The organism is Pedobacter cryoconitis (assembly GCF_014200595.1).
Classification (GTDB): Bacteria; Bacteroidota; Bacteroidia; order Sphingobacteriales; family Sphingobacteriaceae; genus Pedobacter; species Pedobacter cryoconitis_C.
On the sequence record NZ_JACHCG010000001.1, the window covers coordinates 2,768,230 to 2,883,572 of the forward strand.

70 protein-coding genes and 2 tRNA genes (2 of these 72 only partly in view) are annotated in these 115,343 nt (G+C 39.8%); 33 read left to right on the plus strand and 39 right to left on the minus strand.

Going from position 1 to position 115,343, the window contains the following annotated elements; all coding sequences use genetic code 11:
- The 4 genes from HDE70_RS11895 to HDE70_RS27295 all read right to left on the minus strand — a co-directional run.
- Positions 1-15,212 carry the 5' portion of a non-ribosomal peptide synthetase gene (locus HDE70_RS11895; protein WP_183890284.1) on the minus strand. 5,398 nt of this gene lie to the left of the window's left edge, so the window shows 15,212 of its 20,610 coding nt (coding positions 1-15,212); its start codon is at positions 15,210-15,212; its stop codon lies off the left edge, out of view.
- 12 nt (positions 15,213-15,224) lie between these two features.
- Positions 15,225-22,382 carry an SDR family NAD(P)-dependent oxidoreductase gene (locus HDE70_RS11900; RefSeq protein ID WP_183890286.1) on the minus strand — a complete coding sequence of 2,386 codons (7,158 nt, stop codon included), beginning with the start codon at positions 22,380-22,382 and terminating at the stop codon, positions 15,225-15,227.
- 1 nt (position 22,383) lies between these two features.
- A complete protein-coding gene (locus tag HDE70_RS11905) occupies positions 22,384-43,077 on the minus strand; it encodes an SDR family NAD(P)-dependent oxidoreductase (protein WP_183890288.1) in 20,694 nt (6,897 codons plus the stop codon).
- Positions 43,078-43,207: 130 nt separating this feature from the next.
- Positions 43,208-43,339, minus strand: coding sequence for a hypothetical protein (locus HDE70_RS27295; RefSeq protein WP_260160384.1), 132 nt, complete (start codon positions 43,337-43,339; stop codon positions 43,208-43,210).
- A 707-nt stretch (positions 43,340-44,046) separates the two neighbouring features.
- On the opposite strand from HDE70_RS27295, the gene HDE70_RS11910 reads away from it, so the two are divergent.
- Positions 44,047-45,177 carry an alpha/beta hydrolase-fold protein gene (locus tag HDE70_RS11910; RefSeq protein WP_260160532.1) on the plus strand — a complete coding sequence of 377 codons (1,131 nt, stop codon included), beginning with the start codon at positions 44,047-44,049 and terminating at the stop codon, positions 45,175-45,177.
- 32 nt (positions 45,178-45,209) lie between these two features.
- On the opposite strand, the gene HDE70_RS11915 is transcribed toward HDE70_RS11910, so the two are convergent.
- The 5 genes from HDE70_RS11915 to HDE70_RS11935 are packed head-to-tail and all read right to left on the minus strand — an operon-like array spanning position 45,210 to position 48,826.
- Positions 45,210-46,250, minus strand: a complete 1,041-nt coding sequence (locus HDE70_RS11915; RefSeq protein ID WP_183890292.1) for a phosphotransferase — start codon at positions 46,248-46,250, stop codon at positions 45,210-45,212.
- A complete protein-coding gene (locus tag HDE70_RS11920) occupies positions 46,234-46,665 on the minus strand; it encodes a MarR family winged helix-turn-helix transcriptional regulator (protein ID WP_221302042.1) in 432 nt (143 codons plus the stop codon). Before HDE70_RS11920 ends, HDE70_RS11915 begins: the two co-directional genes overlap by 17 nt.
- 35 nt (positions 46,666-46,700) lie before the next feature.
- On the minus strand, positions 46,701-47,342 hold the full coding sequence (locus tag HDE70_RS11925; RefSeq protein WP_183890294.1) for a hypothetical protein: 642 nt from the start codon (positions 47,340-47,342) through the stop codon (positions 46,701-46,703).
- A gap of 21 nt (positions 47,343-47,363) precedes the next feature.
- Complete coding sequence (locus tag HDE70_RS11930) at positions 47,364-48,128, minus strand: metallophosphoesterase family protein (protein WP_183890296.1); 765 nt, start codon at positions 48,126-48,128, stop codon at positions 47,364-47,366.
- Positions 48,129-48,145: 17 nt separating this feature from the next.
- The gene (locus HDE70_RS11935) at positions 48,146-48,826 is read right to left on the minus strand and encodes an ArsR/SmtB family transcription factor (RefSeq protein WP_183890299.1); all 681 of its coding nucleotides are present in this window, start codon (positions 48,824-48,826) and stop codon (positions 48,146-48,148) included.
- A 79-nt stretch (positions 48,827-48,905) separates the two neighbouring features.
- Between HDE70_RS11935 and HDE70_RS11940 the strand changes: the two genes are divergently transcribed.
- Positions 48,906-49,241, plus strand: coding sequence for a hypothetical protein (locus HDE70_RS11940; RefSeq protein WP_183869741.1), 336 nt, complete (start codon positions 48,906-48,908; stop codon positions 49,239-49,241).
- A 4-nt stretch (positions 49,242-49,245) separates the two neighbouring features.
- On the opposite strand, the gene HDE70_RS11945 is transcribed toward HDE70_RS11940, so the two are convergent.
- Positions 49,246-50,967, minus strand: coding sequence for a patatin-like phospholipase family protein (locus tag HDE70_RS11945; protein WP_183890301.1), 1,722 nt, complete (start codon positions 50,965-50,967; stop codon positions 49,246-49,248).
- A 24-nt stretch (positions 50,968-50,991) separates the two neighbouring features.
- Complete coding sequence (locus HDE70_RS11950) at positions 50,992-52,875, minus strand: gamma-glutamyltransferase family protein (protein WP_183890303.1); 1,884 nt, start codon at positions 52,873-52,875, stop codon at positions 50,992-50,994.
- Between the two features lie 118 nt (positions 52,876-52,993).
- Between HDE70_RS11950 and HDE70_RS11955 the strand changes: the two genes are divergently transcribed.
- The gene (locus HDE70_RS11955) at positions 52,994-53,578 is read left to right on the plus strand and encodes a PhnA domain-containing protein (RefSeq protein WP_183890306.1); all 585 of its coding nucleotides are present in this window, start codon (positions 52,994-52,996) and stop codon (positions 53,576-53,578) included.
- A gap of 61 nt (positions 53,579-53,639) precedes the next feature.
- Here the strand turns inward: HDE70_RS11955 and HDE70_RS11960 are convergent, their stop codons facing one another.
- Entirely contained in the window at positions 53,640-54,971 is a 1,332-nt protein-coding gene (locus HDE70_RS11960) for an aspartyl protease family protein (protein WP_183890308.1), read from the minus strand.
- 172 nt (positions 54,972-55,143) lie between these two features.
- Here HDE70_RS11960 and HDE70_RS11965 point away from each other — a divergent pair, with 172 nt between their 5' ends.
- Positions 55,144-55,869 (plus strand): IclR family transcriptional regulator, encoded by a 726-nt coding sequence (locus tag HDE70_RS11965; protein ID WP_183869736.1) that lies wholly within the window; start codon positions 55,144-55,146, stop codon positions 55,867-55,869.
- 70 nt (positions 55,870-55,939) lie between these two features.
- On the opposite strand, the gene HDE70_RS11970 is transcribed toward HDE70_RS11965, so the two are convergent.
- Both HDE70_RS11970 and HDE70_RS11975 read right to left on the minus strand, forming a co-directional pair.
- Entirely contained in the window at positions 55,940-56,893 is a 954-nt protein-coding gene (locus tag HDE70_RS11970; protein ID WP_221270751.1) for an aldo/keto reductase, read from the minus strand.
- A 103-nt stretch (positions 56,894-56,996) separates the two neighbouring features.
- Positions 56,997-57,851: an AraC family transcriptional regulator gene (locus HDE70_RS11975; RefSeq protein ID WP_183869735.1), complete on the minus strand. Its 855-nt coding sequence runs from the start codon at positions 57,849-57,851 to the stop codon at positions 56,997-56,999.
- A gap of 87 nt (positions 57,852-57,938) precedes the next feature.
- Between HDE70_RS11975 and HDE70_RS11980 the strand changes: the two genes are divergently transcribed.
- The 3 genes from HDE70_RS11980 (at position 57,939) to HDE70_RS11990 (ending at position 61,065) form a co-directional block, all read left to right on the plus strand.
- A complete protein-coding gene (locus tag HDE70_RS11980) occupies positions 57,939-59,108 on the plus strand; it encodes an MFS transporter (RefSeq protein WP_183890310.1) in 1,170 nt (389 codons plus the stop codon).
- Positions 59,108-59,848 carry a metallophosphoesterase family protein gene (locus tag HDE70_RS11985; protein WP_183890312.1) on the plus strand — a complete coding sequence of 247 codons (741 nt, stop codon included), beginning with the start codon at positions 59,108-59,110 and terminating at the stop codon, positions 59,846-59,848. Before HDE70_RS11980 ends, HDE70_RS11985 begins: the two co-directional genes overlap by 1 nt.
- 65 nt (positions 59,849-59,913) lie before the next feature.
- Positions 59,914-61,065 (plus strand): helix-turn-helix domain-containing protein, encoded by a 1,152-nt coding sequence (locus HDE70_RS11990; protein ID WP_183890314.1) that lies wholly within the window; start codon positions 59,914-59,916, stop codon positions 61,063-61,065.
- A gap of 195 nt (positions 61,066-61,260) precedes the next feature.
- Here the strand turns inward: HDE70_RS11990 and HDE70_RS11995 are convergent, their stop codons facing one another.
- The 3 genes from HDE70_RS11995 to HDE70_RS12005 are packed head-to-tail and all read right to left on the minus strand — an operon-like array spanning position 61,261 to position 65,232.
- Positions 61,261-62,838, minus strand: coding sequence for an MFS transporter (locus HDE70_RS11995; RefSeq protein WP_183890316.1), 1,578 nt, complete (start codon positions 62,836-62,838; stop codon positions 61,261-61,263).
- 2 nt (positions 62,839-62,840) lie between these two features.
- The gene (locus HDE70_RS12000) at positions 62,841-63,995 is read right to left on the minus strand and encodes an HlyD family secretion protein (protein ID WP_260160386.1); all 1,155 of its coding nucleotides are present in this window, start codon (positions 63,993-63,995) and stop codon (positions 62,841-62,843) included.
- Positions 63,892-65,232 carry a TolC family protein gene (locus HDE70_RS12005; RefSeq protein ID WP_183890320.1) on the minus strand — a complete coding sequence of 447 codons (1,341 nt, stop codon included), beginning with the start codon at positions 65,230-65,232 and terminating at the stop codon, positions 63,892-63,894. Before HDE70_RS12005 ends, HDE70_RS12000 begins: the two co-directional genes overlap by 104 nt.
- 205 nt (positions 65,233-65,437) lie before the next feature.
- On the opposite strand from HDE70_RS12005, the gene HDE70_RS12010 reads away from it, so the two are divergent.
- Positions 65,438-65,824, plus strand: coding sequence for a nuclear transport factor 2 family protein (locus HDE70_RS12010; RefSeq protein WP_183890321.1), 387 nt, complete (start codon positions 65,438-65,440; stop codon positions 65,822-65,824).
- Positions 65,825-65,867: 43 nt separating this feature from the next.
- Here the strand turns inward: HDE70_RS12010 and HDE70_RS12015 are convergent, their stop codons facing one another.
- Both HDE70_RS12015 and HDE70_RS12020 read right to left on the minus strand, forming a co-directional pair.
- Positions 65,868-66,386, minus strand: coding sequence for an N-acetyltransferase (locus tag HDE70_RS12015; protein ID WP_183869727.1), 519 nt, complete (start codon positions 66,384-66,386; stop codon positions 65,868-65,870).
- A 105-nt stretch (positions 66,387-66,491) separates the two neighbouring features.
- Positions 66,492-67,895: a PLP-dependent aminotransferase family protein gene (locus tag HDE70_RS12020; RefSeq protein WP_183890323.1), complete on the minus strand. Its 1,404-nt coding sequence runs from the start codon at positions 67,893-67,895 to the stop codon at positions 66,492-66,494.
- Positions 67,896-68,053: 158 nt separating this feature from the next.
- On the opposite strand from HDE70_RS12020, the gene HDE70_RS12025 reads away from it, so the two are divergent.
- Positions 68,054-69,271, plus strand: a complete 1,218-nt coding sequence (locus HDE70_RS12025; protein WP_183869725.1) for a BamA/TamA family outer membrane protein — start codon at positions 68,054-68,056, stop codon at positions 69,269-69,271.
- On the opposite strand, the gene HDE70_RS12030 is transcribed toward HDE70_RS12025, so the two are convergent.
- Both HDE70_RS12030 and HDE70_RS12035 read right to left on the minus strand, forming a co-directional pair.
- The gene (locus HDE70_RS12030) at positions 69,268-69,741 is read right to left on the minus strand and encodes a hypothetical protein (protein WP_183890325.1); all 474 of its coding nucleotides are present in this window, start codon (positions 69,739-69,741) and stop codon (positions 69,268-69,270) included. The genes HDE70_RS12025 and HDE70_RS12030 overlap by 4 nt on opposite strands.
- Positions 69,738-70,889 (minus strand): PAS domain-containing sensor histidine kinase, encoded by a 1,152-nt coding sequence (locus HDE70_RS12035; RefSeq protein WP_183869723.1) that lies wholly within the window; start codon positions 70,887-70,889, stop codon positions 69,738-69,740. Before HDE70_RS12035 ends, HDE70_RS12030 begins: the two co-directional genes overlap by 4 nt.
- Before the next feature lie 309 nt (positions 70,890-71,198).
- Between HDE70_RS12035 and thiD the strand changes: the two genes are divergently transcribed.
- On the plus strand, positions 71,199-72,191 hold the full coding sequence (gene thiD / locus HDE70_RS12040) for a bifunctional hydroxymethylpyrimidine kinase/phosphomethylpyrimidine kinase (protein WP_317617405.1): 993 nt from the start codon (positions 71,199-71,201) through the stop codon (positions 72,189-72,191).
- A gap of 12 nt (positions 72,192-72,203) precedes the next feature.
- A complete protein-coding gene (locus tag HDE70_RS12045) occupies positions 72,204-72,437 on the plus strand; it encodes a hypothetical protein (protein ID WP_183869722.1) in 234 nt (77 codons plus the stop codon).
- On the opposite strand, the gene HDE70_RS12050 is transcribed toward HDE70_RS12045, so the two are convergent.
- On the minus strand, positions 72,434-74,872 hold the full coding sequence (locus HDE70_RS12050) for an AsmA-like C-terminal region-containing protein (protein ID WP_183890327.1): 2,439 nt from the start codon (positions 74,870-74,872) through the stop codon (positions 72,434-72,436). The genes HDE70_RS12045 and HDE70_RS12050 overlap by 4 nt on opposite strands.
- Before the next feature lie 102 nt (positions 74,873-74,974).
- Here HDE70_RS12050 and HDE70_RS12055 point away from each other — a divergent pair, with 102 nt between their 5' ends.
- The 3 genes from HDE70_RS12055 to HDE70_RS12065 all read left to right on the plus strand — a co-directional run bounded on the left by HDE70_RS12055 (position 74,975) and on the right by HDE70_RS12065 (position 77,078).
- Complete coding sequence (locus HDE70_RS12055) at positions 74,975-75,895, plus strand: hypothetical protein (RefSeq protein ID WP_183890329.1); 921 nt, start codon at positions 74,975-74,977, stop codon at positions 75,893-75,895.
- A 93-nt stretch (positions 75,896-75,988) separates the two neighbouring features.
- Complete coding sequence (locus tag HDE70_RS12060; protein ID WP_183869719.1) at positions 75,989-76,405, plus strand: Rrf2 family transcriptional regulator; 417 nt, start codon at positions 75,989-75,991, stop codon at positions 76,403-76,405.
- A 19-nt stretch (positions 76,406-76,424) separates the two neighbouring features.
- Positions 76,425-77,078 (plus strand): NAD(P)-dependent oxidoreductase, encoded by a 654-nt coding sequence (locus HDE70_RS12065; protein ID WP_183890330.1) that lies wholly within the window; start codon positions 76,425-76,427, stop codon positions 77,076-77,078.
- 58 nt (positions 77,079-77,136) lie between these two features.
- On the opposite strand, the gene HDE70_RS12070 is transcribed toward HDE70_RS12065, so the two are convergent.
- The gene (locus tag HDE70_RS12070) at positions 77,137-77,721 is read right to left on the minus strand and encodes a pentapeptide repeat-containing protein (protein WP_183890332.1); all 585 of its coding nucleotides are present in this window, start codon (positions 77,719-77,721) and stop codon (positions 77,137-77,139) included.
- Positions 77,718-78,302 carry an outer membrane beta-barrel protein gene (locus tag HDE70_RS12075; protein WP_183869716.1) on the minus strand — a complete coding sequence of 195 codons (585 nt, stop codon included), beginning with the start codon at positions 78,300-78,302 and terminating at the stop codon, positions 77,718-77,720. Before HDE70_RS12075 ends, HDE70_RS12070 begins: the two co-directional genes overlap by 4 nt.
- 445 nt (positions 78,303-78,747) lie before the next feature.
- Here HDE70_RS12075 and HDE70_RS12080 point away from each other — a divergent pair, with 445 nt between their 5' ends.
- The 5 genes from HDE70_RS12080 (at position 78,748) to HDE70_RS12100 (ending at position 81,726) form a co-directional block, all read left to right on the plus strand.
- The gene (locus HDE70_RS12080; protein WP_183890335.1) at positions 78,748-79,896 is read left to right on the plus strand and encodes a PepSY-associated TM helix domain-containing protein; all 1,149 of its coding nucleotides are present in this window, start codon (positions 78,748-78,750) and stop codon (positions 79,894-79,896) included.
- Between the two features lie 52 nt (positions 79,897-79,948).
- Positions 79,949-80,022 (plus strand) — tRNA-Asp (locus HDE70_RS12085).
- Between the two features lie 255 nt (positions 80,023-80,277).
- Entirely contained in the window at positions 80,278-80,523 is a 246-nt protein-coding gene (locus HDE70_RS12090) for a hypothetical protein (RefSeq protein ID WP_183890337.1), read from the plus strand.
- A 4-nt stretch (positions 80,524-80,527) separates the two neighbouring features.
- Positions 80,528-81,130: a zeta toxin family protein gene (locus tag HDE70_RS12095; RefSeq protein ID WP_183890338.1), complete on the plus strand. Its 603-nt coding sequence runs from the start codon at positions 80,528-80,530 to the stop codon at positions 81,128-81,130.
- Positions 81,131-81,138: 8 nt separating this feature from the next.
- On the plus strand, positions 81,139-81,726 hold the full coding sequence (locus tag HDE70_RS12100) for a LytR/AlgR family response regulator transcription factor (RefSeq protein WP_183890340.1): 588 nt from the start codon (positions 81,139-81,141) through the stop codon (positions 81,724-81,726).
- A gap of 20 nt (positions 81,727-81,746) precedes the next feature.
- Here HDE70_RS12100 and HDE70_RS12105 read toward each other — a convergent pair whose 3' ends face one another.
- Positions 81,747-82,757 carry a phytanoyl-CoA dioxygenase family protein gene (locus HDE70_RS12105; protein WP_183890342.1) on the minus strand — a complete coding sequence of 337 codons (1,011 nt, stop codon included), beginning with the start codon at positions 82,755-82,757 and terminating at the stop codon, positions 81,747-81,749.
- 2 nt (positions 82,758-82,759) lie between these two features.
- A complete protein-coding gene (locus HDE70_RS12110) occupies positions 82,760-83,470 on the minus strand; it encodes an aspartyl/asparaginyl beta-hydroxylase domain-containing protein (protein WP_183890344.1) in 711 nt (236 codons plus the stop codon).
- A 187-nt stretch (positions 83,471-83,657) separates the two neighbouring features.
- Here HDE70_RS12110 and HDE70_RS12115 point away from each other — a divergent pair, with 187 nt between their 5' ends.
- A complete protein-coding gene (locus HDE70_RS12115; protein ID WP_183890346.1) occupies positions 83,658-84,533 on the plus strand; it encodes a helix-turn-helix domain-containing protein in 876 nt (291 codons plus the stop codon).
- A gap of 108 nt (positions 84,534-84,641) precedes the next feature.
- The gene (locus HDE70_RS12120) at positions 84,642-85,532 is read left to right on the plus strand and encodes an alpha/beta hydrolase (protein WP_183866733.1); all 891 of its coding nucleotides are present in this window, start codon (positions 84,642-84,644) and stop codon (positions 85,530-85,532) included.
- Between the two features lie 85 nt (positions 85,533-85,617).
- Here HDE70_RS12120 and HDE70_RS12125 read toward each other — a convergent pair whose 3' ends face one another.
- Entirely contained in the window at positions 85,618-86,502 is an 885-nt protein-coding gene (locus HDE70_RS12125; protein ID WP_183890348.1) for a DMT family transporter, read from the minus strand.
- A 522-nt stretch (positions 86,503-87,024) separates the two neighbouring features.
- Here HDE70_RS12125 and HDE70_RS12130 point away from each other — a divergent pair.
- Positions 87,025-87,098 (plus strand) — tRNA-Asp (locus tag HDE70_RS12130).
- A gap of 658 nt (positions 87,099-87,756) precedes the next feature.
- Positions 87,757-87,960 carry a hypothetical protein gene (locus tag HDE70_RS12135; protein WP_183890350.1) on the plus strand — a complete coding sequence of 68 codons (204 nt, stop codon included), beginning with the start codon at positions 87,757-87,759 and terminating at the stop codon, positions 87,958-87,960.
- A 120-nt stretch (positions 87,961-88,080) separates the two neighbouring features.
- On the opposite strand, the gene HDE70_RS12140 is transcribed toward HDE70_RS12135, so the two are convergent.
- The 6 genes from HDE70_RS12140 to HDE70_RS12165 all read right to left on the minus strand — a co-directional run bounded on the left by HDE70_RS12140 (position 88,081) and on the right by HDE70_RS12165 (position 96,760).
- Entirely contained in the window at positions 88,081-90,480 is a 2,400-nt protein-coding gene (locus HDE70_RS12140; protein WP_183890352.1) for an ABC transporter permease, read from the minus strand.
- A gap of 425 nt (positions 90,481-90,905) precedes the next feature.
- Complete coding sequence (locus HDE70_RS12145; protein ID WP_183890354.1) at positions 90,906-91,628, minus strand: HlyD family secretion protein; 723 nt, start codon at positions 91,626-91,628, stop codon at positions 90,906-90,908.
- 5 nt (positions 91,629-91,633) lie between these two features.
- A complete protein-coding gene (locus HDE70_RS12150; RefSeq protein ID WP_183890356.1) occupies positions 91,634-93,841 on the minus strand; it encodes a peptidase domain-containing ABC transporter in 2,208 nt (735 codons plus the stop codon).
- Between the two features lie 28 nt (positions 93,842-93,869).
- The gene (locus tag HDE70_RS12155; RefSeq protein WP_183890358.1) at positions 93,870-95,177 is read right to left on the minus strand and encodes a hypothetical protein; all 1,308 of its coding nucleotides are present in this window, start codon (positions 95,175-95,177) and stop codon (positions 93,870-93,872) included.
- A gap of 21 nt (positions 95,178-95,198) precedes the next feature.
- Positions 95,199-96,533 (minus strand): hypothetical protein, encoded by a 1,335-nt coding sequence (locus HDE70_RS12160; protein ID WP_183890360.1) that lies wholly within the window; start codon positions 96,531-96,533, stop codon positions 95,199-95,201.
- An 80-nt stretch (positions 96,534-96,613) separates the two neighbouring features.
- On the minus strand, positions 96,614-96,760 hold the full coding sequence (locus tag HDE70_RS12165; RefSeq protein ID WP_183866719.1) for a hypothetical protein: 147 nt from the start codon (positions 96,758-96,760) through the stop codon (positions 96,614-96,616).
- A 226-nt stretch (positions 96,761-96,986) separates the two neighbouring features.
- On the opposite strand from HDE70_RS12165, the gene HDE70_RS12170 reads away from it, so the two are divergent.
- The 7 genes from HDE70_RS12170 to HDE70_RS12200 all read left to right on the plus strand — a co-directional run bounded on the left by HDE70_RS12170 (position 96,987) and on the right by HDE70_RS12200 (position 103,339).
- Positions 96,987-97,571, plus strand: coding sequence for an RNA polymerase sigma factor (locus tag HDE70_RS12170; protein ID WP_183890362.1), 585 nt, complete (start codon positions 96,987-96,989; stop codon positions 97,569-97,571).
- A 105-nt stretch (positions 97,572-97,676) separates the two neighbouring features.
- The gene (locus tag HDE70_RS12175; protein WP_183890364.1) at positions 97,677-98,684 is read left to right on the plus strand and encodes a FecR family protein; all 1,008 of its coding nucleotides are present in this window, start codon (positions 97,677-97,679) and stop codon (positions 98,682-98,684) included.
- Between the two features lie 16 nt (positions 98,685-98,700).
- On the plus strand, positions 98,701-101,412 hold the full coding sequence (locus HDE70_RS12180; RefSeq protein ID WP_183890366.1) for a TonB-dependent receptor domain-containing protein: 2,712 nt from the start codon (positions 98,701-98,703) through the stop codon (positions 101,410-101,412).
- A 14-nt stretch (positions 101,413-101,426) separates the two neighbouring features.
- Positions 101,427-102,167 carry a LytR/AlgR family response regulator transcription factor gene (locus HDE70_RS12185; RefSeq protein WP_183890368.1) on the plus strand — a complete coding sequence of 247 codons (741 nt, stop codon included), beginning with the start codon at positions 101,427-101,429 and terminating at the stop codon, positions 102,165-102,167.
- 135 nt (positions 102,168-102,302) lie between these two features.
- On the plus strand, positions 102,303-102,491 hold the full coding sequence (locus HDE70_RS12190) for a hypothetical protein (protein ID WP_183866714.1): 189 nt from the start codon (positions 102,303-102,305) through the stop codon (positions 102,489-102,491).
- 20 nt (positions 102,492-102,511) lie between these two features.
- Positions 102,512-102,715, plus strand: a complete 204-nt coding sequence (locus HDE70_RS12195; RefSeq protein ID WP_183890370.1) for a hypothetical protein — start codon at positions 102,512-102,514, stop codon at positions 102,713-102,715.
- 132 nt (positions 102,716-102,847) lie between these two features.
- The gene (locus HDE70_RS12200) at positions 102,848-103,339 is read left to right on the plus strand and encodes a DinB family protein (RefSeq protein WP_183890372.1); all 492 of its coding nucleotides are present in this window, start codon (positions 102,848-102,850) and stop codon (positions 103,337-103,339) included.
- On the opposite strand, the gene HDE70_RS12205 is transcribed toward HDE70_RS12200, so the two are convergent.
- Together HDE70_RS12205 and HDE70_RS12210 are read right to left on the minus strand one after the other, a co-directional pair.
- Positions 103,340-105,019, minus strand: a complete 1,680-nt coding sequence (locus HDE70_RS12205; RefSeq protein WP_183890374.1) for a sodium:solute symporter family transporter — start codon at positions 105,017-105,019, stop codon at positions 103,340-103,342.
- A gap of 108 nt (positions 105,020-105,127) precedes the next feature.
- Positions 105,128-106,009: an inositol oxygenase family protein gene (locus HDE70_RS12210; RefSeq protein WP_183890376.1), complete on the minus strand. Its 882-nt coding sequence runs from the start codon at positions 106,007-106,009 to the stop codon at positions 105,128-105,130.
- Between the two features lie 172 nt (positions 106,010-106,181).
- On the opposite strand from HDE70_RS12210, the gene HDE70_RS12215 reads away from it, so the two are divergent.
- Positions 106,182-107,201 (plus strand): LacI family DNA-binding transcriptional regulator, encoded by a 1,020-nt coding sequence (locus HDE70_RS12215; RefSeq protein ID WP_183890378.1) that lies wholly within the window; start codon positions 106,182-106,184, stop codon positions 107,199-107,201.
- Here the strand turns inward: HDE70_RS12215 and HDE70_RS12220 are convergent.
- From HDE70_RS12220 to uxuA, 4 genes are all read right to left on the minus strand, one after another.
- Entirely contained in the window at positions 107,196-108,557 is a 1,362-nt protein-coding gene (locus tag HDE70_RS12220) for an MFS transporter (protein WP_183890380.1), read from the minus strand. The two genes, HDE70_RS12215 and HDE70_RS12220, sit on opposite strands and share 6 nt — an antisense overlap.
- Before the next feature lie 42 nt (positions 108,558-108,599).
- Positions 108,600-109,415 carry an SDR family oxidoreductase gene (locus HDE70_RS12225; RefSeq protein ID WP_183890382.1) on the minus strand — a complete coding sequence of 272 codons (816 nt, stop codon included), beginning with the start codon at positions 109,413-109,415 and terminating at the stop codon, positions 108,600-108,602.
- A 16-nt stretch (positions 109,416-109,431) separates the two neighbouring features.
- Positions 109,432-110,847, minus strand: a complete 1,416-nt coding sequence (gene uxaC, locus HDE70_RS12230) for a glucuronate isomerase (protein WP_183866706.1) — start codon at positions 110,845-110,847, stop codon at positions 109,432-109,434.
- Positions 110,848-110,918: 71 nt separating this feature from the next.
- Positions 110,919-112,121 carry a mannonate dehydratase gene (uxuA, locus tag HDE70_RS12235; RefSeq protein ID WP_260160388.1) on the minus strand — a complete coding sequence of 401 codons (1,203 nt, stop codon included), beginning with the start codon at positions 112,119-112,121 and terminating at the stop codon, positions 110,919-110,921.
- A 328-nt stretch (positions 112,122-112,449) separates the two neighbouring features.
- Between uxuA and HDE70_RS12240 the strand changes: the two genes are divergently transcribed.
- Together HDE70_RS12240 and HDE70_RS12245 are read left to right on the plus strand one after the other, a co-directional pair.
- Positions 112,450-113,469 carry a LacI family DNA-binding transcriptional regulator gene (locus HDE70_RS12240; RefSeq protein WP_183866705.1) on the plus strand — a complete coding sequence of 340 codons (1,020 nt, stop codon included), beginning with the start codon at positions 112,450-112,452 and terminating at the stop codon, positions 113,467-113,469.
- A 459-nt stretch (positions 113,470-113,928) separates the two neighbouring features.
- Positions 113,929-115,343: the 5' end (the start) of a SusC/RagA family TonB-linked outer membrane protein gene (locus HDE70_RS12245; RefSeq protein ID WP_183866704.1), read on the plus strand. The gene runs 1,717 nt beyond the window's last position; 1,415 of the gene's 3,132 nt are visible here — the first part of the coding sequence; it begins with the start codon at positions 113,929-113,931; its stop codon lies off the right edge, out of view.

A 115,343-nucleotide genomic window follows, 5' to 3' on the forward strand; every position in this document is an offset into this window, starting at 1 on the left:
ATCACTTCTGTTTCAACACCTAACTCTCCTGTCAGGTTTTCTGCAAGCTGAGCCGGGCCACCAGCCAGAAGGATCAGCGGGACCACCTCATGTTCTTGCTCCACAAAACTCTCTTGTGCCGCAGACTCTTCCCAATTCATATTAAAAATGCAGGCATCTATGACAGATTCAGTCGTTTCCGTTTTCCCCGGCCCATCAACCGGAAGGGTTACAAAATCACAGAAGCTTAATAAAACATCTCCCATTTCATTGACAATATCTACATCATAAATAGTCACAGGGCCATTTCCATGGTTAGTTTTACTTTTTCTTGCATAACTCCAGACTGTGTTTGGTACCTCAGCATAAAACGAGATCTCTTTCACACTGAAAGGAAGCTGTACGCTCGATTTTTTGCCAGCGAAACTAAGCCCCATGCAGGTTTGCAATGCACTATCCAATAAACCAGGAGAAACAGCGAATCCATTTTCCTGAGGCAGAGAGATCTTCGACAAAGCTTCTGATCCGGAATAATACATCGTTTCAATTCCCTGGAAACTGGCACCGTAATCTAACCCCATTTGCTTAAATATGTCGTAGCAAGCTGCGCGTTCGACGGAATCACCTAACCTGCTGCGGATAGCTTTCAGATCCAGACGGTCTTTCGCTGACAGTGGCGCTATTGAAATACGTCCCTGGCTATGCAAACGTTCTTGTCCGGCTACGGAGTAAATTTCATAACTAAGCTCTTCCCCGTAACTTTGTAAACGGATATGTACTTTTTCTTCCTGACCGGTTACACTAACCGGACTCAGCCAGGCCACATTTTTCAGGCCGGTTACTGTTTGCGATAAAGCTTCTGTACCAGCCGTCCTGGCCATTTCCAGATAAGCTACACCTGGTAATATTTTCCTGGATTGTATTTGATGATCTACCAAAAACTTTTCTTTTCCAGTGAAAACACTTGTAAACTGAAGCGCTTTAACCGTTGAAGTATTCTGGTGTAACAGTGGATGTAAATAGCTATGATGTTGCTGACTCACTAAATTTTTCGCTTCAGGTACCCAATACCTTTGACGGGCAAAAGCATAAGCTGGTAAGCTGATTCTTTTTGGCTTGCCCTGAGTATACAATAAGTCCCAGCTAATTGCAATTCCTTTAGTCCATAACAGCGCAATAGACTTGATTTCTCCATGCGAAACCGCATAATCAATATAAGCCTGCCCTGCTCCGCCTTCCAGTAAAAAGTCTGCTTTATTCTTTTTAATATTGCCCGTCATTAACTGCTCTGTATTACCATTTAAGAAGTCAGTAAGCTGTTTATTCAGTTCTGCACGATCTGAAGCAATGATAGCCAGACGTTCTTCCATCGGCTGTCTGCCTTTTTGCAAGGTATAGGCAATTTCATGCAGCAGGCTGTCTGGATTACGTTCCAGCCAGGAAACAAGATTCTTAACCTGATGCTGAAGTCTTTCTGCATTTTTAGCAGAAATTACAATGATAGCGGGGCCTGTAGCAGCCACAGCAGGCCTGTTATCCTGATATTCTTCAATGATCATATGGACATTAGTCCCACTAAAACCAAAGCTGTTAATTGCGGCACGCCTTGGACTGTTATTTTCAGTTGCCCAGTCCATTAGTTTTGACTCCACCTTGAAAGGACTGTTCAGCATGTCAATTAAAGGATTACATTCCTCATAATTCAATGAAGGAGGCAACTGTTTATGTTTTAAGGATAACATGATTTTCATTACCCCTGCTACGCCCGCAGCAACCAGTGTATGGCCGATATTGGTTTTAACGCTTCCAATGGTGCAATACTGTTTACGCGCTGTATATTGTCTAAAAGCATGTGTTAAAGCATCTAGTTCAATAGGATCGCCTAAACTTGTTCCTGTGCCATGTGCTTCTACATAAGAAATTGTTTCCGGATTGATCTTAAACTTCTGGTAAACCTCTTTTTCCAATTCCTGCTGCGCTAAAACACTTGGCGCAGTAATCCCATTCGAGGCACCATCCTGATTTGTTAAACTCGCTTTGATTACACCATAAATACGGTCACCATCCCTTTCTGCATCTGCAAGACGCTTCATGATCACGACCCCTACACCTTCGCCCGGAACAAAACCGTCTGCACGTTTATCGAAAGTATAACACTGTCCGCCAGCAGACATCATCCCTGCCCGGTCAGCCAGCGAATAAAAACCAGGAGTGGTCATTATATTGACCCCACCAGCAATAATCAGGTCAGTTTCACCTTTTTGCAAACTGCTGCATCCCATGTCCATCGCTAACAGAGAACTTGAACAGGCTGTGTCTACAGAAACCGCAGGCCCTTTTAAATCCAGTAAATAAGAAATTCTGGCCGCTAATACTGCACTGGAATTGCCCCACATTACTGAAGCTTCTTCACATTCGCGGATACTGTAATCACTCGGTGCAACTCCCGCATAAACCCCGCACTTGCTGCCTTTTAAACTTTTCGGATTAATCGCTGCATCCTCTATCGCTTTCCAGCAATGCTCTAAGAACAAACGCTGTTGAGGGTCCATCAACTCAGCTTCATTTCCAGAGATCTTAAAGAATACCGGATCGAACTTGTCGATATCCAGCATAAAACTTCCCGTCCATTTAAAACTTTCCTTATTGACATACCCCTGCCATCTGCTGTCCGGTAAATCGCCCACCAGGCTTTTCCCGTTCTTTAACACTTCCCAAAAAGTATCCATATCATTTGCAGCACCAAACTGGCCGCTCATACCGATCACAGCGATATCATTCCCGGCTGCATAAACAGGTTCAGCAGGAACCGTAGATGCTGTAAAACGCGTTTTCACAGATGCGCTTAACGAATTAACGACTACTGGGTCTGCAATTTCTACAGTCAATTCTGTTTGCAATATTTCCCCAAAGTTCTGTTGCAGAAAATCTGCCAGCTGTTGTATATTGTTATAACTGAAGATATCAGTAGGCTTCAATGCCACATTTAATGTTTCATTGATGTTTTTAACCAGTTCCATACTCAGGATAGAATCAAATCCATAATCCATAAACTGGCTCTCTATATCGAATTCACCGGGTGGAAGTTTAATCAGCGCCGCAGCGATGTTAACCACTTTATTAACCAGGGTTTTATTATCCATTGCTTTTTTCATTACTGGTTCATTATGCTTGATTATTGTATTTTGCAGAACAGGTGCTTGTTTGTTCTGCCGAGGAATTATGCTGGTCACTTTTAAACCGTGCTGAATCATTCCATCGCTGAGTGCACATACAATCTGCTGAGAAAGATCAGTCAGGCCCGGATAGCTTTTTACCTGCGAATAGCCTGTTTCTGTTAACACAGTCTTCCAGCCTGCTGCTGATAAACCAGGGCTGCCTTTTAACCTGATTCCTGCATCCTCATAAAGCCACCAGCCGTCCAGTAAACCAAAAGTAAGTGTGGTAAAAAGTTCGGTCCGTGCAATTTCATTCAGGATAAACAGGCCATTTTTCTTCAGTAAAGTCTTGATATTGTTTAGCGTTACGGTCATGTTTTTAGTCGCATGTACCACATTGGCCCCAATCACAATATCATAACTTCCAAGAGCAACCTGCTGCTGAGCAGGAGCCTGCTCGATGTTAAGGATCGCCGTCTCCAGATATGGAGCAATGCCTTTGAAATGCTGTTCCGCATAGCTCAGGAAGCTGCGTGACAAATCAGTGTACAGATAAAAAAGATGTTCTTTATAAGGCTCCAGTGCTTTGAAAACCACCTGGCTCGTGCCACCCGTTCCGGCGCCAACTTCCAGTATCCTGATCTTTTCACCAGTCTGTAAGTAAGGAATGCTCTGAGCAACACTATTTTTGACAATACTGGCTAATAAATTATTGAAATAATCAGATTGCGCATTTCCTTTGTAAATACCACTCACATACTCCATACTTCCCCCGGGGAACATGACGGTGGTTGCTTGCTGTTTTCCACGTAAAATCTCCTGGAAAGCCGCTAAACAGATTTGCAGTAGCGCCCCATGCGGGCGATATTCCTGTTCCTGCGTTACCAGTGCATTCATTTGCTGTTCAAAACTGAAATTGATAAGTTCCGATTGAATAGCAGGATCAATAGTAATTTGTGAATCTTTTACAGTAAGGTAGTTTTGCTCCTGGAGCAATCCGATCAGCACAAAGAATAGCTGCTCATATTTATCATGGATAGTTAATGCTGTTCTCAGGCTACTTAAAGTCTGTCCTGCTTGTTGCTGCTGTATTAAACCCATTTCCAGCAAAACTTTTAACAGCCCTTTACAACAAAGGGTTTTAAAAGTTAAATCCAGCTGATCTGCTTTAGGATAAACTAACTCATCAGGTTTTGCCAATTGCAATATGGATAATGCTTTTACAGCCGAAATTTCCAGATCCTGACGCATAGCCGGTATGGATGCCGCTGCCGCAGCAGATAGTTTAATCGCAACAACCTGCTGCTGTTCACTGCCGATCACCATTTCCAATAACTGCATACCTTCTTCAGCACTGATGCTCTCTACACCAGCCTGTTTCATTTTATCTTTATAACCATCCGCTGCCACTACACCAACTTCACCCCAGAATCCCCAGTTGATAATTTTCACAGGGATACGCCCGCTATTTACGCTTAACGCATAACTGTCTTTATAAGCACAACCTGCGGCATAGTTACTCTGACCCGGCGCATGAACCAATGCCTGTACAGAAGAGTAAAAACAGATGAAATCCATTGGCTCCTGTCCAAAAACATCCACCAGGTTAGAACTGGCCACAGATTTAGGAATAAAAGCTTTATTAAAATCCTCTTCAGTCATATTCTTCAGCAGCCTGTCCTGAAGGACAATTGCCGAATGAAAAAGACCATGTATTTCCTGGTGATTTTCTCTGATCAGCTGATAGGCTTTTTCAACATCTGAGAGCTTAGCAGCATCACATTGATAGTATTCAGGCTTCACGCCTAATCTTGAAATTTCTTCCTGAGCCGCCTGAATAGCCGCATCTACGGGTCTTCTTCCCAGCCAGATAACCTGAGCCTGATAATGCTTTACCAAATACGCAGTGGTTACTTTGCCTAACCCACCAGCACCACCTAATAAGATATAAACACCAGATTTTCTGAATTTTGAAGACTTCACCTCTGGTAAAACTAAAGGACAAAGCTGTTGTCTGTAATAATGGTGCGCTCTTAAACAGGTCACTGCATTTTCTTTATTTAAGCTGGTAGCAAACAGCGTTGACCAATCCGGTTCCACTGGCATTTGAGGATCATCGGACAGTTCCAGATCAATTCTGCTGATTGACCATTGCGGCTGTTCTTTAACCAGTGCGCCAATCAATCCGTTAATCCCGCTACCAGCTGCTGTGACTACGTCACCAGAAAATACCTGCTGCGTTTGACACGTAAATACGGTTAGTTTTAAATCTTTGGCTGCTGCATTCAATAACTGTTTTACGCTTGTAAATACAGCCATTTCGTGATCCGGTCCTTCTGTTAATCCCGGAAGTCCCTGCAAAAGATAAACACCTGCAAGCTCCTCAGGAATAGTTTCCAGTTTTTCAACGATCGAAACTTCTGCTCCCTGATCCGTTAACCATTGGCCAAGCCGCTGTGCAAATACCGGGTTAGAATTTCCAGTAACCAGTACTTGTTTTCCTGAAATTGGCGCGGAAACAGCGGGTAATGTTATTATCCGGTCCCATACAGGTTTGTAAGCCATAGATGACCTGCCTTTTAAGCCATCTTCTGACTGCTGCTCAGGGACTAAGATCAGGTCTTTGAAACGCAGTAAAACATCTCCCATCGCATTCAGCACATCAAGCTGACAACAAATAGTATCCTTCGCTTGTCTTTCAAAAACTGCGTGACACCAGATTACAGCAGGCAATGTTCCAAAAATCGTTATTTCGGCAGCTCCGGAAAGCTGATATAATGAACGTTCACCCTGACTCAATAACCAGCCAGTGCACGTTTGTATAGCACTATCCAGTAATCCCGGAGATAAAATGAAACCATCCGTTACCGGCAGCTCTATTTTTGACAGTGCCTGTGTCTCATCATAATATAAATTTGATATTCCCTGAAAATCAATCCCATGGTTTTTACCCGCATCGGCAAACAATTGATAAAGTTCATCTTTTTTGATCTCGTGCTGGTAATGCTTTAATAAAGCCTGAATATCTTTTTGATCCGGCACTTGCTGAAGCGTTGCGTTCAATAAACCCAACCCGCTAAGTTGTTCTTTTTGCGCTTGATGCTGGGTGTAAATTTCATAACCAATATCATTTCCGGCAGCAAACAGATTGATCTGTACTTTAGCCGGAGATCCATTTACCCGGATAGGATCCATCCAGGTCACGTCCTTGATTTGTGTAATACGTTGACGCAAACTGCGCTCACCCGCTTCTCTTGCCAGTTCAAGCAATGCTGTAGCTGGCAACTCTTTATTGTTGGGGATGTGGCACTTGGTTAAAAAATCTTCTTTACCTGTGTAAGTGCTGGTAAACTTTTGTGCGCTCAGATCAGACTCATTGCTGTGCAGCAGCGGATGTAAACTGGCTGTTCCGTTTTGGATAATTTCTTTGTTGACTACAGGAATCCAGTACCGGTCTTTCACAAAAGGATAGGCCGGCAAACTGATCCGGGAAGGTAAGCCCTGCTGATAAAGCAGGTTCCAATCTGTAGCCTTTCCTTTGACCCATGCCCGGGCAATAGCCAGCGCGTCATTTCCTTCAGCAATAGTTTCCCCTTTACGGATATTGCCGGCAATTGAATTTGCTGTTTCCCCTTGATGATAACTGGTTAACTGTACCAGCAAATCTTCAATACTACCTGCAATAAACGCCAGACGTTCGTCCATAGCCTCTCTGCCGGTTTGCAGTGTATAGGCCAGATTGTACAAATTGGTTTGCGGATACGCTTCCAAAAAGTATTTTAAATTACTGACCTGAATTGGAATACGGCTGGCCTGTTTAGCGGAAAGGATAATGATCGCAGGCATTTCATAAGCGTAGGATTGAGCTGGTAATCCCTGATACTCCTGGATAATGAGATGCGCATTGCTACCTCCCGCACCAAAACCGCTGATGCCTGCAATACGAGGCTTACCTGCTATGGAAGGCCATTCTTCTAAAGTCTGCTGTACTTTAAACGGGCTGTTTGCAAAATCAATGTCCGGATTCAAAGCCGCTGAATGCAGCGATGGAACCAGTTGTTGATGCTGAAGCTGCAAAATCACTTTTGTTAAACCCGAAATACCAGCCGCAGATTCACAGTGTCCGATATTGGACTTTACTGAGCCAATACTGCAAAATTGTTTATCTGTGGTTTCAAATGCCCTGGTTAAACCAGCAATCTCTATGGGATCGCCCAGACTTGTACCTGTTCCATGTGCTTCGATATAACTAAAATCACTAGTTTTTACCCCAGCTTTTTTCATCGCCGCCCGAATAACCGCGGCCTGTGCTTTAGGATTAGGGACCGTATACCCATTCGTTTTACCGCCGTGATTTAAGGCCGTGCCTTTAACCAGACCATAAATATGGTCACCATCTTTGATTGCTTCGCTCAGGCGCTTTAATAAGACCGTTCCTACACCTTCTCCGGGTACATAACCATCCCCGCCTTCTCCGAAGCTTTCACAACGGCCCGCACCAGACACAAAACGTCCCTGGCTTAACATCAGGTATTTGTTTGGATGTACGCTGACATTGACCCCTCCGGCAATGGCCATATCCGTATCTCCCGTCAATATATCTTTACAGGCCAGATGTATGGCTGTTAATGACGACGAACACATCGTATCTACCGCCATGCTTGGCCCGTTAAAGTTGAAAAAGTAAGAAACCCTGTTTGCGATACCGCTGGCAATGCCGGCAGGGGTCACAAAATTCCCTTTCATTCTTTCTTCTGCACCAAACAATTGGTATTCCTCATACATCACGCCCGCATAAACACCTATTCTTCTGGCTATTCCTGTTTGCTGATCTTCGGCCCTCAAACTTTCACGGGTATAACCTGCATCTTCCATCGTTTCCCAAACTGTTTGTATAAACAGCCTTTCCTGAGGATCCATTAATTCTGCTTCTCTTGGAGAAATATTGAAAAATAAAGGATCGAACTTATCAATATCATTCATGAACCCGCCCCACTTGCTATAACTCTTGCCGGGCTGTCCTTTTTCCTGGTGATATATTTCTTCTGCATTCCACCTGTCTTCAGGGACTTCGGTAATACAGTCTTTCCCTGCTTTAAGATTCTCCCAGAATTCTGAGAGATTATTTGCACCGGGATAACGTCCGCTGATCCCAATGATGGCAATAGCTTCAGTTAAATTATTTTGTTGTTGCGGAACCGCCGCAAAACGCTGACGTCTGTTTTGATTAATGAAAGGCGTTCCGGTCAGGACGGTTTCCTGTTGAACAGCTGAATCCACAGGAACTGAAGCAGCAGCCAAACCTGTAAGCGCTAATAGCTGTGAACGGTGAGCTTCCACGAAATAACCACAAAGTTCTTTCAGGCTCAGGTACTCGAAAAACAAAGTACGCGGCAGCTTACCAAATACTTCTTCTAAACGATTGGATAGTCTGATTACCAGCACAGAATCAATTCCGTAATTTTCAAAAGGAACCTCTGGCAATAGTTTTTCTTCTGGCATTCTTAACTCCTTAGCCAGTAATTTGCGGAGGTAAGTTACAGTAGCATCATTCAAAACCTGGTCGGTTACTGCAACTGTTACAGCTACAACATCCGATGTTTTTATCGATTCATTCAGTAAAGATTCAGCGTTTTCGATAAGCTGATCAACCAGGCTGGATTGCTTAGCAGTCTGGCCATACAGTACCATTCCCTGTACAGTTTTACTGTTCAATAAATCTTCAAACGCTTCCAACCCTGCTGCTGTTGGCATTGGGACTAAACCGAAATGCAGTTCCATATAGGTTTCACTTTCTGCATCCAGCTGCATCCCGCCGTCTTTCCATAAAGGCCAGTTAATGCTTAGTGTTTTACCCCGGCGTCTTCCCTGAAGGCGCTCATTTTCTCTATAATAAGCGTAGTTATCAACCCAGGCATTTGCAGCTGCATAATCTGATTGCCCTGCATTGCCATTGACTCCGGCTACAGAAGAACAGCTGACCATGAAATCCAGCGCTATGTTTTTCGTTGCAAGATCGAGGTTTCTCGTCCCCTTTATTTTAGCAGCAAAAACCTGTTTAACCTCTGCTGTTGTTTTATGAAGGATTAAACTATCACGGATCACACCTGCGCTATGGATAATCCCGTCCAATTTCTTATGTTCAGCAAGAATGTTTTTAATCAGCTCATTCACAGCCACTCCATCACTTACATCACAGTTATAATAGGTCGCATTTCCAAGCAGGCCGACCGCTCTTTGCTGAGCCGGGTTTAATGACTCACTTCTACCTGTTAAAATTAGCTTTGTACCCTTTGTTTTACTAATATACTGCGCAAAGATCAGCCCTAATCCACCAACACCGCCAGTAATCAGGTATACACCACCCTTTTTGATTTTAACAGCAGCTTTTTTTGATGTTTTTGTCAATAGACTTTCCATCGTTCTCACTTCACGCAGCCCCGCCTGATAGCGTATTTCCTGATCAATCGTCTGCTGTTCAGCAGCGATTACACCAGTCAGCTCTTCTATATTCTGGAATATACCTTCTTCTACACTGATCAGCTTACCTGTGATTTTCGGATTTTCCTGCGTTAATGTTTTTAATAAGCCTGTAATAAATCCATATTGGCTATAGTTATCCATACTGCATACCACCATCACATGTGCCGGATTTTTGTGTGGCATCAATACTTTGGCGATGGTCAGTATTTCGTTAAAGAAGTCTTCTTCATTGATATGATTACTGGCTTTAATAACTAAAGAGAGATTCTCCTGAAGTCCGGCAGCCATAGCTTCAGTGCCTCCTGCCAGGATAATTAAGGGCGTTACCGCTGTTGAAGAAACGAAAGGCTGTGGTTCAGCTTTCCAGTTATCCGAGAATAAATGCAATCCATTTACCTTTTGCAGCACAGGCTTAGCTTTACTTTCTGAGGTAACCTGCTGAAGTTGTGCATCGGCATTAACCGCTGTTTCTGATTTGGCAAAGCCATTCAGTGGCAATAGTACCAGCTCCTTAAAACTGATCAGCACTTGCCCTTCAGCATCCAGCAAGTGAACATCATAACTGCTCACCCGGCTGCCCGCTCTGTTCTTTTTAGCATAACACCATAACTCATCTGGTAGAGCCTGATAGATATTAAGTTCGGTAACACTGAACGGTAATAAGAGCTCTTTACTGCTTTTGCCCAGTTGCATGCCAATACAGGTTTGCAAAGCACTATCCAGTACACCTGGATTAAGTACATAGGTGTAATCCACTGGTAAGGAAATCCGGGATAATACAACATCCTCACTATAGTACAATGCTTTTATACCGCGGAAACTGCTACCGTATTCAAGTCCTGCTCCGCTAAATAAGTTATAACAAGCCCCGCCACTTATTTCTTGTGTTAAAGTTGATCTTATTTTATCCAGATCTTGCTTTTCAGGGCTGTCCAGCTCTTTTGTCGTTAATACTCCTTTGCAATGCAAAAGTTCTTCAGTACCATTATTGGTATAAATCTCATACTCAATCTCCTGATCAGCAGCAAACAGGCTCGTAAACACAGTTTGAGGAGCTGTTTCTACCTTTATCGGGCTAAACCACGTGACCTCTTTTAATTGGGTAATCTTTTCCTGAACGGACTGCTCACCCGCAGCTCTCGCTAATTCCAGATAAGCTACGCCAGGCAATATTTTCACCTGCTGCACCTGATGATGCATCAGAAAAGATTCCTTCCCGGTATAAATACTGGTAAACTGCTGTTCCTGCAAGCTTGAAGAGTTACTATGCAGTAAAGGATGTAGTTTAGATGAGCCCCTAACCGACAATTCGCCTTCCCCTTGCGGAAACCAGTAACGCTCATTTGCAAACGGATAAGCAGGTAAACCAATGAGTGATGGCTTAAGCCCAGTATACAATAAATTCCAGTCGATATTAACTCCCTTAGCCCATAATTGAGCAAGAGCATGGCTTTCTTTTTCGCGGATTGCACTTTCCAGATAGGCTTTACCAGACTTTCCTTCCAATGAAATTCCAGGATGGTCTTTACGGGTATTCCCGATATACAGCTCCTGTACCTTTTGATTTTGATAGTCGGCAAGCAGCAAGAGTAAATCTTCCCTGTCTGAAGCTATAAAAGCTAACCGCTCTTCCATAGCCTCCCTTCCGGTCTGCAAAGTATAAGCAAGATCGTCAAGGTTCAGCTCAGGATGTGCCTCAACATAACTTTTCAAATTGGTTACGACCTCTTTAAGCCGATCCGTATCTCTTGCCGACAACACCATAACCGGAGGAATAACCGCTGTGTATGAGTTAGTTTCAGCAGGGATGTATTCCGCTATGATCAAATGTGCATTACTGCCCCCTGCTCCAAACCCGCTAATGCCCGCAATACGAGGTTTATTATTCAATGCTGGCCATTCTCCCAGTTCCTGCTGAACTTTAAATGGGGTATTTTCAAAATCTATATTGGGGTTCAGCTTAGCAGAATGGAGCGAAGGAACCAATTGGCGATGTTTTAATTGCAACAATACTTTGGTCAACCCGGATATTCCAGCAGCCGATTCACAGTGACCGATATTCGATTTCACAGAACCGATACTGCAAAATTGTTTGTTTTTAGCGTCAAAAGCTTTAGCCAGCCCTGCAATTTCTATAGGATCGCCCAAACTTGTTCCTGTACCGTGTGCCTCGATATAACTGAAATCTTCTGCTTTTACCCCCGCTTTTTTCATAGCAGCTTTAATCACTGCTGCCTGCGCTTTTGGATTAGGGACGGTATAGCCATTAGTTTTACCACCGTGGTTTAATGAACTGCCTTTAATCAGGCCGTAAATACGGTCACCATCGGCCAATGCCTGGCTCAATGATTTAAGCAATACTGCGCCTACACCTTCACCCGGTACATAACCTTCTCCACCTTCTCCGAAGCTTTCACATCGCCCCTGGCTGGAAACAAACATGCCCTGACTTAGCATCAGATACTTGTTGGGATGTACGCTTAGATTGACCCCACCCGCAAGAGCCATGGTACAACTACCGTTCTGAATACTCTCACAAGCCAGATGTATAGCCGTTAAAGAGGAAGAACACATCGTGTCAATAGCCATACTTGGCCCATGAAAATTGAAGAAATAAGATACACGGTTCGCAATACTGCTGATACTTCCTCCGGGATTGACAAAGTTACCTTTGGCACTTTCTTCTGCACCAAACAGCGGATATTCTTCATACATCACGCCTACATATACGCCCACTTGCGCACCCAAAGCATTTTTACCTTTTTCCCCTTGTAACTTAGTTTTGGTATACCCGGCATCTTCCAGTGTCTCCCACGCAGTCTGAAGAAATAGACGTGCTTGTGGATCCATTAATTCTGCTTCACGAACAGAAATATTGAAAAACAAGGGATCAAAATGATCCATATGCTCCAGAAACCCGCCCCATTTACTATAACTTTTACCAGCCTTCCCTTTTTCCTGGTCATAAAAATCTGTCAGATCCCAGCGGTCTGCCGGAATTTCTGTGATGCTATCTTTCCCTGCCTTTAAGTTTTCCCAGAAATCTGCAATGGTTTTAGCTCCTGGATATCTTCCACCCAGACCGATAATTGCAACCGGTTCGTTCGCAACCGAAGTTGCTGCTGGATTTATTATTTCTTTTGATTTGACAACCGGAGTATGATTCAGGATTACTTTTTCAGTAGTGTCACTCAGTTGATCAATAACTTCAGAATAATCAGCTGACAAAACAGATAATGAAGTCTTTACACCTGTAAGCTGTATCAGTTTCTCAGGATAACCCTCCACAAAATATTCCGTTAATTCCGCTAAGGTCTGACATTCAAAAAACAAGGTTCTGGGTATCCTTTCGAAAACAGCTTCCAGTACATTTGTCAATTTGGTGATCATAATGGAATCAATTCCGTACTGTTCAAAAGGAGTTTCTGCATCCAGTTTTTCTTCCTTCATCCGAAGCTCTTTAGTCAAAAGACCACGCAGATAAGTCAATGATGCAGCATACAGCACATCATCAGTTACAGTTGCCTGCTTAGCTTTCTCAGTCTTCATGCCTGAAGTTGTTTCGGGTTGAGCTAACAGCGCAGTTAATTTATCCGGATTACCATATAAAACAATTCCCTGTACAGTTGAACTGCTTAACAAGCGCTCCAAAGCTGCAAGCCCGTCAGCAGCTGGCATCGGCAACAGGCCAAAATGATTAGCCATATATTTTTCCTGAGCAGCATCAATCTGCATTCCGCCTTCTTTCCATAATGGCCAGTTGATGCTCAGGGTTTTTCCTGTTCTTTTACCTTGCAGACGCTCCTGCTCACGGTATTGTGCATAATGATCAAGCCATGCATTCGCAGCAGCATAATCTGACTGCCCCTTATTTCCAAAAACCCCGGCCAGTGAAGAACAATAAACCATAAAGTCAAGCTGCTCATGCTGCGTTGCCTCGTCTAAGTTTTTAGCGCCGTTAACCTTTGCATAGAAAACTTCCTGAACTTCGGTTGCTGTTTTATTCATCAGCAAACTATCCCGGGTTAATCCGGCACTATGAATGATTCCATCTAACCCGCCATATTCAGTCTTGATCTTTTCTATTAAAGCCTTTACCTCTGCTAAATGGGTTACATCACAACGTTCATAGACAGTATGCGGCAATTCTTTTAATGTTTCTTTTTGTGCAGTATTCAAAACGCTTCTGCCTGCAAGGATTATTTTTGTTCCGGCTACCTTATTAAGATAATCAGCAAAAATCAACCCTAACCCACCAGCACCACCAGTGATCAGGTATACTCCGTTTTCTTTAATTCTGCTTTCCTGCTGTAAAACAGAAACCGGATTTAAAACATTAACCTCTCTTTCTCCTTTTTGGTAACGTACTTCTGCTGCTGAATTTCCTTGTTCTGCCAGCAGGATTTCCGTTAAGTTATCCAGTTCATTGATAACAAGGCTTTCTACCCCGATCATCTTTCCAATAAATAGTGGATTTTCTTGTACAACTGTCTTTAACAGTCCCGAAATAAAGCTGTAATCCAGTTCATCTGCTATTGTATAAACAAAATTCACCGTCAACTTAGAAAGTTTTCTTTGCTGTAATTCTTCCATTAACTGGATAAAAACAGCATCGGGAGTACTTTCAATGATTATCCTCACTTCACACGCCAATCTTTCTTCCAGTTTTTCTGCGAGTACAGCAGCTCCGCCAGCCAGAAAAACCAGGGGATTAGTATCCGATTCTTTCGACGCCTGTTTATCGCTATGAATAGCCTCAGCTTGCCAATTGTGGCTATATAAGTGCAGGCCTGTTACTGTGTTTTTAGGCACTAATGGTAAAACCACCAGCTCAGTAAAACTAATCAGCACCTCTCCTGCTTCGTTTAACAGTTCAATATCATAACTGCTTGCCAGTTTACCAGACCTGTTTTTTCTGACATAACACCATATTTCTTCAGGTAACGCCTGATAAATATTAAGTTCCCTTACACTATAAGGCAACATCAGCTGCTGGCTCCCGTCTATAAGACTGATCCCCATGCAGGTTTGCAATGCGCTGTCCATCAGACCAGGTGACCACAGGAAACCTTCCTGCGCCGGCAAAGCAATTTTGGATAAGGCTGCTTCTGCGCTATAATAGATCTGCTGGATTCCCTGAAAGGTTTTTCCATAGTCTAGCCCTACCGAACGAAATATCTCATAAAAACCTGCGCCGTCCAGCACATCAGCTTTAGCTTCGCTTTGCGTAAAACTATTCCGCAATTCGCTGATATTCTTTGTTTCCGGCGCCTGCTGTAAAAATGTACTCAGGATTCCCTGTCCATGTAAAGTCTTTGCTCCGTCTTTTGTATAAATCTCATAAGTAAACGCATTCGCTGTGTGCTGAATGCTGATCTGAAGTTCCACAGGTGCTGCATTGACCTTTACGGGATGCAACCAGTTGACCTCTTTGAATTGAGTTATAGCTGCTTGTGCTACATAAGCTCCTGCCGCTCTGGCCATTTCAAGATAAGCGACACCAGGCAAAACCTGTTCCCCCATTACCTGATGATCTGTTAAAAAGAATTCTTTTCCGGTATATATACTGCTGAATTGATGTTGTTGTTTCATAGTAGGTGTCAATTAGAATGTAGATTCTGCTTTGTAAGCATGTAAAAGAGGATGTAATTGTTTTTCATCCGCAACGTGTAAAAGGGGATGAAGCTGATTGCTATGCTTTACAGCTGCTTTTTCCTTCTGCTGAAACCAGTAACGTTCCTTCGCAAAAGGGTAAGCAGGCAAGCTGATCTTTGCTGGCTTTTTGTTAGGATACAACAAATTCCAGTCAATGCCCACGCCTTTAATCCATAACTGGATTAAAGAACGGTTTTCCCTTTCCAGGATCGCACTTTCCAGATAGGCTTTGCCAGCTTTTCCTTCCAGCAAAAATCCAGGATCATCCTTACGGACATTTCCAGTCAGTAAATCCTGTGTATTTTTCTCCAGATAATTAGTCAGCTGACCCACTAACTCAGCCTTATCCACGGCTAAAAATGCCAATCTTTCTTCCATGGCTTCCCTTCCGGTTTGTAAGGTGTAAGCGATATCATAAAGGCTCAGTTCAGCACGTTTTTCTACCAGATTTTTCAGGTTAATCACCTGATCTTTAAGTCTGCTGCTGTCTTTTGCCGATAGTAAGATGATGGCTGGCCCGGCAGTACTGTAATGTTCAGGTTCAGGACTAATGTATTCTTCAATGATGATGTGTGCATTGCTGCCCCCTGCTCCAAAACTGCTGATCCCTGCTATACGGGCTTTTTGATTCAAAGAAGGCCATTCTTCCAGCTTCTGCTGTACTTTAAATGGGCTATTTTCGAAATCAATATTCGGGTTCAAAGTAGCAGAGTGCAAGGAAGGTACCAGCTGGCGATGTTGCATTTGCAACAATACTTTAGTCAGTCCCGATATTCCTGCGGCCGATTCACAATGTCCGATATTGGATTTAACCGAGCCAATACTGCAAAATTGCTTTCCAGCACACTCAAACGCATTTTTCAAGCCGGTCAGCTCTATCGGATCGCCCAGACTTGTACCCGTACCATGAGCTTCGATATAACTGAAATCTTCAGCTTTCACGGCCGCTCTTTTCATCGCCGTTTTCACGACCGCGGTTTGTGCTTTTGGATTCGGAACCGTATAGCCATTAGTTTTACCTCCGTGGTTAACCGCAGTACCTTTGATCACACCATAAATACGGTCACCGTCGGCTATTGCGCGGCTGAGTGGCTTCAGCAATACTGCGCCCACGCCTTCCCCGGGCACATATCCTTCGCCACCCTCTCCAAAACTTTCACAGCGTCCTTTGCTGGATGCAAAACCTCCTTCACTTAAAATCAGGTACTTGTTCTGGTGCAAGCTTAAATTCACGCCACCTGCTACTGCCATTTCTATTTCTCCGGACTGTAAGTCTTTACAGGCTAAGTGTATGGCTGTTAAAGAAGAAGAGCACATGGTATCTACCGCCATGCTTGGCCCGTGGAAATTGAAAAAGTAAGAGATCCTGTTCGCGATACTGCTCGGATTTCCTAATAAAGCGGTAGGATTACCTCCCGCTGTTTCTTCCGGCCCGAATAACTGGTATTCTTCATACATCACGCCGACATAAACACCCACCTGACCAGCAAGGCCGGATGTTTCCTCCGTTTTTCCTTGTAACCCTGACCTGGTATAACCTGCATCTTCCATGGTTTCCCATACTGTTTGTAAAAACAATCTTTCCTGAGGGTCCATGATTTCTGCCTCTCTTGGAGAGATATTAAAGAATAACGGATCAAAAAGATCAACATCCTCCATAAAACCTCCCCATTTACTGTAGGTCTTCCCGTTTTTACCTTTCGCCGGATCGTAAAAATCACTGATTTTCCATCTGCCGTCCGGGATTTCTGTAATGCTATCTTTTCCTGCTTTTAAGTTTTCCCAAAACTCATTCAGATTTCTGGCTCCCGGATATCTGCCGCTGACACCTATAATGGCCACATCAGCTGTTAATTGAGGCGCTATCCGCGCTTGACTTTCCATCCTGGTTTTCTGTTCAGGAACAGGAATGATTGATCTCGCAGGAGCTAAAACAGTATTCACGGACTGAGTAATAATAGCAGCTTTAGTAGTACCGGCTGCATGAGCAGTACCCGTTAAGGTATAGAGTACATCGCGGTGCGTAATTAAGAAATGAGAAACCAGTTCATCCAGGGTCTGGCATTCAAAAAACACCGTCCGCGACACTTTACCAAGACTTTCTTCTAAAATATTGGTTAACCTGATGACCATTGTAGAATCAATTCCAAACTGTTCAAAAGGAACATCCGGTTGTAACCTCGCCACAGGTATTTTTAACGCGGCAGCCAGCAATTCACCCAAATAAGCTGTAGCAGCCAGCTGTAAATCATCATCTGCTGCCAGAACAGGAGCTGCTATAACAGGAACAGCTTCCTCAGGTACAGCTGAAGCTGCCTGAATCCCTAATTTTTCCGGATGACCATAAATCACAGTGCCTTGTTTTACCGTACTGTTTAACAATCGTGCTAAAGCTTCAAGACCATCAGCAGTTGGCATTGGCAATAAACCAAAACGATGCGCCATATATTTCTCCTGCTCCGCACTGATCTGCATTCCACCTGTTTTCCATAACGGCCAGTTGATACTTAAGGTTTTACCTGTTCTTTTACCCTGAATACGCTCCCGTTCACGGTAACCAGCATAATGATCAAGCCATGCATTTGCAGCCGCATAATCTGATTGTCCTGTATTTCCAAAAACTCCGGCCAGCGAAGAACAGTAAACCATAAAGTCCAGTTGCTCTTGTCTGGTTGCTTCATCTATGTTTTTAGCGCCGTTTACCTTAGCTGAAAACACATCCTGAACTTCAGCTGCTGTTTTATGCAGCAGCAAACTATCTCTGGTCACTCCGGCACTATGAATGATACCATTTAAATATCCATATTGAGCTTTGATTTTCTCTATCAAAGCTTTGACCTCTTCGATACGGGTCACATCACAAGGTTCGTAAACCGTATGCGGCATCTCCTTTAAGCGTTCTTGTTGTGTTTTATTCAGTGCGCTTCTGCCTGCAAGGATCACTTTTGTTCCGGCTGTTTTATTCAGATAAGCGGCAAAAATCACCCCCAGACCACCAGCACCGCCAGTAATCAGGTATACCCCATTTTCTTTAATCCCGGTTCTCAAACCAGTATTTTTTGAAGAAACAGCGTCTTGAAGTGAATTATCAATGGCAGCTAATACCTGTAGCCCGTTCACTTCCCTCTTTCCATTTTGATAACGTACCTCTGCTGCCGGGTCTCCTTGTTCTGCTGACAAGATCTCTGTCAACAAATTCAATTCATTGACTGACAGGCTTTCTACACCAATCGTCTTACCCATCAGCAGCGAACTTTCCTGTACCGCTGTTTTTAACATCCCGGAAATGAAACCATAATCCAGTTCATCAGCTATGGCGTAGACAAACTGAATCATGGTCTTGGCCAGTTTCCGCTGCTGGAATTCTTCCAGTAGTTGAAGAAAAACACCTTCAGGCGTATTTTCACTGATCAATTTGACCTCACATTCCAGTCTTTCTTCTAGTTTTTCTGCCAGCAATGCTGACCCTCCAGCCAGAAGAACCAATGGAATTGCATGCTGCTCTTTTTGTACTATAGCAGTTGTTTGCCAATTGTGACTATATAAATGCAGTCCATCTGACACCTCTGCTAACTGAGTATTGCTAATGGTCTGATTAACCTTGTTAGCATCCAATGGCAGAACCACCAACTCCGTAAAGCTGATCAGCACCTCTCCTGCGCTGTTTAGCAACTCTATTTCATAACTGCTGGCAGATTTACCTGAGCTGTTTTTGCTGACGTAGCACCAGATCTCTTCTGGCAACGGCTGATAAATATTGATTTCTCTTACACTAAAAGGGAGCATCAATTGCTGGTTTTGTGTTAAAAGACTGATTGCCATACAGGTTTGCAATGCACTATCCATCATCCCGGCTGATAAGCTGAAACCAGTTTCTGCGGTTAAGGAGATTTTGGACAATGCAGCTTCTTCACTGTAATAAATCTGCTGAACTCCCTGGAAAGTTTTCCCGTAATCAAGCCCTATCGAACAAAATATTGCATAATAATCAGCTCCGTCTTTATATCCATTTTTAGAACTGCTTTGCGTCAGGCTATTGCGCAATTCGTTGATATCCTTTTTCCCTGGTGCAGACAGTGATAAAGTACTTAAAACTCCCTGCCCATGTAATTGCTTTTCTTGTCCGCTGGAATAGACTTCATAAATTACAGTATCGCCTTTCGCTTCAAGACTCAAATGAACCTGAACTGGTGACGCGTTAACCTTAACAGGCTGTAACCAGTTAACCTCTTTGATTTGAGTAATGGTAGCTTCCGTTGCATATGCTCCCGCAGCTCTGGCCATTTCAAGATAGGCAACGCCGGGTAAAATCTGATCTCCAAGAACCTTGTGGTCTCTTAAAAACAACTCCCTTCCAGTATATATACTGCTAAACTGCTGCTTGTAAAGCGTAGAGTTATTAGCATGCAATAGTGGATGTAAAACAGCGTTTGAACTCCCTGTAGCCTTCATTGATTTTAACCAGAAACGTTCCCGGGAAAATGGGTAATGAGGTAAAGTAATCTTATCAGGTTTGCTATCCAGATAAAAATGAGCCCACTCTATATGGAACCCTTTCACCCAGTATGCTGCTAAAGTATCCCATAACTTGCCAGCTATAGCACCCTGAATAACAGCCATCTCATTGACTTCATTAGCTACTGCTTTCTTATGTTTTCTGATATTTTCATTATAATACTGACCGGCTTTTCCCCTGGTAAAATCCGTAAGGCGTTTCACCAGTTCGTTCAAATTTTCAGCTGGAACAGCAAGACGTTCTTCCATTACTGAGCGGCCGGTTTGAAGTGTATAAGCAATATTGTATAAGTTTATAGCTGGTTCGTTTTGAATATGCTGTATCAGTTGTTCAGCCTGTAACAGCAATTGCTCTTTGTTTTTTGCAGACAATAAAACCAGGACTTCTCCTGAGTTTTGAACTTGCTGTTTTTGCACGGGAATATATTCTTCAATGACCAGATGGGCATTGGTACCACTAAAACCAAAACTACTCACCGCTGCCCTTCTCCGTGTATTTTCAGGAGTATTCCAAACAGTCAGCTGATCCTGTATCCTGAACGGGCTGCCTTCAAAATTGATCAGTGGATTGTTCTGTTTATAGTTGATGCTTGGCGGTAATTGCTGATGTTTTAGTGCCAGTACAACTTTAAGTACACTGGCAATTCCCGCAGCTTCCAGTGCATGGCCAATATTAGTCTTCACACTGCCTAAAGCACAGAAATTATTTTTAGCAGTATAAGACCTGAAGGATGCGCTTAAAGCTTCAAACTCTATCGGATCACCCAGGCTGGTACCTGTTCCATGTGCTTCCACATAACTGATCGTCTCAGGATTGATGTTAAACCTGTCATAGACTTCTTTTTCCAGTTCTTGCTGCGACAATACACTGGGTGCAGTTATTCCGTTGGTTGTGCCGTCCTGATTGGTTAAACTCCCTTTGATTACGCCATAGATCCGGTCATTGTCGCGCTCCGCATCGGCCAGTCTTTTCAAAACGATGACACCAACCCCTTCACCCATTACAAATCCATTCGCTCTGCTGTCAAAAGTATAACAGCGGCCATCCACAGATAACATCCCTGCTCTAACAGCCATGGTATAAGCCTGTTCAGAGTTAATAATGTTCACACCACCAGCCAGCACCAAATCAGTATCCCCTCTTTGCAGACTGTTAAAACCCAGATCTATAGCAACCAGTGAGCTGGAACAGGCAGTATTGATCGCAATAGCAGGCCCCTTTAAATTTAAAAAATAAGATATCCGTGAAGCCAGTATTGCACTCGAATTACCCCACAAAGCAGAAGGCAAAGTCCCTTCAGTTGCAGCTGCATAATCACTTTGTCCGGCCCCGGCATAAACACCGCATTTTACCTCAGAAAGCTGATCAGCGTTAATCCCCGCATCTTCAATAGCTTTCCAGCTATGTTCTAAGAATAATCTTTGCATCGGGTCCATCATCTCCGCTTCAGAACCCGAAAGCTTAAAGAACAAAGGATCAAAACAGGCAGCATCCGCTAAACAGCTTGCCCAGCGTGTTTGCCCTGAACTGTTTTCGTTTTCACTCCATTTTTCAGTATTGACCGGCGTGATTAAACTCCTGCCTTCTTTGAGTACTTTCCAATAGGCATCCAGATCATTAGCAGTACCAAACTGCCCGCTAATTCCAATGATGGCAATTTCTGCCGATGATTCAGATTCAGGTGTAAGAACCTGACGCTCAATTGCAGTTTTCTTTTCAGCGATGACTACAGGCACTTCCGCCTGTTTAACAGGAGGTTGTAATACCGAAGCAAAGTTCTTTTGCAGGTAAGCTGTCAGCAATGTAATATTTGGGTAACTGTATAAATCAGTAGCCTTTATAGCCAGGTTTAGCTCCTCATTAATATTATTGATCAGCTCAATACCAATAATCGAGTCGAAACCGTAATCTTTAAATTGCGTAGTGACCTCAAATTCTTCTTCAGGCAATGCAATCGTTGCGGCAGCAATAGTGACCAGTTTTGCCATTAACCAGCCGCTATCTTCAACTGTAGCTGGTAATGCGGCTAAGGACGACGCAGGGACAGCTGGTGACACTTCCGGAACTATGACCTGAGCTGACACCTCAATAATGCCATTGCTCTTTGCCAGAATCGCATGTCCGCCATGATCCAGCGGATAAATCATCATTTGCCCGTACCCTGCCTCTGCCAGAAAAACCAGGATATCAGGATGTCCGGCCGTGACCTCTAAAACGAGTAATCCATTTTCTTTTAAGCTGGGTTTAAGCTTTGCCAGCAATTCTTCACTCACATCGCTCCTGGTCAAAATACTGACCACAATATCGTAACTGCTTGTTTGCTGCTGCTCAGCAAAAGTCCACAGACTAACCTGATCGGCATAAGCACTTAATAAGTTACCTATTTCAGCATTTACACTACCCGTTTCCAGAATATGGAATTTCCCGCCAGCCTGAAGATTTCCCACACTTGAAGCAACATTCACTTTGATCAGTGTAGCCAGCAAATCATGGTGACTAAATTCTTTGACTTCTATAGCCGGTATCCCTGTATTCAGCAGGGATACTTCTGCCGTTTTCACAAACTTTTTACTCTTGCTAATAAATTCCATACTATATAAGTTTTACGGCAAATACCTGAGATTCATTGTTAGCCAATACCTTTTCCAGTATGGCCATTCCTTTTTTCGGCGAGATACTTCCTATCCCCAGCCGCTGCATGCGTTGTTTATATGCGGGTGAAGAGACTACGCCTACTTCGCCCCAGTATCCCCAGTTGATAATATGCACTGGAATATGATGTCTGTGTCTGATACTATGTGCGTAGCTATCTTTATAAGTGCAGCCAGCTGCATAATTGGATTGTCCGGGTGCGCTCCATTGCGATTGCACGGAAGAATAAAAACAGATAAAGTCAAGCGGATCTTCTTTAAACACATCAACCAGGTAATGACTTGCCATCGATTTGATCTCAAAAGATTTGATAAAATCCTCTTCACTCATATTTCTCAATAGCATATCATTCAATACAATACCTGAGTGAAATACCCCGTTTACAGTCAGTCCTGAGTTTTTAACTTCCAGATAGGCTTTTCTCACACTTTTCTTATGATTTGCATCACATTGAATGTAAACTGGTCGTTTTCCCAATTTCTCAATCTCATGCTGCGCATTTATGATCGCCGCGTCCAGAGGCCTTCTGCCCAACCAGATTACCTGAGCCTGGTAATGCTCAACCAGATATGCGGTGGTTGATTTACCAATACCACCTGCACCGCCTAACATCACATAAGTACCATTTTGTTTCAGCTTGCTTGCTTTATCGGCAGGAAGTTCCAACTGGAACAGGTTGCGCTGATAAGCATGGCCATTGCGATAACTAACCAGTACATCTGTATTATTAAATGAGGTTTGTAATAACTTTTCAGCACTTGTCTTCAAGACCCCTGACTGATCCATTTCTACATCCATCACTCTGAATTTCCAATGCGCTTGTTCTTTTGCAAAGGAGCCAATCAGACCGGAAATCCCACTTCCTGATTCCTCAACCTGATCACCCGCAAAAACTTGCTGTGTATTGGCTGTTAATACCGTAACATGCAGTTCCGTATCGTTATAAACGGTATCCAATAGTTTTTTGATCGTTCTGAATACGGCGAATTCTCTCTGTGCATACCCTTTATTTAAAGTCTGTCCGTTTTCTTCAGCAAGACCTTGCAGTAAATAAACAGCGGTTAAACCTTCTGGTATGCTGGTCAGCATTTTGACTACTATAACTTCAGAACCGCTTTTGCTCAATTCTTGTTGTATTTGCTGTGTAACGTCAGCTGGTGCATCACCTGTAATGATCAGGCATTTTTCCTGACCGGTAACCAGCACAGGTTGCAGGTTTTTAACACGGCCCCAGACCGGTGTATATAAATGATCTGACTTTTCCTCTTGTGGGAATTGTTTTTCATTGCTAACCTCTTGCTGCACTTCTTTAAATACCTGCTTTTCTATTTCTTCTACAAATTCCGAAGCTGTCTTTTTTCCTTCAGGCACCCAATAACGATTGCGGGCAAATGGATAAACCGGTAAGCTGATCTTCGCAGGTTTCTGATCCGGATAACAAGCTGACCAATCCACCTGCGTTCCTTTTAGCCATGTTTTAGCGATCAGTATTAATGCAGGGTTATTCTGATCAGCCCCAGTTATCGGTTCCAGGGCACTATTTTCTTGCAGGCAACTTTGCCCCTCAGCCAGCAGACCAATTAATTCACTGACATGACGTGCTATAAATACCGCTTTTTCAACCATTACTTCACGTCCGTTCTGTAAAGTATAAGCGATATCATGCAAGTTTCCATTTGGATTTAATTCCAGGTAGTTTTTAAGATTTTTAAGCTGTTGTTGCAGCTGTAATTTGTTTTTTGCTGATAATGGAATGATAGCAGGTTCTTCACTGGCATAAACAACTTTAGCTAATGGCTGATATTCTTCCATAATAATATGTGCATTTGCACCGCCAAATCCGAAACTGCTGATGCCAGCAATTCTTGGTTTATTATTTTCTGATATCCATGCGGTTGTTTCTTTTTGCAAACGGAAAGGGGTATTTTCCATTTGCAGATAGGCGTTAGGGTTTTGTAAATGTGGATTTCCCGGCAACATCTGATATTTCATCGCCATTAATACTTTCATCACACCAGCCATACCTGCCGCAGATTCCAAATGGCCTACATTAGTTTTTACGCTTCCAATGCTGCAATATGCTTTTTGTGTCTGCACCAATCCCCTATCCTCATACAGCGTATTAAAAGCCAGTTTTAACCCTTCAATTTCTATCGGGTCACCTAGTGCTGTTCCAGTACCGTGTGCTTCTATATAACTAATGTCGCGTGGATCTATGTTCGCATTCCGATAAGCTTTAACCAGCAGATCGCGCTGTGCATTCGGATTTGGCGAGGTTAAAGTATTAGCCCTTCCACCGTGATTTTCGGCAGTCCCTCTGATAATTCCATAAATATGATCGCCATCAGCTTCTGCTTTACTCAAAGCTTTCAGGATCACAATTCCAACACCTTCTCCACGCACATAACCATTGGCACGCTGATCAAAACTTTTACAGCGTCCATCTTCACTTAACATTCCTGCACTGCTGAAAGAAAGGGTCAGTTCAGGCGAAAGCATTGCATTTACGCCCCCTGCAATAGCCAGATCACAATGGCCATTCCTGATATGTTCTACACCGCGGTGAATGGCAATCAATGAACTTGAACAGGCCGTATCTACAGGTTCACTTGGCCCGTGAATATCCAGTAAATAGGAAATCCTGTTGACCAGCACCGAATGTGCTGCGCCTGTAGAGAATTGTGCCTGACTCATTAAATCAGTTCCATTATTCAATAAAGTAGAATAATCTACGGCTGATACGCCAATAAAAGCACCAGTATTCGTTCCTCTGAGTTTGGAGTTTGCAATGCCTGCATCTTCCAAAGCATTAAATACTGCTTCGAGCGTGATTCGCTGCTGCGGGTCCATTAAGGCGGCCTCTTTAGGCGAAATATTAAAGAATAAGGGATCAAATTTATCTATATCGGTAATGAAACCTCCCCATTTAGCTTTCGTTTTACGTGCTCCTTTTTGAGGATCTCCATAATATTCCTGCCAGCTCCAACGGTCTGAAGGAACTTCGGTAATCAGGTCTTTATTGTTTTTGATCTGTTCCCATAAGGTAGCTACATCCGGAGATTCCGGAAAACGTCCGCTGATGCCTATAATCGCAATCGCTTCTTCAGGTGCTTTTAAAGCTGGTTGCGCACTTACAGGTCTGTCAGTTTTGAAATGATTTAACCTGCTTTTACGCCCGGTTTGCTGAGTTGAATTCAATTCCTGAGCAGTACCTGATTGTTCTGCTACTGAACCTTTAACAGCTGATGAGCTAACCTGTTGCGCACCAACACCACTTTTTGCTGCGACCTGCTCAGGATATGTTTTGAGCAGAAAGGCAGTAAGTACACCAATAGCAGGATAGTTATAAAATACTGTTGGCATTAATTCCAGCGTATAAAAGCTGTTTAATGTATTGGTAAACCGGGTCAGTAAAAGAGAATCAAAGCCATACTCACCGAATTCCGTTTCCTGGTTAACCAGAGCAAGATCCAGTTTGAGCAATTGCCCTACCATCAAACTAATTTCTCCGGCAACTTTTTCTTCCAAACCTGTTACAGCCGGTTTCAAACCAGCTTCTTTTGCAGTAACAGCTACGACCGGCAATTCATTTCCGGTTGTTCTGGCAATGCCTTCAGCCTTACCAAAATAAACAGCATACTGTCCGGCTTTACACTTTAACAATTCATCAAAAGTCCTTAATCCGGTTAGGGTATCCATCGGCAGCATGCCAAATTGTTTTTCCAGATATTTTTCACCTTCCGCACTCACCTGCATCCCACCCGATTTCCACAATGGCCAGTTGACACTGAAGGTCTTACCAGATCTCAGCCCTTTAGCCACCGCCTCATTCCTGTATTGCGCATAATGATCCAGATAAGTATTGGCCGCAGCATAATCAGCCTGCCCGGCATTGCCACTCACAGCAGCAACGGATGAAAAGAACAGCATAAAATCAAGCGGTTCATTTTTAGTTAATTCATCCAGATACTGTGCTCCCTTTACTTTTGGATTTAGCACCTGCTGAATCTGTTCCTGCGTTTTGTTTTGAATAAAACTATCTCTTAAAGTTCCTGCGCTATGTAAAACACCATGTAATGCCTGATAAGTCCCTTTGATCTTTTGTATCAGGGCTGCTAATTCTTTTTCAACCGTAATGTCACAAGCGTAATAAACCGTTCCGGGTATTCCGGCCAGTAATTTCTCTATTTCCTGATCAGGAGCTTTCCTGCCTGTCAATAATATTTTCACTCCGCTGGTTTTACTTAAATGTTTGGCAAAAACACGTCCTAGTCCACCAGCACCGCCAGTAATCAGGTAAACTCCATTTTCACGAATCTGCATTTCATCAATTTTATGATGCTGTGCTGGTCGGAAATGTTTGCTTTCCAGCAAACCTTGAACAGAACGGATTTCCGGAGCAGCTGGCTTCTCATTTTTTAGCAGCTCAGTTAAACCGTCCAAATCAGCCAGTGCTAAACTGTCTACCCCTATCGTTTGCCCTGTAATACGGGGATTTTCCTGTACCGCAGATTGCAGTAAACTGGTTATAAATCCTGCCTGTGCATAGTTTTCGTTTTGATAAACTACAGTTAAATGCAATAATGCATTCCGCTTTAACTCTGCTTTAAGTTGTTCAAGTATCGTTGTAAAATAAACTACAGGCTGGATTATCGCAATAGCTTTGGTTGCAATCCCTAAACGTTCTTCCATAGCTTCTGCTAAGGTTTCAGATCCTCCTGCAAGCCAGATTAACTGCTGCTCAACTGCATGTGCTTTGTTCATAGGAACGGTTGAAACTACTTTTTCCCATACCGGTTGATAGATATGCAGATCAGCGGCCGGCTCTGTAGATTTTGCTGGTTTAAACCCACCCCCTAATGGAAGGGCAACAAAATTCCGGAAGCTAAGTAAGACTTCCCCTTTCTCATTCAGCAAATCAATATCATAAGCGCTCAGTTTATCCCCGGCTTTAGTTTGTTCACTGATCCGTGCATAAGCCCATATAGAAATACCTTCTAGCTCCTTGTAGAAACTCACTTCCCCCATAAAGTAAGGCAATGCAAGCGTATAAGGCTCGCTGCTTACCTGCTGGAATCCATAAATTGTATGCAACATACTATCAAGAATTCCAGGCGTATAGCTGAATCCATCCAGGCTGTTCAACTCAATTTTAGCTAAACACCCCACTTGATCAGCATACATTTTTTGAACGCCTCTGTAAGAAGAACCAAGGTCCAAACCAGCTGCAAGAAACTCTTCGTACATTTCTTTTCCGTTCAGTACCGTATCGGCAGATGATTGCAAAGCAGCAATATCCAGCTTTTCAGGTTGGGTTAACTCCTGCGTAAAGAGATGTCCACTGCCATGAATAGCATCTTCATTGTTATAGACCTCATAACACAAATGATCGTCTTCGGTATAAACCGCAGTATGTACGCTGGTTGATGCTCCGTTTATACTAATTGGATTTAACCAGCTAATATTCCGCAGTTGCGTAACAGCTTGCCCGGTACTTAATGTCCCGGCTACTCTTGCCAGTTCCAGGTAAGCTACCCCGGGTAATATTTTCACGTCCCGCACCTTATGGTCATTCAGAAAAACTTCCTGTCCTGTAAAAATGCTGGTGTATTTCTGCTCCTTTAAATCAGATTCATTGCGGTGTAATAAGGGGTGCAGCTGACTATTTGTAATCCCGGTTGATTTACCCGAATCAGGTATCCAATACCTTTGTTTTGCAAAAGGATAAGCCGGCAAATTGATTTTTGCAGGATGCTGACCAGTATATAATAAGTTCCAGTTAATAGTAATCCCTGTGATCCAAAGACTTGCTAAAGGGGCTATTTCTTTTTTTGCTATCGCATAATCGATATAAGCCTGCCCTGCCTGGCCTTTTAGCAGGAAATCTGTTTTACCTTGTTTACTATTGCCAGCAAATAAAGATTTTGTATCTCCTTTCAGATAATCAGCTAGTCTACTAAGGAGTTGATCTTTGTCTGTTACCACAATGGCCAATCGTTCTTCCAATGCGTCTCTGCCTATTTGCAGAGTGTAAGCGACATCATACAAGTTTAAAGAAGGATTTGCCTCCAGATGCGCTGCTAAACCAATAACCTGTTCTTTCAAACTTTGCTTGGTTTTTGCGGAGAGTAAAACAATAGCCTGATCAACTCCCTGGTAAGGAATTGCAACCGCAGGCTTGTATTCTTCAATAATGATATGCGCATTTGCACCGCCAAATCCGAAACTGCTTACCCCTGCTACCTTTGGGCGGTTATTTGTAGTCAGCCATGCAGTTGTTTCTTCTTGCAGTTTAAAAATACTGCCCGCTAACTTTAAGTATTCATTTGGAGTCTGTAAATGCGGATTACCGGGTAACCTGTTGTGTTTCAAACAAAGTAATACCTTGATTGTACCGGCAATACCAGCAGCAGACTCCAGGTGCCCGATGTTTGTTTTTACACTTCCAATACTGCAATGCGGCTGTTCCGGCATTTGCAGGTTTCTATCTTTATATAATTCTTTAAAGGCCAGCTTTAATCCTTCTATTTCTATCGGATCACCTAGCGGTGTTCCTGTTCCATGCGCTTCAATATAGCTGACATCACGCGGGTCAATCCCTGCTGTACGGTACGCGCGCAGTAATAAATCTCTTTGTGCAACCGGATTAGGTGAAGTTAATGTATTGGCTTTTCCCCCATGGTTTTCTGCGGTTCCTTTAATAACACCATAAATAGGATCACCATCAGCTTCCGCTTTACTTAAGGATTTAAGAATAATAACACCTACTCCTTCTCCTCTTACATAGCCATTAGCCCGCTGATCGAATGTTTTACAACGTCCATCTTTACTCAGCATACCCGACTGGCTGAAAGACAGCGTGAGTTCTGGCGAAAACATCGCATTCACGCCACCAGCAATTGCCATATCGCAAATACCACTTCTGATATTTTCAACGGCTCTGTGAATAGCGATCAATGAACTTGAACAGGCTGTGTCTATCGGCTCGCTCGGGCCATTGATATCCAGTAAATAAGAAATCCGGTTCACTAACATAGAATGCACCGATCCGGTTGTATAATGCATCTGGCCGGACAGATCTGTTTCATTGCTTAAACGGATCGCATAATCTGAAGCTGATACGCCGATAAAAATCCCTGTATTACTGCCTTTGATTGTGTCGGCAGCAACACCCCCATCTTCCAGGGCCTGGTACACTGCTTCCATCAGTATCCTTTGCTGCGGATCCATCAGCTCTGCTTCAAGCGGAGAAATATTAAAAAACAAAGGATCGAATTTATCAATATCGGTGATAAAGCCGCCCCATTTTGCCCTGGTCTTATTTTTCTCCGTTAGCGGATCACCGTAATATTTTTTCCAGTCCCAGCGGTCTGCCGGAACTTCTGTAATTAAATCTTTATTCGCACTGATATTCTGCCAGAAAGTTTCCAGATCCGGAGACCCGGGAAAACGTCCGCTCATCCCGATAATGGCAATAGGTTCCGTTGCTGATTGTTGGGTATAGCTGTGCGCAGGCTTTATCGGCGCAGGATTTGAAAAAGTAGTTTGTGAAATCAAAGGTCTGTTTATAGCCTGAATCAGTGGTTTAACTTTGCTATCAGTTTGAACCAGTGGTTTAACCGTGATATCAGCCTGAGCCATTAATCCTCCATGTTTTAAACTTAAGGCCGCTTCATGCTCTTCCGTTAAAAAGGCAGCCAGTTTTTGAATGGATGAATAGTTGTATAATACGGTTGGCATCAGATCAAGGTTATAATACCCGTTCAGATGATTGATAAAGCGTGTCAACAGGATCGAGTCAAAGCCATATTCGCCAAATTTTCTATCCCGTTCTATCGCTACAGCATCCATGCCGATCAGCTCTGCTACCACATTGACCAGGTCAGCTTCTGCACTTTCCTTCAGGAGACTATTTAATACTAAGGGTTCCTGATGAATAACAGCTGGTTGTGGCGCTGTCAGGTTAGCCTCTTTTCCGCTATTTTCCTGTGGAATAACTGCAAAACCGTCTGGAGGTAAGGCTACAAAATCTCTGAAGCTAACTAGTATTTCTCCAGTTTCGTTCAGTAAATCAAGGTCATAGCTAATTACCTGGTCACTTTCTTTATAAGTTTTACTTTTCCTTGCATATCCCCACAATGCTGTAGGATCTGCGATTTGCTGATGAAAGTGTACTTCTCTAACAAAATAAGGCAGTGCGAGTGTATAAGCTTGTCCACCGGCTGTAACCAGACCATAAATCGTATGCAGCAAACTGTCCAGAATACCCGGAGTATATAAACAACCTTCCAATTCTCCCAGATTTATCGCAGACAAAGCAAGGTCTGTTCCTGCAAATATTTGAGTTACGCCTGTGAAACTTGTTCCCAGGTTTAATCCCTGTGCTTTAAAGTCCTGATAAATTTCAGTTCCCTGTATGATCCTTGAACAGCTTGCTTTCAAAGCCTCCACATCAAAAGTTCCGGCAGCTGCTGATTCTCCGGTTATAAACTGACCGCCCCCATAAACAAGCTCCTGATTTTTCTGGTTATAAATCTTATAGCTTAAATCTGGTTCAAGACTAATGCAAACCGCAGCAATACCATTTTCCAATTTCAATGGACTAAGCCAGCTCACATTTTTTAAACGAACTACAGGCTGCCGCGTACTCAATGTACCCGCTATTCTGGCCAGTTCCAGGTAAGCAACGCCCGGTAATATTTTCTCCTGACGGACAATGTGGTCTGCAAGAAAAGACTCCTGACCTGTATATACTGCGCTGTATTGTTGTTGTACCCAATCTGATTCATTGGTATGCAGCAAAGGATGAAGCTGATGTACATTGCTGTTTTGTATGCTTTTCGCAGCCGATACTGGTATCCAGCAACGTTGTTTGGTAAACGGATAAACAGGTAAACTAATTCTGCGTGGCAGGATTCCCGGATACAATAACTTCCAGTCTATTTCAATTCCTTTTACCCATAATTGCGCCAGGCTTCTGCTCTCTTTATTTAGGATTGCAGTGTCTATGTATGCTTTCCCAGCTGTTCCTTCCAGCAAAAAGTCCGCATGGTTCTGGTTTGTATTTCCTTGTAAAAATCCACTGGTCTGACCACGCAGATAATTTTCCAGCTGAACTAATAAATCCTGCTGATTTTCTGCCACTAATGCCAGGCGCTCTTCCATCGCATCTCTGCCACTTTGCAAGCTGTAGGCGAGTTCGTGCAGATCAGTTTCCACTTTTAAGAATTCCTTCAACTGAACCACTTTAGCTTTCAACCGATCTGCATTTCTCGCAGATAATAAAATGATAGCAGTCTGCCCGCTCTGATAACGTTCCCGTTTTACAGGAATATATTCTTCTATAATTAAATGTGCGTTTGCACCTCCAAAACCAAAGCTACTGATGCCGGCAATTCTTGTCTTGTTTGCCGGAACAGTCCAGCCGGTTGTCTGCTGTTGTAAACGGAAAGGGGTTCCATCCAGTTTTAAATATTCATTCTGATGAACCAGATGAGGATTACCCGGCAGCGTTTGATGCTTCATGGATAAGATCACTTTCATAACCCCTGCAATTCCGGCAGCAGCTTCTAAGTGTCCGATATTTGTTTTTACGCTACCAATACTGCAATAAGCAGTAACAGGCTGTGGCAGGTCCCTTTCTTTATATAACGCGTTAAAAGCAAGTTTTAAACCTTCTATTTCAATTGGATCTCCTAATGGAGTTCCAGTTCCATGTGCTTCTATATAGGTAACTTCTCTCGGATCAATCCCGGCAGAACGATACGCTTTAGCCAGCAGTTCTTTTTGTGCATTAGGATTTGGAGAAGTCAATGTATTCGCCTTACCCCCATGATTTTCAGCGCTGCCACGGATAATCCCGTAAATATGATCTCCATCAGCTTCTGCCTGTTCCAATGATTTCAGGATCACAATCCCCACACCTTCACCACGTACATAACCATTCGCACTTTCATCAAATGTTTTACAGCGTCCGTCATCGCTTAACATCCCTGCCTCGCTAAAAGATAAGGTAAGTTCTGGTGATAAGATCGCATTTACCCCTCCGGCGATCGCAATTTTACTGTCTCCGCTACGGATATGCGCAACCGCGCGATGAATCGCAATTAACGAACTCGAACAGGCTGTATCTACAGGTTCACTGGCGCCACGAAGGTCAAGCAGATAGGAAATCCGGTTAACCAGTACAGAATGTACTGACCCCGTTGCATAATGTCCTTGTCCGGTTAAGTCTGACTGATTATTCAGCAACATAGAATAATCGGAAGTAGAAACCCCGATAAAAATACTGGTATCACTTCCCCTGATCTTATCAGGCGCAATAGTTGCATCTTCCAAAGCCTGGTATACCGCTTCTAAAGTGATCCGTTGCTGCGGGTCCATCAGTGCCGCTTCCCGTGGAGAAATATTAAAGAATAAGGGGTCAAATTTGTCTATATCTTCAATAAAACCACCCCATTTTGCTTTGGTCTTGTTCTTCTCTTTCTGCGGATCACCATAATAGGTTTTCCAATCCCATCGATCTGCTTTTATTTCAGTAATCAAGTCTTTATTTTGGGAAATGTTCTCCCAGAAAGTATCCAGATCCGCAGAACCAGGAAAACGTCCGCTGATCCCTACAATGGCAACAGCTGCTTGTTTTGGGGCGATAGTGCCTGCTTCTCTGCTAAAGTCTTGTCTTTTATGCGCTACCACGGTAACCTGTTCAACCCCTATTGATTTTACAGGAGCAGAAACAACATGTTTTTTAGCTACTGATGTTTGATAATCTGTGAGCAAAAACGAAACTAAGTCATTAATTGCCGGATAGTTATAAAACACAGTAGGTAATAATTCCAGTTCATAAAAAGCATTTAGCTCACGTGCAAACTTTGTTAAAGAAATAGAATCAAATCCATAATCCCCAAATGCTTTATCCCTTTTAATCACCGCAGGATTCAATTTCAATAAGGTTGCTACTACGTCAAGGATTTTGCGCGAAACATTTTCAGTCAATGCAGCGTTAATGCCCGGTGTAAATTCCTGGTTGTCCAGAATCGTTTCTTGCTGAATGCCCAGGCTATCCAGCGTCGCGGTTTCCTGCACTTCGGGAACCTGTTTCCCTTCATAAGTAACGAGAACTTCCCCTGTGCCGCTTTTCAATAAAGTATCGAAAGCTTTCATTCCTTCAACAGAAGGCAGCGCGAATGAACCCCATTGTTTTTCCAGATATTTTAAATCTTCTTTACTCACCTGCATTCCACCTTCTTCCCACAAAGTCCAGCAAATGCTCAATGTTTTACCATTCGCTTTGCGGTTTGGTCTTGCTGTATTCCGGTAAGCAGCATAGTTATTCAGGTAGGCATTTGCGGCAGCATAATCGGCTTGTCCTGCATTCCCCTTAATTGCGGTAATCGAAGAGAAAAACAGCATAAAATCCAGTGGTTCGTCTTTTGTGGCTTCATCCAGATTTTTTGTGCCTTGTATTTTAGCGGAGAACACCTCATTTACCTGCAAAGGTGTTTTATTCAGAATATAACTATCTCTGATTACTCCTGCACTATGGATTACGCCATTTAATACACCATACTTTCTATGGATAACTGCGATTAGTTTTTGCGTTTCCTGTAGGCTGCTCAGCTCACTGGCATAATAAACTGCACCCGGTATTTTAGAGAGTTCAGCTTCTACAGTCTCTGGTAAAGCACTTCTGCCTGTTAAAACCAGCGTAATCTCATTTTTACTGCAAATATGTGCAGCGATCATTAAACCTAACCCACCTGCACCACCAGTTAATAAATAAACACCTCCTTTTTTGAAGGCTACTTCATTCATAAATGCTGTATCAAATGTTACCGGAGAAAGTTTCCTGATTGCTCTTACGCCATCCTTATAACTTACTTCTGAAGCTGCATGCCCCTGCTCAGCTTCAATCATTGCCATAAGTTCATCCAGATTTTTAACGGACAAACTATCTACTGACAATACTTTTCCGGTAATAGCCGGATGTTCCAATGGTACAGTTTTGAGCAAACCTGCTATAAATCCATATTCCAGATAGTCGTCATGCTGACAGATTACAGTAATATGTGCAGGCTGTTTTTGCTGTATTTTTGACTTAATATTATCAAGTACGGTCTGGAAATAAAGTGCAGGCTGTTCTTGTGTAACATTCAGTACTTCTAAACCTAATTGCTCTTGTAATTTATCGCATAAACCAGCTGCACCACCTGCAATCAGGATAAGCTGATTGGCAGTTTCTAACTGTCCGGCTTCAGCTAAATCTGCTTTTTCCCATAACTGCTGATAATAACCAACGCTTTTTTCCTCTTGTAAAGGCGCCTTTTCTCTAGGTTTATTTTCTGCAGGCAGGAAGATAAAATCCTTAAAGAACAGCAGGACTTCACCGTACTCATTCAGCAGATAAAAATCGGCAGTAACCGCGGTTTGCTCCTGAGCTTTGTCTTTCTTTTTAACGGCATAACCCCATAACTCTTTTGCACCTTCAATTTCCTGGTAGAAATTCACTTCGCCCGCATAAAAAGGCAAGACCAGCGAATAAGATTGTCCGGCAGATTCCATCAATCCATAAACGGCATGTAATAAACTATCCAGGATACATGGTGGATACATACAGCCTTCGGCATTTGCCAGTTTTATTCTGGATAATGCGCTTTCTTCTCCAAAATACAAGGTTTCCACCTGCTGAAAAGTATCTTTCAGGTTTAACCCTGCCAGATCGAATGCGCGGTACAGTTCCTGCCCGGATATTTCATTGGTAAAAGCCCTTTTAAGCTGCAAAATGTTCATTGCCGCAGGCGCATTGACTACAGTAGCAGACAAATTACCGCTATTGTGTATGGTTATATTTTCTTGCTGTCCACTATAAATCTCATACCCGATTTCTCCCTGATCCCGGTATACATTAATATGCATTGTTGCACTATCATTTACCCAGAAAGGACTGAGCCAGCTCACTTGTTTAAGCTGTTTGATGGACTGGTGGATACTGAATTCTCCGGCTGCCCTGGCTAATTCCAGATAAGCCACTCCAGGTAGTATTTTTTTGTTTTGTACCTGATGATGTGCCAGGAATGATTCCCTGCCATCGAATGTACTGGTAAACTGCTGCTGATCCAGATCTGAAGTATTGCTGTGCACCAGTGGATGTAAGTCTTTACCAATAGATTTACTGCCGGGCAGATTAACCTTTCCATCTGCTGCCGGCAACCAGTATCTTTCTCTTGCAAACGGATAGGTTGGCAAACTGATTCTGCGGGGTTGTTTTCCGGTATGCAATATTTCCCAATCTACTCCTTGTCCGCCGATCCAAAAATCTGCAATAGTTCCCCATGCTGAAGTCTGTATGGCTTGCAGTAATATGGTTTGTTCAATTATACCTTTACGACCGTTGGCTTTACTATTTCCAACACGATATCCTGTAATTCCCGTAGCTGAATAGTCAGCAGCTTTTCCTTCCAGGAAACTGGCCAGCAAAGTAATAAGAGAAGGTATATCCTTAGCAATAAAGGCAATACGCTCTTCCATCGCCTCTCTTCCGGTTTGCAGGGTATAGGCAATATCAAGAATTGATAAACTATGTTCCTGTTCCAGGCTATATTTTAAGTTAACAACCTGCTCTTGTAAACGTTCTTCATTTTTAGCAGACAATACAATGATTGCAGGATACTGCTCATTGTTAAAAGTTTGCCCTGTTACCGGCTGCTCCTGTGCTGGTCTGAATTCTTCGACAATCAGGTGTGCATTACTGCCTCCTGCCCCAAAAGAACTCAACATCGCCCTGCGCGGGATTTCTTCCAGCTTACCTTCTTTATTAGTGATTAAAGGTCTTTTCCATGGCACCAGGTTTTGTGGTACATAAAAAGGAGTATCCTCAAAACTGATATTCGGATTTAACACTACAGAATGAATGGAAGGGACAACTACCCCATGTTTAAACTGCAATAATATTTTTGTTAATCCGGCAATGCCAGCTGTCGCTTCCAGATGACCAATATTTGATTTCACAGAACCGATTGCACAGAATTGTTTTTCCTCCGTATAGGCATCAAAGGCTTTGCAAAGACCTGTCATCTCAATAGGATCACCTAACGAAGTTCCTGTACCATGCGCTTCCACATATGAAATAGTACGCGGATTAATTTGTGCTTTTTGTAAAGCTGAGCTGATTAGTTCCCCTTGCAAATTAGGACTAGGGACGGTATAGCCGTTGGTACGGCCACTGTGGTTAACTGCTGTACCTTTAATTACTCCATAAATCTGATCTCCATCAGCTATCGCATCTTCCAGAGATTTCAGTAACACTGCACCAATCCCTTCGCCCGGAACATAACCATCACCGATACCAAAACTACGGCAGCGGCCATCTGTAGCCAGGAAATTATGCTGACTTAAAAACAAGTATTTACTGAGTGAAAGTGAAAGGTTTACCCCTCCTGCGATACAGCTGTCTGCGTCACCATTTCTGATACTTTCACAGGCATAATGTAATGCAGTTAAAGAAGCGGAACAAGCGGTATCAATGGCAATACTTGGCCCTGTCCAGTTAAAGAAATACGATACTCTGTTTGGAATACTATATAAAAGGCCACTTGGTGCAACCGGATTTCCCTTCGCAGTTTCTTCAACACCCAGGTTAATATAGGGCTGCCAAAGTGCACCCACAAATACACCCACTTTTTTCGATTGTGCGGCTACCTTTTCACGGGTAATCCCTGCATCTTCGAGCGTTGCCCAAACCACTTCCAGAAATAACCTTTCCTGAGGGTCTATTTGTTCTGCTTCTCGCGGAGATATATTAAAGAATAGTGGATCAAATTTATCTACATCATTGATAAACCCTCCCCAGCGGGCATATAATAACCCGTTATCTTTATCTGCATCAAAATGAGGCTTATAATCAAACCTGTCTTCAGGGATTTCAACAATACAGTCCTCACCCTGCTGCAATACTTTCCAGAATTCAGCCAGGTTATCTGCCTTCGGATATTTTCCGCCTATCCCTACAATAGCAATATCTTTTGATACGAGGGCTGCTGCTGAAGGGGTAACAGTGGTTTCAGGATTTTGGCCAACAGCCAGTGGTTCAGCGCTGAAACCATTTTCTGTCTCTTCCATCTCTTCCGAAGCTATCAGCTCTTGTAATATCGCCGCATGTTTCTTCTGAAAATATTCAGCCAGTTCACTGATATTCCGATACTCGAAGAAAAGAGTTTTTGATAAGTTCCCGAAGGATTTTGCCAGCAGCCTGTTCAGATCGATAATCATTCTGGAATTGATACCCAATTCTTCAAAAGATGTATCGGCATCCATTTCTTCAATTTCCAGACCAACCGCGTCGTGTAATAGTGTTTTCAGTAAATGTGCTACACTTTCAATCGCCGGGCCTGTAGTACTGGTCAATCTGGCTATTTGTGAAAGTTGTTGTGCAGCAGCCGGAACATGTTGTGCATTTGTAATTTCCTTGATTGCAAAACCGTTGAGGCGTGCAATAACATTTCCATCCCGATCGGCAACGGCAGCATCAAATTTCTTAATGCCGCTTCTGCCTGCATTCTCCTCATGCGCAACTGTATGTACAAAACATTCGGCAGGAAGCTGACCAGTAAATAAAATTTCATCTATAGCTACCGGTATATATTTGGTGGCATCCATGCCATCCGGTTTATTGTTAATAATAGCGGTCTGGAATACTCCAGTCAGCATACTTGGATGCAATATATAGTCAGGCAAAGTTTCTGCGACATGTAATGGTAAGATCAGATGCCCCAGCGCTTCTTCTTTATTCGTCCATAACTCTTTCATCGGCATAAAAGAAGGGCCTACATGTAAACCTTCTGCGATGATTTGTTCATATACCGTCTCCCTGGTTATTGTTTTGGTTAGCTTTTCGCGAAGTACCTGCAAATTAACCGTGCCTAATTCACCGGGTTCAATGACAGTTTCCACATCCACATCCCCCATCGCATGAACAATTTTACGGCCTGTTATTTCCTGACTAAAGATCTCATAACTGTACAACACTCCTTTTTGTACCAATTGAATATTGGCATTGATTGGTGCACCAGCAGATGATAACACTTCTGGCCAGTAATTATTTGATAAGCTGTATACTTTTTTACCTGATAAGGCCACCGCTTGTCTGCCCATTTCAATATAACAAGCACCGGGAACATTATATTTACTGTCCACCACATGGTCTTGCATATAAAACTCTTCATTGCTGAAACGTTTCCTGAATAACAAGTCTGATTGAGATGAGCGGTCTGCATCTATTAAAGAGGCTTTACCGCTATATCCAGCAGGCAGTTCATCTTTAAGTATCCGCTCAGCAGCTGCTGTTAACGCTTCTGGCATCTCATGATTGATATGGGCAGTCAGCTCCGGAATAGTATTGTATTCAATTAATAAGATAGGATTGATTGCTGTTCCAAGGTATTCCGTCAACAACGCTGATAGTTTAACGAGCGCTGAAGAAGTAAGCCCCAACTTATTGAAACTATCTGTATCACTGATCAACTTTACATCTGGCAAAATAGACGTAATCATATTGCGCAATACAGCAGGAAAATCTCCGGCAGCAGGAATTTCGTGCTGTTTGTTAGTCAATATCCGCTCAACATTCAGGTGCATTTCTATCTTATCTGCTATCCCCTCAATCAACACGGCCTGGCAAGGTGTTTTCTGATTACTGGTGCTTAATAATTTTATAAACCCTTTTAGCGCATCCTCATTCAGCATCGGCTTCATTCCAAAGACCTGCCATAAATGTTCTCTTTCTTCGGCAGAAATGGTAATCCCTCCGTTTTCCCAAAGCGGCCAGTTAATGGCAAGGCTTATCCCTTCACGTCCTTTTGCGATTTCCCGCTGGTTCCTGCTGTACATCAAATGATCCAGAAAATTATTAGCGGCAGCGTAATCACATTGTCCCTGGTTAGGCATCAATGAAGCAATAGAGGAAAATGTGATAAAGAAATCCAGTGCCTCGTTCTGAAGACATTCATCTAAATTAATGGCGCCATAAATTTTAGGGGTGATTACCCTTTCAAAGGAATCTGGTTTTTTATTAATGATGAAGGAATCTTCAATCAGTCCGGCAGCATGGATAACCCCATTAATCTTTTTATACTTTTTCTTAACCTTAGCGATGACTGCGGCAATCGCTTTTTTATCGGCAACATTTGCAGTATAATAAATGGCATCCCCTCCCAGTTGCTGTAAATGCAGCAATTTTTCTTCAATGGCCTCATTTTTCACACTGCGGCCAATTAATATGATTTTTGCTTTATAGTGTTCAGCCAGGTAAGCTGAGAATACCATTCCCAATCCTCCGCTACCACCAGTAATGATATAACAACCATTTTCTTTAAGCAGAACCTGCTCAGGAAGACCATAGAAATCTTTTCCCGGTACTACCGTTCTTTCTTCCCTGCGCCCATTGCGGTAAATCACTTCCAGTAATGGCGCCATTACATAATGGGTGATTTCCTGTAAAATGATTTCCTGATAGTTTACAGTTTCATCTGCTGTAATCCCGATACTTAAAATAGAAATACGGGGATTTTCATAAGCTAATGTTCTTGCAAATCCGCCAGCCATCTGGTGAACCGCAGCTGCTGCTGTACCGGCCTGGTTATAGACAAATAATAACTTGATACGACCAGAATAAGCAGCGGTGATCAGCGCTTGTGATAGATATAATAAAGCATAAATATCCTGTAAATGTGCATTTACCTTTTGATCACGGCTCATGCTCCACCGGTAAATCCAGTTATCGGTAACGATCCCGTCGGCAGCTAAATCTTTGGTCAGCCTTTTAAATGATGCAGCATCTGCAACATCAAGCTGATAAGTATGTTTATCTTTTTTCTGATAAGTATAACCCGGTAATACGATTACCGCAGTTGTATAAGGTAATTTCTTTTGAATACTTTCCTGCAAAAGTGTATCGGTATCAAATATAATAACTGCATTTGGCCGCTCATTCAATACACCCAATGGTCTTTCTAACCAGTCTGCGGTATAATGCAGGCTTTCTATGACCGCTGCTACAGGTTCTTTTAGCGTAACCGGCCCCGATTTATAAGCCCGTTTAACAAACTCGCTGAACGAAAGGATGATGTTTCCATTTTCATCACACAAAAACATATCAAATGAGAACTTTTCTCCATCCTGATAGGCAATGGATTTTTTAACATAGACATAACGTGCATCCGCAAGCTGACCATAACTCCGTATCACTTTAAGATAAAAGGGTAATAACTGGTAGCTATGTGCTACATTCCCCCAAATACACAGACCAACTACGGTTTGGAAAACACCATCCAATAAAGAAGGTTCCCATACTTTTGAAGAGACTGATTGTTCTTTCACTGTGGGCTGTAAGCTGCATATCGCTTCGTCGGCAGCAAAAAAACCTGCTGTTATCGTTTGAAAGGTTTGTTGATAGCCTAATCCTTCTTTAGCTAAAGCTTCATAAATTTCAGCTGCTGTTTTTTGAATAGAACAGCGTTCTTTTATCCTCTGTAAATCAATAGCCGCAGGTGTATTACCCCTGTTTTTTAATCCTATATTTCCATTGGCATGCACTCCGCCGGCAGTCGTTATTTCAAAAGAAAAACCTGTATTTACCGGGGCAAGTTTAATGTGTAAAGGGACATTTTCCGTATACACTTTCACAGACTGCATCCAGCATACTTCAGTTAATTCAGCTACGGGACGTCCACAAGCCTGTTCTGCTACAGCTCTCGCTATTTCCAGATAAGCAACCCCAGGCATCATACATTCCCCCTGTACAATGTGATCACGGATAAAATAATCTGCTGGTTTTAACAGCGCCTCATATATCCATTGCTGCTCCTGATCAGTATTGGAAAACTCTACTAAAGGAACAGCTACTTCTGCAACCGGAGTAGAAACCGAAGCCCCATCCATCCAGCATCTGCGTCTTTCAAAAGGATATCCCGGCAAAGCAACTCTTACGCCATCTGCTGCAATCAACTGTTCATCAGGCTGCTGGCCCGGAGCGATATTCCCGCTGGCTACATATTCATCCAGCTGTGCGATAAAATCTGTTAAATCAGCAGTGATAAAAACAGCTTTACTGGCCATTATATCTCTGCCGTTTTGCAGTGTAAACGCGATATCCTGTAAATTCAGTTCATGACCATCGGCTTTTAAGAAATCAGCCATAGCCTGTGCATATAATTTTAATTGCTTTTGTGTTTTCGCGCCCAGAGGAATACGATAAGGGCCTGAGACCTTAGTCACAGGTCTTTGCTGAGTTCCGTTATAGGCTTGCAAAATTACATGCGCATTTACCCCTCCCATTCCGAAAGAACTAACCCCGGCAGTAAGCGGCCCGCTCTGCATACCTTTTGCAGCTGGTTTCCATTCTTTTAACTGACCAGAAATCAGGAACGGACTGTTCTTTAAATCAATATATGGATTTAATTTTTTGTGATGTAATAGTCCCGGAAGCTGACCATGACGCATACAAAGCAATACTTTGATAAGACCTGCAATCCCCGCAGCACTCTCCAGATGCCCTATATTTGTTTTCAATGCCCCTAAATTGCATTGTACATTTTTGTCTGTACCGTATTTACTGAATACCTTTTTTAAGGCACTGATCTCAATCGGATCTCCTAAAGGAGTGGCTGTGCCATGTGCTTCGATATAACTTACCTGTCCGGCATCAATACCAGCATCTTCAAGCGCGGCATTAATCACTTCGGCCTGTGCACGTACACTTGGTGAGGTTAATGAATTGGAACGGCCATTGTGATTGACGCCGGTTCCTTTGATCACGCCTATAATAGGATCATTATCTGCTATTGCTTTTGCCAGAGGTTTAATAAAAATACAACCTACTCCTTCTCCGCGTACATAACCATCAGAACTTTCATCAAATGTTTTACATTTCCCTTCTGATGATAACATGCCCGATTTGCCATGCGATAAATACATCGTAGGCGTAATCAATGCATTCACACCACCCACTAATGCAGATTCACAATTTCCTGCCCGCATATCACGGATCGCATTGTGCAAAGCAACCAGTGAGCTGGAACAAGCGGTGTCTACCACCTCACTTTTACCTCTGATATCCAGCAGAAAAGAAACCCGGTTAGCCAGAATAGAGTGTACTGTACCCGTAGAGATAAATGAGCTTATTTCCTGATGCGTGGATTGCAGCATCTCGGCATAGTCATTTTTAGAAACACCTACGTACACGCCGACTTTTTTACCCGACAAACTTTCTGTACTATATCCCGCATCTTCTACTGCATGCCATGCCGCCTCCAGAAAGATCCGGTGCTGAGGATCAATATATTTGGCTTCTTTTGGCGATATATTAAAGAATAAAGGATCAAATTTATCCATGTCTTCAATAAATCCACCCCATTTACTGTTGGTCTTATTGTTATCCTGTGCAGGATCTCCATAATAGTCACGCCAGTTCCAGCGGGTTTCGGGAATTTCCGTAACACTGAAAGTTCCATTGACCAGGTTATTCCAAAAATCACGGTAATTACCTGCTCCGGGAAATCTGCATGACATTCCTATCACAGCGATATCATTATTATTTTGTTGGTTATCCAACGGGATTGTATTCTTTGATGTGTCTTCCATCTCAATTTTTTTAACAAAGCAGGTACAGCTGGCCATCCACACGTAGTGAAACAACCATTAAGTTTGGGCAAAAGAATGCCACGTACAGTATTTTTATACTGTATTTACAAAGCAAATAAGGTGAATGACTTTAAGTCAGCACGCTGTTTGTCTGGAGTAAGCTGGAAGATTTAAATTGATGGATAATCCACATGGATTGCAGATTAGTATTAAACATCACCGAAAGGTGTTTAATACCATTGAGGTTAGACATGTTTTTCATAGGGAATTGTGTTTTGTTTTGTTGTAGGTATTTTGGTTGGTAGATAGATGTTGCGAAGGTTTAGTTCTTTGTTTTTGCTCTTATATTTTGTTTTTGGTTAACTATGCTAAATTATTTCATTGTTATAAATACTGCCCTGTACCCGTGTTATCAAAGTGTTAAATATTGTTCAAACATCAATATTCAGATCTGCTTATTTATCAAAACACTAAGTGTACTTATAACATAATGACAATAAGCGCTTTAAAACGATGTTTTGAAGGGTTTTAGCGTTGTATTTATGCTAATGTAACTTTTAATTTTCAATAAACAAAGGGGACAAATATTATTTGATACTTTATTTTTTTTCAATAATAGTATCAAATAAATTCACCGCAGCACTGTAAGGAGTAAAATATTTTTTTCTGACATTACAGATAAATTCTATAGAATTTATCTACTATTAAAATGTTAACCAGCGAGTTAAGTCAATAATCAGTGTACATTACAGTTATTCTGTTAATTAATAACATTATCAAAACTCTCTGTCCCTTCAAAGAATAGTTTCGTCACATTTTTTCCAAAAATATATTAAAGCATAGTATTCTTGCCAGATGCGAAATATAAAAAAGTTCTTTATAATTTTAATGCTCACGATGAGTTCAATGTATGTAAACGGTCAACAAAACATACCCGTTTCTATAGGCCATACAGACACCCTGCATTCAATGATATTAAATGAAAAAAGATCTTTATGGATTTATACACCACAGATTGATTCCAGTGTTTTTTCCAAACCCAGTTATCCGGTTCTGTATGTTTTAGATGGTGAAAACAATTTTTTGTCCTTAATGACCATAATCAACCAGCTGGGAGTAATCAATGGGAACAAAGTTCTTCCGGAAATGATCATTGTTGGCATTATCAATACGCCTGGAAACCGGGTAAGAGATCTTACCCCTTCAAAAAATGTAAGCTTCAGAAATTCAGGAGGTGGAGAGAATTTCACTTTATTCCTTGAAAAGGAACTGATACCTTATATTAATAAAAATTATCCGGCTGCTCCCTACCGGACGCTGATTGGACATTCATTAGGTGGCCTGATGGTTATGAATACCCTAATCAACCATACCTCATTATTTAGTGCTTATGTTGCAATTGATCCAAGTATGTCTTATGATCAAGGTAAACTGCTAACCAATTCAAGGACTTTACTACAGGAAAAAGCGTTGACCAGGACGTCACTTTTTCTGGGGATGGCAAATACGATGAATCCAGGAATGGATACCTCAGCAGTCAGACAAGATACCACACAGGTTACACAACATATCAGCGCTATTCTCAACCTTTCAGACCAGTTAAAACATCGCTCAATGCATGATTTGAAGTGGAATTTCAAGTATTACCCCGACGAGGATCATGCTTCAATTCCTTTAATTGCTTCATACGATGCGCTAAAGTTTATTTTCAAACACTATAAATTCCCACAAACCCAACCTGTAAACCTGTATTTTGATAAAAGATATACGGTGACTGAGCTGAAAAAATTAATCAACTCACATTATCAGGCATTATCAGATGAAATGGGTTATACTGTCCGCCCTCCGGAAGAGGTTATCAACAGATTCGGATATATATTTCTTCAGCAAAAAGATAATAGCAGGGCTAAAATGTTCTTTCAGCTTAATATAGATTATTATCCTGAGAGCTTTAATACTTATGATAGTATGGGTGATTATTATTTGTCTGAAGAAGATAAATCTGCTGCCATTCATTACTTCGAAAAAGCATTGACACTAAAAAACAAACCAGATATTAGACTAAAACTGGAAAAATTAAAGCATACCAAGGCCGAATAAATCAAGCTTAAGAACTATCTGAAGCAGTCTTATCAATTTATAATATTTATCAATTGTTTAATACAGTTATCAAATCTGGCAGACTGCATATTATTTAAAGCCTCGTTCAACATGGCTTTACCAAACAATAACTGCCCACGATATTCAGCAAGGTTTAATTGTCCATTCATTAACTGTTTTCTAACTGCTGCCATAGTAGCTTCCTGCATATCGGGATCATGACTTCCTCCATCCTCCTTCGAGGAATTTGCCAATCTGAACATCAGCATCGCATAAACTATACGGCAGATTTGACGCATGATAAAGAACCTTGCCTTATGGTATTCATTTAAATTATCACCAAAATAGGTTTCCAGCATCAAATGTTCTTCCTGATCTGCTGCTGCAAAGAAATTTGCTATAATAGCCAGGTCAACATACCTGTCATTCCCAAAAGCCGCATCCCAGTCAATAATCCATATTTTCTCTCCATCAAAGATCATATTATTAGGGTTAAGATCATTATGACTCGAAACCCTATCGCTATCATACCATGGGTAATGTGTTTTAATCACCTCATAATAAGCAAAGCAATTGTCAAAAGCAGCACCAGTTAACATTTGTGATGTTTTAAACTCAGTAATCAGGCCTTCAACGGTATCCAGCAAACTATTTTCTTTTGAAAAAAGCGGGAGCTCATGGATACCTCTGATCGTTTTTGTAAGCTCAATTAATAAGATGTCCGGAGATTTGAAAGCAGTTTGCAGTGGAAACTGCTGAATATAGCCTGTAATGGTTATACCTGTAGCTTTATTGAGATAATAAACTGGTGGGGCAATGCCAGCACTGGCAGCAGCTTCCATACAAGAATGGTCATGGATAACCTCAGCCGGGTCAGCCAGTTTCAAAATATAGGACTGGTCATTCACTACAATTTTATACACGCAGGCAGCAGATAATCCGCCAGTCAATAAAATTATTTCTTGTAATACTATCGTATTAAAGGTCTGTACCAATGCGTCTTCAACTGCCGCTGATCTTGACCCGGGTATAAGAGAATGCAGGGTTTGCATTTGACTAGGTAATATTGCCACCAAGGCTGGTTAGCAATTCAGTTAAAGGTTTGATATCTTTTGGTTTTAAAGCCGGAATAATCTCATTAGCCAATGTACTGGCCGTCTTTTCAGCGTCTTCAAACAATTGCTTTCCAGCTGAAGTAAGGACAACGTAACTCACCCTGGCATCGCGTTCATTTGCTTCACGGGCTACCAGCCCTATTTTCTCCATAGGTAACAACATTCGTGTTATACCCGAAGCAGTGAGCCCAATCTGTTCTGCCAGATCTATTCTTCTCATCTTTGCATCTGTGGATTGTTGCAAGAGGTAAAGGATCATAAAGTCATTGAATCCTATGCCGTGAATATTTAAGCGATCGAACCTGCGGGAGATCACAGCTTGTACTTTGGACAGGTTCATCAGTGTTTTAAGTGCGTGATTTATTACAAACATATACTTGACTAGTCAATGATTATGCAATAATAATATTATTTTATATGCTTATCAAATAAATCTTTCAGGGACAGGTTAGTTTTTTCTGTATCTCCCCCATCCGGATGGAAAATAAATAACGAATCCTGATCCCGGCTATCAATAAATAAAAGACTGGTACCAGACTGGCCAATAACTATACTTTTGGCCAGGTAATTGGTTTCCTGACCCAGTTCATTTAAAGAAAGGGCAAATCCTTTGAGCTGCCTGGCATTGACATAATCTTTTCCATCAATATTAACTACCTCACGGAGCGCATCATAACTAAAGAGTTCAAAACTATCCTGATCCTTCCATACCTCCAGTTTCGCTTCGAATTGCTCACTCAGCAAATAATCAAGGTATATTTTCGGAATCTCTGCCTGATCTCTTTTCAATAGCGTATTAAATGATTTCCAAGTTTTACGCAAAGGCTCTTTTTTCACCTGCTGGTCAGGATTGATCATATCTGATGCTATACTTTCATTGGTGGATGGATTATAAGAGAAGGTGACTTTACAAACAGGGCAATCAATAAATATCAATTTCATCTTCTTAGCCGTAGCGCTAATTACAAAATCCCGGTCATGACTGCTCAGTTCTTCTACAGTAAACTCCTGGCCACAAACCCAGTCGTAAGGACAACTTATCTTTATCATTTTTAAATATAATAAATCAAGCTATAATGACTTAAATAATTTAACCTCAGTACTCAGTTGCCTGCCATTTATAGTGATCAACCTGTAGCCAAATGACGAAGTATCAATTTCAATCTTCTCTGATAGCTTTTCGATCTGATAAGAACATGCTGGTGAGGAGTACTGCCTGATATTTCCCGCTATTAATTCATCAGTCATATGATAATGGCCGCAGAAAACAACAATATCCTTTTGGACTCCGGACAGGATGCGCTTAATTTCATCCCGGCCTTTTAAGGCAGCCCCCACTTTATCTAATGGAGTTTCGATTTCTAAAACAGGGTGATGTATAAAAAGTAATATTTCTTTATCCGTATCCAGTTCCTGAAGAAGCCAGTTCAATTGATTCTGACTGACTGCATTGGAAGAAGAGTCTAAATAAATAAATTTGAACTGACCTTCTTCATCAGCATAATATAGCTCATCATCCGGTTCATTGCGATGCTCATTCTTATAATACTGGCTTACCTGCTGGTAGCTATCATGATTGCCAAGTACCATTAAAAATTTGAAATTGAATTCATCAATAGTCTTAAAGAACCATTGATTAGCTTTCTGAGCACCAATATCACCACCGAATATGATTTCAGTAACCCCATTTGAGGCTATATCTTTTAGAATAAATTTCAGCTTATCTTTATGTTCTTCGGTGTTTTGCGTATAGCGCATCATACCAGTTTCCTGATCCAGGATAATTTTCTGACCTAAATGGGCATCGGTCAGGTAAGCAATAGTTTGATCAGCCATATAAAAATCGGGAAGGGTTAAATTTTGATGCCTAACAGGTCGTATAAGTTGGACTGCCCTTTAGAAGTAATTAAAAGGGTTCTGGAATCCTGTATTTTTCTCATCCAGTCTTCAGCAATCATTTTATTTAAGATACGCATAGCCAGAGAACCCGCCAGATGCGGCCTTCGCTCACTCCAATCCAGACAAGGCCTGGCAAAAGGGCGTTTCTGTTTTAATAAACTGGTTGTATCTATACCAAATTCTTGAAAAAACGTCTCTCCTTTAGCAGTCATCTCATAATGCTTATCTTTCTCCACCAAGTAATCCATGGCTATTAACCGCTCATTAAGCATTACCCCTGCTTTGCCAGCAATGTGATCATAACAGGTTCTGCAATATTCAAAAGGAACATCTTTAGTTACCTTAACAATCACCTGTTTTTGATGCGGGGCCAGGTTTGACAAGGCTTCAATCGCATAAGCAACTTCTGCTCTGGCATAGCTAAAATACCGGTGACGCCCCTGGTTACTAACCTTTAACAAATCAGCTGACACCATTTTTCCCAGGTGCATACTTGCACTTTGAGGAGATACACCAGCAACAATAGATAATTCGGTCGCTGTATAAGCTTTACCATCCATCAAAGCCCATAACATTTTAATACGTGCAGGTTCGCCAATCAGTCCAGCAATACTGGTTAAATTTTCAAGTTCCATTTTCAAATATACCCTATTGCTAAAACACATACTTCATTCTGGAATGAAATGTTACCTTTGGAATTTATAAATTTCCATAATGAATAAGCTCATAGCCCTATTATTAATTTGTTTCTTCTTTAGTTCTTGTGTTAAAACAAATGGTGAACCTTACTCCGATTACAGATTTGAAGTTTCTTGTGACAATTGTGTAATCTCCATTAAAAATGGCTTTGATATCCAGACCTACAATGTTTACGGCTACCGTTCCATTCCCATCGATCATAAACTGCCTGTTATAGATGTATCTTTATATACGATTAATAATAGAGATTATACGACAGTCAGATTTCTTGGCAGCGGTTATAACAGGATCGTATTTGACGATGATCTTTATAATGATGATCCTACAACCTATATCACCCTCAATTTATAATATATTATTTAAGCAGCTGCCAGCGGTTAAGTTCATCTTTAATGGTTGCCAGCATTGCTTTGGCAATCATCCCTCTCAATAAGATCCTGGTTCCGATCCACAAAAAGAATTTGTGTACTGGCTTATATTTCACCAAATTAAGGATCAGTGCTTGTACACGTTTTTTTAGTACTCCGCTATATTGGCTTATCGCTTCCCAGTTTTGCACAGGCCAGTTACTGCCAGAACTAAAAGCAAATTGCGGAAAGGTATAATCAACCTCTCCTACTATCGGAATAATCTGCCAGTTTCCATCAACTTCAGACCGGTATTTAGCTGTATCAATACCTTGATAACCTACTTTAAAAATTGGGTTTTCATCTTTAGCACTATCAGGAACCGTAAAATAATCACGTAAAAATATCTTGCAGTTATGTCGGCCCAGGAAATAATCATGTACCCTGAATTCCTTATTCAAAAAGCCACTAAATCCTCCTAATGCACCACACGCAATAGCACGCTCTCCCTGAAGATCGGCTTTAGTCCCATCCGTTTTCCTCAGCTCCCTGGTTGGATCAATCAGAAACTGACCCGCACAACTTTCATTCATTGCATCTACAACCTGTGTTGCTTTTGACCGCATCTGGCTGACCATCGCCGATAAAGTGAGACCAATCACATGCATTAATTTATCAAACAGTTTAATATCAACTGGCTTTGTACTGGGAAACGGCGCAATCATCACTACCGTAGAATTGAATGTATTATAATCATTATATAATGCTGGTGCCTGCTGCCCGCAAACCGCACTTAAAACCTCCCTTACCTTATCAAAAGGTTCGTTATTAATCATACCCCCGTCAACGTTGAGAGATTGATAGGGGTCAGCATTGATCTGAATTGCCTGAAGCATTTTCTCATCAAACAAAGGATTATTGTTGACAACGTCTTTGGAACGGGTAACTTTTCTCGCTTTAAATCCAACTGGAAAAGCACCGGTAGCCAGTGCAGCATCTACTGCAACCTGCGCATTAGTTCCGGTTCTGAAGTTAAGTGGCATCCAGCCGGGAGAATGATTGTCCGGTTGCTCCGCTGAACTCAATTCAAAGCAAGCATAATCCTGATGAACTTTCATATAATACGGCCGCCTGGAACCCCGCGCATTAAAGTTCACATTGTAGGTAAACCCTCCAAGGTTACTCAATGTGGTAAATAGTTTTAGTTTCCGGGGAAAGAAAGAAGGTAAAGGCTTCCATTTGATTGACTCAGGATCTTTAGGTTTCAATACCCGGTCAGCGATTTCATCAATAAATAAGCAGTTCAATGCTGAAACTATTGTTCCATCAATATCATCGTTTTTCAGCATCCGCTCAAACATATCTTTATCGGTGAGGTCTACCCACGAATGATATAAAATATGATCTTTATGTTCTGCTAAAATATCAGGGCCCGGGTGATCAATATGATACATTTCCCGCTGCAAAGCCGCAGCAGTAAGCATAGCAGTCATTCCTCCTGCCGAAGCGCCACCGATTACAGGTATTTCTATTTCATGTTTAGGCATACCGGGCTGTCCTCTTACTTTTTCATAAGCTTCCAGTGCCTCCAGCAAATAATCCATCACACCCGCTGTATACGCACCGGCAGATACTGCACCAGCCATACAAATTCCAAGGTGAAATTTCCCAGGTTCAGCCGCAGGAGATTTCTCCTGTTCATTTGTTGGATCAGGAATAGCGTTTCTCATAAAAATTACTTCAAGATAAAAAAATTACCAGCCTATCCCATAATCTTCACCATGGTTACTGGATCCTCCCCAAAGACTACCATGTTTCCAGTCAAAATAAACTGCATTCACCGGGCCGCTGGTTCTGCTGCCAAAACTTAAAGTATAGCCCATTTTTTTCAGTTCATCCCTTACAACCTGCGTCGTATTATCATTTAATAAGATCTGTCCGGGTTTAGGCTGACGGTCGGTTGTTTTCGTCCCGCCCAGCGAAAGCCAGAGCTGATTGGTATTAAAGTTTGCAGCTTCGGTAGCCTGCTGTACATTCATTCCAAACTCTGTCATATTTAAAAAGAATTGTAATAGATTCTGATCTTGTGTATCTCCTCCTTGAACAGCAGAAGCTAAAAATGGTTTTCCATCTTTTAAAGCCATAGAAGGTGATAAAGTTACCCTCGGTCTTTTTCCCGGCGCCACTACATTAAAAGGATTTAACGTAGAGTCCAGCACAAAACTTTGCATCCGCTGACTCATCCCCATTCCTGTTTTCCCGGCAATACAAGCTGGTAACCATCCGCCGCTAGGGGTCATGGAAACTACCCAGCCTTCTTTATCAGCGGCTTCTACAGAAGTAGTTCCCAGCCACAATCTATCCTGATAAGCTGCATCAGGCATATTATTCGTCATATCATGTGCGGGCGCAAAATTCCTCTTCGTCAGATCCAGTTCATAACCTCTATCTTTCAATAACTTGATGTATGGATTTTTTCTTCCTTCAAAAGGATATGGATTACCAGGCCCTATATCCGCGTCATTTTTATCATATTGTATCAGTTTCGCTCTTTCTTTTGCATATTCCTTACTCAATAAGCCTTTCATAGGCCCTTTAGGCCCATGATTAGGGTCACCATAATAAAAGTCACGGTCTGCAAATGCAAGATTCATCGCCTGGTAAAGGGTATGAATGTACTTTGTACTGTTACACCCCATGCCTTTCAGGTCAAAATTCTCCAGAATATTCAGCGCTTGCAAAAGCATCGGGCCTTGTGTCCATTGTTGTAATTTATAAACATCAACTCCTTTGTAGTTCACCATCAGCGGCTCTTCTTCCACAGGCTTCCAGTTAGCCAGATCTTCCATGGTAATCAGCCCGCCTTGCTCCCTGCTGCTGCGTACAAATTCCTGAGCGATATCCCCTTTATAAACACGGTCATAAGCAGCCATAATCGCTTGCTTTCTATTCTTTCCTTGTTTCAGCGCAGTTTTCTCTGCCGCTACCATTTTCTGAAGGGTAGCGAGCAGATCCTTTTGAACAAAGATTTCGCCTGCTTCAGGTGCTTCTCTCTTTTCACCAGGGTGTGTCAGAAAAACTTCCTTACTGTATGGCCACTCCTTAATCTTATCTTTTCCGCGTTCAATGCTATTGGCTGCTTGCGCCTCTATCGGATAACCCGCTGCCATTTCCATAGCCGGAGAAAGTACTTGTTCCAGGCTTAATTTCCCGTAATTGGCCAGCATATACAAAAGTCCGCCGGGCGTACCAGGCGTAGTTGCAGCTAAAGGGCCATATTCCGGGGGGAAATTATATCCTTTATTTTTAAAGAAATCAACAGTCGCCCCGCCTGGTGCGACCCCCATTGCATTAATTGCAATTACTTTTTTAGTTTTTGGATTATAAATCAATGCCTGCGTTTCACCTCCCCAGCTTAAAGTATCCCACATGGTACAAGTCGCAGCCAGCATCGCACAAGCCGCATCAACTGCATTTCCACCTTTTTGAAAGGTCATCGCCCCAGCCGTTGCAGCTAATGGTTTACCTGTAATGGCCATCCAGTTCTGACCATGCAGTACCGGTTTCTGGGTTTGTTGCGCAGCCACAGGAAAGATCGAAACTGCGGAGATAAATAATGCGGATAAAAGTTGTTTCATAGAACCCAAAATAGGAAAAATTTACTGGCTTATAAATTGAAAAACATCAGTAAAAGTAGAAAAACCGGATTCCCGGCTAAAATAATTATCTTCGCGCTCTTTATTTTAACCGAAGGATATGAAATTGGAAGAACAATTGCTGAAAAGAAGCGAGAATCAATGTGAATTATGCGGATCGGGGGAAACTCTTAATTTATATGAGGTGCCACCACAATCAAGCAGCAATGAAGATAACTGTATCCTGATTTGTGAGAAATGCCTGGCGCAAATTGACAGGAAAGAAGAACTTGACAGCAAACACTGGAGTTGTTTAAAGACAAGTATGTGGAGTGAAGTACCAGGTGTACAAGTAGTTTCATGGCGTATGCTGAACCGTCTGAGCAATGAAAGCTGGGCAATGGACAACCTGGACATGATGTATCTTGATGAAGAAAGACTGGCCTGGGCAAAAGCTGCCGGCGGGTTAGATAACGATACGGATACAGTAGAAGTACACAAAGACAGTCTGGGCGCTTTATTGCAAACTGGCGATACGGTTGTATTAACAAAATCTTTAGATGTCAAAGGTTCTCAGCTAAATGCGAAAATGGGCACAGTAGTTAAAAACATCCGGTTAGTAGATAACAATACTGACCAGATAGAAGGTAAAATTGAAGGTCAGGTCATTGTGATCCTTACTAAATATGTAAGAAAACAAGGCTAATATATAAAGCGAATAAGAAGCCTCACCTAAAACTATTGGGGCTTCTTACCTGCAAGACGGCTCAGGAATGATCTACTTTCAAAAGTTCCACTTCATAAATTAAAGCTGCACCAGGTGGGACCTCCTGTGTACCAGTATCTCCAAAAGCCAGTTTAGCAGGAATATACAGCATCCATTTAGAGCCTTCAGGCATCATCAGTACTGCCTCCCCTAACCCGTCAAAAGCTTTATCTAAATGATGTACCCAGGGCTTTTTCCCGTCATAAGTACTCCATACTTTTTTGCCGTTAACTAACGTAGCAGTAAAATTCAGGCTTACCCTATCTTCCATAGCAGGTTTTTCGCCTTTCCCTTGTTTAATAATTTTATACTGCAAACCTGAAGGCGTAACTTTTACACCGGGTTTGGTTTTATTTTTCGCTAAAAAGTCTTCGCTTTCTTTATAGAATCCTGTTTTTTTCGCTTCGACAGGAAAAGCATCATGATAGGCCTGGTTAGGCTTCAGATAAATTTTCTTTTGCTGATAATCCAGGATCACATCAAAACGCCTGATTACTTCCATTCCTAAAATACCTAAATAACCGTCTTTCGGTTCTGCCTGATCATTTATTGTCAGCCTGATGCCCATTTTACCAAAGTTAAACCCATTGAATGACATGGAATTAATAGTTGCCAGCTGATCTTGCGTAGTGGCATTTAATCCCCTGCCCACTTGCATACTGGTTTCTCCCAATTTACTATTGAAATTATGGTATTTACTAAAAGGGGTACTGACAATCAGCGTAAAAGCATTGCCTGTATCAAACATGACCCTGCCTGTGAAAGTCTCCCCATTGGCTAAAGTAACTGAAATCGGAAAACGGGGAATCAGTATGTTTTTATTAAATTCAAAAGGGATTCCTGTATAACCTGTAGTATCAACTGATTTTATCTGATCATAAAACGATATCTTTTTATGATCAAAATCAAGCTTTGTTACATATTTATTTAATATTTCATAACCGATAATACCATCCAGTTTTACACCTATTGCTTCAGAGAGTGATTTGAAGTTTATCAATACCATATTGACATCATTGATTTCTATATTTCCCAGTTTTAAGTTTTGATGCAAAGCCATTTTATAATTCTGAGTTCCTCCGGATCCGCCAACTGAAACCGTCTCCCGGTTTTCTTTACTAATGCCAGCACGTTCCGCAGTTAATGAATCTATAGATATATTGGTAGCACCTGAATCAAAAATAAAGTTTAATGAATCACTCTGATTGGTTTGTACTTTGACCAGCAGATGCGATCCGCGGGTTTCGTAAGGAATCTGGGCAATTTGTGCTTTCAGTTCTGTGCTGCCCATTAGTATAACCCCGGCTATCCATAAATACTTCGCTAATTTCATGCGTACCTGTTTAAATGAATACGAAGGTATGGAAGGTCAGGCAGCCTTCTGTCCTTTACTGTCTCTTTAGAATTAACCAGGGTGGACAAATAGGGTATGCAAAGCAATAAAGCATGAACAAATAAGCAGATATCAGCTATTAACAGTAAATTTGTTCCATATTAATGAACTCATGATTCAATCTGTTAAAAGGACATTTGATATCCTGGAATATATTGCTAAAAATGGTAATCTCGTCCGGCTGAATGATATTGCACAGGCATTAGACCTCAATAAAACTACGGTGCACAATTTCCTGGATTCACTCAGGCAATTAGGCTATCTGGAACAGGATGACCTGAGTCCGCGTTATCAGATTACTCCAAAATTGCAATGCCTGTATGCACCGGATATTTCATCTGTTTTGTTGAAAAAGGAATTACGCCCTATATTGGAAAGCATCACGGCAGGGACTAAAGAATCTTCTTACCTGGCTGTTCAGATGGGCGCATTTTATCGCCATGAGCTGAACTGTGAACCTAACAGGGCTGTGAAAATTTCATTAAAAATGGGTAAACCTTTTGAAATGACGACCACAGCAATTGGAAAAGTATTTCTCACTTATTCTGCTTATTTGCAAACCAACCAGATCAAGTATCATGGTCAGGAATATTTTTCGGGAATGCTGAACGAAATTAAGGAAATCGAGTCCTGTGGTTATGCTTTAGATGTCCAGCAATATGATCCGGACTTAAATTGTGTTGCGGTCCCTTTATTTTATCAGCGGAAAATTATTGCTGTACTTTGTGTTTCCGGCCCTTCTTACCGGTTTGGCAAACCTCAATTTGCTGAAGCGATACAGGTCATTAACGATGCTTTGAAGGCACTTCCCAAATACAGTACGCAACTGCTTCCTTAAAACAAGGTATTTTATATATACCCCTGTCACTTTTAAAAGAGACAGGGGTTTATTCAATTGAGCTTAAACTCTATAGTTCACTTGCTATATTTAAAAGCGCAACCGATTCCTGATCCAGGTTCAATTGTGTCGCTCTGATTAAATCGTCTAATTGTCCAATATTTGTTGCACTTGCAATTGGAGCTGTGATTGCCGGATTTGCCAGCAACCATGCGATAGCCACTGACGCCGGATTTGTATTATATTTCGAAGAAACTTCGTCCAATGCATTTAAGATCCGGAAACCTCTGCCGGTCATATATTTCTCTACAAAACCGCTTCTTTTACTGTTCTGTAAATCTTCTACCTTTCTGTATTTACCGGTCAGGAATCCACTGGCCAATGAAAAGTAGTTAATTACACTGATCTCGCTGGCAGTAGTAACCGGCTTAATATTTTTCTCAAAATCTGCCCGGTCAAAGAGGTTATATTCCGGTTGAAAAGTCTGATACTGAGGTAAACCCTTTGCTTTACTGATTTCCAGGGAAGCAGTTAACCGTTCTGGTGTAAAATTTGAAGCTCCAATGATCCGGATCTTACCCGCTTTAATGAGGGTATCATAAGCTTCCAGTGTTTCTTCAACCGGTGTATTAAGGTCATCATAGTGAGATTGATACAGATCAATATAGTCCGTTTGCAAACGGTTCAGGGAACCTTCCACAGCCGAAATAATATAAGCTTTACTTAATCCTTTTTTAGCAGGGCTTAGTTCTGCACCAACTTTGGTAGCCAATACAATCTGGCTTCTTTTATTCGATTTTTTTAACCATCTCCCAATTGCTTTTTCCGATTCGCCACCTTCTAAACCATCAACCCATGCGGAATAAACATCTGCGGTATCAATTGCGTTGAAACCATTGGCCGTAAAATGATCCAGCAATTTGAACGTCATCTGATCATCGGTAGTCCAGCCAAATACATTAGTTCCAAATACTAAAGGTGCAATACTTATATCGGAGGTACCTAGTTTTCTTTTTTGTATCATGATTGTTTATTTTAAATTCAACACCTAAAAGTACATCATTGATAAATAATCAAAGAAACAATAAATATAAAACAACTGTTTGTTCCATATTATTGAACTTATATTAATATTCAGGCTCAGCCTTTGATTTTTTCCTGATGTCTTTAGGATTAATGCCCCCCTGATTCTTCAGAAATTTATTAAAATGACTCAGGTCTGTAAACCCAAATTCATTGCTGATTTCTTTAATCATAGAATTTCCGAATTTCAACCGGTTCTCAATCAGCTTAAATTTATAATCGCTGATATATTTTTTAACGGAAATACCCATTTGCCTTTTAAACAAAGTGCTTAAATGATTTGGAGATAGATTAAATTGCTTAGACAAAGTACTTAAGCTTAGGCTTTCCGGGTGGTGAATATGGATATGAATATGGTTCATGATCCCAATAAACAGGTTTCCATCAGGCAGGTGACCGGGAATTGTTTGATGGAAGGCATTTCGCTTAATCAAAGCAAAAACACTTCTGATCAGATAAAAGATAACTTCATTTGATGTGTTTCTCTCCTGCCATTCTCTAACGATCATCCGCATGATATGATCAATTTTATCAAGTTCACCGGCCGATTTTACCAGGCAGGAATCATAAGCGTTACTGACAACAAGTAAATGATCAATCAGCTTATTCCATTCATTTTTAGCAGATTCACTGGCTGCACCGTCAAGATAAACATTGCTGAATTTCAAAACACTGAACTGCGTTTCTTCCTGAATAATTAAAGTGTGATAATCAGCTGGCGCTAATAAAAACATACATTTTCCCCGGTATGGGCTCATCGCCCCATTCAATTCATGGTAGCCACTTCCACGGTGGATAAACATCAATTCAAAATGATTATGGTTATGTACCGGGTATGGCCATATGCTGGTCGTAAAATGCCTGATAAAAAGAGGCTCGTGCTGAATAAATCGCTCCAATTAATAAGTTTTTACAAATATACCGTTTAAATGTACAATTTGTAAGCCTTCCACAACGGTAGGTTTGTAACAGAATTAAAAGAGTTCATGACAACAGAAAAATCAAACTTACACCCCGCAATTATCCCTTTAATGGCAGTCTCAGCTGGGGTTATTGTGGCAAATATTTATTATAATCAACCCATATTAAACGAAATCGGGCAAGCATTACATGTGAGCGAAAGTCAGATCGGAAAGGTTTCGATGCTTTCGCAACTGGGTTATGGCCTGGGCATGTTTTTTTTATTGCCGCTGGGCGATAAACTGAACCGGAAAAACCTGATCCTTCTGCTTTGCGGCCTGCTCATTCTGACACTGACCCTTTTCGCTTTTTCCTCCACATTAACGGGAATCTGTGTGCTTAGTTTTTTTGTGGGCCTTTTCTCTACGCCAGCACAAATCATCTTACCTATGGCTGCGACTTTGGGCAAACATAACCGGGGTAAAAATGTCGGACAGGTTTTTAGTGGGATACTGGTTGGTATTTTGGGAGCCAGGGTATTGAGCGGATTAATTACAGAATGGCTGGGATGGCGTTATGTATATGGCATTTCTGCGTTCATGGTCTTAACAATGACTATTTTACTAAAATTATATCTTCCAGAAGTCACTCCGAAATTTAAAGGAAGTTACCTGAGCCTGTTGAAATCTACCCTTGCCCTGGTTAAGGAATACCGTGTTTTAAGACAGGCAGCCTTATTAGGTGCTTTCACCTTTGGTGTATTTTGCTCATTCTGGACAACATTGACTTTCCATTTAAGCAGTGCGCCGCTGAATTACCACACCGGAACAATTGGTTTGTTTGGCCTGATTGCAATCGGCGGAGCTTTAGTTGCCCCCTACTTTGGTAAACTGGCCGATAAGGGTAATGTTTACAATTCTTTGCTGCTTACTGTTTCTATGATTATTGGCAGTATTTTACTCATCAAGGTCTTCCCCTATTCAATACCTGTTTTAATCATCAGCGTTTTCTTTCTGGATATTGGCGTTCAGGCGACACAAATTACCAACTTCACCCGTATTTACAGTTTGCATGAGGATGCGCATAGCCGGTTAAATACAATTTATATGACCACTTATTTCATTGGTGCAGCAGTAGGTACTTATTTTGGTTTGCTGAGCTGGAAATTAGGACAATGGGGACTTTCTACTTCTCAAATGTTGTTATGGAGCGGTATTGCTTTATTAATTGTCATCATTTCTAAACGCTATAAGTAATGAGCCTGATTGCCATATTTAGTGATGTGCATGGAAATTTACCAGCACTTCAAACTGTTTTGGAAGATATTGAGAAAAGAAAAGCAGATCAGGTCTATTGCCTGGGAGATCTGGTGGATTTTGCCCCCTGGACAAATGAAGTTATCGAAACCATCAGGGATCTGCAAATTCCCTGCTTGTTGGGTAACCATGATGAACGGATCGCTTTTAATCATGCTGTTGTCCCGCTAACAAAGCATAGCCAGGAAGAAACTTTGGCAAGAACAGCTGCTATCAATTTTACAAAAAACACCATTAAAGAGGATTGTAAAGCCTATTTGGCGGGACTCCCAACGCAGTTAAAAATTACTTTCAGGTTGAAAGAAAAGCCATTTAGTATTTTATTGGTGCATGGCAGTACCAGGAGTAATGAGGAATATATTTATGAGGATCATGACCTGAAAGATATTCGGAAAATGCTGGATCAGGAACAAGCAGATATATTGGTGATGGGACATACACATGAATCCTATATCAGAACGGTTTCTTCTGAAGCTGATGATCAAATGGTGATCAACTGTGGTTCTGCCGGCAGATCGAAAGAAGGAAAACCGCTGGCTTGTTATCTTTTGATAACTATCAATGAAGAGGGTGTTCAGGCAGAACTTGTTAAATTAGCTTATCCTGTAGAGAAAGTAGTGAAGGCGATTCAGGAAAGTGATATTCCTGATTTCTATGCCTGTTTTTTGGAACCCGTTTAAATGCAAGTACTCAATATATTGAACAATATATTTACTTTAGTGAGGTTAAAACGAATATGCACTAAATGGATAGTAACAGTTTGATAAGTATTATAAGCCTGATTGCAGTATTTGTTTCCGTGCTTTTATCTTTTTTTCTTCTCACGGTACCTAGTGAAAGAAAATTGGGAAACGTGTTGCTGGCCGGTTTTATTTTACTGAATGCAATTGATCTGAGTGCATGGTTTATTTATGGGTTCACCATACAACATCCTGATCTGGAGATATTCAGACGATCTGCTTCCTGGTTGATCAATCCTGTTTTTTATCTATATGCTTTATCTATTTGCTTTTCTGATTTCAGGTTAAAAGCCAAACATCTGCTGCATGCTCTTCCTTTTATAGTTTATAACCTGGTTATGCTGCCTAAGGTTTACCTGGCTGATTTTACTGCAAAAATAATTTTCATTGAACATTATGGAGATTGGCCAGCTTCAAAAATCATGTTACTGGCAGGGCATTTACAATTTGCAGGCTATTTTATTGGTGTTTTCCTGGTGTTAAGAAAATATAGAAAGATTTATCTGGAAAATTATGCAGATAGCAGGACGATCACTTATAAATGGTTATTTCAGCTTACGGTGGTGATCACGATTGTACATGCGATTGTGATGCTGAAGGATATTTTAAAGTTTATCGTCAGTACGGATGTTTTTAATGGTGCACAAATTATTGTTGGAATCAATGCGGTGTTCATCTTATGCTGGTTTGTATTGAAGGCGTTATATTATCCGGATCTTTTTAGAGGGATAAATTCCAAAATTCAGCCTGCTGATGATTTAGTTCTGGAAGATCATTCAGTCAGAGAACCGGATAATGGAGTTTTAAGTTTACAAGATCAGGAAAATATTCAGCGGATCAGAGATTATATGGTTCAGAACGAGCCTTATCTTGAACCTGCGCTGACGATACAAGATCTCGCTGATCAGATAAATATGCCTGTAAAGGATTTGTCTATCCTGATTAATAATCATCTGGATCAGCATTTCTTTGATTTTGTAAATGCGTACAGGATTGAAAAGGCAATGAAAATCCTGAGAGACCCGGCCAGAGCAAAACTGACCATTCTTGAAATTTTATATGAGATAGGGTTTAATTCCAAATCATCTTTTAATACTTCGTTTAAAAAACATACGGATCTGACGCCTACTGAATACCGCAAAAAGTATATACATTAGTGTAGGTTTATGGGCTGACCTCAATCAACTTTAAAATGATATAACCCGTTATAAAACCTCACATTTTTGTTAAGTTATTGTTGGAGAACTGCAACACAACCTAGCCATAACTCCTATAAAACTGTCATTTCCCGGAATAGCTATCCGATATTGAAATTAACTGTAATTGGGTTATACCTGTTAAATTTATACCGCTTAATACGGCAATACTTTGCTCCTGAAAACCAGCAGTACCTGCTTAACCCCTGGTAAAAAAATGATCAGAATTATGATTACACTAATCACCAGGATCATTAAAGAATAGTAATCCATAGCAGATCTTAGAAATACCTGATTTGCAATAGATTTATTCAGTAATACAGCAGCGGTTCCCTGCGTATTTCCCACACTATTTCCACTATAACTTACTCCTGACTGCAAGTCGTTCATTTTTTCTGTATATAATGGATTTAATGCCGTTACATATTGACGGAAATCATTAAAATGTATGCTTTTATAATATAGCTGGAAATAATTACCGATTGCAATACCGGCAGATAAACCAAGAAATCTGCTGACTATACCTATAAATGGTGTAGCTCCAACCATAGAAAGCGGTGCTGCTGAAACCAGGAATACAACAAGAGGAACCATTAGCCAGCCTGTCCCAAATCCTTGTATGAAAAGAGGCAGATACAATTGTTTTTCTTCTGCATTTGCTGAAAAAAGAAAATACATTAAAAGATGAAAAATCAGCAAAGAAAGAAAGCCTGTAATCCATAATATTTTAGCCTCACTTTTGAGTAGTACAAACCGGACTGCAATAGCCATTCCCAGCACTATTCCAGCAATATTTACCCCCCAGAATGGAATAAGATGTATAGGATCTAATCCTAAAATCTGCTGTGCAAAAGTATAAGTAAAGCCTGTTGTCCCTTTACAGATATAATATAAAGCAAGCAGTAATAATCCATTTCGGAAATTCGCGGACCGAAGCAATCTAAGCTGGATCAAAGGGCGCTTCAAATGCAATTGCCGGTAGCTAAACAGGCCGGCAGAAATAATAACCGCCAATGATAACAGCCTTATCTTCTGAGCAGAAAACCAGTTCAGCTGCTGACCATATACCAGGATATAGCCTATAGAACAGAGTATAAATGCAAAAAAAACATAACTCACCCAGTCTAATTGATAAAGTGGGAACTTCTTTCTGATCCTGATATTTTTCACAATCAATAGCATCAATACCACTCCTGGAATTTGCATAAATATCAACAGATAGAATAAATGATTGAATTCGTAGCGATAGAGTATCCAACTGCAAAAAATGGCACAGACAGGAATAGAGGCTTGTATTACACCATAAAAAACGCCATATCCCAATGCTCTTGCCCGTTGTTGCGGCAACTTATAAAAGATAAGATTCAAACAAAAGTTACATAACATGCTACAGGATAAACCCTGAAGAAAACGACAGATCATCAGTATATCCGGGTCACGCGTTATTCCACAAATATAATAGAGCGCTATATTGATCAATGTGGCTGTAATAAAATAAGGCTTTGGTTTTAAATACTTAAAAAACCGGTCATCGACAGGAAAAAAGCTAACCAATGCGGCATACATGATGACAATAGAAAACTGAACATCGGCAGGTTCTATTCCATAATAACCACCAGCCTCCGGAATATTGCTGAAGTAAAGCGCAAAAACGAGCAGACCAGGCATCAAAACCAAAAAGATAGTTAACCTGATCAGCCAGTCCGGGGCCCACTCTTTAAAAAAACTATCCATAATTAATGGTTAATAGAAACATTAGCATTCATTCCGGCTTTTAACAGCGCGATTTTTTCGGAGGTATCAGTCAGCCGGATGCGAACAGGAATACGTTGAATGGTTTTCACAAAATTCCCTGTGGCATTGTCGGGTGGCAATAATGAAAAACGGGAACCTGTAGCGGGAGACTGCGATTCGATAACTCCATGAAAAGTAGCCCCCGGATAAGCATCCACCGTAATCAAAGCAGGCTGGTTCAGTTTGAATTTCCCGGTCTGGGTTTCTTTAAAATTAGCAATTACCCATTTACCAGCATCCTGATTTACAATAAACGTAAGCACCTGCCCTGCCTGAACCAATTGCCCATCCTGAATGTTCTTTTTCCCTACTCTGCCTTGATAGGGAGCTAAAATCACCGTGTAATTGACATTCAATCTTTTCAGCCCCAGCACTGCATCTCTTTTTTTGATCTCTGTTTGTATTGATGCTTTCCGGGATTGTGCTTCTTTCACTTTTGAAAGTGAGGCCTGGTAATTGCCCAGAGCAGTCTGATATTCAGATTCAGCTATTTCGAAGGATGCTTTCACATTATCGAATTGCTGCTGTGTAGCTGATTGACCAGCTAATAAGTGCTGATAACGGGTATATTCCTGTTCCTGCCTGGTCAGTTTAGCTTTCGCCGCACTGATTTGTGATTGTGTTACCTTTGCTGTATTTTCAAGGACTGCTGTGCTGCTTTGCAATACATTAATTTCAGCTTCTGCATTTGCCAGCGAGGCTTCTGCTTCTTGTTGTTGAATTTGATATTCATTGTTATCAATGATAACCAATGTATCCCCTTTGTTAACTTGCTGGTTCTCTTCAAAATTGACTTTTTTGATATAACCATTTACCCGTGTACTCACTGGATTTACATATTCTTCAATTTGTGCATCATTTGTTTCTTCGTAATGGTATCCATCCCAGAGATACTTTCCTCCCCATAACATCAGTCCCAAAAGCAGGATAACTGCCGAACATTTTGTAATAAAAGCGATCAACTGATCGGTACGATTGGCTTTATTTTCCATTTTATAATCTTCCTGCTGTTTTAAGTAATTGATAGTATTGAAGGATAGCGATAACCTTCGCATCCTCCAGATCGAATCTGGATTGTAATAATTGTGTGTCTGCATCAAGCAGATCGGTTAATAAGGCCAGTTGATTAAAATAACCTGCACTAACAATCCGGTAATTTTCTGTAGCCAGTTTAATGTTTTCTTCTGCGATCTCTACCCTTTTTAAGCCTTCATTGTATCTGATATATACATTCATAGTCAGCTGACCTGTTTTATCTTCCTGATCGGCAAGCAAAATCTTTTGTTTACCTGATTCAAGTTGTGCAATCGCCGACTTGTGCTTATTCTGATATAATGCTGACAGTGGCATTGTTATTCTGACTCCGGCAGAGCCCAGGCCATATACCCTTTTGATTGTCGGATAAAAAACATTGTCAGGATAAGCGTAGCTGTAATTTGCCAGCAGCTCAACTTTAGGCATAAAAGCAGCCTGAACCTGCTTCTGCTTGAAAAAAGCAATATGTGTTCTTTGTGTAGCAATCTTGATTTCATAACCTTCAGTTTGTGCTTCACTGATCAAAGACGCTAAACTTTCTTCCTTTTGCAATTGAGGCATTACAATAGGATCTGTTAAAGTGAGTGCTTGCACCTGTGGTATTCCCAATAACAATTTCAATTCATTTTCAGCAAGCAGAATGGTATTGTTAACCTCGATCAGCTTCATATTCTGCCTGGAAATCTGCAATTCTGCTCTTAACAAATCACTCCGCAAAACGACCCCGTTTTTAAACAGCACTTTCATTTGCTGCTGCCTCTTTTCTTCTTCTTTTAAATTGGCTAAAAGCAAGTTTCGGAATTGTTCATTTCGCTGTACACTATAATAGGTAGTTGCTACTTTTACCTTCACCTCCGCTAATTGTTGCTTTTGCTGTGTAACAGACAAGTATTTGGCCTGTTCCTTTTCTTTCACGTAGTTATTGAGTTGCTTTCCCTGGTATAAGATCACAGATGCACTGGCATCCAGATTAACATTATCCGGGGTAAGATGGATCTTCTTTGGCTTAGAAAGCCCATCTTCAAAGGCTGTCATAGCTGTCAAACGATTATAACCTGTACCGGCTTGTAAAGCAGGCAACCTTTTGGTTTTGGCATCGTTAAACTCTTCGGCCTGTTGCCTGGTTGTTATTTGTTGTGCTGCAACTTCCTTATTATATGCTGAAGCTCTGTCCCAGGCCTGGTTCAGCGTAAGCTTTACAGGCTCATGTTCAGGGGTCTGACCAAATACACAAGGGCCCGGTAACAAAAGTAAGATACAGAAGACCGAATAACCAACCTTAATTTCCTGTTGTTTCATTTAACAAAATTCACCAATCACCACACAAATCATTTTATATAATCGGCCATACATTTGTTAATTTTGGCCACATGGATTTACCAGCGAAAATCAGCAAAGAATAAAAGACAGCTCATTGCTTCCGCGGATAGTCCAATCTTTGCCGTCTATATGCCATTGTAAAGACTAGTATCCATTGATAGTTTTGTAGTCAAATAATATAGATATGATAGATTATAAATCGCGTTTAAAAGAGATGTTTTCAGCAGTGCTTGAAAACTCTGTTTACAATGAAAAACTTATTCATCAGTATTTCAGTCAAAATTATGTGCAGCATGTAGATGGTAAGACACTGCATTTTGATGGTTTCAATCAACATATGAAAACACTGAAAAAAGATATGCCTGAAATTAAAATTGATATCAAAACATTAGTACAGGAAGGCAATACAGTTTTCTCTAATCATGTGGTCAGTAAAAAAACTGCCAGCGATATGAAAATACAGGTTATCGGGGAATTCCGTTTTGAAGGGGATCAAATATGTTATTGTGATGAACTGACCTATTTAATTAGCGGAGATCCGAAAGACAGAGATCTGGGCTCCAGAATTTAATATTAAGGAGCAGAAATATCTTGTATTTGTGCTCCTTAAAAAACTAATTCTCTTTGATCATATAATTCATCCTGATATCCGGATGAATAAAATTATTTTGTTCTGCTATAGTCTGGAGCCCATGGGCTTCAAAAAAAGATATTAATGGACTATCAATTTGTTCTGTCAGCCACAATGATTCATAGCCCTTGCTTATAGCTAAGCATTTATTGAGTAAAGATTGTTTAGCCTCACCGGATAAATATTCCTTTAGAATACAAAAATCAGCGATACAGACTGCTTTTTTATCTTCCAGTAATGCTGGCCTTTTGCCCTGAGTAGTCACAAATGCATATCCGGCAGCCTGTCCCTCTACATAAACAACCAGCCACTGGTTACCAAAGCTATTCATTTCATCAATAATTTGTTTATCATTATAATGACGGAAAATATAATCTTCCATCACCTCTTCATTTACTAAATGCGCATATTTTTCTAAAGCGATAGTCCTGGTCAGGTATAATAATTCAGCAATCGCATCCTCAGTTGCTACTTTGAACTTTGTGATAACTTTTTGATCCATGATTTTAATTTTACAGGGCCAAAGGTAACCACGATCATCAATTCATATCGATACACATTCCTGCTAAATGACCGATACAGTGAGCATCCCTCCTAATTGATCAGGCTAACCCTTTCCTGCAAGTTTGAGTCCTTCGATCCGCTTTGCTGAATATTGATCAGCGAATACTATTCTGAAAAACCGTTTAAAATCACCGGAGAAGGAAAAAGTTTCGCCTGGTGTGAATTTCACCCCTACCTGATCACAATGCAGGTAAAAATCTTTGCTATTAATTTCATCTGATAGTTTAACCCATAAATTATAACCACCCGCAGGCATAACCATCTGTGTACCTTTTGGAAAATAAGTGGTCAGCAGATTAATTGTATGGTAAGCATTTTTTGATAATTGAGTTCTGAAGGTCCTGATATGTCTGTCATAACTATGCGTATTCAGCAATTGATTCACTGTTTCCTGGTAAACAGGAGAAACAGTGCCCCCGGTTGAGAATTTCACCTGCTCTGCCTGCTGGAAAAACCGGCCTGCCGATAACCAGCCCAGCCTGATTCCCGCAGCCAGTGTTTTAGCGTACGAAGAATAGGTCATTACCAGCCCGCTTTCATCAAATGATTTCAGGTTAGATGGCCGCTGACCAGTGAAATTTAAATCTCCATATACATCATTTTCAATTACAGCGATCCCCCAATGTTGTGCCACATTCAGCAGTTGTTTTTTCTGATCGTCAGAGAGCAGGATCCCTGTAGGATTCTGAAAGTTCGGGGTTACTATTATCGCTTTTATTTTTGTTGTTAAACATGCTTTCTCTAAATATCCTATATCAAATCCGGTCTGAAAATCCATAGGGACCTCCACTACTTTTAGCTGTAAAGTCTTAATTACCTGAAGAATGGAAAACACGCAAGGGCTTTCAACAGCAACCACATCACCGGCAGAACAAGTAGAAACCAAAGCAATATATAATGCTTGTAATGCGCCATCGGTAATGATCAGCTCATCGGCGTTCATCTTTGTATTGTAGTGTGCCGAATGTTTACAAATATTATGTTTTAATTCTTCCGATCCTGTTGAAGGATAGTACCTTAAGAGACCAGCGCCCTGTGCTCTGATCACTTGCTGCATAGTCCTTAAAATCATTTTTTGAGGAACTAATAAATCTCCCGGAGCAGCCACGTTGAATTCAGTTAAAGAATTCCGGCCGGCACGCAAGGAAGTAGTTTGTGATAGTTTATGTTTAAACACAGCATCCCTGACTACGGGCAACCGTTTTCCAGTCGATATACTGACCTGATTTTCAAGCACATTAGAAATGTAATATCCGGATTTATGGATACTTTCAACCAGACCTTTACTCATTAAATAATCAAACCCCTGTTGTACAGCGCCTGTACTCATTCCATATTTTCTCATTATTGCTCTTACAGAAGGTAGTTTATGCCCTGGTTTATAGATGCCTTCTTTGATCTGAGTTTCAATAATTACTGTAAATTCTTCATACCGGTATTGTTTCATAGCCAAACTGTATCGGTATATTTCAATCAAATAATACCTGTATCACAAAGGTAATAAATAACAATTAGCAGAAATATGAAGTATTTTATTAAAAATATAAACAATACGGCACGGCATTTGGTTAAGCTGTAATTATACACTTACTATCTTCTTGCCTAATGCAAAAAACTATCTTTCTGTTCTCTTTCTTATTTATTACTTACAGCGCAAATGCACAAAATGCGGCTGATGCCATTTCTGCCAATAATCAAGTCCGTGATACTTCGAATAAACGGGATTTAATAGACTATGCCAAAATATTATTTAAAATAAAACCAGGAGTAAAAACCGGAGAAAATCCAAGAAAAGTTTTCTTTTCACTCTTGCCTATCGGAGGTAATGTACCAGGGGGAGGAACTGCATTGATTACCTCAACCAGTGCAGGTTTTTACCTGGGTGAGCGTAAAACCACAAATATCTCCAATGTTACTTTTACACCCTACTGGAATTTAAAAAGCCGGTTTGGATTACCGCTGCGTTCCAATATCTGGCTGGCGGACAACACATGGAATATTCAGGGAGATACGCGTTTTCTTGTCTATCCGCAATATACCTGGGGTTTAGGGAGTGGGCATGAAGATCAGAAACTACTGGTTGATTACAAGTATATCAGATTTTATCAAAGTGCATTAAAGCGAATCAAACCTTATTTTTATGCAGGTTTTGGTTATACGCTGGATTATTTTGTAAATGTCAGGGCAGCTGATCCAGGTCTACAGAAATTTACTGGTTATAATTCAGGAACTGAAGAGGGAAGTAATTCTTTTTCATCAGGAGTATCTTTTAACTTATTATATGATACGCGGAATAACTCTATCAATCCATTGCCAGGAAGTTATCTGAATTTGGTTTTAAGAACCAACCCTAAGTTTTTAGGAAGTCAAACGAGCTGGAAATCACTTTATATAGATGCGAGAAAATATATCTCACTGAATACCAAACCTCACCAACAGAATACACTGGCTTTATGGTCTTATTTCTGGACAGGTTTAAATAATGGGATCCCCTATCTGAATTTACCAAGTATTGGATGGGATCCTTACAATAAGTCTGGTAGAGGAATGGATCAAAACAGATATAGAGGAAAATCGTTATTTTATGTAGAGAGTGAGTACAGACGGGACATTACCGATAATGGTCTGTTTGGCTTCGTTGTTTTTGCCAATGCAACTTCAGTAGCTGAGCCGGAAACCAATTCTTTCAAGGCAATTCACCCCGCAGTCGGAGCAGGTATGCGGATCAAATTCAACAAGGGTTCCAATACAAATATAGCGATTGATTATGGCGTAAGTAAAGGATTCTCCGGCTTCTCTATCGGTCTTGGAGAAGCTTTCTAAGGCTGTTGATTTGGCATTACCATTATTGTATAACTATCATTACCTACTATCGTCTGAAAAATATAATCAGTTGAAATATAGTAGGTACTGATTTGTTTTGCTTCTATTTCCTGTATATCTTTTCTCTCCACCCCTGTCTGCCTGATTTCTTCCAGGATCAATTGATAAGCTTCTTCACCGCTAAGTTGATAGTAGAGTTGATTCGTAACCTCGTTATCTGCCTGAATCCTGAACCAGGATAATGCCTTGCCGTGTTCAGAGGCATGGTTTCCGAAAGAGAAGGTTTTATATAACTGATGTCCTTGTTTCCCTGACAACTCAGGTCTTACTTCCCATCTATGCTGCACCAGACTATCAGTAACAGAAGAAACCGGCTGACCTATAAGTGATTCAAGCTGGTTCAATTTAAAATGCTGAGCACTGCTGAATAAGCCTGAAAGACAAAGCAAGAATGTTAACGCATATTTCATGAAAGCAAAGGTAATAAAATGTAAAAAGTAGAGCCTTTATTAATTCTGCTTTGAACACCTATTGTACCTTTGTGGTTTTTGACGATCTCCATAGAGATATATAATCCCATTCCCAATCCACTGGCCATCGTATTTTTAACATCAACACGATAAAATCTTTCAAAGATCTTTTCCAGCTGACTGGTGGAAAGTCCGATTCCGTAATCTGTCACAGAGATCCTGACCTGATTACCTTCTTTAGTAAATGATAGTATAATATCTTTATGCAGTGGCGAATATTTTACTGCGTTATTAACCAGATTCATCAGTACCTGTTCTAATCTCTCTGTATTTCCTTTAATGCGTACATCTGCGCCAGGATTAAAAATGATATTATAATCAGGGAACATATATCCTGCATTCTCTGCACAGGTGGTAATCAATTCCTTAACGCTCAGTGGTGCTTGACTAAAATCCAGTTTCCCGGCCTGGATCTTACTTACATCCAGCAGGTCATTAACCAGCGCTTGTAATTTCCCTATTGAACTTTCAGCTTTGACGATAAATGTTTTTACCTGACCAGGAACAACTTCTTTCTTATAGTTAGAGATCAACTGTAAATAAGCTTTTAAACTGGTTAAAGGTGTCTTTAATTCATGACTGGCAATTCCAATAAATTCATCTTTCTTTTCGATGGATTTACGCTGATCGTCGATATCCGTTGCAGTACCGATCCAAAACAGGAGTTCATTATTTTCATTTCTTAAAGGAATACTCCGGTTAAGATGCCATCTATAAATACCATCATTCCGTTTGTAGCGATTTTCAATTTCAAAAACCTCTCCGGTTTTCATACAGTAGTTAAATTTTTCGGTGGTTACAGACAAGTCATCGGGATGGATAATATGATCCCATGATTTTTGAAATGTGGCATCAAAAGACAAGCCTGTATAATCGTACCAGCGTTCATTAAAGAAGTTAAACTGTCCGGAAGGTAAATTAGTCCAGGTAATCTGAGGAATATGATTAGCCAGCAGTATCAGGTGCTCCTGGCTCACTGGATTTTCCGTTGACCGGATAGCTTTTATAGTGCCATTCGCTTCTTCCAGCTGAAGCTGCAATTCTTTTATTTCAGCCCGCAGCTGTTCTTGTATATTTTGAGCGCTCATTCTTTATCTTTAATTAATTCATAGCCCTCTTAATACCCAGGATATTGCTGTCATCGTATCGGCTGGATACGTGATTAATTATTTTATAATTATTAATATATAATTAAGATTATAAAATCAGCAATTAAAATATTCCGGGATATCAACTATACGTTAACAAAAAAACGACCAAAAAGATATTTGGTTTTTATGGAAATGCTCAGTTAGCCCTTATTACATTTATAAAAGAGCGCACAACACTAACAAGTGTACTTTACCAGGAAAATACTTCTTTAAAATATTCCTGAAACTATTAAAAAAAAGATAAACATGGATGATCCGCTCAATCAGAATCCCTTGTTATTCGTGTATATATTAATAGTTTTACTTGAAATTATACATTTCCTGAATTACGGATTCAAATCAGCAATCTATTGGAGAAGTAAATCTTTATTAAAATATCAATTGAACATGAATACTGAGTTTAATTATAGCTATCCGGTTGTATTAACTATTGCCGGATCTGATAGTGGCGGCGGCGCGGGCATCCAGGCCGATCTAAAAACAATCTCGGCTTTAGGCTGCTATGGAACCTCTGCAATTACAGCCATTACCGCACAAAACACGATGGGGATTACCAATCTGTTTGAGCTGCCTGTTAGTGTTGTGACCGACCAGATTAAAGCTGTAACCGAAGATATCAAACCTCATGCAATCAAAATAGGTATGATCCCAAATTCAGCATTATTACAGGCCATATTTGATATTTTAAGTTTGTATCCTGAAATCCCCGTGATTCTGGACCCGGTGATGATCGCCACGAGTGGCCGCCGTTTAGTGGAACAAAATACTATTGAATTATTGAAAACAGTATTGATCCCTATAACTGCTTTAGTCACGCCAAATCTGGATGAGGCGGCCATTTTAGCAGACATGGAAATTTCTACAGTAGCACAGATGAAAATTGCAGCGCATCAAATCCTCAATTTTGGTGGCCAGGCGGTATTGATTAAAGGCGGACATTTAAAAGGCAGCAAACTTTATGATGTTTATCTTGATAAAACCGGGAAGGAAATCGTCTATGAAAATGATACTATTTCCAGTCAAAATACACATGGTACAGGCTGTACGTTATCTGCTGCTATTGCTTGTTTTATAGCACGAAACATGGAATTGCCCGAGGCTATAAAAAATGCAGAATCTTATGTGCATCGTGCTATTTATGAGGGGCTTGATGTGAAAACAGGAAAAGGTAAAGGGCCATTAAATCATTTTTATGCTCCTATTCCGCTGATTAAGCTGCCTGTGGATATGAAAAATTAATATATTTGAACCATGGCAGATTTAAAAACAGAATTCTCAGTAGAATTTGAAGGTGAAACAATTCCAGTAATCATTACTGAAGTTGAAAATGAAGATGATTCAATTTTCATGGTAGAGATACCAGATCAGGAAAAATTTGAAATCTTTCTTTCTGAAGATGATATGTGGGTAACCAATGATGAGGTTACTGTAGATGAAGACCTTATTTTTCTTATCGGAGATAAATTTGAAAGCTTGCAGCCTTAACTGTCCTTATCTTTTTTTCCAACCAGCTTAAATTTGATCTTACCGTCCTCTCCGTCCGTGGCGAGGATGTGTATGACAATCCCTTTCATCCTACGCTCTTTAAGCTCTTGTTTATCCGTAATATCTTCATCTTTCTTCGGATTTCGGAGCGGCACATCAAGCAATATATTTGTCCCTTTTCCGGTAGTTGCATAAACACCCGCCAGGTTCATGTTCAATAAGCTTGAATTGATCATCATCGGTTTGATAGTAACAAGCCTTCCTTTGATATCAAAATTACCATTAAGGTTATCAAATGTAATATTGTCCAGATTGCGGAACGGAAAAGCAAACTTCCCAATACTTTTCACTGCATTATAATTGAGTAAAGCTCCTTTTTTAAGGTCAAAATTAACGTTTCCATTCATGGAGCCCGGGATAAGTTTACCCTGTCCGTCTATACTCCCTGTAACATTGGTTTTGGTAAAGAAACTACCTTTCAGATTTTTATAAGTCGGGCTTTCCAGACCAAAATTATCAAATGAATAAAAGAAGTCACTGATATTGACGTTGGAAACTACCGTATTTAATGCGAAGTTATTCAAACGGCCATTTTGCTGTAATTTCCCGTTAAGCTTAATCGAGCCTCCGCCATGTTTTAAACTTACATTTTTCAAATTCAATCCATTTTCAGAGAGGAAAATATCTGCCGTTGCGTTACTTCCTGTAAATTTGTTATAATGAACTTTATCAACTCGTAAATTGATTTCAGCATTGCCCTTTTCGAGCATCGTATTCATCTGAGTAGCGAAATTATTGCTTTTATTCTTTGATTTAACGGGTGTACTATTTTTCCTGGTTCCCAAAAAGGCAAGAAAATCACCTAAATAGAGGTTTTGACTATGCATCCTCCAGTTCAGCAGAATTTTCTCCGGGGAATTATAGTAAAGATTCAGGAAATTTTTCACACTCCCATCCATAAAGACCACGCTTTTACCACTTTGAAGCCTGATGTCATGAATCAAAAGATCCGGGCCTTTGAAGTCCAGGAAAATAGATGTGTTTTTAAAATTAACCCCTCTGGGTACATAACTTACATCTGCATTTTTTACGTTGATTGTTCCGGTTAACATCGGTTTATTCAACTTAAAGTCTACAATATCTGCACTATAGTTCAATTTTACATCGGCCGTGCCTTTGGTAAAGTTTAAAACGTCGGTGCCTAAAACAGTAGATAATTTAGCAACATTAAACTGAGATTTAAAAATACCGGTTGCTACTGGTTTATCCAGATTATGAATAAAAACAGTATCAATTGTAAAAGGAAGTTCTTTATAACTACCAGAGAAATGATAAAGTTTAATCGCAGAGTTCTCATCTGTATAACCTTTTCCATTGATAAAATTATTGGTATAAACACCCGCAAAATTACAATTATCGACTATTCCTCCAAAACCTGTCAGCGTATTATCCTTTATCGCTGCTTTTACAAAAATTGAAGGATCTCCCCCTGCACCCATATTTCCTTCTATAATAGCTTTGGCAAAAATGGGTTTATCCAGATTAAACATATTCAGCCTTGAACTGATATTTGGAGCCAGCAAAGCAGATGCACTTTTCCAGAGTATATTCGGTGCTTCTACACTGATAGAGAATTCAACCGGATCTTTTGATATCTTAAATTTCGCACCCAGGATGAAAGGGTCTGTCCCTATATTCAGCACATTAGGTTTGACTTCTATAATGCCAGCTTTCTCATTATAAGCGATATCCATTTTTCCTTCCAGCAACTTATCTTTTACGAAACTCCCTCTTTTTGTATTGAAGGCAAGGCTGCGTACTAATGTTTTTAGATTCACGTCAGCTTTCCACCCTGAAGCAGGATAGTCTATTTTCCCGCTAAAGTCTTGTACCGCAAATAAAAACAGTTTATTTCCTTTTCTGTTATCCAGAATAAAACGCACAGCATTCAGATCAAAACGCCTGATCTGGGCAGGTGAAGAACTGTCATCTTTTACTTCGGGTTCTTTCTTAGGCTTTTTCTTAAAAACAGAGGTATTACTATAGCCGTTACTATCAGTATATAAGTAAATTGAAGCATCATTGATAGTAACTTTCTTAATTTCGATAGTACCTTTTAACAAGGCCATGGTATTAACTGAAATATCAAGATCACCTGCGGTAAGCAGCGAATGGTGATGAACATTCCATAAGCTGTCTTTAATTTCTACTTTTTTCAAAGATACCGAGACATTGGGAAAACCTTTAAGAAAGGTAGGTTCAATAGTAGCAATAGTCAGGTTACCATTGAGGCTCTTATTTAATTCTTTGGTTATAGAGGCTTGTAATTCCTTTTTATTAGCGCCTACATAGATTGCGAGGCCGATAAAGATCACAATGATCAGTACAATAAGAGCAGAAAAAATTTGAACAGAGCGTTTTAACCAAAAGGGCATAGAAGAGTGTTTGCGTAATAAACGTTTAAAATAAGGAAATTGTTTAAAGGTAGTTTTGTTCTGTGAAATTGATTATTTTTATATCAACAAATCCACACGACGATGAACACCATAAATTCAGGCTATAAAAAAACTTTAAGGTTCGTTTTTACAGTAAGCTGTTTAACCTTTGTTTGTTCTATTTTATCAAAAAATTCAAATGCGCAGTCACCTGTAGTAACTAAGATAACCTTTCAAAAGGATAAGTACAACCGGATCTTTATTCCTGTAAAGATTGATAGAGATAGTATGTCTCTTTTATTCGGGACTTATGCTAAACCGTTAAGACTAACCCCCTATTTCCAAAGTACGCGGTCACTTTCTCCAAGCGGGGACATTCTGACGCTGGTTGCGCCTAATGGCCGGCCCCATGACCGCCTGCTTTTTTATTCTCCAAAAATCACAGTCGGAAAACTTAAATTCAGAAGTGAACAAGCTATTGTAAATTATGCTTTTCCTGATACAATTATTGCCGGAGCGACCGGAACTGAAATGGTTTACCGCTATAACTGGATGATTAATAATGATCAGAATCAAATTTCTATTTCTAAACAGCCATTTACGCCATCAGCAGCTTTTACAACTATCAATTATAAGAATGATTCTTATCCAAAAGTTGCGGTGGAAATTGCTGGTATCAAAACTAATTTCGCATTGGATTTCGGATCAGGCGCAGGTTTTCAAATCAACTCCAGATCTGATTTAGGACGCAAATTAATTGCTGATTATAACCTTAAACCAGTTAAGAGAATCTTGTCTGACATCCATGCTAAACAAGTAAGGGATACAATTTATGAGGTAAATGTACCTGGATTACTTTTTAACGGGATTCAATTACCACAGCAAAAGATCCAGTTAAGTTCTGCTTTTCCGCAAAATATAGTGGGCACAGGATTTTTGGGAGACTATAATGTAATTCTTAACAATTCAAGAAAACGAAAAATCGGAAACACGGTAATTTTAGAGAAGAGACTTTCAAAATAATACGCTAATTTCATTTTTACATAAATAAGACAGAGTAAATCTGACTAAGTGATTCTTTTACATACATTTGTACTGTAACAATAATTATTACAGATGAATAATGCAAAGTTTGCCACTGCCTTACATATCCTCACCTTACTTGATTTAGCTAAGGGCCAGAGGTTATCTTCAGAATGGATTGCCGGCAGTATTAATCTGAATCCGGCACTTGTCAGGAAGGAAATCAGTAACCTGCGGAAACTAGGGTTTATTTCCAGTAAGGAAGGGAATGGTGGCGGGTGTACGCTTGCCCGTCCTTCAGCAGAGATTTTTTTGTCAGAGATTTATAAGGCTGTACGTATGCCTCCACTGCTTGGTAGTTCGAATACACCAAATCCTTCCTGTATGGTAGGCCGCCAGATTAATCAGCACCTGGAGGGGTTGTATACCGAGGCAGAGCTTTCGCTCACCAGCAAATTAGAAAAAAGAACACTGAAAGAGTTTGGTGAAAAATTTCAACCAGCATTGTAAAATATAAAATTAAAATCACATGAATATAGTCTTAATCGGAGCCTCTGGATTTGTAGGTTCAGCCATCTTAAAAGAAGCATTAAACAGAGGTCACGAAGTAACCGCTGTAGTGAGAAACCCTGAAAAAATCACAGTACATCATGATCATTTAAAAATAGAAAAAGCTGATGTACTGGATGCCGCTCAGGTAACCAAAGTAGTAAATGGTAAGGACGCAGTGATCAGCGCTTACAATTCCGGATGGACTAATCCGGAGATTTACGCAGATTTTTTAAAGGGTTCACAAGCTATACAGGCTGGTATTAAAGCATCGGATGTGAAAAGATATATCGTAATTGGTGGTGCCGGAAGTTTAGAGGTTGCCCCTGGCGTACAAGCTGTTGATACACCTGATTTCCCTGCTGCTTATAAACCTGGTGCAACTGCTGCCAGGGATTATCTGAATATTATTAAGGAAGAAAAAGATTTAGACTGGACGTTTTTCAGCCCGGCTTTTGAAATGGGCCCGCAAACTTCAGGAGTTCGTAAAGGTTCTTATAGAACAAGTTTAGATACACCGGTATTTGATGAAAATGGCAGAAGTATTTTATCAGTAGAAGATTTAGCGGTTGCTATTATTGACGAACTGGAGAATGCAAAACATGTAAAACAACGTTTTACTGCTGCATATTAATTTGCCTGGTAAAAAGGGCTGTCATTTTTTAGCATGGCGGCCCTTTTTGATTAATCATTTAATCAACGATTTTTATCCCCAGACTATCTAAAAAAGAAATAGCAGCTGGTAATTGAAAGATAGCACCCTTGATCTTATTACCTGAAGGATCTATCTGATAGTTCTGCGCCGCTGTAAAATTAGCCATCCTGAGATCAGTACTGGAAAAAGTAGACCCTAAAAAATCAGTACCGTTAAAATCTGCACTGCTCAGGTTACAGTTCGAAAAATCAACCTCCCTTGCTGTACAGTTGGTAAGCTTTATTTTTTTAAGATTCTTTCCAAAAAAGCTGGAATAACTCAAAATAGAGCTTTTAGCATTGATGGAGAAAGGATTCAGCGTATCGTACCAAAGTATACCGATAGCTTTACAATTCACGACAATTAGATTACTTATAAAAGTATCTTTAAATTTAATCAGTGAAATATCACAGTCTTCAAAGGTGCAGTTATTGAAAGTACAGTCTTCAAACAGACATCCTTTGATAGTTGACTTATAAAAGGTACATCCTTCGAAATAACGGCTAACCAGATGTTTATCTTCGTAGTTTATGTTTTCGAAACGCTTTTGGTGATGTGTGATCTGTTCATCGGCAGTACTCAAAACCGTACACCTGCTTGAAAAGTTATACCATGAGGGTTAATATCCAGGTCGTTAAGGGTATTGTTAAATCCTTTAAAACCAGCTGAGATATAAGGTGCAATACGATTTGTTACTTTATAGCGGACGCCAAAACCACCGTACAGGTATAATCCTCTTTCATTAATACGTTTGATAGTTAGCGGATCTGCTTCGCTGGAACGGTCATATCTGAGAAAAGTAATACCTGCCGAAGCCTCTGCGAAAGGTTCAAACTTAGATTTATTCGTAATATCATAACTTACATTGGCATAAACCGGGATAAGTTTCATGTTATGAAGAAGCAAGGCATTATCAAAATGCAGTTTTGTAGTAGCATAGCCAATTCCAATACCTGGTTTAAAACGACTTTCCAGATTCCTGGTTACTTTGAATGATGGCCCGTTAAAGTAATTGCTGTGCGTAGAACGCAGAAATTCATAGGCTGGAGAGAAAGTATATCGCGGCTCATCGTTTGCCGTTTTTGTCTCTTGTTGAGCATTCGCAGTGATTGAAAAACCGCACGCTAAAAGCAGTGCTAAGTTTAAAGTTAAAATCCTTTTCATATTCTAAGCAAATCTAATATATTTTGAAATGCAGAGAAATATAATATCCGATTAAATTGTCTCTCATAGAACGGATTTGTTTTCTCATGATTCTGTATTATTAATTTTCAACCTGACTTTTATTGCTGAATCCAGGTAACCAGCTAAAATCCAGCTCCCCTTACTGCATGGCAAAGCTAGAGTTTCCCCATATCAATAATCTTATCATATCGTAAGATATTGATTAAAATACAGGATAAAACGTCTGAATACCGTTTTGATAATTTAATTGAAAAAGAAATGTTAAAATATTTGATGTTAAGATCAAATATCTGTTGATTTGCATAATTTTTAATGAGTCTAAATAGATTGCAGATAGCACAGTTAAAAGGATTAGTTTTTCTTCAAAAAAATAATAAATGATAACTTTTACGTCTGAAGCCGTATGTTTTGCTTATAAATCCTAATGACAAGATTTCGCAAAATAATAGGTCAAATACATCTCTGGCTAGGTTTAATCACTGGGTTAGTTGTACTGATAGTCAGTATTACCGGCTGCTTGTTTGTTTTCCAAAAAGAGATATCTGATCTTATACACCAGGAAACATTTTTTGTTAAACCACCTTCATCAACTGTTACACTTCCTTATAGTACACTTTTAAAGAAGGCTGAGCAGGCATTGGGGAAGGATCATCCGGTCAATTTTTCTACAACTTATAAGGATAAGGAACATGCGTGGGAGTTCATGACTTATAAGGCAGGTGATCCAAAAGCATTAACTTACTTTGGATCAATTGATTATTATGAGTCTGTTTTCATTAATCCGTATACAGGGGCGGTTACAGGCTTACATGATTATAAATACGATTTCTTTAATATCGTAAAGTTCATTCACTGGAGTTTGTTATTAAATGATACTTACGGCCAGAACATTGTTGGTTATAGTACGCTGATATTCGTATTCATGCTGGTTACTGGTATGATTATGTGGTGGCCAAAAAAATGGAGTAAAACCAATATCAATAAAAGTTTTAAGGTCAAATGGAAGGCTGGATTCAAACGGGTAGTTTATGATCTTCATAATGTTTCCGGGTTTTACGTGATGTTAATTACGCTGGTATTGGCCTTAACGGGTATGGTATTCGCATTTAAATGGTTTCAGACTACTGTTTATGTGGTAGCTTCCGGATCTACGACGCCTCCTGAGGTTAAGCAGGTGAAATCAAAGCCAGCTCCTGCTGTGTTATATCCGGTAGATATTGCATTTAACAAGGCTAAAGTGTTGTTACCTGCTTCAGACAGAATAAACGTCTCCCCTGCTGCTGGCGACGAAGGTGTAATTTACATTTATGGTATAAAGGGTAAGGAAACTTATTATCATGCTGATGCTTTACAATTTGATCAGTATTCAGGGAAATTGCTGTACAGAAGAAATTACGAGGAGCAAAATGCGGGTGAAAAATTAGTTGGGATGAATTATGATATTCATGTGGGAGCTATTTTAGGTTTACCCGGGAAAATCATCGCTTTTATTGCCAGTTTAGTTGCCGCAAGCTTACCTGTAACCGGGTTTATGATCTGGTTGAACAGGAAAAAGAAAAAAAAGAAAAAATAGATTTGGTTTTGAATTATTGTTTTCTATCTTTGCAGCCCCGCAAGGGAGAAACGGACCGGTAGTTCAGCTGGTTAGAATGCCGCCCTGTCACGGCGGAGGTCGCGGGTTCGAGTCCCGTCCGGTCCGCAAGATGTAAATCTTGAAAACATTAAAAAGCCTTTCATCGAATGATGAAAGGCTTTTTTGATTTGGGTTCGAGCCCCATATTCTACCATTACAATATTATCCCCAGGTAATTCTTAAAACCACGTAATTGTTTTTGAATCGCGGGATATGTATTATTGCCTTTAAAGGGATAAAAATATTTGATTTGGGGACTTGAGTGGTCAATAAATTTTACTGTACGATAAATGTTGTATATTTGAATATCAGTTCAGTATTATGGCCAAGAATAAAAAACATCGGCTCATATTTGAGTTATCCAAATCGGAGCGTGAATTACGTTTGAAGAGTGCATTGAATGAGGTTATTCAATTGACTGTCGATATGCAGAAACCTTTCGTATATAGGAATAACTTATGCATCCAGCCTAACTTCTTTATCCATCAGTATCCCAATGGAAAGAAATATCTTATTTCACAGGACCAGGAAAATTCTAAAGAGAATATCTTAAGAGAGTTAGCCTAATCCTATGGATAACTTGAGGCTTTTTATAGTTGCGGGACCAAATGGAGCTGGCAAAAGCCTTTTTTCCAGTAAACTTACGGAATCAGACTATACGGTCTTTGACGGGGATAAACACTTGACCGAGTTTGCTAAGAAATATCCAGAAACAGGGAGTGACGTATTGTCGAATGCAGTTAACGATCAGATTTTCAAGGTAGAGAAGTTAAAAGCCATTGCCGAACGTAAAAGTTATGCATTTGAGACAAACTTTAGTGCTTCGGATCCAATGGAGACAGCAAACGAATTTCGTAATGCAGGATATGAAATACATCTTATTTTCATGGGACTCAATTCAATTGAGGAATCGATCCAGCGCGTCGAGCAGAGGGTCAGATTGGGTGGTCATAAAGTTGCCGAACCATCCATACGCTATAATTATGAACATGGCTTTAAAAATCTCTATAAACACTTTCATGAATTCGATTCTGTCACCCTATATGATAATGCTATTGCCGATATTGCCGAGCCGGTGATTCCAAGGGAAATATTGTATATTCTGGAAGGCAATCTACATCTTGAAATGAAGAGCTATCCTGAATGGGTGGCACCATTGCTTGATAGATTATAGTTGTTATTATGTATAATTCATGGGTCAAAATCGAAAAAGCTCAAAAACATTTATTATTTCTGGATATTCGAATGCCCCAGCTTTCAGGAATTGATTTTTTAAAAACAATAAAAAAGCCACCACAAACTATTTTCACTACAGCTTACAGAGAATTTGCACTGGAAAGCTATGATTTTGAAATTGTCGATTATCTTCTCAAACCTATTACTTTCGATCGGTTTTTTAAGGCCGTAGAACGCTATCTCAGACAGTATCACATACCTGTTAATGTCGTTTCAACTGCTCCTGAAATACCTTTCATTATCTTAAAATCAGGAATCAAAAATTATAAAATCAATGTTGCAGATATAATATACATTGAAAGTATCAGAGATTATATTAAGATATTAACCACTGAAAGTGAATTGACCATTAAATATAAAATTAGTCATATAGCAATTGAACTCCGGAGCCAGCGTTTTCTTCGTGTTCACCGTTCATTTATTGTCAATACAGAAAAAATAACCTCCTTTTCTCCATCAATAGTTGAGCTGGGTAAAAAAGAAATTCCTATTGGCCCCATGTACAAGCAAAGTGTAGATGCAGCCTTAAGATAGGCCTGAATTTGGTCCGTTTATCAAATCCATTCCTCAGCTTCTGAAAAATTTAAAGGCTCATAATTAATATACTGAACAAATCTTGGTTTTTGTGAGGTATTAGGGCTGCTGCCATGCGGTAAAGCCTGATGCCAGATGATAAAATCTCCTGCATTGGCTGCAATAGGGAAACTGCCCAGTGCATGAAGGTCTTGCTGCCTTGGATTAGCACCTGCCGGAAGTTCACTGAGCCAGTTCTCTACCTTGTTCTGGAACCCCGGAACAACTGTTAAAGCACCTTGATTTGATGCCGTGTCGGCCAGGTAAAGTATCCCCTGTAAACCAAAGGGAATAGGTAAACTTAAACTTACGTCCCAATGCAAATCAGGCCCTGGAAACGTCCATTCATCTGTTTCTGGCGGATTAAAACCTACACGGTCAGCTGTACACCATAAATCTGTACGGCCCCAGAGCTGTTCATACGCCTGGCGGACAATAACCGACTCTCTGTTCTTTTGAATTAAAGGATGCTGAAATAATTGCACCATAATCCCCTGCCGGGAAGCATGATGCTGATACCAAGTTCCGGATTCCTCTCTATTAACTTTTATAGACTGGCAAATGATTTCAATCGTTTCATCACATGCTTTTTTAGAAACAGCATTTTTTAAAATAAGGTATCCGTTTTGATCCCAGAATTTAAGCTGTTCATCGCTCAGCACATCAGGAATATCTTTATTTAACAAATTCCTGCCACCAAATTCATTATTATAACGGGCAATATTTTCAGGCACAGGCATACCTGCTGTTTTAATAATCCAGTCTTCAAATTCTTCAAAACCAGGTACAGTTTCAAATAAATAAACAGTAGTCTGCTCCAGCCCTAGTCCTAATGCAGACATCAGGATCTTATCAAATCTCCATTCTTCTTTAGGCACGTCAACAATTATTTTCCCCTCCCTTTTAAGTAAAGACTTTTCCCAGAACCTTTTCAGGTGCATGATCTGTAATTTTCCTGTTTCCTGTGATGGAGTTAGTGAAGTAGAAAGCATAGTTACTGATTTAAAATATTCTGAGCTAAAGGCTGATATTGATTGTATTGCTTTTCAAACTCATCCGCCAGCTGATTCGCCGTTACTGTATTCTGAAATCTTAATGCACCAATCATCTCAAGGAGCTGCTGCTGGCAATAATCCGGTATACGACTAAGGTAACTGGCCGAATTTATCAGTTCCCGTAACCAGGTATTTACTTCACAGTCTATAACCAGGTGTATCCGGTCTGTTTTCCCTCCATTGGTAACATGATGCCGCAGGTTAGCATTCATATACCAGCATTCTCCCGGCAGCATGGTTATCCGCTGATTTTGGACATAAAATGCAACATCCGGATTCGTAATCAGGGGAATATGCAGTCTTGCTTCTCCCTGTTCAAAAGAAAGGTCATGATCACAATGCGGCTTGATTACCGCCCCGGCAGCCAGATTTAATAATCTTACAGATTTGACTGTACACTGAAAAGTGATCAGTAGTTTTCGGACGGACGGGAACAGATCCAAATTCGGATGATCTGCAAAAACGTCATTTGCTGTTAAACCTGGAATAATAGTATCCTGGCCCCCAACTGATCTTAATGGCAATACCGTCCAGCTACCTTCATAGTTATTACTATTAAAATGATTATCCCAATGCAGCGAAGCAGATTTCAGCTCCTGATACATTAAAGCATATTCCGGGAATACCGATACTTTAGCACAAACAATCATAGTATGTTAACAATTAACCAACAAAATAAAGCTGCCAGTTGTATAGCAACAATTTAACATTGAAATACCACAATTTAAAATATATTTCAATATTGTTTACCCATCATTTAAAGAAACCCGTTCCTGAAAAGCGCGGCTGTTTTTTTATTCAATTGCTTAACTTTGCAGCATTATCTGATGCTACATAATGATTCCAACCTATAAGATTGAAGACTTCCCATCTAGTAAAGCAATTGAGAATTTATTTAAGCTTGAACGATTTGAAGACCTGTCCTGGCCAAAAAACCTGGAATGGCCCCATAAGCACAATTTTTACCAGCTTATCTGGTTAACTGAAGGCGCATTTACGCATACGATAGATTATCATGATATTGCTGTTAAAACTGATACTTTATTGATTACTTCTCCAGGTCAGATTCACCTTTTAAATTCACCAGAAAAGGTAAAAGGCTATAGTATCTCATTTACAGAACAATTTCTGCTTGCACATCATACACAAGAATCTGTTTTTGAACTCACATTTCTGGATGAAAGTTTAACTACACCGTATTTATGCCTGGATGAAAATGCGAGAAAAGAACTCAAAGCGATTATTGATCCGATCATGGAAGAACTGAACAGGGATGAAAAAGCGCCAATCATTATCAATGTTCTTCTTTTTGCTTTACTCAACCGCATCCAAAGACTAATGAATAAAGCACAACCAATAATTGCAGATCCATTTCAGGTATTCATGCATAAAAAATTCAAAAAGCTGATAGAACAATATTATAAAAAAGAGCCCGATTTAGCTTTCTATGCAGACAAGCTGAGTATTTCAGCTAATTATCTCAATAAAATCGTTAAAAATGTAACTGGTAAAACTGCTGGATTAATGGTTCGTGACCGTGGATTGATTGAAGCGAAACGGATGCTGGTTTACTGCAATTTTTCCATAGGAGAGATTAGCGATCAGCTGGGCTTTAAAGACTTCTCTTATTTTTCCCGCCAATTTAAAAAAAGGGAAGGATTTACCCCTGCTGGATACCGCAAGCTGATGCACGAAAAGTATATGAGCCATTAAAGCAGGCAAAGCTATCTGGCACGTAAAGTACCAATATTGAACCCCAATTTCCTAACTGGCTCTTTGAGTTCATCCGAAATTTGCTGCTATTATATCATTAATAAAAGCATGGACAAAAATTTAAAAATTGCCAGGGATTACTTCAAAACGTACCTGGACTTGAACGCACCCATTCCTGAATTGCGTATTCAGGCAGACAAAATGTATGCGACTTTACCAGTAGCTGCCGACATAAAATATGAAACTGTACCTGTGGGGGATTTAAAGGGTGAATGGACAACCTCTCCGGAAGCCAGAGATACACATGTGCTCTATTATATACATGGCGGTGCTTTTTTAATTGGCAGCCCGGCAACACATCGCGGGGAAATCAGTGAGCTTGGAAGAGCAGGAAAAATGAAAACTTTTGCCCTGGATTATCGCCTTGCACCTGAACATCCGTTCCCACAACCTCTGGAAGATATCCTGGAAGGATATATCTGGTTATTGGCCCAGGGATTTGATGCAAAAAACATTATTATTTCTGGTGATTCTGCGGGTGGAAACGCAACGATTAACTTATTTATTTCCTTACGTGATCAGCGCATACCTATGCCGGCTGGCGGGGTAATTATATCTCCATGGATTGATTTAGGTCAAAGTGGTGAGACTTATAAGACAAAAGAAGGAATTGACCCTATTGTAAACCTGAAAGCCATTAAAGCACAGACAGCCGCTTATCTGGGCGGCGCAGCTCCTGATCTTCCGGTTGCCTCTCCTATTTATGCCAACCTGCATGGTCTTCCTCCAACTTATGTTATTGTGGGAGAAGCAGAAGAAATGCTGAGTGAAGCCTTGACTTTTACCCACAATGCAGCTATGGCAGGAGTGCATGTCAAATTTGAAGTATGGCCTCAAATGATCCATAATTTCCCCTTATGGCATTCGTTGCTTCCTGAAGGAAAAGACGCTATAAAAAAAGCAGGGGACTTTATGATTTCTTTAACTGGAAGCATTTAATCAAAAGCGCACTGTTATCAAAAGATAATAGTGCGCTTTAACAAGATTACAGCAGATTAAGCCCGGGCTTCTTTGCTATAGATAACTATGGCAAAATCAAACCACTGCTTTTAGCTTTAACCCGGTACATCTGAAGCATCAGGGAAATTAGTATCAATGATAATCCAATATAGAATCCGGTTGAAAGTACTTTGTTCTCCTTGTACACGATTATTGCGAGCGCTATAGTATATAATGGCTCCAGATTATAAGTCAAGCTTACTGTAAATGAAGAGATCTTTTTTAATGCACTTGTAATCAAAAAATACATCAGAACTGTACAAAATACGGAAAGAACTAATAACCAGCCAAAATCATTAAGCGTTGGAATCAGGTATTCTGCGGGTGAAAACGATAAGAAAACTGGTAAGATAACAGTCAATCCCAAACAGCCCCCTATCATTTGGTTTAATATGATTGTGTTACTTTCATACTCCTGTACAAGTCGCTCATTGAATATGGTATAAAGAGCGGAAAAAATAGCTGATATTATTCCCAATACTATTCCTAATCTGAAACTTGCATCCATGCCAAAGATCAAAGCAATACCGCATAAGGTCAGACTGCTTAAACCTATCTCTTGAATAGACAATCTTTTTTTATTGATCAGCGGGGCCAGAATAGCATTAAAAAAGCTGGTTAATGCAAAACATACGACTCCAACTGAGATATTTGAATATTTGATACTTCCGTAAAAGAAAATCCAGTGAATACCTAAAATAAAACCTATTGATCCGATTCTAAACTGCTCTTTAAGAGAAAGATTTTGTTTTTTACCAGTGATGGATAGATAGATCCACATCACCAGCCCTGATATTAATAGTCTGTACCAGCTGATCAGACCTTCGTTTAAATTTATTAAGCGACCAAAGAGGCCTGTAAAGCCTGCCAATAAAACTGCAATATGCAGTTGTATATAAGATTTTTTCATTTGAATGAATTACGCAATTTGTGATGTTCAAATTGCAATAGATGAATAAGTTACTTTTCTGCCGAACTGGCATAACATTCCCTTTCGAACAAGATATCATTGTCCGTTTCGAAACTTTTGATTAAGTACTTATTGTGCTGGAGGAGGAAGGCAGCCTTTATTCATCATAATTATAATCCATCAGTGGATGTCCGAAAGTAATAAATAAAAATTAACATATCTTAATATTTAACATAAGCTTATTCAATAATTAGAAAGCATCAAAAAGATATTATTGAGACACGGTGTTAAAGAGCCGTTTTTCGGTTAAAAAGAAGACGGTTAAGTTTTAATCAGAAGCTAATTTTTATTTTCTGATCATCAGGCAAAAAATAATCACAATAAATCACACTCACATCCAACGAGTTATATAATATATTTGAAAATACGTAATTTTTAGGCTGGTTTTTAATTAAAGCGTGTATATTTGCAGCCCCAAGCGCATCTAAACAAACATTTATGTAAGTTATGCAAAAGGAGAACGGACCGGTAGTTCAGCTGGTTAGAATGCCGCCCTGTCACGGCGGAGGTCGCGGGTTCGAGTCCCGTCCGGTCCGCAAGATTTAATCTTGAAAACATTAAAAAGCCTTTAATCATATGATTGAAGGCTTTTTTGATTTATAGTCCTTCCAAATATTCAATTTTTCCCCTACTGACATAAGTAAAATCGGATCAAGTCATCAACTTGGTGGAGCTGGCTCTTTTTTAGTCATAATTTTTTGACACGCTAAACAGCAAGTCTTTGAGATCACGGATGCTCTTATGCCTCTGGAAGTTGCGCTGAAAGCTTTCAATTTGCATGGGAATGACCCGGCCGAAACAAGGCCGGGCTGTTAGTAAATAAATTCAAAATAGCTAAATAATAACTCTATATCGGCCGGGTACTGCCTGAGTACTGTCCGGGTACTCGTTAGGGTAAGAGCAGTGCTAAAGTAACGTGAGAGCATGGCAAGTCCAAGTCAAAACAACTAGTTGAAATGACTTAGAGTACGTATGCTTAAAGGCTGTTTACAACCTGGTGTTACCCCGATCTCTATTCAGGCACAACCAGGTCATAACCGGATGAAGATTAATGAAATTATAATTTTCCATTGGACTAACCCACGGACAACTGCGGACAATTGCAGACAGCTGCGGACAATTGCGGACATTTTTTACGCATCAGGATAATCTTTAACGCGAACAGCTTACATTGGTGGAAAACATTTATTTATTATGGGAAGTTTAACGGGTAAATTTTCAAAGGGAATCCTGGGCGATTTCATTTTTAAAGCAGCAGTTTGGAGTACAGGTTGTTTCAAAAGTCCTGTACCGGGCATAATGAAACAATCAATGGAAACCGAAAGGCATCAGAGAACTTTCGTAAAAGTTGCAAGCCTGGAAAAATCAGGAAGTAATCAGCTTATTAAAGAATCGTAACCATCCGCTTTGAACTAAGAAATATCAAATCCAAAACTTGAAATTTAATCACTGATCCACAAGTTTATGACTTGATCCGTAAAATCAATTCAGGCAGACCAAAAGAAGAGAACTCAAAGGTTATTCATATTTTAATGAATCAACAGGATTCGCCCGGGCAACTTTAAAAGTCTGTAAGCTAACGGTAAGCAGTGCAACAAATATCGACAACCCTATCGTGGTTAGCATTGGCCATAGTGTTATTTCGGCCCGGTAATCAAATTTCTGTATCCATTGATAACTTATAATATAAGCCAGCGGACAGGCGATTAAATTGGAGATCAGTACCAGTTTCATAAAATCCTTATTTAACAGGATCAGTAAATGGCTTAGGTCTGCGCCCAATACTTTACGAATACTGATCTCTTTGCTTCTTTGCTCAGCCATATATAAAGCCAGGCCCAATAATCCCAGGCAGGAAATCAAGATGGCAAATCCTCCAAACAGATTCGATAATACGCTCAATAAATGCTCATTAGCCAGCTTATCTTCCATTTCTTTGTTCACAAAATACAATACCACAGGATATGCCGGGTTCATCTTTAAACTCAGATCTTTGATCATTTGTATAGAAGTACTCAAATTCTGTGCAGGATTCAGCCTCAATAGTTCTATGTAAGTTTCCCTTTTCGGTGTGGCAGCCGTCCCCAGAAAGGTAAGCGTAGGTGATACCTTATAGGCTGGCGACTCATAGCTGTAATCTTTGATCACGCCTATAATCTTGAATGGGCTTCCTGCTTTACGAATGACAGTTCCCACCGGGTTTTTCAATTCCATCACTTTAACAGCACTTTCGTTCAATAACACACTGCTGGTATCAGTACCAAATTCCTCCGCGAAATCTCTGCCCGATAATAATTCAGCACCGATAGTTTTGGTAAAATCGTATCCCGTTACCCTGGTGTTCCATGAATATTTCCAGTTGTCATTATTTCCGGGCCAGGTAATATCCGAAGAATTGTTGCCATAATTTGTTAATCCTATAGAATAATCCGTTGCCGAAAGGACAGCACCCGATCTGATCAGTTCTCTCCTGAAGATCTCCCGTTTTCCAGGTTTGCTGAACTCTCCGGTAGTTTCCAGCTCAACCAGGTTTTCTTTATTAAATCCTAAGGGCTTATTCCTGATATAGCTGATTTGTTTATAAATGATAATCGCACAGATGATCATGCAAACCGAGCATCCAAATTGCACAACAACCAGTATCTTACGAATAGGTAAGGATGTTTTCCCAATTCCAGTAAAGCCTTTCAAAACTTTAACGGGCACAAAGGAGGAAAGGTAGAATGATGGGTAGCTGCCAGCAAGAACTCCTGTAATCAGAATTAGTGCTAACAGCGCTGACCAGAGTGGTATAGATATATAATTGATGGTTATTTCAATACCTAACAGATGGTTGAAATAAGGAAGGGAAAATTCAAGCATGACGAAAGCAAATGTCATGGCGATAAATGAGAGTACCAATGATTCTATCATAAATTGTCCGGCAATAGCTTGCCTTGTAGAGCCTAAAGCCTTTTTTACACCTACTTCCCGCGCCCTTTTTTCAGATCTTGCCGTAGAAAGGTTCATGTAATTAATACATGCGATACCCAAAACACAAAAGGCAAGGAAAAGGAATAGTTTGACCTGATCGATCTTTCCGCCAACTGACTTTCCGTTTTCAAATTGGGTGTACAGATGTGTTTTACTGAAAGGGAACAGAAAGGCTTCGGTACGGTCGTGTTTATCTACAGAATGGGCAATGATCATTTTTCTTAAAGTGGCATCAGCAGACTCGAAATATTTATTGTCTTTTAATTTAATGATAGTATTGGTATATCCATGGAACCAATCCAGATTCTTAAATCCGGGATTATCCATCAGGAAGAAAGTCCATGTCGTTAATGCTTCAAATTGCACAGTTTGATTGCCTGGTAAATCTTCAATAACAGCCGTTACTTTGAGTGCTTCCTGGTTATCCCATTTGATAATCTGTCCTATAGGATCGGCCTTTCCAAAAAGTTTACTGGCCGTTTTTTCCGTGATCAGTATTGAATTTGGATCTGTAAGGGCGGTTTGTGCATTGCCTTTTATAAATTTATAATCAAATATTTGCAGGAATTGAGGGTCAACAGCACAGGTATTTATTTTGAAACTGTTATTCTTGTAATTCACTAATTTGTAAGCATATCTCAAACGGCTTACCGCTTCAACACCTTGAATTTTTTCCTGTGCCTCCGGGGCCAGGGTTGCAGGCAGACCATTATCAAGCGGGCCCAGTGTACGATCAAAACCAGCAGTATTAGCCGCGTGCTTGGGTACGCCATAGATACGCTCTATATTTTTGAACTGTTTATCATATCCCCACTCGTAATTCACATAAAGGAGTAAAAGAAGGCAGCAAGTTAAGCCAATAGCTAATCCTCCGATATTAATCAAGGCAAAGCCTTTGTTTTTCCAAAGGTTGCGAAGGGCTACTTTAAAGTTGAGCTTAAACATAGTGATATGGTATAAATCTGATCAATGAATTCCAGTATGCCATTTCCATACCATAAGTCAAAAGCCTGTTAACATACAGTTTTAGAAGCAATTATATAAAAATGATTATGATATGCTGTTCATTTCTGGACAGCTCTATGTGCAGTAACGGACATAGGATTAATTTTCGCATTCCCCTCCGATCTGCATCAACTGATAAATCATAAGGTCTCTTGTAATCTGTTAAGTATTAATTTTTCTGCTTTATTCTATTGGTCTCTATATTAGCTATAAAACTGGTAAATACCATTATATTGACCAAAAAGAACTTTCATCTTACGTGCTATTCCCGGATTTTCCGTGATGACATAACTCCCTTCTCCAGGATCAAGGCCAAATTTTGGGTAAAAACTCCATCTGTTAAGCTTTTGAATGCCTGGAAATTATTACAGAAAGTTAAACAACTTGTAAACCAGTTTTTGATTACGGTAGTTAACCTGAGCGGTACCAGCCTGATTAAAATAAATAAGTTGATGAGAAGTCAAGTACTGGATATCTTTATTATCCAGCAGAATATAAAATGGGTAATCTCCTTTATGATTAGGAATACGGGAAATAAAAGAGATTCTGCCAAAAACATTAATTACTTTTCCAAATTGTTCAATGCTAAGCTGAACCTGATTGCCAATTTTTAATTTTGATAGTTCAAAGGCATTTACCGAGGCCGTGCCATATAAATCTTTATTACTTGTGATTTCTGGTGCAATATAAAATAAGGTATCATTCTTCTTCACGTAAGTTTTTTCTGTAAAATTATACTGTGAAGTCATATAAAGGCCAGAATGAGGTGACTTTATATCCACGTATTTCTTCTGTGATACGTCATAAATAGTAAATAAAAGTTGATTAGCCTTTATCCCTTTGTTTTCGTAGAATGTCTTTTCACTAATAATTCCGTCTACAGGGCTTACTACTGGCATAATTTGCTGTGTAGTAGTAAACTTAACCTTACAAGAGATACTTTCCTTATAAGGAATAACAAATGATAAAAAGATAAGTAAACAAACAGAAGCAATAGTCACTACCATTCCCCAGCGATAGATCCATCCCGGAGGACGGCTCAATATTATATTTGTTTTATCGTCTATTAGTTTAATCTTTTTTTCCATCTTAATTAACTCCCCAACTCTAATTGATTTTTTATTAATGTAAAATAGGCACCAGATTTATCAATGAGCTCCCGGTGAGACCCTGATTCAATGATAGATCCATTTTCGAGCACGTATATTTTATCAGCATTAATCACTGTACTTAGCCTGTGTGCAACAACGACCACTGTTCTTCCTTTAAAAAATTCATCAAGATTTCTGATGATCTTTTTTTCATTGTTTGCATCCAAAGCGTTTGTAGCTTCGTCAAAAAATATATAATCCGGGTTTTTATAAATGGCCCTGGCAATGAGCAAGCGTTGGCGCTGACCCTGACTTACACCTATACCTTCCGGACCAATTCTTGTATTATAACCTAAGGGTAATGAATCAATAAACTCCTGAATGTTGGCAATCTTTGCTGCCTCAAACAATTTTTCATGATCTATACTCTCCACGCCTAAAGCAATATTTCTTGCAATGGTATCAGAAAAAACATATCCATCCTGTAGTACAGAACCACATTTATCCCGCCAAATATGCTCATTTATAGATTTCAGGTTGATATCACCAACAATAATCTGTCCTTCAGTAGGTTCGTAGAATTTCATCAGAAGCTTTAATAAAGTGGTTTTACCGCTACCACTCAACCCAACAATTGCTGTAGTTTTGCCTTCAGGAATATGAATGTCGACTTCTTTCAAAACTTTTGAATAGTGTGTTCCTGCATATGTGAAACTGACTTTTTTTAATTGTAAAGATCCAGAAGACAGTGGATGTAGCAGATGGTCTGTAAGGCTATTGTCAGCTATCTGGGGGTTCTGCATCTCTCCGATTCTATCCAGGCTGATTTTGGCTTCCTGGTACGACTGGATAAAGTCTATTGCCGAGCTTAATGGTGAATTGAGCTCACCCACTATAAATTGGATAGCAATTAGCTGGCCTAAAGACATTTCACCAGCAATTACGGCCTTTGTCGCGATCAGGGTAATAATAATATTTTTAATGCTGTTGATAAATTTTGCGCCCAATCGCTGATATTGTTCCAATGACAAATATCGAAGGTTTATGTCAAATAACCTTGCTTGTATTTCCTGCCACTCCCATCGTTTCTGTCTTTCTGAATTGTGCAGTTTAATATCCTGCATTCCATTAATAATTTCAATTTGTTTGGATTGATTTTTAGACAATTCAATAAATTTTTGAAAGTCGAGTATTCTCCTTTTACGATGAAATAACAATACCCATCCAATATAGGCTACTGTACCAATCATAAAACAAATAAATACGTTAATATTATAGAAGGCAAGTACGGTAACAAAGGCTGCAAACAATAGCACCTGGAATACCAGTCCCAGCGTTTTAGAGGTTAGGAACCTTTCTATTCTTTTATGGTCATCTATCCGCTGCAACAGATCTCCCGAAAGTTTAGTATCAAAATATTTAATGGGCATAGCCATAATCTTTGATAAAAACTCAGAGACCATGGTCACATTAATCTTGGAACCAACATACATCAGTAGCCAGTTTTGGATAAATTCTATGACTAACTGGCCCGTATAAATAGCTATTTGTCCAAAAACAAGTAAGTATATAAAATTAATATCCTTGTCTTTTATCCCGGAATCTATAATACTCTGAGTAAGAAAGGGCAAAATCAGCGTAAATAAAGTACTGAAAAATAGTCCGAATGCAATTTGAATAATCACTTTTTTATGACTGAACAAATGCTGGAAAAGATATTTCAACCCTTCTGTTTTATTGGTTTGCGGAATTGTTGAATCTTCCAGGTTTATAGTCTTAAATGCTGGTAGCATCTCTAAAGCGATGACAATTCCAATTTTTTCATCGCCCTCAACATCGCTTATCCAGTTTTTTTTAAAAGCCGCAACAGTAACTTTCTGTCTGGAAGAACCGGGGTCCGACAGATAAACATACTTAGCTGTTATTTTATAGACTACCAGAAAATGATTTTGCTGCCAATGAGCAATACACGGAAGATTTACACGCGAAGCCAAATCTGAATAGCTAATTTTAACTGGCGTAGAGTTGAAGCCTAGTTTTTCCGCAGCACGACAGATGCCCAATACTGATACGCCTTCACGCCCAACATTACTTAAACTACGTAATAAATTGAGTGAATATTCTCTGCCATAAAATCTGGAAATAATCTGCAAGCAGGCAGGCCCGCAATCAATAGAATCAAATTGTGAATAATGCGGAAAACTTCTCATTCAATACAAACAGATTAAGAGTACGAAACTAGTCAGTAATGTAAAGTGCACGCTTATTGTATAGCAAAGCCAAAAAATATAAACCAGCCTGTGGTGGCCACTCTTCATTTAATTGCTTTAGCAATGAACCCGTATGGAAAATTTCATTGGTATTCAGCTGATTTATAATATCCTCCAGCAATGGATTAAATCTGATGGTTATTTTGGCTCCCCTTGCATATATAGTTATGTCTTCTGCATTGGTTCTGGTATGATAAAGTTGGAAGGGATAAGGTAGCTGAACATAGACATTGTCTAATAACCCGAAATTTTCATCTACTTTAAAATCATCAGAAATCTGCTCCATAGTGATTGGTATGGAGGTCCATCCACAATTACTGAACAAAGCCATTTTAAAATCGCTAAAGACCTCTTTCAAAAGATCTTTAAATGGTAAATCAGCAATCTTGGAATGGTTCTTAAATATTTCTTCAACCGAATTATAATCAATATCAGCTATCCCATGCTGCATTTTAGTAATTTCCTGAAGATTTTCATTATCCATTTGCATGGTAATAGACTTCAGAAGTCTTTCGGCTAATGCGTGGTTACTATGGTTATCAAACCATACGGTAAGGCCAACAGATAAATCGTCAGTTTGTCCAATATGATATTGATCCCAAGGCATAAAAAAAAGATCATCCTGCTCAAAATGATAAGCATTAGCCAGAGGCAATAATTCCGCCAGCGGTTTATTTTTCCCGTCTAAAGATTCAAAAAGTCCAGCTTCCCAGGTATACATGGTTTTATCGCCAGGGCCAAGATGAAAATGAATAACATTGGCGCCAAAATGATCCTGATGGATGCCTAATGGTGTAAATCCATAATTACCTATAAATACGGTAGTATGCATGCCATTGGAAGGAACCCCAAGATGATCTAAAAGTGGATGAATCAATGCTGAAAGACGGTCTGCCATCGGCATACTGAATTTCTCACTAAAATTGAGGATAATACCAAATTTCTGATCTTGAAAGACATCCTCAATCCACTGTGTTCCATCGCTTTCTACGGCAGGTATATGGGGATATACGTTTTCAGTGAGGTAATCTTTATTGACAATTTCACTGTTAAGATATACACGGAAGCCGTAGGCATTAGTTTTATTTATACAAATATGGCGAATCACATCAAAAATCCACTTTCTGAAGTTTATCCTATCTTCTGATTCCAGTACATTAGTTTGTACTTCAGGTGCAGTAAAATTAGCCGTCTTATGAAGAATGTTTTCCCATCCAGCACGATTTAATTGAAATTTTTCTGTAGAATTGACAATTGATAAAGGGGCATTTGACATATTCTATTGTTTTATTGTTTATTAATAAACGATTGCTCTCTTTAGGTATAATAGATTAAGTATATAAAGGCCAGCATCTTCAGGCCAGTCTTTACTTAATACTGTAAGCAGTTCTTCTGTAAGATAACTTCCACCTTCATTTAGTTTTTCTATTATAGTTATAAGCTCAGGATGATATTTTATTTCAATTTTTGTTCCTCTTGCATAAATTCTTAGCTGGCCATTTTCAAGAACTTTATAAGTCATTTTATATGATTCCGGAACAGAGATAATTTTGCCTTTCAAATAATGAAATGTAGAGGCATCTTGTTTTACACCATCTGGAGAGAGTTCATCCTCAATAGAAATAGGCCGTGATTTCCATCCCTGATTACTATACAAAGAAAGAATATAAGCTTCAAAAACTTCTTTAGAAAGATTTTTCAGACTATTGTTCATTTTATTTTCATCCATCTCCAAAGCGGAAAGTATCTGCTCAAATCCTTCCTCTGCGTCAGGCGTTTTATAAGGCCTGACAATCAAAGAATTATCGTTTGTATCATCTTTTTTTAAGAATTGATATTTAAATGATTTGATCAGGTTTTCAAATAGCTTATTTAATGGCATATTGTTATACCAAACACTTACTCCTACAGAAAAATCCTCTGTGTTACCAATATGGAACTTATTCCAGGGCATAAAGTATACATCTCCTTCTTTCAGTTGAAAAGCTTTTGCGTAGGGTAATAAGGGCGCTATATTTTTATTGTTCGATATATCGCCCGCAAGTTCTTTGTAGGCCTCTATATCCCAGTTATACATCGTTTTTTCACCCGGTCCAAGATGCAAATGCATTACATTCTCACCAGGATGATCGGTATGTATGCCCAATGGAGTAAATCCGTAGTTACCGACAAAAACGGTAATATTGATCCCTTTTAACGGCAATCCTGCCTGTTCTAACAACGGATTCAGATACAATGCTATCTTCTCTGCCATTTCATTAGAAAACTTTTCCCCAGAATTAATGATCAGTCCGAATTTCTGATCACTAAAAACACGGTCAGCCCATTCTGCCAGCGTTTCCGTAATTAATGGTGGAAAGTTGAACAAGTTATCGACCATATATTTCCTGGACTGAGATTTCCCGTTCAGATATAACCTAAAGTCATAGGATGTATTCTGCCGAATAAAAATCTCCCTTAGCATAGACCCTGTCATACCATTAAAACTGTCAACAGTTTCCTCATCCATTACATCGGGAATAAGAATTGAATCTTTAAAAAAATCAGACTTTTTTAAAAAGGTTGTCCACCATTCTTTGCTCCACGCAGATTGGGAGCTTTCACTTTTAGTAATTTTCTTAGTTAATTCCATTTGATCAGGATTAATCTTAACTTGAAATGAACAAGCCAGATTGTATTCACAGTCTGGCTTGTCATGTTAAAGAGTAATTTTTAGCTCTCTTTTACATGCTCTTTTACAGTTTCTTTTTCAACAGATTCAGCTGTACCGCCTAAAAGTTTTTCCTGTTCAAGAGGAGAAATAACTTTTGCATCCAAAAACTCTTTTGGATCGAATTGGTTTTCTTTTGAATTTTCCATAACAAATAAATTGGTTTAAGATTGTAACTAAATATAATTTTAACAAAATAGAATCTCGCCATAAGTATGGTGAAAGCGAACGCTATCCATGTGAACTAATGATATTTACAGGTTTACTTATACAGATCAATAATTAATTTTATTACATTTGAAACACTTTCATAGTTACTATTTTTACAAAAAAAACAGGTTTCATTATTTATAATATTAATTTTTAATATTCCTTTTGAAAAACTCAGTCATTAAATCCGATACCATAACCTGGGATACTTTTAGAAAAGGTGACCGTATAGCTTTCGAAACAATAGTCAGATCGCATTCACGTCTTCTATTCAGTTATGGTACAAGATTCACCAGAGACAGAGAACTGATCAAAGAATGTATCCAGGATTTATTTGTCTCCCTCTGGGAAAGAAGAGCACATTTAAATAATACTGATCATATTAAAAATTATCTGTTTAAAGCATTCAGGATTAATCTCATTAAACAAGTGAATTCTGATAGTCAATTTGTATCAGTACATGACCTCCCTTTATTTGAAATTACACTCAACAAAGAGGCACAGATGATCACAGAAGAATATCATCTTGATATTAAGATAAAACTGGAGAGCACATTGAAAAAATTATCCGTCAGACAATATGAGGTGATCTATCTCCGGTACTATGAAGGACTCTCCTTTAAAGACATCTCTGAGATAATGAATATTTCTGCTAAAGGAACATATAAATTATTGGGAAGGGCTATTGCTGTAATGCGAAAGAATTTAACTTTAAAAGATTTTAGATTTATATTTTTATATTATATATAATTGTATATAACTGAAAATAAATCACTTATATATTTCGATAAATTTAATTTAATTTTAATGGGGTAAAAACCGGTCAAAACTGCTAATCACTATAAATGCAGTAATATGATCAAACCAAATCCGGACTTAACTCACTATAACCTGGAAGATTTCGTCACAGATCTCTCCTTCATATCATGGGTGTTGTTACCCAATCCAGAGCTTTCAGCTTATTGGGAAAATGTACGCTTTAGTCATCCTGAACAAATAAAAAACATGGAACAGGCGTCTAAAATTATATCCGGTATCACTTTAAAACCTGCGATTTTTGATCAGCAGGAAGAAGATGTGTTGTGGGCCAGCGTAGCTGCAAAAACTACCATACATCAAATATCACACACAACAAAATTATGGAGAATAATTAGTGCAGCTGCTATGTTACTTCTTGTTGGAGGAGCATTCTTTTTATACCAGGCAAATCGCCAGGTAGAGTATATTACGGCTTTCGGAGAAAAAAGAACCATCATTCTTCCCGATCATTCCCAGGTAGTGCTCAATGCCAACAGTACCCTGCATTATTTGAAGAACTGGGGCAGCAATAAAAAAAGAGAAGTTTGGATATCCGGCGAAGCTTTTTTTGTGGTAAAGCATTTACATCAGTCTGGCGCTATAATACCGGGAGATAATTTTGTGGTTCATGCCGGTCAGCTGGCCATTGAAGTACTTGGAACAACTTTTAATGTGAACGACAGACGTGGGCTGATCAATGTTTCTCTTGTTACAGGTAAAGTTAGCCTGGCAGTTAAAGCAAAGAAATTTGTGATGAAACCAGGAGAAGTATTTGAATATCAATCTGGTCAGGATACCATCATTAGAAAAAAGACAAAAGCAGTCCAGAAAACTGTGTGGAGAAACAACAAGCTTGAATTCTCACAGACACCTGTAACAGAAGTATTTAAACAGATTGAAGACCTCTATGGTTATAAGGTAGTAGTTCGCAACCCAAAAATACTGGAGAAGAAACTCACAGGAACTTTTGTGACCGGAAGTGAATCCGCATTCTTAAAAGGACTTTCTATTGCACTCGATATAACATTCACTAAAAGTTCATCTAAACAGTTAATCGTACAATAATCCCATTTACATCTTTATGAAGTATTTAACCTTTTTTATTGCACTTATCTGTTTTATTCATCTTTCTGATTCTTCCTATGCTTCGCAGATTTCAGTTAATGAACGTCCTGTAAAGGAAATTATTGACAAAATAGCACATCAGTACCATATCAATTTTATGTATCAGGACGGATTACTTACAGGAAAAACTACCACTTTTGAGATAGATCCCGTTGTCGGTCAAAATATAGAACAAGTACTTGGTCAGCTCTTTAAACAATCTGACCTGTCTTTTTATCATGTAGAGAATAGTAACTATATCATCTTTACAAGGTCAAAAAAAGAGGTCTTGCAATTGCCTGTTAGAGATGTGAGCAGTACAGTTAAAGATACGATTCAACCGGCAACGGTTACGGGCTTTGTTTATGATCATGCTAAAAAAACATTGGCCTACAGTTCCGTTCAGCTACTGAAAGCTAAAGATACATCATTGGTAAAAAGCAGCCTGTGTGACAGCACGGGAAAATATACTTTTAAAAATATTGCGCCCGGAAATTATTTGATTAAAGTCTTTCAAATGGGATATAAAACTACCTCAAGCAATATTTTCGCTTTAGCCTCAGCCGGTGTCAGACTGCCTCCTATACTGCTTCCTTTATCATCCAAACAGTTGAACGAAGTGCGTGTGGTTGCAAAAAAACAGTTTATAGAGCGCAAAATTGACCGTACAATTATGAATGTAGACAACAGCATACTGGCAAGCGGCGGCTCGGTCAATGAACTGTTGGAAATTGCACCTGGAGTTTCTATTGATAACGAGGAAATTAGCATGAAAGGAAAACAGGGGGTAATTGTAATGATAGATGATAAACCAGTAAAATTATCTGCGGCTGAGATCAGTACCCTGCTTCAAAGTATGCCGGCAAATTCGATTGATAAAATTGAACTGATTACTAACCCTTCTTCTAAATATGATGCAGAGGGTAAAGGAGGAATTATAAATATCAAAACTAAAAAGGGCAGTAATCCTGGCTTCAACGGTACAGTAACTACCGGATTTACTGTGGGTGTACGACCTAGATTTACTGAAAGTATAACTCTGAATTTTAAAGCAAAGAAGCTGAACATTTTCAGTAACTATAGTTTCCAGCATAATCTGCAAACTTCAACATTTCTGAGTGATAAGATTATAACCGGACCTGAAAACATTAAGTATAACCAGCATGAAATAGCGCACAACCGATCTATTTCCAATAATGTAAGACTGGGTGCCGACTATACAGTTAATGACAATAATACCATCGGAATACTGGGCACATTAAATAACAACACTAACCGGTCAGATTTTACGCAAAACACATTATTTAAAGATTTTAACAGTAGCCAGCCAGATTCCAGTCTGTCTTCCTTAAACAATGGAAGGGCTTCCTATAATACCTACGGCTTGAATATTAACGCAAAACACATTTTCGGTGCCGATGATCATGTAATTTTATTTAACGCAGATTATACCGCTTACCAGTCCTCGAATCCAAATACCTTTATCAATAGTTATTTTAATAAAGAGGAGATATTAAACCGGCCACAGGAAAAGGTATTAAATGCTTCGGATATTGATATAAGGGTCTACACAGCAAAACTTGACTATACTTATCCTATCTCTAAAAATGCTAAGTTTGAAATAGGAGCCAAAACAGCTTATACACACTCCAATAGTAATATCCTGTTCCAAAATGGAGATATACAGGGAAATCTCATTACAGATCTCAATCGAAGCAATACTTTCGATTACAAGGAATACATAAACGCAGCTTATCTTAATTATATAACAAAGTTAGGTCAATTAACCAACCTTCAGATAGGCATCAGAGGAGAACAAACTAATTATAAGGGTAACTCTATAACTTCAGGAGCAAAGTTTGACCGAATCTATTTCCAGCTTTTCCCAAGCCTTTTCCTGTTAAGAGATATCGGAGAAGACCAAATCAGCTTGTCTTATAGCCGCAGGATCGGACGGCCCGGCTACGAGGATTTAAATCCTTTTATTGACTATTCTTCTCCATACTTTTATACACAGGGCAATCCCTTACTTCAACCAGAGACTACACATTCCATTGAATTCAGCTACTTATTTAAAAAAGATCTGAGCATAGGAATTTCCTACAGCAAAACAAAAAATTATTTTAATTATTTCACCTCGCTGGCCGATAGCACTGGGGCTACTAAACAGACTATAGATAATTTTAAAGATTATAATACACTCAACTTATCAATCAGTTACAATAAGAGAGTTTCATCGTGGTGGAATCTCACTGCAAACGGAGATTTTTTTTATGAAAGATACAAAACGCCTATCCTTGATACCTATATTGATCTGAAACAAGGAGCATATAACCTCAATCTGCTCAATTCTATTGAATTAAATCCCCGCTTGTCTTTTGAAATTCTGGGATTGTTCAAATCAAAACGCATAGTCCTCACGCGTCGGATTGACTCTAAATACAGAGTTGATGCAGGCTTAAAGTACGCAGTATTAAAAAATAAAGGATCAGTTAAATTGGGGGTTACAGATATTTTCTACAGTTATATCAATCAAGGAGTAAATGAGACAGCGGGTTTGTACAGCAGTTTTTATAATAAAAATGAAAACCGAAGGTTCAGTTTAAGCTTTAATTACAAATTTGGTAGTAAGCCTACTGCACCTAAAAAAGACCTGAGCAACCAGGCAGAATTGGATAGGTTAAAGTAATTAAAGAAAGTAAGATGAAGATAACTTGTTATATTATCGATGAAGATCTTAATTCAATTGATACGCTGAAAAAGCATATTGACGACGTTGTTTTTCTTGAACTGATTGGGTTCCATACCAAAGCTGAAGAAGGTATTGCCGAGGTGAAAACGATGTTGCCGGATTTTGTCTTTTTAGGTATTGATATGCCCGTTTCTCAAGGAGTCGATTTTTCTGCTCAGATAGCCTCCATTACCAAAATTGTCTACATCAGTATGTTCACAGCATATGCTTTCGAAGCGTTTAAGCATAATGCTATAGATTATCTGTTAAAGCCTGTTTCGAAGCTGAAATTCATTCAATGCATTGGCAAAATCATCTATGCTTTGCCCCAGCCCTCAATGGTTACGCAACAACCTAAATCTTTAAATCCCTCCTATATTTATTTGAAAGAACTGGCAACAAACCGCTTATTTAAAATAGAGCTTGATGATATATTTTATATTGAATCCAATAACAATAATGTGATCTTTAATTTAGACAAAGAAACTTGTATCGTTCAAGTACCTTTAAAAAAAATAATTATCCAACTACCTGCCGATATCTTTCTCAGAATACACAAATCATTTATTGTTAATCATAAAAAGATCATTCATATTGATGGAAATATGGTTGTACTTAAAAATAAGACTGTTCTTTTATTGGGTTCAACCTATAGAGAATCTTTTTATAATTACATCAGAACAACCATTGTAAAAACAGGCAGGGACAAATAATCACAGGACTGGTTCGACGGCATTAATCGTCCTATGGATCATAGAGCAGATTAAATAACTCAATTTTATTTTATGACAAACTATTTATAACAGAGCTTGTTATAGCCGGAAATCCACAACTAAAATTATTAAACTATGAAAACGAAGCAGAAAGAGAAAGAAAAATTTGATGCTGTGAGAGGCTATTCTTACCGTAAACGCGGCTATTATTTTCATGCGGATGAAGATTTCAGAGAAGATTGGGACTGGGGTAAAAACAAGTCTGCGGAATCACCAGCGCACAACGTTCCGAAAAAGGAAATACCAGATATTTTTATTGCCTGACTTACCTGAAACTGATCATCATGGAAAAAAGAAAAAGAATAACCGGCAATGACACCGATAAGGCGATGGCCAAAGCCGGAAGCTCAAAACCAGGCAAATTAAAACCAGAGAAGCCGAAACCAGACAGACTGAAAACTCAGGAACCTCTTGCTGAAAAAGATGAGGTGAAGCAAGCAGAAGATCATATGCGCAAACGGATAAATCCTGCGCAAAAGAAAACTTAGAAACACCGTGGCCTGATCACCCCCTTAGATTGCCTGATTCACACCCCCATCCTTAAACTAAAAGCGCATAGATTTACAGTTGTAATACCAGACAAACAATTAAAAACTAACCAATTAGTAAATCTTAAAAGGATGAAAACAGCTAGCGACAGAATGAATTCATTACTCGTTTTATACGATATGTATACTACATTTCTCCCTAAAGCCCTGGAAGGTCTTACGGATCAGGATGCACAAAACAGGCTCCAGTCTAAAGCAAATCACGTGGCCTGGATTACAGGCAGTCTTGTACAGGAAAGATATGCATTAGCAGGGATTCTGGGTACACAGTTACAGCAAAGTGCACATGAACTTTTTAAAGATCACCAGGGGATTCAGGATGAAGTTACCTACCCTGCTCTGGAAACATTTCAGCAGGACTGGAATAAAATCAGCCCCATTTTAAAAGACCTGCTGCTGAAGGTCAGCGACGAAAAACTGGACAGCATTTTCGAAATGATGCCCGGGTATAAAATGAGCATTTATGAGCTGATTTCCTTTACTACCTACCGGGAAGCCAGCTGCATTGGCCAGATTGCTTTATGGCGAAGGTTGTTAGGCCACCCGGGAATGAAATATGATTAGTTACCAGAAACGTGCATAAATTGCAATTAACAGCAGCATAATAGATACGATTAATACAATTGAAAACGGTTTGAGCTTAAACATTTCTGCATCCAGTTCAAAGGCTTTCGGATTGATACGTGGTCCTAAAATGCTTGTGCCAACCATCACCAGTACTGTGATAATGAAAGACCAGCTCAGACAAATAAAGAATGGGATTTCATATATCCCATCCATATTTGGAAAAGCTGTGTATAAAATCGTCTCCGGGCCAAATACTTTTACTGCGAACTCATTAAAGAAAACAGAGATCAGAAAGCCAAAAATAATGCCTGTAAAAGCAGCAATACTATTGGTACGTTTCCAGAACATCCCCAAAATGAAAGTGGCAAAAACCCCCGGACTGATATAACTGGTATATTTTTGAACGAAGGTATAACCACCTGCCCTTCCGATGCCCAGTAAATCATTCCAGGTAAACAGAACAGCAACTACCATGGAAATGACAATGGCAATGCGTCCTGTCCACACCATCCGCTGTTCACTTGATAGTGTATTGATATGTTTTTTATAAATATCAAGTGTAAATATAGTCGATATACTATTACATTTCCCAGCTAGTGAAGCTACAATAGCAGCAGTTAAAGCCGCCGCAGCCAAACCTTTCAATTCAGGGGGCAAAAGGCCCAATATAGCAGAATATGCACTGTCTTTGCCTCCTGTCAACTGCAAATGGCCGCCTTTATATAACACATAAGCTATAATTCCCGGCAGCATGACAATAACCGGCATTAATATTTTGAGCAGACTTGCAAAAAGAATACCTGTACGGGCAGTCTGTAAGTCGGCGCCAAGCGCACGTTGTGTGATATACTGATTACAGCCCCAATAATTCAGGTTACTGATCCATTGACCTGCTGCGTACATCCCCACAGCAGGAAGAATCAGGTATTTATTAATATCCACCTGCGAAGCACCTGGCTTAGGTTTGGCCAGCATCAGATGAAAATGTTCCGGCGCTTCTCTGAGCAATACTTTAAAACCAGCAATAGCTTCGCTGCCTACACCAAATTTTTCGCCAACAATAGTTAAGGTCATATAGGTGGTAGCCAGCCCGCCAATAATCAATACCCCAACCTGGATCACATCTGTATAGCCAATAACCCGCATACCACCCAATGTAATTATAATTGCAAATACGGCCAGACAGATCATCACAATATGAAAATATTCTCCACCTATCAATCCATTGATAGCTAAAGCTCCCAGATATAAAATAGAGGTTAGATTGATAAAAACGTACAGGAAAATCCAGAATACACTCATGATCAGCGCTACACTGCCATTGTACCTGTTTTTAAGGAACTGAGGCATCGTATAAATCTTATTTTTGATATATACGGGCATAAAGAATACAGCCACAAGGATCAACACCGCAGCACCCAGCCATTCATAAACAGCAACGGCTATACCAGCGAAAAAACCTTCGCCACTCATTCCGATAAATTGTTCCGCAGAAATATTAGAGGCAATAATTGAAGCCCCTATTGCCCACCAGGTCAGTGACCCTTCGGCTAAAAAGAAATTCTTGGAATCATTAACCTTACTTTTCTTTTTGTAAACGTAGTATCCATATAAAGCGACGATGATAAAATAAATTACAAAGACGCCAATACCCCCCATTGAGAGTGTCGAGTTCATAGTTTGATATTTGGTTGTAGAATTGAGGGGATTAGATTCATTACATTAACAGCTAACCGTGCTAGGTAAATGTAATGAATCTAAAAGAAATGATAGGTATAGCTTTGCTTAAAACTTTAATTTAGCAGGCAGATATTTAGCAACCAGATCTTCATAATAAGGTTTTAGTGCTTTCCAGTCTGGTGGAACCGCACTTTTAGAATAAAGATCAAAAGGATTAAACAGATCTACCCATTTAAACATTTCTTTATCATGACTGGTCATCAGATGCGCGTAGGCATTTTCCCGGTGCTGAGGATAAAATGAATGATAACGAAGCATATACAAAGCTTGTTCTGGCAGATAGTCTTTTAATAAATGATAAACATATTCATCATGTCCCCAGGTCATGGTTACGTTATCCAATCCACAGCCGGGCTCATAAATACCATATTTAGTATTGTATAATGGGTTTTTAAAATCAGGGTTATCTGCAAAGAATTCAGAGAAAACTATTTTATCAGAATAAGCGCAGCCTACAGGATAACTGTCCCCTACTACCGCCCATTGTGGTTCTCCGAATAAACAAAGCACTTTTCCCATGTCATGAAAAAGACCTGTCAATACCATCCAATCGGGATGTCCCTGTGCCCGTATCGCCTCACTGGTTTGTAATAAATGTTGCAACTGATCCAGGTCAGTGTCCGGATCTGAGTCATCCACCAGTTGATTTAAAAAATCAAAGGCTTCCCAAACAGACATTTCCATTTGAGCAAACTTCAGATATTCAGCTCTTTTCTGCTGCACAAAATCATAAGTTTGGTTGAGGTGCTGTAAGCGGTAAAATTCTTTTACAGATGCTTTTTCAGGTGTTTCATAATTTCTGAATGCAGCGGTATCCTTTTCCTGAGCAATTGCTTTGGGGTCAGGGTAACGTTCCAGCAAATCGTCTTCCCATTGATCGAGTGAATTTAACGGATTTTCCTGGTTTGGTCTGGTTGCTTCTTTCATTTTACAAATTTTAAGATTCTGAAATCAATTAATCTGGTTATTAAACAATTACCTTAATCAATATCATGATTTATTTCCTTAATCAGACAGACATCCAGTGAATTATTTACGTTAACGATAAAGTAAATAATCGATTATTTTTCTGTATTTTTTGGGTAAACCTGATCTCCTTATGGAAAACATAACCATCAAAGTACTGGCCAGCAGGCTGAATTTATCCGCTACTACTATTTCGAAAGCCCTACAGGACAGTTATGAAATCAGTGAGCCCACAAAAAAGCGGGTAAGAGCATTGGCAGCAGAGCTTAACTACACGCCAAATACCTATGCCAGAAGCTTAAGAACCCGGAAAAGTGAAACTATAGCAGTTGTTTTACCCGAAATTGCTGATCACTTTTTTGCGCTGGTCATCAATGGGATAGAAGCTGTAGCCAGAGAAAAAGGTTATCATGTACTTATCTATTTGACGCACGAAGATTATAACCGGGAAAAAGAAATACTGGAATATATCAAAAAAGGGAGAATAGATGGATTATTGATATCCGTAACCAAAAATACGACTGCTACGGAACACATTGCAGTTATGGAACAGGAGAATATACCTGTTATATTTTTTGACAGGATCATGGAGCAAATGCAGCTGCCAAAGGTAGTAACCAATGATTTTGAAAGCTGTTACCTCGCTGCTCAGCATCTTTTGGATTGTGGCTGTAAAAAGATTAATGTCTGTACAATTTCCGCAAATCTGGAGATCAGCAAGCAAAGAATCCTGGGATATCAAAAAGCAATGTCAGACAGTAATATATCTATTGAAGAGAGCCAAATCTTGTTTTGCGATGATGATGCGCAATGTTATGATCAACTTTATAAGCGCTTACAGGGTAAAAACAGGCCCGATGCCCTGCTGGCAATTGTCGATAAACTTACTTTACCTATTTACCTGGCCTGTGAGCAATTAAACCTAAAAATCCCCGAAGACATAAAGGTGATTAGTTTTTCGAATAATCCAACAGCCGGAATTTTGAATCCATCTTTAACTACTATTTCCCAGCCTGCGTTTTTGATTGGACAAACTGCGGCAACCCTGCTCCTGAATTCTCTTGACCCCAAAAACAATAAAGTTCAGCAGGATATCACAATCATACCCTCTGAACTTATCATTAGAAATTCTACTGCTGTTAAAAAACTATAAATCAGTAATCACTTTATATTTTGGAACCAGGAATTTCATCACTGTCCAGGCAACTACATAAGTTAAAGCACAAATCGTAAACATGATTGTATAGCCTGTTTGTATATGGCCTAAAGATTTATAATAATCAAAAAGCCCTCCGCCCAATTTTGACATAAACACCCCGCCTAAACCACCAGCCATACTGCCAATACCGATTACAGAACCAATACATTTTTTGGGGAACATATCAGAAACAGTCGTAAAAATATTAGCAGACCAGGCCTGATGTGCAGAAGCACCAATACCAATTAAAATGACAGGAATCCAGACGCTAATATGCCCCAGCGGCTGTGCCAGTAAAACCACTAAAGGGAAAAGTGCAATAATAAACATCGCTTTCATCCTTCCATCGTAAGGTGTATATCCTTTTTTCATAAAATACATAGGGAACCATCCGCCACCTATACTTCCAATCATCGTCATGCTATATAAAACAGCTAATGGGACCATGATCGCTGTATTGTCCATTCCATACTGCACTTTAAGATAAGAAGGCAACCAGAACAGGAAAAACCACCATACCCCGTCTGTCATAAACTTACCAAAGGTAAATGCCCAGGTTTGTTTATAACCTAACAACTTAAACCAGGAAACTTTTTCAGTTTCATCTGCTACAACAATCTGTTCATCAGGATCGTACTGAATATATTCCAGTTCGGCCTGAGCTAAACGTTTCTGCTTTTCCGGTTTTTCATAAAAGATGAACCAGAAAAACAGCCATAAGAAACCAATAGCACCAATGATCATAAACGCAGACTCCCAACCCCATTTTTCAGCAATCCAGGGCACAGTTAAGGGAGCCAGAATAGCCCCTACGTTTGCACCGGAATTGAAAATACCAGTAGCCAGTGAGCGTTCCTTTTTAGGGAAATATTCTGCGGTGGCTTTTATCGCAGCAGGAAAATTACCTGATTCTCCAAAGCCCAGTACTGCTCTTGCACAAATAAATCCAAGTACAGATACCGAAATGCCTGTAATTCCCAAAATCGCTAACAGGGAAGATAATCCTTCGCCGAGGAAAATAGCTTTAGCATGCAAAATCGCACCTAAGCACCAGATAATCAAGGCAAGTGCATACCCCCATTTTGTGCCCAGACGGTCAACGATCCGGCCTGCAAAGAGCATGGAAATAGCATATACCAATTGAAAAGCTGAGGTAATATTTGCATAATCACTGTTTGTCCAGTTAAATTCTGCTTCAAGCCTGGTGTGTAAAAGACTTAAAACCTGCCTGTCCAGGTAATTTACCGTTGTTGCAAAAAACAACAAGGCACAGATTGTCCAGCGGTAGTTACCCACTTTTTGTTCGCTCATTATATTTGGTTTATTTTTTTGGTTTAGGTTGTTTGTTATTTATCAGACACCGCCGAAGACTGAGAAGCCTCCATCTACACAGATCATTGCCCCGGTAACAAATTGAGAAGCATCACTGAGCAACCATAAAAGAGCACCCTTCAATTCATCAGGATGTCCAAATCTTTTAAATGGAGTTTGTGTAATAACTAAACTTCCTCTGTCTGTGTAACCGCCATCTGGTTTGGTTAATAATTCACGATTTTGCTCGGTCAGGAAAAATCCTGGTGCAATTGCATTCATTCTGAGCTTATCTCCATACCGGCTGGCCATTTCAACAGCAAACCACTGGTTATAATAATCTACTGCTGCTTTGCCCATATTATAGCCCAGCACTTTTGTAATTGCCCTTTTGGAATTCATGGACGAAATATTCACAATGCTGCCTTTACCTGTTTCAGCTATAGCACTACCAAATATCTGCGAAGGGATAATTGTACCCCATAAATTCAGATCCATTACTTTTCTCATCCCTTCCAGGTTCATCTTAAAAATATCTTCTTCAGGCTTTAAAACACCTTCTGGTTGATTTCCGCCTGCTGCGTTAACCAGGCCGTCAATTTTGCCATAATGATCCAGTACTTGTGTTCTGCATTGAATTAACTGATTTTCATCCATCACATCGGCAACCAAGGCCAAAGCCTTTCCCCCCGCATTATTAATCGCTTCAGCACGTTCCTGAGCTACTTTAGCATTTCTGCCTAAAATACCCACCGAAGCACCTGCTTCTGCTACTGCATCGACAAATGCACCACCTAAGATTCCGGTCCCCCCGGTTATGACAATGACTTTACCTTTTAAAAAGAATAGATTTTCCATTAATATTATAAATTGATTAACCCCTGTTTAACCCGAAATAGTTTTTAGCATTATAATAGCAGATATTTTGGATCATCTCCCCTACCCATTTTTCATCATCAGGCAACAAGCCTGATTCCATCTCTGAACCGAAAAGATTACACATAATCCTTCTGAAATATTCGTGACGGGAGTAAGACAGAAAACTGCGGGAATCTGTCAGCATTCCAATAAATGTACTGACCACGCCCATATTAGATAAAGCGTTGAGCTGTTTCTCTATCCCATCTTTCTGATCCAGAAACCACCAGCCTGATCCAAATTGCATCTTTCCCTTGATCCTGCCATCCGCAAAATTACCCAGCATGGTTGCAATCACCTCATTATCGGCAGGATTGAGATTGTAAACCACAGTCTGGGCCAGCTGATCCGTTAAAGTCAGGTGACCTAAAAAGGCGGCTAAATTTTCCGCATGTTTATAGTCACCAATAGAATCAAAACCAGTATCCGGGCCAAGCTTATGCAGCATTCCTTTATTATTGTTCCGGATCGCACCAACATGAAATTGTTGTACCCAGCCCTTTTCATGATACATTTTACAAAGCTCAGTTAAAATAAAACCGGCAAAAGCATCAGGATCAGAGAATAATGCCTGTTCAGATTTAAGGAATGTTCTGAACTCCTGTTCCTGTTGAGTTGTTAATGTAAAACGGGTCGGCAAAGTACTTAAACCATGATCTGATATAGAACATTGTTGTAAAGTAAAGAAGTCAACTCTATTTTTTAACGCTTCCAAAAGAGAGTCTATATCCGTAATTTCAATACCTGCTTTCTGACCTAACAATTTAAGATAGGCTTTAAACGTATCCGGCTGTCCAATCATAAAAACTTTATCGGGACGGAAGGACGGTTTAACTTTAATCTCGTACCCTTCTTTGATTAATTGCTGATGATGGTTTAAATCATCACAAGGATCATCCGTTGTGCTTAACATTTCTACTTTGAAATTTTTCAATAAACCACGGGCCGAGAATTTATCCTGAGCTAAAAGTTCATTTGCCTGCTGATAAATCCTGTCTGCTGAATTCTCATCTAAATAGCTATTGATCCCGAATGGATTTTTGAGTTCCATATGTGTCCAGTGAAACAAGGGGTTTCTTAAAGTTGCGGGTACAACCTTTGCCCAGGCTTTAAACTTCTCTTCATCACTACCCTGCCCGGTAATCAGCGCTTCATCTACACCCAATGCACGCATAGCTCTCCATTTATAGTGGTCACCTTTTAGCCAGATATCAGTCAGGTTATCAAATTTCTTATCTTCTGCAATTTGCAGCGGCGACAAATGATTATGAAAATCAATTACAGGCAAATGTTTTGCATATTCATGATAAAGCAAAACTGCCTTTTTATTACTCAATAAAAAGTTATCAGTGATGATCGTACTTTCCGTCATATCAGCTAATTTTCGGTTTAATATTTGGTTCTAATATTGGTCTTGCTTATCGTTTTAATAGATACTGGTGCTTAGGATTGATGCAGATATTCGTTAAAGATCCCAAATTCAAGCCCTCTTAATTCTGCCAGGCCTTTTAAACGGCCAATTGCGGAATATCCGGGATTAGTTTTCTTGCGTAAATCATCCAGCATCTGATGACCATGATCCGGACGAACAGGAATACTGATTTGCCGCAATTGCTGCTGCTTAAAAATCTCTTTAACCACACTGTACATATCCACATCACCTTCCAGATGATTGTCTTCAAAGAAATCTCCTTCTTCATTTCTTTTCGTACTTCTCAAATGAATAAAGTTGATCCTTGCTGCAAATTCTCTGATCATTTCCGGAAGGTCATTATCTTCACGCACACCAAAGGAACCCGTGCAGAAACATAAACCATTATTTAAAGATGGTACTGCCGAAAATATTTTGCGCAAATGTTGTGCAGTGCTGACCACACGTGGCAACCCAAAAATTGCATAAGGAGGATCATCAGGATGTACAACCATTTTAATCCCAAACTCATCGGCTACAGGCATAATTTCCGAAAGAAAATATACAAGATGATCGCTCAACTTCTGTTCATCTATCCCCTGATATTGATCTAAAGCGGCTTGAAATTGTTCCAGTGTAAAGCTTTCTTCACTTCCTGGTAATCCAGCGATGATATTACGTTGTAACAGTGTCTTCTGTTCTTTATCCGCCTGATCAAACCATGCTTTTCCTTTAACGAGCTGCTCTTGGGTATAAGCACTTGAAGCGCCGGGCCTTTTTAAAATAAAAACATCAAATGCACAAACTGCGGCTTTTTCAAATTTCAAAGCCCTGGCTCCATTTGGCAATTCAAAAGCCAGATTGGTACGTGTCCAGTCCAGCACCGGCATAAAGTTATAAGTAACCGTACGGATGCCGCAGGCCGCCAGATTTTTTAAGGATTGCTTGTAATTATTAATATAGTATTCAAAGTTTTCAGCTTGTGTTTTAATCGCTTCATGTACAGGTAAGCTCTCCACAACATCCCATTTCAAACCTGCATCTTCGATCAGCTGTTTATGTTTTTCAATCTCCGCTATCTCCCAGGTCACCCCATTTGGAATATGGTGTAAAGCACTGACAATACCACTGCAACCTGCTTGTAAAATATCAGCCAGGATAACCGGATCATTCGGGCCAAACCAGCGCATTGTCTGGGTCATTTTATAAATAACTGATTTTTCTGTTACCTTCATTATTCAAATCTTTTCAATAAAATTATGCTAAAAAACCATCATTATGTGGACGCAATTTATAAAAGGCCAAAGGCATATCATTCATATAATCTATTATAATAGTCTATCAAACGGCTGTTTCTCCGTTTCAAACGTTTGAAATAAATCAGGTTTTACAGCCTGTTAACAGCTATTGCTATGGTAACTCAATATCAGATTTATTTAATAATTAAAATAGAAGAGGCAGATTTTATTTCTTAGTACCCAGGCGATAAACATGCTGGTCATACATATCAAACGTTTGATATAGTTTATTATCTTTATATTTAGGCGATCGTTAACTAACCTAATGAGTACAAAAACGCCCGTAACCCTGAAACTTTTAGCTCAAAAGCTAAAAATATCTATATCTACAGTATCCAAAGCGCTTAACGACTATCCAACCATTAATGCCTATACCAAAGAAAGGGTAAAGCAAATGGCTGCCGAACTGCATTTCACGCCCAATAAATCGGCGCTTAATTTACAGATTCAGAAATCTTATACCATTGGTATCATTTTACCAGATCTGATGGACCATTATTTTACCAGAAGCATTTTCGGGATTGAACAACATGCCCGCCAATATGGTTATAATGTAATTATCGGCCAGTCTTACGATGATTTGAAGAAAGAAGTTGATCTGGCCAATATGCTGCTGAAAAGCCGTATCGATGGTTTAATTATTGCCATTTCTAAAAACACACAGAACTTTGATCATTTAGATATGTTTGAAAATCTTGGCCTGCCAATTATTTATTATGGCAGAAACCCGAGTTTTAATTTAAGTTGTCATAAAGTATTAAGTAATACTTATCAGGGATGTTATAAAGCCACAGATTTCCTGATCAAACGGGGACATCAGAGAGTCGCCTATCTGGGTGGCCCGAAAATGATCAGCTTTACGCATGATAGATTTAAAGGCTATATCAATGCCTTAAATGATAACCACATTCCTTTTGATGCCAGTTTGGTTGCTTATACAGATTTTGATAAGGAGAACACCAACAGCGCAATTAAAGAACTGTTTTATAATAGTGAGAACCCACCTACTGCATTAGTGGCTTTTAAAGAGCAGATCCTATTTGATGCCATGAAATACCTTCGTGCCAACCGGTATGAAAAAATGGAACAAACAGACTTCATTGGTTTCGGTAATATGCCGTTTATCCGCTATCTGGACAATCCTCCCCTGGCTTCTATCGAAGAAAATCCTGAATCAATGGGAGAAAATGCGATTAAACTACTTTTAAAATTAATTGACCAGAAAACAGAAGCTCCGGAATACCAAGAAGTTATGGTAGACTGTGAACTGGTTCTGCATCAATAAAATTCAAACATTTTTTTTCCGGAAAATTCCCGGTTTATTTTCCTGTAAAGAAAATAAACCAGGAATTACCATGGCCTGGAATCCGGCGGTTTCAAGTTCAGATTTCAGCCTTTGGTGTTACCCCGAAATCACCGGGCTAAACGTATAATTTACACTACCCTGAATTCTTCAATAAGCTTCCTTTAGAAGCACATAAACCGCGATTTATTTCAAACGTTTGAAATCAAGAAACAAGCGTATAATCAGCTGATATAACACATTTCTGTAAGGAGTTACTTATTGCCTTTTCTAAATTGCGCCGGCGTTAACGAATTGTTCTTATTTATTAAATTAAATGATTAACATTTTTTGAAACCAAATAACCAAATAATGATAATCACCATCTCATAAAAACAACCCGGTTTACCCAGACGTGCAACTATTAACTAATCAAATATTTACTTTTTAAATTCCCAACGTATGAAAGGAAGATTTACTCTTATTTTCTTGATTACCTGTGTACTCTTTTTCCCCGCAGCATTATTTGCGCAGGATATCAAAGTATCAGGTAAAGTAACAGACCAGGTAGACGGATTGCCGCTTCCAGGTGTTTCAATTACCATAGCAGGCACGACCAGGGCTACCTCAACAGATCCCAATGGTAAGTTCACGATATCGGCCCCTATAGGTGCAAAATTGTTAATCAGACTTGTCGGAATGTCTGATCAGACAGTTACAGTAGTAGACAATGGACTTTTGAATATATCCTTAGCAGAAGATACAAAAGCATTATCAGAAGTTGTTGTGGTCGGTTACGGCGTGCAGAAAAAAAGTGTGGTAACCGGTGCGATATCTGGCTTAAAAGCTTCAGATCTGGAAAACCAGCCTGTTACACGTATTGAACAATCGTTACAAGGAAGAACTTCAGGAATCACTATAGCCAGCAGCTCAGGTCAGCCAGGTTCTGCGGCAACGGTACGTGTGAGAGGTATCAGCTCTTTTAACAGAGATGGAAACGGAGACAATAATCAACCGCTATGGGTAGTCGACGGTGTGGTAGTAGATAATGGCGGAATCGGTTTTATCAACCAGTCTGATATTGAATCTATTGAAGTGTTGAAAGATGCGGCTTCACAAGCTATTTATGGAGCAAGGGCCGCAGCTGGTGTAATTTTAGTCACTACTAAAAAAGGTAAAGCAGGTGGTATCCGTGTAAATTATAACGGATATTATGGTTTCTCAGGGCCATCCAAAAAATTAAAACTACTGGATGCAACTCAGTATGCCATGATTCAGAATGAGACCAAAACAAATGCTGGTAAAGCTGCTATTTATGCAGATCCGCAATCTTTGGGCAAAGGAACAGACTGGCAGGATATTATCTTCAACAATAGTGCAAAAAGACAATCACAGGAATTCAGTTTAAGCGGTGGTAATGATGTATCTACCTTCTATTCATCTGTAGGTTATTTACAGCAAGACGGAATTGTAGCTACTGATATTTCTAAGTACAAAAGAACAAATATTCGTTTGAACTCTACACATAAACTGGCTAAATGGCTGACTCTGGGACAAAACCTGGGTTATTCACATGATAAATCACTCGGGCTTGGCAATACCAATTCTGAATTCGGAGGCCCATTAAGTTCGGCAATTAATCTGGATCCGATTACACAAGCTGTAATCACAGATCCGGCAGTAGCAGCTTTATCGCCATATAATAGACCTGATATTATAAGAGATGCACTGGGCCGTCCTTATGGGATCTCACAAGCTGTAGTACAGGAAATGACTAATCCACTTGCTTATATGCAGGTAAGACAGGGTAATAATAGCTGGGCTGACAATATTGTCGGAAACGTTTATGCTGAATTGAAACCGATTGCAGGCTTAAC

Coding starts and splice junctions, on each gene's coding strand:
- HDE70_RS11900 (WP_183890286.1), bottom strand. CDS start 22,382: ATGGAATTTATTAGCAAGAGTAAAAAGTTTGTGAAAACGGCAGAAGTA.
- HDE70_RS11905 (WP_183890288.1), bottom strand. CDS start 43,077: ATGGAAGACACATCAAAGAATACAATCCCGTTGGATAACCAACAAAAT.
- HDE70_RS27295 (WP_260160384.1), bottom strand. CDS start 43,339: ATGAAAAACATGTCTAACCTCAATGGTATTAAACACCTTTCGGTGATG.
- HDE70_RS11910 (WP_260160532.1), top strand. CDS start 44,047: ATGATATTAAATGAAAAAAGATCTTTATGGATTTATACACCACAGATT.
- HDE70_RS11920 (WP_221302042.1), bottom strand. CDS start 46,665: ATGTTTGTAATAAATCACGCACTTAAAACACTGATGAACCTGTCCAAA.
- HDE70_RS11925 (WP_183890294.1), bottom strand. CDS start 47,342: ATGATAAAGATAAGTTGTCCTTACGACTGGGTTTGTGGCCAGGAGTTT.
- HDE70_RS11930 (WP_183890296.1), bottom strand. CDS start 48,128: ATGGCTGATCAAACTATTGCTTACCTGACCGATGCCCATTTAGGTCAG.
- HDE70_RS11935 (WP_183890299.1), bottom strand. CDS start 48,826: ATGGAACTTGAAAATTTAACCAGTATTGCTGGACTGATTGGCGAACCT.
- HDE70_RS11940 (WP_183869741.1), top strand. CDS start 48,906: ATGAATAAGCTCATAGCCCTATTATTAATTTGTTTCTTCTTTAGTTCT.
- HDE70_RS11945 (WP_183890301.1), bottom strand. CDS start 50,967: ATGAGAAACGCTATTCCTGATCCAACAAATGAACAGGAGAAATCTCCT.
- HDE70_RS11950 (WP_183890303.1), bottom strand. CDS start 52,875: ATGAAACAACTTTTATCCGCATTATTTATCTCCGCAGTTTCGATCTTT.
- HDE70_RS11955 (WP_183890306.1), top strand. CDS start 52,994: ATGAAATTGGAAGAACAATTGCTGAAAAGAAGCGAGAATCAATGTGAA.
- HDE70_RS11960 (WP_183890308.1), bottom strand. CDS start 54,971: ATGAAATTAGCGAAGTATTTATGGATAGCCGGGGTTATACTAATGGGC.
- HDE70_RS11965 (WP_183869736.1), top strand. CDS start 55,144: ATGATTCAATCTGTTAAAAGGACATTTGATATCCTGGAATATATTGCT.
- HDE70_RS11970 (WP_221270751.1), bottom strand. CDS start 56,893: ATGATACAAAAAAGAAAACTAGGTACCTCCGATATAAGTATTGCACCT.
- HDE70_RS11980 (WP_183890310.1), top strand. CDS start 57,939: ATGACAACAGAAAAATCAAACTTACACCCCGCAATTATCCCTTTAATG.
- HDE70_RS11985 (WP_183890312.1), top strand. CDS start 59,108: ATGAGCCTGATTGCCATATTTAGTGATGTGCATGGAAATTTACCAGCA.
- HDE70_RS11990 (WP_183890314.1), top strand. CDS start 59,914: ATGGATAGTAACAGTTTGATAAGTATTATAAGCCTGATTGCAGTATTT.
- HDE70_RS11995 (WP_183890316.1), bottom strand. CDS start 62,838: ATGGATAGTTTTTTTAAAGAGTGGGCCCCGGACTGGCTGATCAGGTTA.
- HDE70_RS12000 (WP_260160386.1), bottom strand. CDS start 63,995: ATGCAGACACACAATTATTACAATCCAGATTCGATCTGGAGGATGCGA.
- HDE70_RS12005 (WP_183890320.1), bottom strand. CDS start 65,232: ATGAAACAACAGGAAATTAAGGTTGGTTATTCGGTCTTCTGTATCTTA.
- HDE70_RS12010 (WP_183890321.1), top strand. CDS start 65,438: ATGATAGATTATAAATCGCGTTTAAAAGAGATGTTTTCAGCAGTGCTT.
- HDE70_RS12015 (WP_183869727.1), bottom strand. CDS start 66,386: ATGGATCAAAAAGTTATCACAAAGTTCAAAGTAGCAACTGAGGATGCG.
- HDE70_RS12020 (WP_183890323.1), bottom strand. CDS start 67,895: ATGAAACAATACCGGTATGAAGAATTTACAGTAATTATTGAAACTCAG.
- HDE70_RS12025 (WP_183869725.1), top strand. CDS start 68,054: ATGCAAAAAACTATCTTTCTGTTCTCTTTCTTATTTATTACTTACAGC.
- HDE70_RS12030 (WP_183890325.1), bottom strand. CDS start 69,741: ATGAAATATGCGTTAACATTCTTGCTTTGTCTTTCAGGCTTATTCAGC.
- HDE70_RS12035 (WP_183869723.1), bottom strand. CDS start 70,889: ATGAGCGCTCAAAATATACAAGAACAGCTGCGGGCTGAAATAAAAGAA.
- thiD (WP_317617405.1), top strand. CDS start 71,199: ATGGATGATCCGCTCAATCAGAATCCCTTGTTATTCGTGTATATATTA.
- HDE70_RS12045 (WP_183869722.1), top strand. CDS start 72,204: ATGGCAGATTTAAAAACAGAATTCTCAGTAGAATTTGAAGGTGAAACA.
- HDE70_RS12050 (WP_183890327.1), bottom strand. CDS start 74,872: ATGCCCTTTTGGTTAAAACGCTCTGTTCAAATTTTTTCTGCTCTTATT.
- HDE70_RS12055 (WP_183890329.1), top strand. CDS start 74,975: ATGAACACCATAAATTCAGGCTATAAAAAAACTTTAAGGTTCGTTTTT.
- HDE70_RS12060 (WP_183869719.1), top strand. CDS start 75,989: ATGAATAATGCAAAGTTTGCCACTGCCTTACATATCCTCACCTTACTT.
- HDE70_RS12065 (WP_183890330.1), top strand. CDS start 76,425: ATGAATATAGTCTTAATCGGAGCCTCTGGATTTGTAGGTTCAGCCATC.
- HDE70_RS12075 (WP_183869716.1), bottom strand. CDS start 78,302: ATGAAAAGGATTTTAACTTTAAACTTAGCACTGCTTTTAGCGTGCGGT.
- HDE70_RS12080 (WP_183890335.1), top strand. CDS start 78,748: ATGACAAGATTTCGCAAAATAATAGGTCAAATACATCTCTGGCTAGGT.
- HDE70_RS12090 (WP_183890337.1), top strand. CDS start 80,278: ATGGCCAAGAATAAAAAACATCGGCTCATATTTGAGTTATCCAAATCG.
- HDE70_RS12095 (WP_183890338.1), top strand. CDS start 80,528: ATGGATAACTTGAGGCTTTTTATAGTTGCGGGACCAAATGGAGCTGGC.
- HDE70_RS12100 (WP_183890340.1), top strand. CDS start 81,139: ATGTATAATTCATGGGTCAAAATCGAAAAAGCTCAAAAACATTTATTA.
- HDE70_RS12105 (WP_183890342.1), bottom strand. CDS start 82,757: ATGCTTTCTACTTCACTAACTCCATCACAGGAAACAGGAAAATTACAG.
- HDE70_RS12110 (WP_183890344.1), bottom strand. CDS start 83,470: ATGATTGTTTGTGCTAAAGTATCGGTATTCCCGGAATATGCTTTAATG.
- HDE70_RS12115 (WP_183890346.1), top strand. CDS start 83,658: ATGATTCCAACCTATAAGATTGAAGACTTCCCATCTAGTAAAGCAATT.
- HDE70_RS12120 (WP_183866733.1), top strand. CDS start 84,642: ATGGACAAAAATTTAAAAATTGCCAGGGATTACTTCAAAACGTACCTG.
- HDE70_RS12125 (WP_183890348.1), bottom strand. CDS start 86,502: ATGAAAAAATCTTATATACAACTGCATATTGCAGTTTTATTGGCAGGC.
- HDE70_RS12135 (WP_183890350.1), top strand. CDS start 87,757: ATGGGAAGTTTAACGGGTAAATTTTCAAAGGGAATCCTGGGCGATTTC.
- HDE70_RS12140 (WP_183890352.1), bottom strand. CDS start 90,480: ATGTTTAAGCTCAACTTTAAAGTAGCCCTTCGCAACCTTTGGAAAAAC.
- HDE70_RS12145 (WP_183890354.1), bottom strand. CDS start 91,628: ATGGAAAAAAAGATTAAACTAATAGACGATAAAACAAATATAATATTG.
- HDE70_RS12150 (WP_183890356.1), bottom strand. CDS start 93,841: ATGAGAAGTTTTCCGCATTATTCACAATTTGATTCTATTGATTGCGGG.
- HDE70_RS12155 (WP_183890358.1), bottom strand. CDS start 95,177: ATGTCAAATGCCCCTTTATCAATTGTCAATTCTACAGAAAAATTTCAA.
- HDE70_RS12160 (WP_183890360.1), bottom strand. CDS start 96,533: ATGGAATTAACTAAGAAAATTACTAAAAGTGAAAGCTCCCAATCTGCG.
- HDE70_RS12165 (WP_183866719.1), bottom strand. CDS start 96,760: ATGGAAAATTCAAAAGAAAACCAATTCGATCCAAAAGAGTTTTTGGAT.
- HDE70_RS12175 (WP_183890364.1), top strand. CDS start 97,677: ATGATCAAACCAAATCCGGACTTAACTCACTATAACCTGGAAGATTTC.
- HDE70_RS12180 (WP_183890366.1), top strand. CDS start 98,701: ATGAAGTATTTAACCTTTTTTATTGCACTTATCTGTTTTATTCATCTT.
- HDE70_RS12185 (WP_183890368.1), top strand. CDS start 101,427: ATGAAGATAACTTGTTATATTATCGATGAAGATCTTAATTCAATTGAT.
- HDE70_RS12190 (WP_183866714.1), top strand. CDS start 102,303: ATGAAAACGAAGCAGAAAGAGAAAGAAAAATTTGATGCTGTGAGAGGC.
- HDE70_RS12195 (WP_183890370.1), top strand. CDS start 102,512: ATGGAAAAAAGAAAAAGAATAACCGGCAATGACACCGATAAGGCGATG.
- HDE70_RS12200 (WP_183890372.1), top strand. CDS start 102,848: ATGAAAACAGCTAGCGACAGAATGAATTCATTACTCGTTTTATACGAT.
- HDE70_RS12205 (WP_183890374.1), bottom strand. CDS start 105,019: ATGAACTCGACACTCTCAATGGGGGGTATTGGCGTCTTTGTAATTTAT.
- HDE70_RS12210 (WP_183890376.1), bottom strand. CDS start 106,009: ATGAAAGAAGCAACCAGACCAAACCAGGAAAATCCGTTAAATTCACTC.
- HDE70_RS12215 (WP_183890378.1), top strand. CDS start 106,182: ATGGAAAACATAACCATCAAAGTACTGGCCAGCAGGCTGAATTTATCC.
- HDE70_RS12220 (WP_183890380.1), bottom strand. CDS start 108,557: ATGAGCGAACAAAAAGTGGGTAACTACCGCTGGACAATCTGTGCCTTG.
- HDE70_RS12225 (WP_183890382.1), bottom strand. CDS start 109,415: ATGGAAAATCTATTCTTTTTAAAAGGTAAAGTCATTGTCATAACCGGG.
- uxaC (WP_183866706.1), bottom strand. CDS start 110,847: ATGACGGAAAGTACGATCATCACTGATAACTTTTTATTGAGTAATAAA.
- uxuA (WP_260160388.1), bottom strand. CDS start 112,121: ATGAAGGTAACAGAAAAATCAGTTATTTATAAAATGACCCAGACAATG.
- HDE70_RS12240 (WP_183866705.1), top strand. CDS start 112,450: ATGAGTACAAAAACGCCCGTAACCCTGAAACTTTTAGCTCAAAAGCTA.